The following is a 115,343-nucleotide window of genomic DNA, read 5'->3' as shown; positions in this document are numbered from 1 at the left end:
CGATTGCAGATCCCGAGAACGCGGTCGCGTGGGGAGGCAAAGTTTCTCCAGAGTTCAAATCTAAAGTCATCCGTATTAGTAAAGAGCTAAAGATCAATCCTAATCATCTTATGGCGTGCATGGCATTTGAAACTGCTGAAACTTTCAGTCCAAGCATCAAAAATGGTTCCGGAAGCGGGGCTACAGGGTTAATTCAATTTATGCCCTCTACCGCAGAATCATTAGGAGTGAACACAAAGACTCTTGCGAGAATGAGCGCGCTTGAACAACTTGACTATGTGAAAGCGTACTATTGGCCCTATCGAAATAAAATTAATAGCTTAGAAGATGCTTACATGGCCATTCTCTACCCTGCTGCGATTGGTAAACCGCCGTCTTTCGTTTTGTTCAGACAAGGCTCAATTGCCTATCGACAGAATGCAGGTATCGATCGCCACAACACGGGGAAAATCACGCTTAATGATGTTTCCTACAAAGTGAGGCAAAAATTAGAAAAAGGTTTGCAGCCCAATTTCATGGGCTAAGATTGTGTCATGTTCCTAGTTTTTCGTGCATGAATCCTTCTGTTACTTCACGGGGATTCTGATACACTACGCGCCCATTTCCTCTGTTGAGACCTTTCTATGCCATTTTCTAAGCTTGGTTTAAGCGCATCGATTGCTGATGCAGTAAAAGCGCTAGGTTATGAAAAACCCACTTCTATCCAACAAAAAGCCATTCCAATCGTATTGCGTGGCCGCAATTTAATTGCAGCAGCGCAAACGGGCACAGGTAAAACGGCCAGTTTTGTTCTGCCAATCTTAGAAAAGCTTAGTCGAGGCGAAACGCAACGTAAAAAACGCGCTCGTGCGATTATCCTAACTCCAACACGCGAACTTGCGCTTCAGGTTCATCAAAGTATTGAAGCTTATGGTAAAAACTTACCATTACGCTCAATGGCGATGTTTGGTGGTGTGGATTATGCACCACAAAAACAAGCCTTGATCGAGGGTGTCGATATTGTGGTAAGCACGCCTGGGCGCTTGATTGATCTGTACGGTCAACGCGCGATTCACTTTGATGAAGTGGAAATGCTAGTGCTTGATGAAGCCGACAAAATGTTGGATATGGGATTCATCGATGCGATCGACAAAATCGTCGACTGTATGCCAGAACATGTGCAAAGTTTGTTGTTCTCAGCGACGTTATCTAACCCTGTTCGTGACTTGGCCAAAAATGCGATTATTGATCCTGAAGAGATCACGATTGCAAAGCACAGTGCCTCAAAATCAAATATTAAACAGTGGATCACGACCGTCGATAAAGACATGAAGTCGTCGCTGTTAAGTCACTTGCTTAAAGAAAATGACTGGTCGCAAGTACTGGTATTTATTGAAACTAAACACGGCGCAGCCAAACTGGTAAGCCAACTTGAGAAACGTGGCATTGTGGCAGAAGCATTCCACAGTGGCCGTAATCAGCGTGTTCGCCAGGAATTAATAGAAAAGTTTAAAGCGGGTGAAATCCAGTACTTAGTCGCAACCGGCGTTGCTGCTCGCGGTATTGATATTGATAATCTGCCAGTTGTCATCAACTACGATTTACCTTACCCAGCGGATGAGTATGTACATCGTATTGGTCGTACAGGTCGTGCTGGCGCGAAAGGTGAGGCGATATCACTGGTTTCAAAAGACGACTTTAAGAACCTCTGCATGATTGAAAGTCGTTTAGGGCACTTGCTAGAGCGAGTGGAAATTGAAGGTTTTGCGCCAAGAAAGCCAGTACCAATTTCAATTTTAAATTACGTGCCTAAGAATAAACGTAAACCGCACGATAAGCGCGAATCAAAATAGCCAGTTTATCCCATGATCTAAAAGCCGCATTCTTGCGGCTTTTTGCGTTTTAAGGCATCCAATTATGTAGCCATCGAGACGGTTTCTATTCGGTAATGAGGAAAAAAGTTAATCAGTGTCATACGCTTAACACGTAAAGTGAATCAAGGTGCGTTAAGCTTTTGTCAATTATCTGTCCGCAGGTTTGCACAAGGTAAGGAATGGGCGCAAACTTTTTTGCTTGCTAATGAATGCATAAGATGGGGCACAAATGAAAACAGGTGATAAGCAATTCGCCGTTATTGGTCTTGGCCGATTTGGTTTGGCAGTGTGTAAAGAGTTACAAGATTCAGGCGCTCAAGTTTTAGCCGTTGACATCAACGAAGACAGAGTTAAAGAAGCCGCCAGTTTTGTTAGTCAGGCGGTTGTGGCTAACTGTACTCACGAAGAGACGGTTGCTGAGCTCAAACTTGATGATTACGACATGGTGATGATTGCCATCGGAGCGGATGTCAATGCCAGTATTCTTGCGACATTGATTGCTAAAGAGGCGGGAGTAAAGTCAGTATGGGTTAAAGCCAACGACCGCTTCCAAGCTCGTGTTCTGCAAAAAATTGGCGCAGACCACATTATCATGCCTGAGCGTGACATGGGGATACGTGTCGCGCGTAAAATGCTCGATAAACGGGTTCTTGAGTTCCACCCATTAGGCAGTGGCTTAGCTATGACGGAGTTTGTGATTGGCTCTCGTTGGATGGGTAAGACACTAAGTGATTTGGCTCTGTGCAAAGTCGATGGCGTGCAAGTGCTAGGGTTTAAACGGGGCCCAGAAATTACCAAGGCACCTGACCTTAATACCACACTAGAAATTGGTGACCTAATTATTGTGGTCGGCCCTCAAGATGCGCTCGCAAATAAATTAAAATCGCTATGACGTATTTTCATCAGAAAGGTGTTTTTTACGCACCAGATGGTAAACAAGAGAAAGCGAAAGGCAACGAACCGCGAATTATATTGCTCAGTTTTCTCGGTGTTTTACTGCCTTCTGCGGTATTGCTAACCTTGCCAGTTTTTTCTGTTACGGGCCTGTCGATAACGGATGCTTTGTTTACTGCAACGTCCGCTATTAGTGTGACAGGGCTTGGTGTTGTCGATACTGGGCAACACTTTACGCTTGCGGGTAAAATCTTGCTGATGTTTTTAATGCAAATCGGTGGGTTGGGGCAGATGACGTTGTCGGCAGTCTTACTCTATATGTTCGGCGTGCGTTTGAGTTTGCGTCAACAAGCGCTGGCGAAAGAAGCATTAGGGCAAGATCGGCAAGTCAATCTAAACCGACTAGTAAAGCGGATTGTTGTTTTCGCGCTTGTTGCAGAAACGGTCGGGTTTATTTTTCTCTCTATCCGCTGGGTCCCTGAAATGGGCTGGCAGACTGGTATGTTTTACGCCTTGTTTCATGCAATTTCTGCATTTAACAACGCTGGGTTCGCGCTGTTTTCTGACAGTATGATGAGCTTTGTGAATGATCCGTTGGTTATCTTTACACTGGCGGGGCTATTCATTTTTGGCGGGCTTGGCTTTACTGTTGTGGGTGACATCTGGCTAAACTGGCGCAAAGGTTTCCACTTTTTGCATCTTCACACCAAAATCATGCTGATTGCGACACCGATATTGCTCTTAGTCGGAACGATGATGTTTTGGTTACTTGAGCGAAGCAACCCAAACACAATGGCGTCTTTACCTGCAACAGGGCAATGGTTGGCGGCATTCTTTCAATCTGCGAGTGCTCGAACGGCAGGGTTTAATAGTGTTGACTTGGCGTTGTTTACCCAGCCAGCCTTACTGGCCATGATTGTTCTAATGTTAATTGGAGCGGGTTCCACCTCAACGGGGGGCGGTATTAAAGTTTCCACATTTGCTGTTGCGTTTATGGCTACGTGGACCTTTTTACGCCAAAAGAAACATGTGGTTATGTTTAAGCGAACCATAAATTGGCAAACTGTGACTAAGTCATTGGCAATTATCGTTGTGAGCGGAGCCATCCTGACAAGCGCAATGTTTTTATTGATGCTTACCGAGAAGGCCAGCTTTGATAAGGTTATGTTTGAAACCATTTCCGCATTTGCCACAGTGGGGCTCACCGCCGGTTTGACTGCGGAACTTTCTGAACCTGGTAAATACATTATGATCGTGGTGATGATCATTGGTCGTATTGGGCCGCTCACGCTTGCCTACATGTTGGCACGTCCTGAACCTACCTTGGTCAAATACCCAGAAGACGCCGTTCTTACAGGTTAATATAGCGTTAAACAATGGCCGCGCGACCATTACGAGCATTGATTAATAGCAGTGCTCGTACATTTATAGAATATGTGGAATGTTGCCCAGTTTTACCTACAAATTCGTAGAAGTTCATTTCTTCTTCCTTTCGTTTCGATACTATTCATTCACTCAATTTATATTCTCAGAAGCTACGCTCATAACAGCGTTTTGGAATCCGACGCTTTTGTAGTGTGACACCAAACTACGTCGTGTTATCTGAGCGAATTGATACCAGCCTTCGTCAATAGTCACTTAGTCTTACTCTATGCCCATAGGGTTACTTTGTGTTTGTTGTGCTTGGTATGAATGAACGAATCGAAAAGATGGAGTCGTACTTTGAAATTCAACACACTCGCCATGGCTATGCTAACTGCGCTTCTTGCAGGGAAGAGCATGGCAACTACTCCGCCATCACCGGTTTGGCATACTATTGCGTTGAGCGATGGTAGTTCCAGTGAGGCAATTCTACGTGGAACGGCAGATTTCCACTGGTTTGAAGATAAGCAGGGCAATGCCTTACTTCAGGAAGACGGCGTTTGGTTTTTCGCGCGGATTCAGCGCGAGTCAGACACGCCAATATTGATCTCGACAGGTGTGGTGAAAACGCAGTCGAGTGAGCCACCTGAGTCGGCGAGGTTTCGCCCGGATTTACAAGTTAAACCGCAATTATCTTCTCTAAAAACCATTGAACCGATGGCACGAAAAAACCTACTGCGTTCGGCGCAAGGTTACCAGGCGATGAGCAGTTCAACGGTTAAGCAGCAGCCCCTATTGGTTGTGCAAGTTTCGTTTGATGACCAAGCAATGGTGCACGATTTTGAGCAACGCGTATTTAATACCAATGGTCAAAGCGTTGTGGATTACTTTGATAAAAACTCTCAAGGTAAATTCAAAGTTGTTCCTGCACTTGAGAGTTACGGCACCGCCAATGACGGTGTGATAGATGTGACTGTGGCACAAAGCCACCCTAACTGTCACTCTAGTTCTACTGATAAGACATGCACCGCCAAGTTGAATGCGGTTTTCACCGAGGCTTATCAAAAACTGGATCCATACTTTAATCTTTCGGCCTACGACAGCAATCAAAATGGTACCGTAGAACCGTCAGAACTCTCTGTCATGTTTATTTTTGCGGGGGGAGATCGTTCAACAGGGGTTCTCAACCGTCCTGCGATTTGGCCGCACAAATTCTCTCACGATGATGTCACACTAGATGGTAAAAAGATCACAGACTATTGTGTGTTCGCTGACTATCAAGTTGATCATCAAGCGACGTTGGGCGTGATCGTACACGAGCTTGGCCACTTAATGCTTGGCTTACCGGATTTGTACGCAAGGAACAGTGATGCCTCGATCGGCTCTTGGGGCGTGATGGGTGGCGGTTCATGGGCGCAGAAACCGGGAGATTCATACGCTGGTGACACTCCGGTGAACATGAGTGCATGGAGCAAACACGCTGCTGGTTTTGTTGTACCAACGGTAACTCATGAAAGTCCAGCGCCTATTTCTGTGAACAACGACGATGTCAAGCTGGTGTATCTCGACCCGTACTTGAAAGAGTTTGGTCCACGTGTTTACTTGGAAAATCGCACCTTTAGCGGTTACGACCGAGCATTGGCGGCTGAAGGTATCCTGGCGACGTCGGTCAATGTCCAGAACCGCTTTAATGATGTTGGCGCGATGCAGGTTCAAATCATGCAGGCTGATGGTCTGAATGAGTTAGAAAATGATGGTAGGAGTGACGCTGACGATTTGTACCCTAATGGTGGCGATGTCATTTCAGATACATCGACCCCGGGTCTGAGAGCGATCACAGGGTTTGATACTGGGGTTCGTATTTCCAACATTGCCAGCAACACCAACGGCGGTAGCTTTTCTCTTGAGCATACAAACGAACCAAATAAATCAGCATGGCTGAACTCTCTTCATCAAGGTTATGTGTACGCGAGTGGGAGTAACACTCTGGCGGTGTCACTGGACTTGAATAGTGATACAGAGCTTGATGGCCTTCAACTTTATGCGCAAAGAAATAGCGCTCAAAGTGACATGACTTATCGAGTTTGGCGATTCCCATTTTCTGGAAACATTGGCTATCGATTAATATTGAATCAAAACAACGCTGAGCTTTTACAGCAAGGTAACTTCCAAAAGTCATCTCGAATTTTATTCCCCCAATCAAGCCAATTGAGTGCGGGTCAGCACTTATTGGTCGTTGAATTGGAAGGCGGTCAATTTGATGCAAACTTTGACTTCGGCCGCTTGCTAAAAACTGAAAAAGCCTCCCTACCTGTAATGTGGACTGGTGATTACAGTGAGATTGGCACGTTTGGTCTAGAAAAAGCCGGGTTCTCTTATATTCCGTTTGCAGCATTATTAAATGTGGATGCGAGCAACTTGGTTGAAGCGAAATCTGATTCGTTACAAACCAATAAAAATACGCCAATCAAACTGAACCTGATGGACAATGATTTCATGGCGGTAGGGTATCAGTTCAATGTGGACATTGTGCAGAAGCCTGAGCACGGCACCATCTCTGGCAACCAGTACCAACCTGAAGCTAACTTCGTTGGTCTGGACACTTTCCAATATCGTTTGTTGTCGGTTGATGGTGCGTACTCATCTTCAATCGTGAATGTGCAAGTGGAAGTGCTTGGCAGCAACGAAGCGCCAGTGGCCGTGATTGATATTGATAATAAAGACATGACGGTTGGGCAGCGAGTCACGTTGTCTGCGTTAAATAGTACGGATGCTGATGGTGATGTGTTGAGTTATAAATGGGAGCAGTTGGCTGGCACTTCAGTTTCTCTTGGCAATGCAACCAGTGTTAGCACAAGCTTTACGGTGCCTCAAGGTGCAAAAGCGGGTGAGGTTCTGACATTCCGTTTAACCGTGACTGACCCTAGTAATGAAACGTCCAGTGCTACCGTCGATTTAACCATGAAAAACGCAGCGCCAGTTACGCTTGCAGATACGGCGACCGTTGCCGTTGGTGAAAGTATTCTGATTGATGCAGCGAGCAATGATTCGGATGTGAACGGCGATAAACTGGTTGTAGAAAGTGTACAGAACGTAACGGGTGTGGGAAGTGCGAGTGTAGAGAATGGCAAAATCCGTTTTCAAGCACCGGATAGCCCTACTGACGGCATCAAGCTGCAATATACGGTTTCAGACGGTCATGGTGCCACTGCTACGGGGGAAGTTATCGTGACGGTTGTTGCTTCTTTGAAGACAACGACATTCAAGAACTCTGAAGGTAGCGGCAGTGTTTCTTATTGGGCTTTGATGTTACTTGCAACATTAGGCTGGCGACGTCGCGTCTAAAACGGTATTGAATTGCGGTATAAGCCACTCACATTGAGTGGCTTATTTTTTATCTGATCTATTTTGGTTTCGTTCTCATTGTCTTATGAGATGTGTTTCTCATTATTTTTAAAGCGATTTTTCTACTCTGCGGTTACCCTAGGGGCCGATTTTTATGAACTAAGGATGTTATATGTCTACCGAGGCCTTTTCTGTTTCGGAAATATGCCGAGAAGCGGCAGTGATGGTCAGAAGGAATCTACTCGCAATTGTTATTGCTTGTATTCCGTTGATTATCGTGCACTCAATTTTTGCTTTTATGTATCCTGAAATGACGGGGAAAGATCAAGCGAACGTTCAAGAAGGCAATGTCTCAGGATTTTATTTCGTCACAATTATTTTGTACCCACTTGTTGCCGCTATGGCGGCTGTGCGTGTGCATCGAATTTATTTAGCCGGCGATTACATGCACTCTGCGTTGGATGTATTTCGTTTGTCAGCTCGAGAATTCCGTTTCATAGGCTGGTGGATACTGTTTGGACTGATGATGATGCTCGTTATTGGTATCCCGATCTTTGTGTTGTCGTTTATCTACATTGCAGAAAGTGGTGAAGCCGACTTTGTTGCTATGGCTATTATCACAACGATTGCAAGCATTCCCGGCTATTGGGTAATGGCGCGATGGTCATTTGTGTTGCCAGCGACTGCAATGGATCATCAACCGCGCAGTTTGCGTCGTTCGTGGAATCAGAGCAGACCATACAACAAACAAGTATTCATTTTGATGGGACTAATTCCATTGGGTGCGGGCTTGCTCAGTCAGCTGATCTTTAGCCACTTTACGAATCTCTTTATGTTGAGCCTCGTCGGTGTGGCCTATGGTATTTTTGGCGCGTACCAGCTGGCATTGTTATCGTTGAGCTATAAAACGGTAGTGGATATCGAACGCGCTCGTTTTGATACGCCATCACAGCCACCAAAAACGGGTGAAGAATTTTCCGCTTAACCCTTTGATCGTTTTTACATGCTACCTCCGTTTAGGAGACAGTCTGCGGCAGGTTGATACCTTCCTGCCGCTTTCGCGTTAGTCACGCAAAATACCCATGTCCATTTCATGGCTGAATGACAGGGACATTCACACGTATACTCACAACAGTACTTCTTTTTATTAAGGAACCCTACATGTCCATTTGGCAACGGGTCAATTTCACCCATCGCTTTAGTCAATTACCGTCAGCGTTCTATACGTTGGTCGAGCCACAACCCTTGGACAACACTCGCTGGGTCGCTTGGAATGGTGAGTTTGCACAGCAGTTTGGTTTACCAGAAGAGCAAAACGATGAGTTATTGGCGGTTTTTTCTGGGCTAAGTGAATTCGAACAATTTCGTCCTCTTGCGATGAAATATGCAGGCCATCAGTTTGGCGTTTACAACCCAGATTTGGGCGATGGACGTGGATTACTGTTGGCAGAAATTGAGCATCAGGATGGTACTTGGTTTGATCTTCACCTCAAAGGTGCAGGGCTAACGCCTTACTCGCGAATGGGAGATGGGCGAGCGGTATTACGCTCAACTATCCGTGAGTACTTGTGCAGTGAAGCCATGGCGGGCCTTGGGGCTCCCACGACACGTGCTCTCGGTATGATGGTCAGTGATACACCTGTTTATCGAGAAAAAACGGAATCGGGCGCTTTGTTACTTCGAATGGCTGAAACCCATGTTCGATTCGGTCACTTTGAGCATTTCTTTTACACCAACCAGTTAGCAGAGCAGAAGCTGTTGGCGGATAAGGTGATTGAGTGGCACTTTGCTGACTGTGCATCGGCGGAGAAACCATATGCCGCGATGTTTGACGCCATCGTGACTAAAACAGCCGAGATGATCGCATATTGGCAAGCTTTTGGTTTTGCGCATGGTGTGATGAATACCGATAACATGTCAATTCTTGGGCAAACTTTTGATTATGGTCCGTTTGGCTTTCTTGATGATTATGAGCCGGGATACATTTGTAATCATTCAGACTACCAGGGTCGTTACGCATTTGATCAACAGCCTAGAATTGCGCTTTGGAACCTGTCAGCATTGGCGCATGCGCTATCGCCACTCGTTGAACGAGAAGATTTAGAATCGTCGTTGAGTCAATTTGAAGTTCATTTAAGCCAGCAGTTCAGCCGCCTCATGCGTGAGAAGTTGGGCTTAAAAACTAAGATAGCGGAAGACGGGCATTTGTTTGAAGCTATGTTTGAGCTTCTTCACCAGAACAAAACGGACTACACTCGCTTCTTCAGAACACTTTCAAACCTTGATAATGCGCCTTCCCAAGCCGTAATCGATTTATTTCTCGACCGAGAAGCTGCGCGAGCTTGGCTTGATCTGTACTTAGCTCGGTGTGAGCTAGAGGTTGATGAACTAGGGGGCCTGATTTCAACCGAACAGCGTTGCAAACAGATGCGTCAGGCCAATCCCAAATACATCTTGCGTAACTACTTGGCTCAGTTGGCGATTGATAAAGCGGAAGAAGGGGACTTTAGCGAATTACACCGATTGGCCGAACTGTTAAAACGCCCATTTGATGAGCAACCCGAGTTTGATGATTACGCGAAATTGCCACCGGAATGGGGGAAGAAAATGGAGATAAGCTGTTCTTCATAAATGGGTCATTTCCCACCCATTTGTATCTTTTTCTTGGGTGGAATTCACTCGTTACACTTCGGATTCATGTTAATGGGCTATGTTAATTTATTGAAATAAATATAAATTTTAACATGGTCCATTAATTGCTCCTTGTTGAACATCCGTACCCATCGCCTAACACCTAGTTACTCATGGACGGGATGGGATGTGATTCAACAAGGAGAATAATAATGTTTAAGCCTCTAACTCTACTATCTGTCTCTGCACTTGCTGTTACCAGTTTTAATGCTGCCGCAAATTGTGACCCGGGTGAAACGGTCATCAAGTTTAGCCATGTAACGAATGCGGACAAACACCCTAAAGGCATCGCGGCTTCGTTACTTGAAAAGCGCGTCAACGAAGAGATGAACGGTAAAGTCTGTATGCAGGTATTTCCTAACTCAACACTTTATGATGATGACAAAGTGTTGGAAGCGCTACTGAATGGTGATGTTCAACTCGCTGCTCCTTCTCTTTCTAAGTTTGAGAAATTCACCAAGAAGTACCGCCTTTTCGATCTTCCTTTCTTGTTCGATGATGTCGACGCGGTTGACCGTTTCCAAAACTCGGAAGCGGGTGAAAAGCTGAAAAATTCAATGAAACGTCGTGGCCTACAAGGCATTGCGTTTTGGCATAACGGCATGAAGCAAATGTCAGCCAACAAGCCGCTCATTTCTCCAACTGATGCTGAAGGACTTAAGTTCCGTGTTCAAGCGTCTGATGTACTCGTTGCTCAGTTTGAGCAGCTAGGTGCTAACCCACAAAAAATGTCGTTCAAAGAAGTTTACGGCGGCTTGCAAACTAAGGTTATTGATGGTCAAGAAAATACTTGGTCAAACATTTACGGCAAAAAATTCTTCGAAGTTCAAGATGGCATTACGGAAACGAACCACGGAATTCTGGATTACTTAGTTGTGACGTCAAACGACTTCTGGAAAAACCTACCAGATGATCAGCGCGAGCAGTTAAATACCATTATTCAAGAGGTAACTGCGCAGCGTAATGCTGAGTCAACCAAAGTAAACCTTGCGAATAAGAACAATATCATCGAGGCAGGTGGTGTGGTTCGTACTCTAACGCCAGAACAGCGCCAAGAATGGGTCACTGCACTTCAACCAGTATGGAAGAAGTTCGAAAAAGACATTGGTTCTGACCTAATCGAAGCCGCTTTGGCGTCTAACCAAAAATAATAACACCTAGCACATTTAGCCCTCTCAAACTGAGGGGGCTCTTTCCCCCTACAGACGACGTGATGTAATTATGGAACAGACTTTTTTTGCCAAGGCTGGACGAATCACCGATGCCATTGAAGAGACTTTGATTGCTTTCTTCTTGGGTGCCATGACCTTGCTGACCTTTGCCAATGTCATCTTTCGTTATGTCTTTAACGACAATATTCTTTGGGCGCTTGAGCTCACCGTTTTCATGTTCGCATGGATGGTGTTGGTTGGCGCATCTTATGGTGTGAAAAAACACTTTCATATTGGTGTCGATGTCATTATTAACATCGTTCCGGAAGGTAAACGAAAAGCCCTGGCGCTTTTTGCAGCAATGTGTTGCTTAGCCTTCTCTATTTTGCTGTTAATTGGCGCTTGGAACTACTGGTATCCGTTCGCTACCGACCGAGCGTGGTATGAAACGGACGATATTCCGATGCCTGAAATACTCCAGTTCATGGCCGACTGGTTGAATGAGGGAGAGCGTTATGAAAAGCTGCCACGTTTTATTCCTTACTTCGCTTTGCCACTTGGAATGGCGCTACTAACGTTTAGATTTGTTCAAGTCACGTGGCAAATCGCTACTGGTAAGCTCGATCGCTTGATTGCAGGACATGAAGCGGAGGAAGAGCTCGAATCTCTTAAAGCTGAGATGAGTGACGCTGAAGACGTAATGGCTCCAAAGGCCTCGCAAGACGCTAAAAACAAGGAGCAATAAGCCATGGATATCTTATTTCTATTTTTGATGGTAATTGGCTTTATGCTGGTTGGCGTGCCAATTGCTATTTCGCTGGGCCTTTCCAGTGTTCTTTTCCTTTTAATGCATTCGGATGCCTCTTTAGCGTCAGTTGCTCAAACGCTGTTTAATGCATTCGCGGGCCACTACACGCTATTGGCTATTCCATTCTTTATATTGGCTTCAAGCTTTATGTCGACGGGTGGCGTAGCAAAGCGGATCATTCGTTTCGCCATTGCCATTGTAGGCTGGTTCCGCGGCGGTTTGGCGATGGCTTCGGTTGTAGCGTGTATGATGTTTGCCGCGTTGTCAGGTTCCTCACCTGCAACGGTTGTTGCCATAGGTAGTATTGTTATCGCAGGTATGATCAAAAACGGTTACTCAAAAGAGTTTGCCTCTGGGGTAATTTGTAACGCAGGTACGCTAGGGATTTTGATCCCACCTTCGATTGTGATGGTGGTGTATGCAGCCGCAACGGATGTGTCAGTTGGACGTATGTTCCTTGGTGGTGTGATTCCCGGTTTGCTGGCGGGTGTCATGTTGATGATCGCGATTTACATTGCCGCGAGAATCAAGAACCTTCCAAAGCAACCTTTTGTCGGTTGGAAAGAAACTTTTGATGCCGCCAAGGATGCAAGCTGGGGCTTGTTGTTGGTCGTCATCATTCTTGGTGGTATCTATGGCGGTATCTTTACGCCGACAGAAGCCGCTGCGGTTGCTGCTGTGTACTCATTCTTTATTGCTAACTTTGTATACAAAGACATGGGGCCATTTGCAGACAAGAAAAACACTAAACCTGCGCTCGTTAAAATCTTCCAAACCTTTGTTCATAAAGACACGAAACACACCCTGTATGAAGCGGGCAAACTCACCATCATGCTGCTGTTCATCATTGCTAATGCCTTAATTTTGAAGCATGTTTTAACGGAAGAACGCATCCCGCAAATGATCACTGAGTCGATGCTCTCGGCTGGTCTCGGACCAATCACTTTTTTGATTGTGGTGAACGTCTTGTTGCTGATTGGTGGTCAGTTCATGGAGCCATCAGGCTTGTTGATCATTGTTGCGCCGCTCGTGTTCCCAATTGCGATTGCATTAGGTATAGACCCAATTCATTTGGGCATAATGATGGTGGTGAATATGGAGATAGGAATGATAACGCCGCCCGTGGGTCTTAACTTATTTGTGACCGCTGGTGTTGCCAAAATGTCGATGATGAACGTAGTGAAGGCAGCATTACCCTGGGTTGGAGTGATGTTCTTGTTCCTAATTATCGTCACATATGTACCATGGGTTTCGACTTGGTTGCCTACTACCTTGATGGGGCCGGAGATCATTACCAAGTAATGGAAGCCAGAAAGTAGAAAGAGGTGTGAGAATTCACACCTCTTCGTCTATTGACTTGTAACAAGTTTTGCGCGGGTCTGAATTAATTCGACGTTCATAGTGTCGCCACCTCTTTTTATTTTTACGACGCTCTTCACCGAATCTTCTCTCTTCTTGATAGCAACCGTCTACGAGCACGGTATCTGTAACAATCGGTATTCTCACTTTTTCGTTCATATCTATAACAACCATGATAAACCCGTTGTTAAAAATTATGATTCAAGTTGAGTATAATGCCAGCTATTTGAACGTGTTTTATTTGTAAAGGTCTTTATTTATTTGGTAGCGCTGCATCTTGTCGTAAAGGGTTTTTCTTGGCACATTCAATTGGCACATTGTCTGTTTAATACTACCGTTGTTCTCTAATAAAGCGCCTTCAATGGCTGCTCTCTCAAACTCCGCCACTTGCTCTGCAAGGCTTGAGGAAGACTTAGCAACTGGGTTCGATTCTCCCAACTGAATTAACTTACCCAATAGCACAAAACGCTCTGCAGCATTTCTGAGTTCTCGAACATTGCCAGGCCAGTCATGGCTCATCAGTTGCGCTAGATCTTGGGGTGACAAGCTAGGTGAGCTTTTGCCATAACGTGAAGCTGCTACCAACAGAAAGTGGTGAAAGAGGGCTGGAATGTCTTCTTTTCGTTCGCGTAGTGGCGGGAGATCCAAGGTCACGACATTGAGCCGATAATAGAGGTCCTGACGAAAAGTACCTTCTTCAGCTGCGTGTTTTAAATCGACCTTTGTTGCGGCAATCACTCGAATATCTAAAGGCAATAATTCATTTGAACCGACACGCTCAATCACGCGCTCTTGTAATACCCTCAATAAACGAATTTGGGCTTGGATAGGCATCGACTCGATCTCATCCAAGAAAAGTGTGCCGCCTTGTGCAAACTCAAATTTACCGATACGACGGCTTTCGGCGCCAGTGAATGCGCCTTTTTCATGGCCGTAGAGTTCACTCTCAATTAAGTTCTCTGGAACCGCTCCACAATTTACGGCGACAAAGTTTTGGTTCCGGCGAGAGCTTTGCTCATGTAAAGAACGAGCGATTAACTCTTTCCCTGTACCGGTTTCACCAAACAATAAAATATCGGCGTCGGTATCGGCGATTTGGGTGATGGTCTCTCGTAATATTTGGATGCTAGAGGTTTCACCAATAACTCGTGGACCAAGGGTTTTACTGGCTTTAAGTGACAGGCGCAGTTTTTCATTTTCATTGGTTAGTTTGCGCTTCTCAATCGCCCGCTTAACCGTTTCAACCAAATGTTCTGGCGCAAAAGGTTTCTCAATAAAGTCGTAAGCGCCTTGATGAAGGGCTTGCACAGCCATGGAAATATCACCGTGTCCAGTGATCATGATGACGGGTAAGTTTGCATCGCGTTGAGTCAAAGTTGTCAGCATATCCATACCAGAAATGCCCGGCAAACAGATATCAGTGACCACGACGCCAGCTTCTTCTCCTTGCTGCATCGCTATTAAAGCCGATTCTGCATCCACAAAAAACTTGGCGTCGATATCCGCCAGTTCAAAGGTCTGTTCTATAGCGATTCTGAGATTGGCCTCATCATCAATAAAAAACACCTGACACATGATCTTATCCTTTTGATGGTTCAGTGTTGTAAGAAGTGATAGGTAAACACAATGAGAATCGAGCGCCGCCTTGTTCTCGATTATGGGCACATAATTTTCCTTTCATACTGGCTAAGATTTGTTGCGAGATAGAGAGACCCAAACCTAAACCGTTCAGTTTAGTGGTTAGAAACGGTTCACATAAATCAGAAAGTGAGAAAGAGCCAAGCCCTGGGCCATTATCATCAACATGAATCCAAACCAAATCAGTGTGCTCATCGTGTTCTACAGATAATTCTACCTGTTTGTCTTGTTGTTCTTTGAGTGCTTCTATCGCATTAGTCAGTAAATTGACCAACACTTGCTCCAGTTGAATAATATTGATCTGCACTTCAACATCATGCTCTGGCAAATTTGTTTCTAACGTGACGCGCCCTGATTTAAATGCGGGCTTCATCAGTTCTTTTACAGAGGCAATAACAGGGAACAATCGAGATTGAGCCAACTCGTCACCACTGGTTTTTTTGGCGAAAGAGCGAAGTTGCTGACTGATATTTGCCATACGGTCAGTGAGAGCAGAAATGCGAGTGAGATTATCTTCCACTCGCTCATATTTTTCTTTTTTTAGAAACAGCTTGCCGTTCTCCGCAAAGCTACGAATTGCCGCAAGTGGATTATTCAGTTCATGGCTGATACTGGCCGACATTTGTCCTAACACCGCGAGTTTCGCTGCTTGCACCAATTCGTCTTGAGTAACGCGTAAAGTTTGCTCGGTATCGATACGCTGTGCGATCTCCGCTTGCAACTCGGCAGTCCGTGCCATGACTTGATATTCCAACTTTTGATTGGCTTCTTGTTGAATTCGTTCAATTTGCAAGTGACGCTGTTGACGGTGATAAATAAGCTGACCAATTAAAAACAAAACCATGAATGCTAGAGTGAGTACAAAGATGTAACCCATGGTGAACCAAACGATAGACTGTTTAGGAGACAGCACACGAATTGTCAGTTTGAGTTCGGGAAGGGGCAGCGAAGAGACCACCAAGGTTCCTTTATTGTATGGGTAACCCTGTTTAAGCTCAGAATGCACCTCGTCCAAACTACCCACTAATCCAAGCGTTTCAATTGGCGCATCAAGATATTGTTGGCTTGCCCAAACTTGCTTTTTCTCTTTTTTTGTCAGTGGTCGTAAGCTTTTGAGTAGCCATTCACTTCGGCTACTCATGAAAACAATTCCGTATGGGTCGCTGGCGACAAAAACACTGTTAGGTTGCTGCCAGTTGTCCTCTATCTTACTTAGGTCCATCTTCACCACGACGACACCAAGTACACCGCCAGCGTATACGATGGGATAAGAATAGTAGTAGCCACGTTTACCAGATGTTGAGCCCAGTGCGTAGTATTGGCTTCTTTTGCCTACAATGGCTTGTTTGAAATAAGGGCGAAATGCAAAATTTCGCCCGATAAAGGAGCGCTCTTTACGCCAGTTGCTGGCTGCGATCGTTGTACCCCATTGATCGATTAAGTAGGTGTCCGCTGCTTCAATCACGCCATTAACGGATTCTAAATACCGATTAGTGATTTCCAGTTGCGCACTGTTGTTGGGGTGCAGAAGCGCTTGATAAAGTGGATCATCTTTAGCTAGAAGATTTGGGATATGGGCGTACTTATCGAGTTTATTTTTTATATGGCCAGAAAATTGCTCAAGCTGTGATTGGTGTTTATCAAGTAGAGATTGATAACTGGTCTGCCAAACCCAATGGCCACCGATAATTGCGCACAGGAAATAGAAAGCAAAAAATGTCAGCAGAATCCGTTTTTTTTGCGACATCCTTACACTCCTTACAACTTCCTTTGGTCACGTAAGAAAATGTTAATAGTTTGTAGGAAGGATTAGGGATTTAGTTTTCAACTCTGTGGAGTAAAACAAGAGCAAGATCTCTTTTTAGGCTTTTCGATAAAAAAACCGGTCGATTCTCTTGAAAAAGTCGCTATTGTCCCCATTCTAGATATGCTGGCGATGCTTAGACGGTGTCTGAATCGCATTTTTGAAGAAAAAATGGGTCAGCATTCGAGAATTTAGCGCAGACAATGTCCACATAGTGGCTATTGGCTCGACAGGGTTGCGACAGATCGCTAGAATGTCGCGTCTAAAAATTCTGTCCTGAGGCTAATAGGAGATACCTTTGGTTATTTTATCGAAGATATCACTGATTAGTCCGGTACTGACAACCAGTATCGATACTCGATTTTAAATTAGGTGTTCGGACAGAACACTACACAAGGATGAAGCGTAAGCTCCTCTGAGTTTCGCTCATACGCTCGGAAAACCGAGCCACTTTAGAGGTTTATATATAATGCAAGTTACTGTTGAAACGCTAGAGGGCCTAGAGCGCCGTCTAAACATTACTGTTCCAGCTGCAAACATCGAAGACGCTGTAACAGCTGAACTACGCAACATCGCTAAAAACCGTCGTTTCGATGGTTTCCGTAAGGGTAAAGTGCCTCTAAAAATGGTTGCTAAGATGTACGGCAAAGCAGTACGTCAAGACGTTCTTGGTGAAGTAATGCAACGCCACTTCATCGAAGCTATCGTTAAAGAGAAAATCAACCCAGCTGGCGCTCCAACTTTCGCTCCTGTAGAGAACAAAGAAGGTTCAGACCTAGTTTTCACTGCAACTTTTGAAGTTTACCCAGAAGTTGAGCTTAAAGGCCTAGAGAGCATCACTGTTGAAAAACCACTAACAGAAGTTAAAGATGCAGACGTAGAAGAGATGATCGATACTCTACGTAAGCAACAAGCAACTTGGGTTGAAGTTGAAGAAGCAGCAGAAGATGGCAAACGCGTAAGCATCGACTTCGTTGGTTCTATCGACGGTGAAGAGTTCGAAGGTGGTAAAGCTGAGAACTTCCCTCTAGAAATGGGTGCTGGTCGCATGATCCCTGGTTTCGAAGACGGTATCGCAGGTAAAACTGCTGGTATGGAATTCGACATCGACGTGACTTTCCCAGAAGATTACCACGCTGAAAACCTAAAAGGTAAAGCAGCTAAGTTCGCAATCAAAGTGAACAAAGTTGAAGCTCGTGAACTACCAGAACTAAACGACGAGTTCGTTGCTAAGTTCGGTGTTGTTGAAGGTGGTGTTGAAGCACTTAAAGCTGAAGTTCGTAAGAACATGGAACGCGAACTTAAGCAAGCTGTTAAGAACCGCATCAAAGAGCAAGCGATTGACGGTCTAGTTGAGCAAAACGACATCAACGTACCATCAGCGCTTATCGAGCAAGAAATCCAAGTTCTGCGTCAACAAGCTGCACAACGCTTCGGTGGTAACCCAGAAGCTGCTGCTCAGCTTCCACGTGAACTGTTCGAAGAACAAGCTAAACGTCGCGTAGTTGTTGGTCTTCTACTAGGTGAAGTAATCAAATCTGAAGAGCTAAAAGCGGACGACGAGAAAGTTAAAGCTCTAATCGAAGAAATGGCTACTGCATACGAAGATCCATCAGAAGTTATTGCTTACTACGAGCAAAACGAAGAAATGATGAACAACATGCGCAACGTAGCTCTAGAAGAGCAAGCAATCGACGCGATCATCGCTAAAGCACAGGTTTCTGAGAAAGAAGTAGGCTTCAACGAGCTACTTAACCAACAACAACCTGCTGCTTAATAAGCAATATCTTGCGTAGAAGGTTGACTTAACGTTAACTATTCTGCTAACAATGGTCCGTATGATAGTCATCATCCGGGCCATTTATTTTAGGGACATAAGAATATGAGCTACCAAGAAAAAAATGCAATGTCGCCAATTATGGACGCGCTAGTACCAATGGTGGTTGAACAAACTTCCCGAGGCGAACGCTCTTACGACATCTACTCACGTCTGCTTAAAGAGCGCGTGATTTTTTTAACGGGTCAAGTGGAAGACCACATGGCAAACCTTGTCGTGGCTCAGCTACTTTTCCTAGAATCTGAAAATCCAGATAAAGATATTTTCCTATACATCAACTCGCCAGGCGGCAGCGTAACAGCTGGTATGTCTATTTACGATACCATGCAGTTCATTAAGCCAAATGTCAGCACTGTGTGTATGGGTCAAGCATGTTCAATGGGTGCCTTCCTGCTTGCAGGTGGTGCGCCAGGTAAGCGTTACGTACTGCCTAACTCACGTGTAATGATCCACCAACCATTGGGTGGTTTCCAGGGTCAAGCTTCTGATATCCAAATCCATGCTCAGGAAATCCTGACGATTAAACAGAAGCTAAACAAGTTGTTAGCAGAACATACAGGCCAACCTCTTGAAGTCATTGAGCGCGATACTGATCGTGATAACTTCATGTCATCAGAGCAGGCTGTGGAATACGGTATCGTGGATGCAGTGTTAAGCCACCGTGGCGAGTAATTAGCCAGCGCATTTTGGCAAAAATTGATATACACTCATTCATGAAGAGTAAAGGCTAAGAGGTTAGCGAATGACAGATAAAAGCAAAGAAAGTGGCAGCGGTAAATTGCTGTACTGTTCTTTCTGCGGCAAAAGTCAGCACGAAGTTCGCAAGCTAATCGCAGGTCCGTCAGTGTACATTTGCGACGAGTGTGTCGACTTATGTAACGATATTATTCGCGAAGAAATCAAGGATGTTCTCCCTAAGAAAGAATCTGAAGCGTTACCAACGCCAAAACAGATCCGTGAACACCTTGATGACTATGTGATCGGGCAAGATTACGCGAAAAAAGTGCTCGCAGTTGCGGTATATAACCACTACAAGCGTTTACGCAATGGTGATACAACGAGCGAAGGTGTGGAGCTTGGTAAGAGTAACATCCTTCTAATTGGTCCTACAGGTAGCGGTAAAACACTACTTGCGGAGACATTAGCTCGATTCTTGGATGTGCCATTTACAATGGCAGACGCGACGACACTAACCGAAGCCGGTTACGTAGGTGAAGACGTTGAAAACATCATCCAAAAGCTTCTGCAAAAATGTGATTACGATGTAGCTAAAGCAGAACGCGGCATCGTTTACATTGATGAAATTGATAAGATTTCACGCAAAGCTGAAAACCCATCTATTACGCGTGACGTATCTGGTGAAGGTGTTCAGCAGGCGCTACTAAAACTTATCGAAGGTACGGTTGCATCGGTTCCACCTCAAGGTGGTCGTAAGCATCCTCAGCAAGAATTCCTACAAGTGGACACATCTAAGATCCTGTTCATTTGTGGTGGTGCTTTTGCTGGCTTAGACAAGGTGATTGAGCAGCGTGTTGCAACAGGTACAGGTATTGGCTTTGGTGCTGAAGTTCGTTCGAAGAATGAATCGAAGACGGTAGGTGAGCTATTTACTCAAGTTGAACCTGAAGACTTAGTGAAGTACGGCCTCATTCCAGAATTCATTGGTCGTCTACCTGTAACAACAACACTGACTGAGCTTGATGAAGAAGCGTTGATTCAGATCCTATGTGAACCGAAGAACGCACTGACCAAGCAATATGCAGCATTGTTTGAGCTAGAAAACGCCGAACTTGAATTCCGTGAAGATGCGCTGCGCGCTATCGCGAAAAAAGCAATGGAGCGTAAAACAGGTGCTCGTGGCTTACGCTCGATTCTTGAAGGCGTGCTACTTGAAACCATGTACGAATTACCATCTGCAACAGACGTTAGTAAAGTCGTGATTGATGAGTCCGTCATTAATGGCGAGTCAGAGCCACTGCTTATTTACAGTAACGCAGACAATCAGGCAGCTGGAGCAGAGTAAATTCAGCCATAATGAAAAAGGAGGTAAGTAATTACCTCCTTTTTTTATTTCTCTTATTGAATCCAAACAATTAGCCCCCATATACTGCCTTAAGTAATACGTTAAACGTGAAAGCGGAAGAGAGAATTATATGAACTTGGAACGTTCCGAGCGTATCGAGATCCCGGTACTACCTCTACGTGACGTAGTGGTCTACCCACACATGGTTATTCCATTGTTTGTTGGTCGTGAGAAATCGATTAGCTGTCTAGAAACGGCGATGGAAACCAACAAACAAGTTCTTCTTGTGGCACAAAAGCAAGCGGATACTGACGAGCCTACGGTTGACGACCTATTTGACGTAGGTACGGTAGCCACCATTCTCCAGCTCTTGAAGCTTCCGGATGGCACAGTAAAAGTATTGGTCGAAGGCCAGCAGCGAGCAAAAATCAATCACTTTAAAGAGAGTGACTTTTTCCTAGCGGAAGCTGAATTTGTTGTTACGCCAGAATTGGATGAGCGTGAGCAAGAAGTGATTGTTCGCAGCGCGATTAATCAGTTTGAAGGGTTCATTAAGCTAAACAAGAAGATTCCACCAGAAGTGCTAACGTCACTTAATGGTATCGACGAAGCCGCACGCTTAGCGGATACCATTGCGGCTCATATGCCGTTAAAGTTGGTGGATAAGCAGCAAGTGCTTGAAATTGTTGACGTCACTGAGCGTCTGGAATTCCTGATGGGCCAGATGGAATCAGAGATCGACTTGCTGCAAGTTGAAAAACGAATTCGTGGTCGCGTTAAAAAGCAAATGGAAAAATCTCAGCGTGAGTATTATCTGAATGAGCAAATGAAAGCGATTCAGAAAGAACTTGGTGAGATGGAAGACGCACCAGACGAGTTCGAAACGCTACAGAAGAAGATTGACGAATCAAAAATGCCTCAAGAGGCACGTGAAAAGACAGAGCAAGAGCTGCAAAAGCTTAAGATGATGTCTCCAATGTCTGCTGAAGCAACAGTGGTTCGTAGCTACATCGATTGGATGGTCAGCGTTCCTTGGGCTAAGCGCTCAAAAGTTAAGAAAAACTTAGCGAAAGCAGAAGAGGTTCTTAATGAAGATCACTACGGTCTAGAACGCGTCAAAGAACGTATCCTTGAATACCTGGCTGTTCAAAACCGTATCAACAAGCTAAAAGGTCCTATCCTTTGTCTTGTTGGTCCTCCTGGTGTAGGTAAAACGTCTCTTGGTCGTTCAATTGCTTCAGCTACAGGCCGTAAGTATGTTCGTATGGCGTTGGGTGGTGTGCGTGATGAAGCGGAAATTCGTGGTCACCGTCGTACTTATATCGGCTCATTACCAGGCAAATTGATCCAGAAGATGTCGAAGGTTGGTGTGAAGAACCCGCTGTTCTTATTGGACGAAATCGACAAAATGTCTTCCGATATGCGTGGTGATCCGGCATCGGCTCTACTAGAAGTACTTGATCCTGAACAGAATAACTCGTTCAACGATCACTACCTAGAAGTGGATTACGATCTCTCTGACGTTATGTTTGTTGCGACATCGAACTCGATGAACATCCCGGGTCCATTGTTAGACCGTATGGAAGTTATTCGTTTATCTGGTTACACCGAAGACGAGAAGCTGAACATTGCAAAACGTCACCTTGTTGATAAACAAGTGAAGCGTAATGGCTTGAAAGCGGATGAGATCGTCATTGAAGATTCTGCGATTATTGGCATCATTCGTTACTACACGCGTGAAGCGGGTGTCCGTAACTTAGAGCGTGAGATTTCTAAGATCTGCCGTAAAGCGGTGAAGAACATCTTGCTGGATAAGGACATCAAGTCAGTAACGGTAACGATGGACAACCTAAAAGAGTACTTAGGTGTTCAACGTTTCGATTACGGTAAAGCGGATGAAAGTAACCGAATTGGTCAAGTAACTGGCCTAGCTTGGACCGAAGTGGGTGGCGATCTATTAACGATTGAAACTCAATCAATGCCAGGTAAAGGTAAGCTGACACAAACGGGTTCTCTTGGTGATGTGATGCAAGAGTCTATCCAAGCAGCAATGACAGTGGTTCGCTCTCGTGCAGAAAAGCTAGGTATCAATACTGACTTCTACGAGAAGAAAGATATTCACGTACACGTCCCGGAAGGCGCGACACCAAAAGATGGCCCAAGTGCGGGTACAGCAATGTGTACAGCATTGGTTTCTTCTCTAACAGGCAACCCTGTGAAAGCAGAAGTAGCGATGACGGGTGAAATCACACTGCGTGGTGAGGTTCTACCTATCGGCGGCCTAAAAGAGAAGTTACTTGCGGCACACCGTGGTGGCATTAAGACAGTGCTAATTCCAAAAGATAACGAGCGTGATTTGGAAGAGATTCCTGATAATGTTATCGCGGATCTGGAAGTTATCCCTGTACAGTGGATTGATGAAGTACTGAAAGTCGCACTAGAGCGAGACCCGACGGGCGTTGAGTTTGAGTCTCAAAAATAGTGATGTGTAGCAAAAATAAGTAAAAGTTTACGCTGATAAGCCCAAAAAGGCTTGTCAGCGTTTTTTTTGGGCGCTAAGTTAGTTTCGATAGCTGCCAGCCCTTGATGAATAAGGGGTGGAGCATATTTTCTTAACAATGGAACGAAAGTCATCACAAAAATAATCACAGATGACACAAAGGGGAAATTACAGTGAATAAAACTCAGTTAGTAGAACAAATCGCAGAAAATGCAGATATTTCTAAAGCGTCAGCGGGTCGTGCTCTAGATGCATTCATCGAAGCAGTAAGCGGAACTCTTCAATCTGGTGATCAAGTCGCTCTAGTTGGCTTTGGTACATTCAGCGTTCGTACTCGTGCTGCACGTACTGGTCGTAACCCAAAAACTGGTGAAGAAATCCAAATCGCAGAAGCAAAAGTACCAGCTTTCAAAGCTGGTAAAGCACTGAAAGACGCTTGTAACTAATCACGGCGTTATTTCTGTAACCGGCCATTTGCTTAACTTTTGCTCAAACAATAAGTTTCGAACAAAAATTTACAAACTTCGAGCCGAACTTTCTTAAATTATGCGCATCATACTGATGCGCATTTCTTTTTCTGATATTATTGCGCCATTATTTCTATTAGATAGAAGCAGTAGGCTTCAATTGTGGAGAGCAGTTAAATTATGATGGATCGACTACGCGAAGGCGTGAATAGCATCGCGGTCAAAATTATCCTTGGACTTATCATCCTGTCTTTCGTATTTGCAGGTGTAGGTAGCTACATCGTTGGTGGTAGCAACAACTCTGCAGCGAAAGTCGGTAACACTGAGATTCCTCGTGGTGAGTTCGAGATGGCATACCAAAATGAGCGTAACCGTATGCAAGCTCAGTTGGGTGACTACTTCTCTCAAATGCTGGCTGACCCTGCATATGTTGAATCTTTCCGCAAATCCGTTTTAGATCGAATGATCAATGACGTGTTGCTTGACCAACAAGCTGAAGCTTTGGGTCTGCGAATCAGCGACACTCAAGTGCGTAGCATGATTCTAGACATGCCTCAGTTCCAATCTAATGGTCAGTTTGATCAAGAGATCTATCAAGCTTCTTTGCGTCGTGCAGGCTTTTCGCCAGACTCTTTTGCTGAGTACATGCGTCGTGAATTGGTTCGTGAGCAACTGCTGAATGCGCTACAAAACAGTGAATTTATTCTGCCGGGTGAAGTACAAGCAGAAGGCAAGCTGTTCACTCAAACTCGTGATATTCGCACGATTCAGATCGACTTAGCGGAGTTTGCGAAAAATATTGAATTGACCGACGAAGAAATTCAAGAGTACTACAAAGCAAACCCAGACAACTTTACACGCCCAGAGCAGGTTAAAGTCTCTTACATCGAACTGTCAGCTGAAGCGCTAAAGGAACAAGTTAATGTTTCTGATGCTGAGGTGAAAAAGTACTACGACGAGCACTTAAACAAATACTCTTCAGAAGAGCAACGACGTGTCGCTCACATTCTTGTAGAAGGGGACGATGAAGCAAAAGCGCAAGCTATCCTAGATGAGCTAAACGCGGGTGCAGATTTTGCGACGCTTGCTCAAGAGAAATCTGACGATTTTGGCAGCGCTGAAAACGGTGGTGACCTAGGTTGGATTGAGCGTGATGTGATGGACCCTGCTTTTGAAGAAGCGGCATTCGCACTGAAGAATCCTGGCGATACGTCGGGTCTAGTAAAGTCGGACTTTGGCTATCACATTATCAAGCTTGAAGAGCTAAAAGATTCTGTGGCGAAGCCATTTGAAGAAGTCGCTGCTGAAATCAAACAAGAGATGGTCGACCAACAAGCGATCGATCAATTCTACGAGTTGCAAAATGAGCTTGAGCGCGTAGCGTTTGAATACCCAGACTCATTGTATGATGCTTCTCAAGCGGTTAACCAAGAAGTGAAGACAACGGACTTTATTTCTCAGGTTGATGCACCTGAAGTGCTTCGTAGCCCTGCGGTAATGCAAGCTATCCTAAGTCCTGAAGTTAAAGAAGATGGCCTAAACTCTGAAGCTATCGAAGTTGCGCCTGAGCATATTATCGTTGTTCGTGTTGAAGATGCGCGTGACGAGACAGTTCTTCCACTAGAAGAAGTGAAAGATCAGGTTGTTGCAGAGCTATCTCGTGTTAAAGGTGAGCAAGAAGCGATGGAACTTGGAACACAAGTCGTTGCGGCATTGAAAGAAGGTAAGACGAACGTGCTTGCTGAAAACAATCTTGCCTTTGGTGAACAAGAGACAGTAGATCGTCGTTCTCCGTTAGCAACAACGGTATTCGCGATGGCAAAACCAGTCGATGGTAAACCAGTATACGGTCAGTCTAAAGATCTTGAAGGTAACATCATTATCATCGAGCTTGATGCTGTAAACGCAGAGCTAGATAGTGAGTTAGAAGATCAAGTTGCGATGCAAATGCAGCGTGCATCTTCTCAGCAAGATTTATCATCTGTACTAGCCGTACTGCGTGCAAATACTGACATTGAGTACTTTGTTGTGAGCAACTAAGCACAATTAGTGTAATTTGTATGTTGAATAAAACGGACCGCATAAGCGGTCCGTTTTATTTTTGTCTTTATGAACTTCAATCATCAATAGGCATTACTTAAATTAGTGCGCGTTTAAGTGATAGCGGCCGTTGTGAATTCCGGGTCATCTCAGTTTGTTAAATGCATAACCATATTGCTTTCCATTGCAAACTTGATAGTGACTCGCTCTCGACGACTGTTTTTAGCCTACTATTTTGGAGATTGTATGTTCAATATGAAATGGATTTTGACATTGTGCTTATTTGTTTTTGCACCTTTTAGCATGGCTGCGGATTCAGCCACTGACAAATATGAAGGAATTGAAATTACTGTAAATATCAACACGGCCACTGCTGAAGAAATTGCGACCATGTTGAAAGGTATAGGTGAGAAGAAAGCGCAGAGTATAGTGGACTACCGCGAGGAACATGGCCCTTTTAAAACGGCAGCAGATTTGAAGAGCGTAAAAGGCATAGGTGAAGCGACAGTTAAGAAAAACGAAGACCGCATTTTACTGTAGCTTGATGTATTGCAGATATTGAGTCTGAATTCAGAACAATATCTGTTTCCCTATTACTGCTTTCCCGAACCAGCCCCTCTTTCGTGGTTCGGGATTTTTTATCCGAATAAACGACGGCGAAGGCCTTTTTCCAGTAAAGCCATTACTAACCCACCGAGTGCGCCAAACATATGAGCATCAATAGCAACGTTTGCACCGATAAGCTCAGCAGTACTGCTGGATGGGCCATAGACCTGCTCCCATGCTACTTTGGCGATTAGTCCTCCAACTAACAACACACTGCTTCTTCTGCTTTCAAAGACTTCTCTGAGCGCCCAAAATCCAAACAATCCGTGTAATACGCCGGATAAACCCACGTATACCGACATGTTGGTAAACAAATTCAGCGCACCAACACATGCACATAAGATTGAAAAAACGATAAGGAAGTTACGAGTGCTTGGGCGAAAAATAAAAGTAATGATCCACAATCCGGCGAGGTTCATTCCTAAGTGCGCAAAGTTGGTATGTGTGAGATTTCCTGTTACGATTCGCCACCATTCACCATGGCGTATATTGTAGCTGTGCCACTCGGTTAGGCTTGCCATTGGTTCAAATTGAAGTATCAAACAGATCACGCTGATAATACTCAGCAAGGTATAAAGGTTCACTCTATGTCTCGTTATTGTTCTCGTTGTGGAAAATCGCAAAAAGCGTGTATTTGCCAATGGATTGTACCGCTGGCAAGCGAGGTAGAACTTATCATTCTTCAGCACACGAGTGAAGAACATCGTCCGCTTGGTACGGCACGGATTCTCAATTTGAGTTTAGATAACTGTATTTGTTTGATAGGAGAGGACTTTTCTTGTGATGATGCCTTAAATCACTTATTAGCGGATGAGTCATATCAACATTTTGTTCTTTACCCATCAGAAGAGTCACGATGCATTTCTGAAATCACTCAAGCGAGTCATAGTGTATCTAAGAAAATACGTTTGATTTTGCTCGATGGTACGTGGAAAAAAGCGTACAAAATGTGGCAACTCTCAAGCAACTTACATCCACTCCCAACCGTGCAGTTGCCTAAGCAACTACAAGGGCACTACACCATTCGTAAGGCGCCCTCTGAGAATAGCTTATCGACAGTCGAGGCTGGTTATCATTCGCTTCGCTTGCTTGAACCCGAGCGAGACTTTACACCGCTGATGCGTGCGTTTGAAAAGATGATCGAATTCCAAATCGCCCAGATGCCTCCGGGCGTTTTTGAAAAGAATTACTTGAAAGGTTGAGTGTTACTAAAGAACGATGGAAGAGAAAAGTTGGCGGTGTAGCTTTTGCGCGTGACCATCGGTCATTGCAGAAATATAATCGGCGATGACCCTCATTTTATTGCTCTCGCTCTTCGCCTGACACCACAGATCTCTTGTATGAACGGGTAGTAATCGCTCTGGGTCTGCTGTTAACGCTTCAAAAATATCCATAATAATTTGCTGACCCTTATACTCAACGATCTGGACCTGCGGGACTTGGATAACGAAGGTGCTGACAAAGTGCTTGAGTACGTCAAGTGCACGTGCCATCTGTGGTTCTAAACACGCATTCCAAGACAGTAACGGGTTATTAAACGGCTCATCCACCGTTTTGATTGAAATGCTGGTCAGTAGCGCGTTAACCATACCACCGATAGCATCTTTCCGCTCATGGTGCTTACCGCTAAATAGCATCTGTCCGATGGAATCGATATGAGCTTCAAACCACGGGTCGCCACAGTCCGCTAATTGACTTGCTGCGCCTTCTTGCCATTGCTGACGTGTCACCATACCAAGTACGATTGCATCTTCTAAATCATGAACACCGTAGGCGATATCATCTGCTAGCTCCATGATTGAGCAATCGAGTGATTTAAAACGCGTTTTACTGTGCTCAAACTCCGATTCTGGCGTTGAACGCATCAGACTAAGCAATGCCTTGTCGTTGTCAGAAAGCGGTGCAATTACCCAATCAAATAAGTCTTTATCACAATCATAAATGCCTTTAGCTGGGCTCCAATCTTTTGCTTTTAGTTTACGTTGATGCTCGGCTGGTTGAGGCAACTTGACGGAGCGTGTTTGACTAATGAGGGCAGGGTACTTAATCAAACCAAGCAGTGTGCGGCGTGATAAATTCATTCCGAAATGCTCAGTATAAGGCTCTAACTTAGTGACGATACGAAAGGTTTGGGCGTTCCCCTCGAAGCCGCCATGTTCGCGCATTACGTAGTTTAGAGCGACTTCTCCCCCATGACCGTATGGAGGATGCCCGATGTCGTGAGCCAAACATAATGAATCAATTAAGCTGTCTGATGGTAATAGATCGCGGAACTCTGGCTGTTTTTTCTTTAACTGGGCGACGATACCGGTCCCTAGTTGCGACGCTTCTAAGGAGTGTGTTAACCGACTGCGGTGAAAGTCTTCCAAGCTATTGCCGTGTACTTGGGTTTTTGCTTGTAGGCGTCGAAATGCAGCCGAGTGAAGAATGCGCGCTCGGTCTCGTTGGTACGGGCTCCGATGGTCGTCTCGACGGATTTTATGCTCATCATCATGGCGCTCTTGCCATTGCGGGTGTAATTCAAACGACACGATTATCTCCGTAAGCTAACTGATTTCATCTAACGATAATTCGAAACTTGGGGCAAAGGTATTGAGAAAGTAATCCATTTCAGGCGTTCTGCGTTCTTGCAAAGTGACGTCTAAGCGTTTTTTTGCCAGAGCGAACTCATGGTTGCCGGCGCTTAGTTCTTCAAGACATTTTAAATAGGCACAGATGGAATCGGCTTGCTTAACGATTTTTGCGTCCTCTTCGTGTGCAGAGTGAGAAAGAAGATAGGGGGCAAAATCATCGTGGAACTCTTCCGGTAACATTGAGAGTAATTTTTGTTCCGCTGCCGATTCTATCTTCTTATATTCTTTGGCAATTTCAGGGTTGTAATACTTCACTGGAGTTGGAAGATCACCCGTTAATACTTCACTGGAATCATGGTACATGGCAAGAATAGCGATGCGTTCTGGATTAAGGTTGCCGCCGAACTTTTTGTTTTTAATTAGGGCAAGGGCATGAGCGACAAAAGCAACTTGTAAGCTATGCTCTGAAACGTTTTCTGGTGAGACGGACCGCATTAAAGGCCAGCGTTGGATCAGCTTCATTCGAGCCAGGTGGGCGAAAAAATGGCTTTCTTTCATGGCTTCCTCCGTTTCTGGTGTAAAAAAAGGAACTCACTAGGAGTTCCTCTAAGCATATGAGAGATCAGCACTAATTACTACCAGTGATTCATTACTGGCTGTAGGTTGATAGGAATCTTTCAAAACGTCCAATAGCGATTTCTAGATCTTCAACGTGCGGTAGTGTCACGATGCGGAAGTGGTCTGGTTTTGGCCAGTTAAAACCGGAACCTTGCACCAGTAAGACCTTCTCTTGTTTTAAGAAATCTAAAACCATCTGCTGATCGTTCTTGATGTTGTACATTTTAGTGTCGATTTTCGGGAAGAGGTACATCGCACCCTTAGGTTTGACACAAGAAACACCAGGAATCTGATTGATCAGTTCATACGCTCGGTTGCGCTGCTCTAATAAGCGTCCGCCAGGTAAAATCAGTTCATTAATACTCTGGTATCCACCTAACGCGGTTTGAATCGCATGCTGCATTGGTACGTTTGCGCATAAACGCATCGATGAAAGCAGCTCCAAGCCATTCACGTACCCTTGAGCCAGATGTTTAGGCCCCGTTAGGAACATCCAGCCACCACGGAAACCACAAACACGGTAGGCTTTTGAAAGGCCATTGAATGTCATGACTAGCACGTCTTCAGTGAGTGTGGCGACTGAGGTATGTGTTGCACCGTCGTACAACACTTTGTCGTAGATCTCATCTGCGAAAATGATCAGTTTGTGCTGGCGTGCTATCTCAATCACTTCAAGTAGGAAGTCACGGCTGTATACCGCACCTGTCGGGTTGTTCGGGTTGATCAGAACAATGCCACGTGTCTTTGGTGTGATTTTCTTTTTGATGTCTTCAAGGTCTGGGTACCAGTCAGCCTCTTCATCACATAGATAATGAACCGGCTTACCACCAGATAGTGCAACTGAAGCTGTCCATAACGGATAGTCTGGTGCTGGGATCAGCATTTCGTCGCCATTGTTTAATAGCGCTTGCATGGCCATTACGATCAACTCAGACACGCCGTTACCTACATACACATCTTCGACATCTAGCGAGCGTATACCTTTACGCTGATAGTGTTGGACCACAGCTTTACGAGCAGAGTAAATGCCTTTGGAATCACAATAGCCTTGAGAAGTCGGCAGATTACGAATCACGTCGACTAAAATCTCATCAGGGGCGTCAAAACCAAATGGGGCAGGGTTACCAATGTTTAGCTTTAGGATTTTATGCCCTTCTTCCTCCATGCGCTTAGCATGTTTGAGTACAGGACCCCTAATGTCGTAGCAGACATTGTCGAGTTTTGACGACATCCCGATATTTTGCATTGTTTAATTCCTAAAAATTGGTTAATTTCTTTATTAAAATACAATAATTTGTTTTTTATTAGAATATATATCTGTAAATAATCTGTCTGCTGGTTAAGTTTTGCTCGCTTGCTATCACAGGATTTTGCAAAAGATCGCATACGACCTTGATTTGCTTTGGGTCTAAACTTAGAGTAGCCGTCAGTTACCATTTATCCTCACATACAACGAGGTTGATTTGTCACAGTTCCATCAAGCCGTAAAGAGAATTATCGAGCGAGTTCAGCAATCGGAAGGCAATCAAACACGTCTGGTCGAGCCCCTTAGCGAGAAACCTAATTTCTCATTTATTGATTGGCTTGATGCACAACCACTTTTCCCTAAGTTTTATTGGCAGTCCCGCGATACACGTGAAGAGGTCGTTGCACTAGGGCAATTGCACGCTTTTGTTGAGCCAGGTCCTGCTTATACCATTCTAGGTGAAGGGCAAAGAGTCTGGGGCGGGCGCTCTTTTGATGGACAGCATGAGAAGAATCGTCGCTGTATGCCTTCTTTTTTCTTTTTGCCTCAAATTGAGTTAATTCGTTTTGACCAACAGTGGTCTCTCGCAGTTAATATTTCAGAAGACAAAGCGCGAACTCTAGCTGGGTTGAATAAACTGGTTTGTGAGGTCGCAACCTTAGCTCCAATTTCGTCTCACATCCGCTCTATTGTTCATACGCCAAGTCAGCCTCAATGGAATGAGTTAGTTCATAAGGTTCTGACTGGTATAGAGAATGATGATTTTAAGAAAGTGGTTTTAGCGCGTCGCTCTACCGTGCAGCTTGATAACACATTAAGTGCTGCACAGCTACTTAAAGCAAGTTACTTAAATAACCATCATAGCTTCCATTTCATGCTGAGCTTAGACAGTAAGCACAGTTTTATGGGGTCTACGCCAGAACGTTTGTATTCTCGCGTAGGGCATGAGCTACATACCGAAGCGTTAGCAGGTACGATTGGTCGGGGAGACAATGCCACTCAAGATATGGAGTTGGCGAATTGGTTATCCCAAGACCAAAAGAACCTCAACGAAAACCAGTATGTGGTGGACGACATCATTGATCGTCTATCACCGCATTCTGAAATGGTTGAAGTGGAAGCTGAACCGAGTTTGGTCAGACTACGAAAAGTGCAGCACCTTAAGCGAAATATTCACGCTAGTCTAAGAGCGGGGATAAATGGTGTTCAGTTGTTATCGGCGCTTCAGCCAACAGCGGCGGTTGCTGGCTTACCCCGACAAGAGTCCATGCAGTTTATTCTTGATAATGAGCCCTTTGCACGCGGCTGGTACGCGGGGTCAATGGGTTACATAAGCCATGAACGAGCAGAGTTTTGTGTCGCAATCAGAAGCGCGCTTGTGCTCGGTGATCAAGTACAACTGTTTGCGGGCGCAGGTATTGTGCCTGGTTCTGTGGCAGAACATGAGTGGGCAGAACTTGATAAGAAAATGTCGACGTTACTTACGCTGATTTCTGATCATCCGCCATTGGGAGTCGCATCATGAGTCATGACCAAGCGGTGCTCAATCGAGTTTGGTCAGAAACCATATTGATTGAGCTTCAGCGATTTGGCGTTAAGCATGTTTGTATCGCTCCCGGATCTCGTTCTACTCCTTTAACTTTAGAAGCGGCAGAACAGTCCGACTTTTCCATTCATACTCATTTTGATGAGCGTGGACTGGGCTTTATGGCTCTTGGTTTAGCGAAAGCTACTCAGGAGCCAGTGGCAATTATCGTTACCTCTGGTACGGCAGTGGCGAACTTACTACCGTCGGTTGCCGAAGCCAAACTTACTGGTGAAAAGCTGGTGCTGCTGACAGCAGATCGTCCAGTAGAACTTGTCGGCTGTGGTGCAAACCAAGCGATAAATCAATTGGGTATTTTTTCACATCATGTTTCGGCCAGTTTGAATTTACCAAGCCCAAATTTAGCAACGTCGCTTAACTGGTTGCTGACCTCTGTTGACGAAGTGATGTTTACTCAGCAATTGCAGGGTAGTGCTGTTCATATTAATTGTGCATTTCCAGAGCCTTTGTATTCCAACGGCGCAAAAGCGGATTATCAAACCTACTTAGATTCGGTCGCCGGATGGCGAAAAGGAAGCGGCACTTATACTCAGCGTTTTAGCCATTTGTCACAGGCGAACATCCCGCCTTTTTCGGACAAAAAAGGCTTGGTTGTGATTGGCAGCTTACCGCTTGAACAAGCGAAGTCGGCGCAGGCATTTGCACAAAAGATGGGATGGCCAGTACTTGCAGACCCGCAAAGTGGTCTCAGTTCGGATTGGGCGTATTACGATGTATGGCTTCAACTTCCCGAGTTCGCAAACGAGCTTGAATCTTGTGAACTTATTATCCAATTTGGTAGCCGAATCATCTCCAAACGTTTGAACCAATGGATTGATAAACAAGTATCGAAAAATCAACAAAGTAAAGACGTTCAGTATTGGTATGTCTCACCTTGTATGGACCGGAATAACCAAAATCATCTGGCGCAAATGCACTGGGTTGAGCCTCCTAAAACGTGGGTTTCTCGCATTAGTTTTGAGAAGTCAATATTTGCTGGGTGGGCTGATAGGTTAGCGAATGACGTTAAGCGAGTTCATCAACGTATCGAAGAAGCCTTCCTATCTGATTCAGCGTCTGCCATTGACGAAATTGCGTTGGCAGCAGACATCAACGAGCGCACAAAGAACGTAGATGTTTTCTTGGGTAATAGCTTGTTTGTTCGGCTTGTTGATATGTACGGAAAATTGGATGGTGTAGAGGTTTTCACTAATCGAGGCGCGTCAGGGATTGACGGTTTGTTTGCTGCGGCATCAGGCGTGCAACGGGCAAGAGGTAATCCGTTACTGATGTATATCGGTGACACAGCAGCACTTTATGATCTCAATTCTCTGGCGCTATTTTCTCACAATAAACTGCCGGCGGTACTTGTTGTTACCAATAATGACGGCGGTGCGATTTTTGATATGTTGCCAGTACCACCAGAGCGCAGGACGACATATTATCAAATGCCTCATGGTTATCAGTTTGAACACGCGGCAAAGCAGTTTGGTTTGGCGTATTTGCATGTTTCTACACTGGAGCAATTCCAATCATCTGTAAAAGAGCATTTATGTCACGGCCAAGGAACGTTGCTGGTCGAGGTTCAAACCCCATCTAACCAAGCTGCTGAGACACTCAAGGCATTTAATAAGAGTCTGAATGCTTTACTTTGAACGTTTCCCTGTATTAGAAAAACACCAAAGTAGAACGTTGCCCACTTTGGTGTTTTTGCATGGCTTACTCGGTAGCGCTACCGATTGGTTCGCGTGTTTAAATGCATTACCCGAATATGAGCGTGTTACGGTTGACCTTCCTGGTCACGGACGCAGCCAATCTATTTTTTGCTGCGATTTAAATGATTGCTGCAAACTTCTTGGTTCCACACTATCTTTATTATTTCCCTCACAACAACCACTTATTTTGATTGGATACTCTATGGGCGGCCGCATTGCGATGCATGGTATTGCCCATCAATGCTTTCCAGATCTCAATATTGCAGGCGCGATTATTGAAGGGGGAAACTTCGGGCTTCAAACTGAGTCAGAGAAACAGGTGAGATTAGAGAATGATGCTCGCTGGGCAATGCGTTTCAAAACTGAACCACTTGAACGTGTTTTGAACGATTGGTACCAACAAGCGGTGTTTTCTTCACTAAACCATGAGCAAAGACAAACATTCATTGCGAAGCGAAGTGATAATCTTGGCTCAGCGGTGGCGAATATGTTGATGGCGACATCGTTAGCCAAACAGGCATATTTGTTGCCCTCACTGCAAAAGCAGAACATACCAGTGTATTACTTGTGCGGTGAGAAAGACCAAAAATTTAGCCAACTGGCACAACGTAGCGGGTTGGCGTATCGACAAGTTGAAGGCGCTGGTCATAACGTCCATCAAGAGCAGCCCAAACAGTTTGCGATACATACCAAGCAAATAATTCAGTCTCACTTTGGTGAGAGTAACGAGAACAATGGGAATCACCATGGCTAAAACAGTAGGCATTTCTGAAGAAGAACTTTACGCTCCGGTTCAATGGAAAGATTGCGGCGAGAAATACGAGGACATTCATTACCATAAGTCTGAAGATGGTATCGCGAAAATCACCATTGCGCGTCCTCAAGTGCGTAACGCGTTTCGTCCTCAAACGGTAAAAGAGATGATTGATGCGTTGGCAGATGCGCGTTACGACTCTGGTGTTGGCGTGATCATTCTGACAGGTCTAGGTGAAGACGCATTCTGTTCTGGCGGCGACCAGAAGATCCGTGGCGACTACGGCGGCTATAAAGACGACCAAGGCACACATCACCTCAACGTATTGGACTTCCAACGCGATATTCGTACTTGTCCAAAACCAGTGATCGCATCGGTAGCTGGTTGGGCTGTTGGCGGTGGTCATGTACTGCATATGATGTGTGATCTAACAATTGCAGCTGACAACGCTCAATTTGGTCAAACAGGCCCTAAAGTGGGTTCATTTGACGGCGGTTGGGGCGCATCTTATATGGCTCGTATCGTAGGCCAAAAGAAAGCTCGCGAAATTTGGTTCCTATGTCGTTTCTACAATGCTCAAGAAGCGGTAGACATGGACCTAGTAAACACAGTTGTACCACTAGCGGATCTAGAGAAAGAAACCGTTCGTTGGTGTCGTGAAGTACTACAGCACAGCCCAATGGCATTGCGCTGCCTGAAAGCTGCATTAAACGCAGATTGTGATGGTCAAGCGGGTCTGCAAGAGCTAGCGGGTAACGCAACGATGATGTTCTACATGACAGATGAAGGCCAAGAAGGTCGTAACGCCTTTAACGAGAAGCGTCGCCCAGACTTCGATAAATTCCCTCGCAACCCATAATCCGTCTAAATGAGGAGCGTGTTAGCTCCTCTGTTCCTTTTTTCCTGAGCGCCTCGCCCTCTGGGAGGCTGGTGGGATTGCTCGTCAGAGCGCTCAAATATACGGCATTACATAGGACTTGAATTATGCGTGAAGCGAAAATTTATCGTTATAGCTTGCCCATGGATAGTGGTGTCATCCTACGTGACAACAAGCTAACCGAACGTGTTGGTTATGTTGTTGCGCTTTCCGAAGATGGTAAAACAGGGCTTGGAGAAGTCGCTCCTCTTCCTGGTTTTAGCTTAGAGAGCGCCGAAGATGCGGGTGTTCAGCTACAAGAACAGGCGGAGCGTTGGGTTGCAGAGTTGGATGTGGATTATGCCAATATGTACCCGTCGGTTGCGTTTGGTTTATCGATGGCACAGCTTGAATTAGCTGGTGGCTTACCACAACAAGGTAAATACCAAACAGCGCCACTATGCACTGGCGACCCAGATGAGCTCATTCCAAAGCTGAACGAAATGGAAGGTGAGAAAGTCGCTAAGGTGAAAGTTGGACTTTATGAGCCAATTCGCGATGGCATGCTTGTGAACCTTTTTCTTGAATCAATCCCTCAATTAACGCTTCGACTTGATGCAAACCGCGGTTGGACACCAGAAAAAGCGCAGCAGTTTGCTAAATACATTACTCCGTCTTTGCGTCAGCGCATTACCTTTTTGGAAGAGCCGTGCCGCTCTCCTGGCGATAGTCTCTCTTTTGCGATTAATACTGGTATTGCTATCGCTTGGGATGAAACATTGCAAGATGCGGTTCGTCGTGAAGATTTCCGTCTTGAAGATCTAACTGGTGTGAAAACGATCATCATCAAACCCACACTCATTGGTTCAGTGGATTTTTGTATTACACTGATAAAGAAAGCGAAGTCACTAGGGATGAAAGCAGTGATTAGCTCGAGCATTGAATCCAGTCTCGGTTTAACTCAATTAGCGCGCTTTGCCCAATGGCAGCTGCCTGATGAAGTTCCAGGTTTGGATACGATTGGCTTATTCAAAGCTCAGCTAGAGCAGGGCTGGCCTAAGTGTGAACTTCCCGTTCTTCCTCTAAAAGACCAGGAGATTGTGTGGCATTCTGCGTAGACAATATTGCGAAGGCACCATGGAAATATTGGGCTCAAACGAGCCCTTTTTCTATTGCACTCAAGACATCAACAGAAGTATTAAACTGGCAACAACTCTCGAAGCGTATTGACCAATACACTCACTATTTGAATGACTTGGGTGTAACTCGGGGGGATGTGCTGACTTTGGTTGGCAAGAACCAAGTAGAAACACTGTTGTTTTATCTTGCCTCCAAACAGTTGGGTGCGCTCGCTGCGCTGACCATGGAACAACCACTAGATAAGTTGCAGGGTAAGCTTGCTACACTTTACAGGCCTGATCAAACTCGGTTTATCTGGTTTTCTCAGGAGTGCGCTTCGACCTTTTCTGAACATGATATACAAAAACTCAAGGCAACATTGCTTTCACCGCCTGTAGTATCACAGCAAGAGAGTGATTCGTTGACTGAAGATAGCTATCATCATGACCGGCTCGCTTCAGTAGTATTTACTTCTGGCTCTACAGGGGAGCCTAAAGCTGTGGTTCATACACATCGACAGCATCTTGCGTCTGCAGAGGGCTTGTTGCAGGAGTTCATTTTCACTCAGCAAGATGCTTGGCTGTTATCGCTTCCGCTGTATCACGTCTCTGGATTAGCGATTGTCTATCGTTGGCTATATGTCGGAGCAACACTAAAAGTCGGTTCAGGGAAACTTGTTGATGATGTTCAGGGCGTATCACACGCTTCTTTGGTTGCGACTCAGCTCAAACGGTTATTGGATGATGATGCACATTTGTCATTGACACATGTGCTACTGGGCGGCAGCCACGTTGATCACGAGTTGGCACTACGAGCAACAGGGCAAGGCATTGAGACATGGTTAGGTTATGGGATGACGGAGGCGGCCTCTACCGTTACCGCAAAGAGAATTGACAGCACCAGTAATGCTGGACATGTATTGAAGCACCGTAAGATAAAATTAGTTGACCAACGCATTTTTGTTGGCGGTAAGACATTAGCGGCAGGGTATTTCCATCAAGGACATGTTACCCCATTTCTGGATGAGAAAGGCTGGTTTGACAGCAAAGATCTTGGCGAGTGGCAAGGTGATGAATTAAAGATAATCGGCCGTGCCGACAATCAGTTTATCTCTGGTGGTGAGAATATCCATTGTGAAGAGATTGAAGCCGCTTTGAACCAAATTGATGGTGTAGTGCAGAGTATAGTGGTTCCAGTCGAAGACGCGGAGTTTGGTCATAGACCAGTAGCTGTGATTCAGACCAATGGATTGCGCAGCAAATCGGAGTATGACCAGCATTTGCAATCAAAATTAGAGAAGTTTAAATGGCCAGTGGAATACCACGTAATGCCACAAACTCTACTAGAAGGTGGGATCAAAATTTCGCGTAAGGCAGTGAAAGAGTGGCTGCTGTCATCACTTCAGCATTAGTCAATTTTGCTATGTATTAGTCATAAAGAGAATTTCGTATCCTTATAACTCTGAATCATAATTATGCTTCTTCGTGGAGAGAAAATGCATAAGGTTCAGGATGGCAAAGCTAGTTTTAATTGCGGCAGTAGCACTACAAATTGGTATCGCGATAAGTAGTGAAGGGCTAGCCCGCTCTCTTGCAGAGCTAACGGCATTTTTGATCGCTATTGCGTTGGTCGTTATATACAAAAATAGCAAACGGGAAATGCCGTCCCCTCAACGCGATAAGCAGACCACCAATATCTAAAACAGTAACCAACTTAGAGAAGTGGTCGAAATTAACACCCACAGAGTCACACCAAACAACAGCGGCTTAGCTCCAGCTGACTTTAGTTTTGAAATTGAAATGCTGCAACCTATCAAGAACAGACATACAACCAACGCTTGCTTTGCTCCAATGAAAATGCCGTGATAGACCATTTCAAATTGAGGAAAGAAGTCGCTAAACGCGATAGCTGCACAGTACCAAAAAATGAAATAAGGGATAGCTAGTTTTTTCTTTCCATTCTCTTTTTGGCCTCTTGAAAAGATGACGGCACTGATCAAAGCAACAGGAATGATCCATAAAGCGCGCGCGAGTTTCAATGTTGTTGCCGTCGTTAGTGCTTCTTCCCCATAGGCCGAGGCAGCCCCGACAACAGAAGATGTGTCATGAATGGCAATCGCAGCCCATGTGCCAAACGTGTGTTGATCTAGCCCTAAAGCATGTCCAATCACAGGAAACACAAAGAGTGCAATGGAGTTCAGGACAAACACTGTTGCCAGTGCTAATCCAATCTGCTCGTCTTTCGCTTTAATCGCCGGTGCCACAGCAGCAATTGCGCTACCACCACAAATTGCAGTACCTGATGAGATTAAGTAAGCGGTTACTCGCTCCAATTTAATTACCCTGGCAATGAGAGTGCCCATGATCAGTGTGCCTGTAATAGTGGCGATGATCAGGCCGATACCATCCGATGTGACTGTAAGTGCTTGCTCAAAGTTGATGCCAAAGCCTAAGCCAATAATCGAGTAAGACAGCAGCTTTTTAGTAAAAGAAGCGATGGGCAGCTCGGAAGGCACAAAACCAAAACTTGCGAGTAGAAAACCGATAACTAGAGCAATGGGAGAGGAGGCAAGAGGGGTTAGACAAAAAAGTAACGCCAATCCAAACAGGAGGTAGTTTCTATTCAAGGTTTTTATTCGCTGTTGTGAATGAAAGGGAGAGTATATCGCACTGGGTGTGGTCAGTTTGTCTTAATGATTTGAACACATGTTCAGTTATCCTAAACATGTGTTCAAGTGTATTTATCGCCAGTCGCCTCTAAGTTGATGCACTTTATCGAACATTGTTTTTGCCGTTGCCTCGTTTGGTGGCACCGGTTGTCCTGCCTCTATTTCTAGCTTTGACCAAAATCGAGTCGGTAAGCCACAGCATGCGCGACCTTTTGCGCGGCTGAAATAGCTTCCCCATAAGCCTTTAAGTGCAACAGGTATGACAGGTACTGGACTACGACGTAGGATTATATCAATACCGCGCATGAATTCATTCATTTCACCATCTGAAGTTAATCTTCCTTCAGGGAAAATACAGACGATATGACCTTCGCTTAGCGCAGCTTCCACATCGTTAAATGCACGTCTGATAGAGCTTCTGTTACTCGCTGAAATTGGAATTACCCCAGTTCGACGTAAAAAGCGCCTTAATGGAGGTAGGTTGGCGTAATCTTCCTCCATCACAAAACGAATCAACCTTGGGCATACGGCACTAAGTAGCAATGCATCCATGTAGCTTACATGATTACATACAATCAATGCCCCACCATGCTCGGGTAGGTTGTGTAGATTCTTATGCTTAACTCGATAGATGGTGTGCGTAAGCATCCACATGACAAAGCGAACTACAAAAATAGGAATTTGCAAAAAGATGTAAGCGGCGACTAAGAAATTTAAAATGGCTAACAATGCAAACAGCTGAGGAATTGTCATCTTGATTACACTTAGGCACACAATACCCAAGACAGCGCTGCCGACCATAAACAGAGAGTTAAAGATGTTGAGCCCTGCGATGACTTGAGCACGTTCGGTTTCCTTTGCTCGATGCTGCATTAATGCGTAAAGAGGCACGATAAACAAACCGCCCGAAGCGCCAATCATCAATAGGTAGAAAAATAATGGCCAAAAAGGCTCATATCTAAAGAAGTCTACAAAGTTATGGAAAATAGGTAGATCATTGGGAATGGAAGTGGCCATTAGGTACCCAAATACCGTAATGCCAAAGGCACCAATTGGCACAATACCGACTTCGATACGATGGTTTGAGATCCAATTGCAAAGTAGCGACCCTAGCGCGATACCAATGGAAAATAGAGCGAGCAAGAAAGACACCGCACTCTCGGTGCCATTTAGGTAAATCTTAGTGAAATTCGGGAATTGTGTTAGATATGCGGCGCCTAAAAACCAAAACCAGCTTATTGCCATTATGCATTGAAAAACAACTCGATCGGATTTGGCGATAGAGAGCGTGTGTTTGGTTTGCTTATATGGTTGCCAACGAAAAGAGAGATTGGGCGCGCTGGCTGCAGCAAAGGGGATTGAGCGGCTCGACAAGTAGCCTAACAATGCGAAGATCACGACACAAAATGCGGCGAGGTATTTTGCGTTGTCTGCAGAGGCTATAATCCCAGCGCCTAAGGTGCCAATAAGGATGGCGATAAAGGTACCAGCTTCAACAAGAGCGTTGCCGGGCACTAATTCTTTAGCATTTAACTTTTGAGGCAAAAGGGCATATTTAACTGGGCCAAAAAATGCTGACTGTGTGCCCATTAAAAACAGTAGCAATAAAAGCACACCATAACTTTCGGTTATGAATCCGATGGCACCTAACAGCATGATGGCTATTTCAAATAGTTTGACCTTACGAATAAACCATGACTTTTCATATTTGTCGGCTAATACGCCAGCGGAAGCAGAGAACAGAAAGAACGGTAGAATGAACAAGCCTGCCGCAAGGTTGATGAACAAATTGCTCGAAATAGGCAGTGCACTGGAGCCAGCGAATGCGACAAACAACAGCAAAACGTTTTTAAAAATATTGTCGTTAAAAGCGCCAAGAAATTGAGTAATGAAATAGGGCAGGAATTTTCTCTGCGTAAGTAAGGACGGCTGTCTGTCGGATGACATGTATAATCCTTTGTTACCAGTTCGTGAGGTAGTTGGAAAGAAGATTACTGATCAACTCTTTGCCATCAATCGGTTCACTAGAGAAAAACTTATCATCAACACTGAGTAAAGTAATGCCATGTACGCCAGACCAAAGGACTCGACTCGCTTGAATCACTTCGGATTCAGTACGATGTGGTGCGATTTGAGCCAATAGTGACTCTAGCATTCCCGTCATACCATCGATACGTTTGGCATGCCATTCCGGAAGTTCTGCTCCATTCATGTTGTGTTCGAACACTAACTGCCAACGGTATGGGTGTTTTTGAGCAAAATCGTGGTAGCAATAAGCGAGTTCAAAAAGCGCTTGATGGGAGTCTTTGCTGTCATTAGTCGCTTTGCGTGCTTCTTGAGATAACTCATCTAAAGTTTGAGCGACAACATGAAGCAACAACAAATTATAATTACCAAAAACATTTACCAATGTGCTTGGCACGTAACCAATCATGTTAGCGATTTTACGAAGACTGAGTTCGTGGTAAGAATTCTCATCTAAAAAGTTTTTGACCGTTGTTAACGTCAAATTCACTAACTCTTCTCGGGTGTGATCGTTTCTGCGCGCCATACTCTCAAACTACTTTATTGAACATCGTTCAATATGATAGTCAGCTACCTATTAACCGTCAACAAGGCAATGTGTCCAAGTGCCCTCAAGGTGTAGGATTCTGAGCTGTGTCACTGATTCTAATTCAAGTAAAACAATCTGGAGTATTAGTGAACTTATTCCATACTTTTTTTACATTGATCAAGCGCCTTCAGCTGAATTGTAAGCAGTGTGAGCAGTCTGCATTTTTGGCAATATTCTGATACATGTCAGCTTCTATAAGCTATTTTCATCAATCGGTATACAGAGTATGATGACTTAAAAATCATCTTTGGCGTGCTACTGTTTGAAACAACGATTGTTTCGTCTTGAAAATGGGGCACTATCTTAGATAGCTAACTTTAAGGATAACGATGAAACGTTTATTTTCTATTGTTGCTTTATTGATGTTTACTGTTGCTGTAACGCCTATCGCGGAAGCGAAGAAGTTTGGTGGCAGTAAGTCTTTCGGTAAGAGCTACAAAACCGCACCAGCACCGAAACAACAGCAACAAAACACCAATACGGTCGGCAAAGATCAGACGACAAAGTCTTCAAGTAAGAAAGGCCTTATGGGTGGTCTGCTAGGCGGACTTCTGGCTGGTGGTCTACTTGCTGCATTCTTTGGCGGTGCTTTTGAAGGTATCCAGTTTATGGATATCCTAATTATTGGTTTGATTGCCTTTGTCATCTTTAAACTAATGCGCGGTATGCTAGGTGCGAAGCAGGGCAGTATGAACCAGCATCGTCAACAGCCTGCATTTGGTGGCAACGCATCTAAGTTTAAGCAACCAAACATGCAAAACTTTGAGCAACAACCAAACACAAATAATGGTGGCTTTGGTGGTTTTGGCGCTCAAACAGACGTACCACATAACTACCCACCGGGTTTTGACCAAGCAGCGTTCATTAATGGTTCTCGTGAACACTATCGAATCCTGCAAGGTGCGTGGAATCACAACCAGCTAGAAACTATTGAAGAATATGTTTCTCCAAGCTTGTTTGAAGACCTAAAAGCAGAGCGCGCGAAGCTCGACGGTGAGCAGCATACTGACGTAATGTACGTTGATGCGGAGATCGTCCGTGCTGATTACGATGCAAATAAAGCACAGCTTAGTCTGCAGTTTAGCGGTCGTTACCGTGACACAGTAGAAGGTGTTGAAGAAGAAATCGAAGATATCTGGCACCTAGAGCGTGACTTGACTGCGCCTAATGCGCCATGGTTAATCGTTGGTATTCAAGGCTAGTCACCTTTAAACCAATTTAGTCACTAGTAAAAATCCCGCATCCCCTGCGGGATTTTTTGTATCTATCATTTATATTTCTTGTACGTGTTTTTATACAAACATCACTAATTGAGTCCGTTTGGTAATTTTGCGAACCCACTTTTTCTAGTAAGTCCTCAAGTGTTTTCCTAGTTATATTGAACATTCATATTAAGGCCATACGAACTAACAAAATCAAAATAGCTAGTACATTGTTTGTAGGGTAAAGATCTGCTCCTCAGCCTTTTGTTTGTGGAGCTTCACATGGGGTTGGTTGCTTTAGTGAGATTGAGTATAGGTTATACCAATCGTAGTAAATAACTGGTCATTCTAGCTTGTTAAAATACTCGATAACTGCGTTGCAATTTTTGATTGCAGAATAACTACTTATCGAAAAATTGCGCCTTGTTCTCAAGCATTTTCCCTACGCTATTTCTGATCACTTATTTACTGTGATAGGTATTAAATCGAGCAGAGTTTCGGTGAGGAGTGAAAGGTTCGTGGTAGTAGGACTATGCTATCAAGATCCTGAAACGAAAAAAGCCAACTCAATGAGCTGGCTTCTTCAATATGGTGGAGGGGGACGGATTCGAACCATCGAAGGCAGTGCCGGCAGATTTACAGTCTGCTCCCTTTGGCCACTCGGGAACCCCTCCAGGGTGTTTTATACTTAAAAGTTAGTTTCCCAACCTAGCTTTCAAGTTGTTCTCACGTTTAAAGGAAAAACATAAGAAAGAATATGGTGGAGGGGGACGGATTCGAACCATCGAAGGCAGTGCCGGCAGATTTACAGTCTGCTCCCTTTGGCCACTCGGGAACCCCTCCAGGGTATTTTTATACTTAAAAGTTAGTTTCCCAACCTAGCTTCCAAGTTGTTCTCATGTTTAAAGGAAAAACATAAGAAAGAATATGGTGGAGGGGGACGGATTCGAACCATCGAAGGCAGTGCCGGCAGATTTACAGTCTGCTCCCTTTGGCCACTCGGGAACCCCTCCAGGGTGTTTTATACTTAAAAGTTAGTTTCCCAACCTAGCTTCCAAGTTGTTCTCATGTTTAAAGGAAAAACATAAGAAAGAATATGGTGGAGGGGGACGGATTCGAACCATCGAAGGCAGTGCCGGCAGATTTACAGTCTGCTCCCTTTGGCCACTCGGGAACCCCTCCAGGGTGTTTTATACTTAAAAGTTAGTTTCCCAACCTAGCTTTCAAGTTGTTCTCACGTTTAAAGGAAAAACATAAGAAAGAATATGGTGGAGGGGGACGGATTCGAACCATCGAAGGCAGTGCCGGCAGATTTACAGTCTGCTCCCTTTGGCCACTCGGGAACCCCTCCAGGGTGTTGTATACTTAAAAGTTAGTTTCCCAACCTAGCTTTCAAGTTGTTCTCACGTTTAAAGGAAAAACATAAGAAAGAATATGGTGGAGGGGGACGGATTCGAACCATCGAAGGCAGTGCCGGCAGATTTACAGTCTGCTCCCTTTGGCCACTCGGGAACCCCTCCAGAGGATTTTTATACTTAGTAAGATGTTTTCCCAACTCATCTCCCAAGTGCGGAGCGAATCATAGCAAACTCGCTCAGGCTGTAAAGCGTTTTTCTTACGTTTTTACGTTGAATGCTGTCTTTTTGGGCAAAGATGGTAGAAAGTCAGCGTTTTGTTTGTCCTTTGAACAGAAGAGAAGCGCGCTTTTTACTTGAATTTACACTACTTGACGTTAAACACCGTATCTACTGATAAACTGTAAGCAGTTTAATGACATAAGTTTATTCGTTTAGAAGTCAATATCATGAGCATGAAAGCCACGTTATCGTTATCTGTTTTAACGCTTTCTATATTACTGAGTTCTCCATCGGTTTGCGCTGCGATGCGAGGAGGCTCAGCGGTTACCGTTGTGACTGAACAAGTAGAAACGCACGAGATCAATCAATCCTTAACTCTTATCGGCAAATTAAAGGCAGCGGAGTCTGTGGTTGTCGCATCGGAAGTCGCCGGCAAAGTGAATCAAATCGCTGTTAAAGCGAATCAAAATGTCCAGCAAGACCAGCTATTAATTAAGTTAGATGACGATAAGGCTCAAGCCGCTTTGATTGAGGCAAAGGCGTACCTTAAAGATGAACAGCGTAAGTTAAAAGAGTTCCAACGTTTGGTTAAGCGGAATGCGATTACTCAAACTGAAATCGATGCACAAAAAGCCAGTGTTGAAATAGCACAAGCGAGGCTTGATGCTGCTCAAGCCAATTTAGCTGACCTCCATATTACTGCCCCATTTTCTGGCACTGTTGGTTTTATCGATTTTAGCCGCGGCAAAATGGTCAGTGCGGGTACTGAACTTTTGACGTTGGATGATCTTTCCGTCATGGAACTGGATTTACAAGTACCGGAGCGCTATTTATCGATGCTTTCTATTGGTATGGAAGTCATCGCTAAAACCAGTGCATGGGGTAGCCAGACCTTTACTGGTCAAGTCACAGGTATTGATACGCGGATCAGCGCCGAAACACTGAATCTTCGCGTGCGTATTGAGTTTGATAACCCAGAAAATCAATTGAAGCCGGGCATGTTGATGAACGCTTCACTAGCATTTCCTGCTATTAAGGCGCCAATCATTCCTGTTCAAGCACTTGAATACTCCGGAACTAAACGTTTTGTATATGTAATTGATGAAAATAACAAAGCTACTCGTCAAGAAGTGTCGCTAGGTGCTCGTGTTGGTAACGAGGTGGTGATCGAATCTGGTGTTGAGATTGGTGACAAGATTGTGGTTCAAGGCATTGTTAACATGCGTGATGGTGTCGAAGTGAAAGAAATTGTCGCGCCACTAAAAGCGAACACCACGGATGTGACACGCAATGACAGTGAATCGGATGAGGAAGAAAACTAATGTTACTGTCCGACGTTTCAGTTAAACGCCCTGTCGCGGCGTTGGTTCTGAGCATGCTGTTGTGTGTGTTTGGCTTTGTGTCATTCACCAAATTAGCCGTTCGTGAAATGCCTGATATAGAAAGCCCAGTCGTTTCTATCAGTACGCGTTATGAGGGTGCATCGGCGACTATTATTGAAAGCCAAATTACCTCTGTTTTGGAAGACCAGCTTTCTGGGATCAGTGGAGTTGATGAAATTAGCTCCACTACTCGTAACAGCATGTCGCGTATCACGATCACGTTTGAGTTAGGTTACGATCTCAACACAGGTGTGAGCGACGTGCGTGATGCCGTAGCTCGTGCTCAGCGCTCGCTACCTGATGAAGCGGATGACCCTATTGTTTATAAGAACAATGGCTCGGGAGAGGCGTCGCTCTACATCAATCTCAGTTCTGCAGAGATGGACCGTACTCAATTAACCGATTATGCCGAACGTGTATTGATGGACCGCTTTAGCCTGATCTCTGGGGTTAGCTCCATTGATCTCTCCGGTGGTTTGTACAAGGTCATGTACGTGAAGCTTAAGCCAGAACTAATGGCTGGACGTTCAGTTACAGCTTCGGACATTACATCAGCTTTACGAAGTGAGAACCTAGAAAGCCCAGGTGGTGAAGTTCGCAACGACTCAACAGTAATGTCCGTGCGTACGGCTCGTACTTATAACACGCCTGAAGATTTTCAATATCTTGTCATTAAACGCGCAAGCGACAATACACCTATCTATTTAAAAGATGTAGCAGATGTCTTCATTGGTGCAGAAAACGAAAACTCAACCTTCAAAAGTGATGGTGTAGTAAACATCAGTCTTGGTGTGGTACCGCAGTCAGACGCAAACCCGTTAGAAGTAGCGAAGCTGGTTAGGTCTGAAGTCGATAACATCCAGAAGTTCTTACCAGAAGGTACACGTCTTGCGATAGATTACGACGCGACAGTGTTTATCGAGCGTTCAATCGAAGAGGTGTACAGCACGCTATTTATCACGGGCGGCTTGGTGATTTTGGTATTGTACATTTTTATCGGCCAAGCTCGTGCAACCTTAATTCCTGCGGTTACGGTACCTGTTTCTCTGATTTCTTCGTTCATTGCCGCGTACTACTTTGGGTTTTCTATCAACTTGATCACCTTGATGGCGTTGATATTATCGATTGGTTTGGTGGTGGATGACGCAATTGTGGTTGTAGAGAATATCTTCCACCATATTGAACGCGGTGAATCGCCATTACTCGCCGCATATAAAGGCACAAGAGAGGTTGGTTTTGCTGTTATAGCAACAACATTAGTGCTGGTGATGGTGTTCTTACCGATCTCTTTTATGGATGGCATGGTAGGTCTACTATTTACAGAGTTTTCTGTATTGCTGGCTATGTCGGTCATATTCTCCTCTTTGATTGCCCTGACGCTGACTCCTGTATTAGGTAGTCAGATTTTGAAAGCGAATGTAAAACCAAATCGATTCAATGAAGCGGTTGATCGCTTGTTTAGCAAGCTTGAGAGTGGCTATCGCGCATTATTGAAAGGTGCATTGAAAGTACGTTGGGCTGCTCCTCTGGTGATTCTAGCTTGTTTGGGCGGTAGCTATTTCTTGATGAATCAGGTACCGGCCCAGCTGACCCCACAAGAAGATCGCGGTGTGATATTCGCGTTTGTGCGCGGTGCAGACGCTACGTCATACAATCGTATGTCAGCCAATATGGATATTGTCGAAGACCGATTGATGCCATTACTAGGGCAAGGTTATCTGAAGTCATTCAGCATCCAAACGCCAGCGTTTGGTGGCCAGGCAGGAGACCAGACAGGCTTTGTGATCATGATTCTAGAAGATTGGAACGAACGTGATATCACGGCTCAGCAAGCCCTTAACAAAGTACGGAAAGAATTGGCAGGTATCCCAGATGTTCGAGTGTTCCCATTTATGCCAGGTTTCCAAGGTGGTTCGAGTGAGCCAGTTCAGTTCGTATTAGGCGGCTCTGATTACGATGAGCTCGTTGTTTGGGCTGAAATGCTAAAGAACAAAGCAGAAGAATCACCAATGATGGAAGGAGCAGAGATAGATTACTCGGAAAAAACGCCTGAGTTATTGGTTACAGTTGACCGACAGCGTGCCGCAGAGCTAGGAGTCAGTGTTAAAGACATTTCTGACACCCTAGAAATCATGCTCGGTGGTAAAAGCGAAACGACTTATGTTGAACGTGGCGAAGAGTACGATGTGTATCTTCGCGGTGATGAAAATAGCTTTAATAATGCTGCAGATTTAAGTCAGATTTATCTGCGCACGAATAGCGGTCAGCTAGTGACGTTAGATGCGGTCACAAAAATTGAAGAAGTGGCGGCCTCTATTCGTCTTTCTCACTACAACAAACAGAAGTCCATCACTATTACTGCCAACCTGTCGGAAGGTTATACATTAGGAGATGCGCTGAATTACCTAGACCAGGAAGCCATCGACAACTTACCGGGTGACATTTCGGTGAGTTATTCGGGGGAGTCGAAAGACTTTAAAGAGAACCAAGCGAGTGTTGCTGTTGTGTTTGCATTGGCACTACTAGTGGCGTATCTCGTGTTGGCGGCTCAGTTTGAAAGCTTCGTAAACCCGTTAGTGGTCATGTTTACGGTGCCGATGGGTGTATTTGGTGGCTTCCTTGGTTTGGTTATTATGGGCCAAGGTATGAATATTTATAGCCAGATCGGCATGATCATGTTGATTGGTATGGTGACGAAAAACGGTATTTTGATCGTAGAATTTGCCAATCAGCTACGTGATCGTGGCGTTGGGTTTGAAAAAGCGATCATTGATGCAGCTGCGCGACGTCTACGTCCAATCTTGATGACTGCGTTTACCACACTTGCTGGCGCAATTCCGTTGATAGTATCGACAGGGGCGGGTTATGAGAGCCGTATTGCCGTGGGTACGGTAATCTTTTTCGGGATGGGGTTTGCGACATTGGTGACCTTGTTTGTTATCCCGGCAATGTACCGATTGATTTCGGCGAAAACACAAGCACCAGGTCATGTAGAAGCAGAGTTAAAAAAAGCAATTAGCCATGATACGAAGGGCCGTATAGCGCACCCTTAAATCAAACGTTAAAACATAAAAGCCGAGGTAATAACCTCGGCTTCTCTTTATCGGTTTAAAGTTAGCTCGGAAGCGTTCGATTAGAAGCGTTTCCCTAGGCTGATTTGTACACCTTCGTAGCTGTCGTAAAAATCTTCAAAACCCATATCCGCGACATTATAAATGTACTCTGCGCGTAACCAGATATCTGTACTCATATCCCAATGGACACCAGCACCGATGTTGAATAGTGCGCCTGAATCATCTGTGACTTTTTGTTCGTTTGGTACGTACATTTCGGCTTGAGTGCCAAGCGCTGTTACGCGACCGAATAGTGATAGTGGCGTATCGCCTAAGTCATCACTCGTTACAACAGCAGACATACCTGCTTGGTAATAGTGAAGATCTAAGTCAGTTTTTAGAGCATCGTTCTTAAGTTCATTTTGTGAATAGCGCAGAACCCCTTCAAACGCGAGGTATTGGTTTACATGGTAACCCCAGCCAACTGTGATATGTGGTGTTGACCACTCATTGTCTCTATCCGAGCCGAAATACGGTGTATCAAAACCAACGTTACCAGTACCCAGATAAAAATAAGATTGATGAGCTTGTTCTTGAGCAGCTAAAGTTGGCACGCTAATGGTCAAGGCAGACAATAATAGAATGGCGTTTTTCATAACTAGACGATAACCTTGGTAAAAGACCGTTGTAATGATTTGTTTAAATGTTAATTTAATCAATAGGATGGATGGTAATTATCATATCAGCTTTTATCAAAGGTAGTGATTTTAGAATGGGAATTGTTGCGCTAAAGCATACTTATTACTCATGACTACCGACTAACTAGATATGGTGACGAAAGCTAGCTAAAGAAGAGAGAAGGAAAGGAAAGTGGCTGAATTCAAATACAAAAACTTGACTCAAGAAGAACAAGATAAGTTAGACGCGGCGACATTTCGCCGTTTATTGGCGCATTTAGATGCCAACAAAGACGTACAAAACATCGACCTGATGATCCTTGCGGGCTTCTGTCGCAACTGCTTTAGCAAATGGTATAAATCTGAGGCTGAAAATCTCGGTTTGGATTTAGATATTGATGACGCTCGCGAACGTGTTTACGGCATGACTTACGATGAATGGAAACAAAATCATCAACCAGCGGCAACGCCAGAACAATTGGCTGCGTTTGAAGCGCGCCAGAAAAAGTAAAACCCAACGATAAAAACAGCCCGCATGAAGTTGGGCTGTTTTTTAAAGTCCAGTTTGCACGTTAAGCGTTAGTTGAGCCGCAACAAGCTGGCTCAACGCAACCTTTTGCTTGAATGACTTCGAGTTGAGCTAAGTAAGGTTGAATATCGCCGATGTTCTCTTTTACCCATGTTAAGTCATAATACGTATCTAGGTAACGCTCTCCAGAATCACATAGAAGCGTCACGATAGAACCCTTCTCACCGCGTTGTTTCATCTCACAAGCCAATTGCAGCACACCGTAAAGATTGGTGCCTGTTGATGCGCCGACTTTACGCCCAATCAGCTGAGATACCCAATGGGCGGTTGCCACACTGGCTGCGTCTGGAATTTTGCGCATTTCATCAATGACACCAGCAATAAAACTTGGTTCGACACGTGGTCGCCCGATACCTTCAATTTTGCTGCCAGTATCGCCTTTCAATGAGTGATTTCCTGACTGGAAAGCATCGTAAAACACTGAGTTTTCAGGGTCTACCACGCAAAGCTTAGTGTCGTATTTTTGGTAACGAATAAAACGGCCAATGGTTGCTGATGTGCCGCCTGTTCCAGGACTCATCACTACCCAGCTAGGAATCGGGTGATCTTCTAACTCCATTTGGCTAAAGATAGAGTTCGCGATGTTGTTGTTACCGCGCCAGTCAGTAGCACGTTCAGCATAAGTAAACTGGTCCATGTAGTGACCATTTAGCTCTTGAGCCAAGCGTCGAGACTCGTCATAAATCTGATCTGATCGTTCAACAAGGTGCGCTTTACCACCGTAAAATTCAATTTGTTCGATCTTTTTACGTGCAGTGGTTTTCGGCATAACAGCAATGAACGGTAAGCCAAGTAAACGCGCAAAATACGCTTCCGAAACGGCAGTGCTGCCTGAGGACGCCTCGATTACAGTGGTTTCAGGACCAATCCATCCATTACAAATAGCATAAAGAAACAATGAGCGCGCCAATCGATGCTTAAGAGAGCCTGTAGGGTGCGTACTCTCATCTTTTAGATAGATATCGATACCATCAAGAGAAGGTAGTTCGAGTTTAAATAAGTGAGTATCAGCAGAACGTTGGAAGTCTGCTTCAATTTTACGCACTGCATTGTTGATCCAATTGTGGTCAGTACACATGGCGTCTCTCCTTGGGAAATCGATAGATAAGTATTAGATAGGGATAATTTATCTATAATTTCCGAGAAAAACTTTGCTATTGTTACTCTTAATAAAGATACCTGTAGAAAAATTTTCTACATTTTATGGGTTTTATAGAAATGAGCTTAGATCGAATAGATAAGCAGCTGCTTGCTTTACTACAAACCGACAGCACCTTGTCATTAAATGACGTGGCTGAGCGAGTCAATCTTACTACAACACCATGCTGGAAGCGCTTGAAAAGGTTGGAAGAAGAGGGCTACATCGAAAAACGCGTGGCGTTGTTAAGTGCAGAAAAGCTCGAGCTATCTTTCATTGCATTTGTTCAGTTAAAAACGATTGATCATTCCGAAGGTTGGTATCACCATTTTGTTACAACTGTGAGTGACTTTCCTGAGGTAATGGAGTTTTATCGTATGGCTGGCGAGTATGACTACATGATGAAAGTACTAGTCAAAGATATGAAGTGTTTTGACGAATTCTATAAGCGGTTAGTTAATAGTGTAAAAGGGCTATCTAATGTGACTTCAACATTTGCTATGGAGTCCATTAAATACACAACAGAGTTACCAATCCTAAAATAACTCGCCCTATAAGAATTCTATCTAATGTTAATTCTACCTTTTAGTATTTTAAATGTTAAAAGGTAGTTTGATTATGCTTTTAAAACTATTTCCTGCCAGATTTTTACAAATATAAACGATATTTATTCTCTCTTCTATTTTTCATTAACTATTTGTTTTTACAGTCCATTAATCCTATACATCATAATGAAAGAAAAAATAACGCAATTTTTTCTCTTTCTTTTTCATGTTTTATTTTATTGAATATTAATTTTTACTAAATTAATGGAAGAGTTTGATTTAAACGTTTGCTTTTTGTGTTTTCATGTAATTTGGTCGCTATTTTTGAGTATTTGTTTTTAGGATGAATACAGTAGCAATTACTTAAGTAATAAAGTACTCAAAAATGGGGATAGTGATTAATAAAACATCGTATTATTATCGCCCCATCTTGTATGTAACAAAGTATTACTAAAAATGAACAGAAATTACTATTTGCTTTTTCTCGCAGCTTTACTCGCTGGCTGTGGCGGTGGGGGAGACTCTAAGCCGAACAATACGAAGACACCAACTACGGTAACAAAGCAGAACCGTCCGCAATTAAAAGTGGAAGACACGGTGTTGAAGTTTGAAGGAGTGGGAACGGTTACTGAAGCAAAACTGAGCAATGTACATGGGTCGGTATCTTACCAAGTCATTGACTCTAATCCGCCAAATGTCGTGAAAATTAATGACTCAGGAATACTACAAATTCTGCGCCCAGGAACGGCGACGATTCTTGCTACAGATAGTAGCTCTGCTTATGAATCTTCTGAAGCAAGATTTTCTGTCACTGTAGAGCGAGGCATCAATACTGAACTTTCAGTGAGTGATCTGAATTTCAATGCGATTGAGTCAGAAGGAAAAGCGTTGATCGTCCGTGGCCAAAAAGGCGAACTGAGTTATGAGGTAGAAAGTGGTCATAACTTGATTCGTGTTGATGAGAACGGTTCGGTATATTCATTAGGTTCAGTTGGTCAGGCATCGGTGCTGATTACCGATTCAGGTAACGACTTTTACTTGCCGAAACAAGTTCGCGCTACGGTTAAACTGCATGCAGTAGCTCCGGGGCAATTACAGTTCGCTTTGCTTGAAGACGAGTATCGAGAAGGGTTGACGTTAGAACCAGTGCGTTTAGATAAAGCTCAAACGCAACGTATTTCTTACAAAATCATAAATAGCGTACCAGACAGCAAGGTGGCCGAGCTGCTAGACCCTGAAACGGGTTTGCTTCTTGTTCATAATGTTGGGCAATTAACGGTTGAAGCGACAGCAACTTACAGCGACGCGTTTCTGGATAAACAGCAAACAGCGCAATTTTTTGTGGATGTAAAACAAGGCAAGCGTCAAGAAATCAGCGCAGCGGATATCGTCACAACTTATGAGGAAGGTGGACGAATTTTCCCTAAGGTGACGAACGCCTACGGTGACTATGAGCTGAGAATCATTCGTGGTGAAGACGTTGTCGCTAAAACTGAAAATGGTGAAGCATTACTGATCAAAGGTGTTGGTGCTGCTGAAGTGGAAATTTACGAGCATGACATGCGTAATTATCCTGCAAGCAAAACTCGTTTTGATCTTGAAGTTAATCGCGCGCCTCATCCCGTTATAAAAGACATTGAAATGCCGCTTACCTATCAACCAAATCTTTCAATCCCTCTGGCGTTTAAAGGGCAAAAAGGTAACGTAAATCTAGTTAGCAGCTTACCTAATGGCTTACGAATGACTGACGGCAAGTTGGAGGTAGTGACTGCGGGTGAGTACGACCTTAAGTTTGAAGACGATGGTGGGGAGTTCTACCAACCTATTCAATTTAATGTCGTCATTAAAGTTGCAAAGGCTGAAGGCCAACCCATGGCAACGCACGATTATGACGTTGTATACAGCAACAAATACAGTTTTGATCTTCATCGTGATTTTGGTTTGAGTGCTGACGAGCAAATTGAGATTGTAGATAACACCGCACCAGATGTTGTCGGTGGTTTTAGTGAAGGACGTCTCCATGTGTATAAAGCGGGTAAAGCGACGCTAACTGTGCGCAGAAAAGAGAGCGCGAATTATACTGTTGGTCCTGATCAAAAAGTCTACGTGACAATTTTGAGTGCGCCGAGCCGAATTGAAGTTCAATCCGATGTGGAAGAGATTTGGAAGGTTGGCCAAACATTTGTTGCGCCGAAAATCTCTGGTACGGTTGGGGAAGTTACGTACCGATTTGCAGACAACGCAGCAACAGATGTAGTTTCCTTAAACAGCCAAACGGGTGCCATGCAAATTCTTAACGCGGGTAGCACAAAAATTATTGTTTCGGATGCGGGGGACGACAAAGTGGATCCGGGTGAAAGTAGCTTCTCGGTCACGATTAAACAAGGCACAAACCCTGTATCGGTTACTTACCCAACGGTAGAATTCTCCGCTGGTAGTGTTATCTCACCAGTGATGAGTGGTGGGACTGCGAAGGCAAGTTACCGTCTTATTAACCAAAAAGATCCTGTGGTCGAGCTAGTTTCCCCTGATACGGGGCGTTTGAAGATTTTGCACGCAGGCGAGTACCAATTAGAGGTTACTCTTACTGGACGCAACTACAAAGCTAAAACAATCGTCGTAAATGGCACTATTAACAAAGCGAATCACCCTGGTTTAAGTGCTTCTACAATGAAGGTGGAATTTGAACCATTTAAAAAGGTTAAGCTAGACTTTGGTACACCAATAGGAAACCGCAGCTATCAAATATCCAGCTCAACAATTAAAGGAGTCGCTTCATTAGATGTTGATAAGGAAGAGCTGACGTTACTTGACCTCCCACCAGTAAAAAGACGTTGGATTTCTCTCGACGTTTCGGAAGGAGAATCTCGAGATTACAAAGCGCTGGAAAGTAAGAAAGTCCAGCTGTATCTAAGCTTTGCAGATGAAGGTGTTGCGGATCAATATACATTGCTTGAAACTGAACAAACAGTATTGTTTAGCACGCTAAATGCACGTAAGTTTTCTAACTTAGAAGAAAGTGAGTTTGGTTTGATGAACGTTCGTTCAGTGCGTGAGCCAACGGACGAAGAATTGAAATTATACGGCAAAGGTAAGATTGCACTACTTGCATTCAAGCCGGTGGGTAACGATGACCAAACTCTAATAAAAGGAGCGTGGGTACACTTAGCTCGATTTGATGGATGTACATCAGAGCTGTTCGAAGATGATCTCAAGCCTTTTGAAGCAATTGACTATGATGACCCAGGGTACTGCACCAACGGCAGCACGATTCGTATGACTCGGTTCTTAATAATTGATGACTCGAAGATGGAAAAGGTAGAGTATGAGTTAGTAGCACCTGTGATTACTTACCGTCGTGGGGTTCGTGAATTTTTAGCAACGAATAAAGGTGGATTCTATGCCGACCCAAATGTCATTTACGGGAAAGGCGAATATGGTTACCCGAAATCACTTTACGAATGGTCGGTTATTAACATGAAGTATCAACCAAATTAATCATCGTTTGATACCCCTTAAAAAAGGAGTGCGGAACAGCACTCCTTTTTTCGTCTGGCGAACACGAGCTATTTCGTGTAGCGCATCACCCCTTCTTGCACGGCGGTCGCCACTAAGTGACCTTGCTGGTTGTATATTTCGCCACGGACCAACCCACGAGTATTGCTCGCCGTTGGGCTCTCTATCGCATATAGAAGCCATTCATCCATCTTAAACGGACGATGGAACCAGATAGAGTGGTCAATGGTGGCCACTTGAAAGTTAGGCGTCATTAATGAGACTTCATGTGGATGCATTGCTGTCACAAGGAATCCCCAATCGGATGCGTAGGCCAGAAGGTACTGGTGAATTAGCTGATTCTCTGGCATTTCACCATTAGCACGAATCCAAAGGTACTGTTTGGGTTCTGCTTTTTTGGGCTTCAAAGGGTTGATAACCGTAACGGGGCGAGTTTCGATTGGCTTTTCCCCGCAAAATGTTTTGCGTAAGCGTTTGGGTAGAAATTCTGCAATATGGCTTGCGAGCTCACTCTCTGAGGCAAAGTTTTCTGGACCAGGGATATCTGGCATTTCTTTTTGATGATCAAACCCAGGTTGATCGCCATGGTAGGATGCGGTTAGGTAAAAAATAGGGCGTCCATTTTGAATTGCTTTTACGCGTCTAGTGCTAAAGCTACGGCCATCTCTCAGATTTTCTACATCATAAATAATAGGTTTTTCTGGATCGCCAGGGTACAAAAAATAGCTATGGAAGGAGTGTACCGTGCGTGTTTCTTCAACGGTGTAGCGCGCAGCAGAAAGCGCTTGCCCAATTACTTGACCGCCATAAACTTGAGGCAAACCTAGGTTTTCACTTTGGCCACGAAACAAGCCTTCTTCTAATTTTTCGAGTTGTAGTAGGCTGAGCAATTCTCGTAGTGGTTTACTCATTGTGTCTCCTCACCGTTGTCTTTCATTCCAAGTTACCTCAACAGCCTCACTCTTGTGAAGTGGCATAGTTAAGAACTATTGAGTAACTTAGAAATAGTATTGTTCCAATTATGAAACAAAATCAATTGTTTGATAAATTCTAACTCAGTCAAACTATTGTCAAATAAAGTGACAGGAAGCAGACAGTTTTATATTCCACACCTATAATTGCCTCGGTTTAATGCTCTTTTCGAGGAATATATGAAAAAAACACTACTACTTGTTACTTCTCTACTCTTTGGGGCTGCGTTAGTGGGTTGCCAAACTTCTCAAAATACAGAAATGGAATCTACAGAAGCGTCAATGAAGACGATTACAGGTACAGTGGCTTATCGCGAGCGGATTGCCTTGCCACCAAACGCAGTGGTTACTATTGCGTTAGAAGATGTGTCCTTGGCGGATGCGCCAGCAAAAGTGTTGGCGAAACAGACATTCGAAACAGAAGGTAAGCAAGTTCCTCTTTCTTTTGAGTTGAGTTACGACAGCAATGAAATCAAACCAAACCATCGTTACAGCGTTCGTGCTCGCATTGAGGTAGATGGAAAGCTGCGTTTTATCAGCGACACACATAACGGTGTTATTACAGATGAAGCACAAACTCACCAATTAGATATTCGTCTAGTTGGAACACGTTAATACGACGTACTGAGAACAAAAAATGGCAGCTTAAGGCTGCCATTTGTATTTTTTAAGTGAAGTTTTGCCAACTTCCGATACTTCAATCCCTTCTGCTTCTAATTTCTTTTTTTGTCGCTCTAAGTCTCTGCCTTTTAAAGATATTTTTCCTTGGCTATTTACCACTCTAAACCAGGGGAGTTTACTGCCTTCTGGTAAGTTGCCCAGTGCTTTACCAACATGTCTCGCATAGCCCGGATAACCGGCCATTTTGGCAATTTCCCCATAGGTGGAGACTTTTCCTTTTGGAATTTGGTGAATTACAGCAAAGATTTGCGCTAAAAATTGGTCCATACTCAAAAGTGTCTATTTTGGGTTACTAAGGAATGGTAAACCATTGGACTTGTATATTGCTAACGGTTCTTAACCCTTGTGTTGCCAGCGACTCACTTTGAAGAATTACATTTTCTGTTCTTTAGTGTCGTTGGTTGATGAGCCTTAAACAGCATGAAGCAAACGCAAGCTAAGCTTGAATCTAGACCCTCTCAACGACTTTCAATCCCAGTTTTTGCCGTTGAGTTACCAAGTAGGTGGGGAAGCCAGGAGGCGCTATGATTTTATCGACACTTCAATTTTTCGTTACGACCTTACTCGCTGTTGTCTGTGTTCGGGCGATGAGTTTGAGCGAGGGTGACATTCCCGTTCTTGCACTTATGATCCCCGCGCTGTGGGTTCTGCCACAAGGTGGGTTCGCTGGCTTAGTATTGCTGGGCGCGATGATGGCTTTTGGTGCGACACTCTCAATGCAGCCAATTGCTTTGTCGGTTGGTGTTTTGATCCTTTTCCCACTTTTAATGGTGGTATTTTCTCGTAGAAGCTCTTTAGGTGTGTTGCTCACCGCTGGTCTTATTGTACTTACACTGCAAGTTGGTCTTATGGTCACACAGCAAGGCGGTAAGCTGGATGGTTCTGCTTGGGTTACAGTGGTTCAAACCATTGCGGTTATGGCGATGTGGTGGTCGGCTGCGCATTGGACGCCATCCAATAAACACAGCTGGTGGCCGTTGTTTTTGTTGCTCCCATTGTGGATTGCAGGCCTACCGTACGCCGTTCTTATGGCGTTAAGTTTGACGGGAATGTTAGCGTCAATGGAAGCACTTGCGAAGCTTCAACATACCATTCGTTGGAGCAAATTATTATGTTGGACATTGCCGACTGTGGGTTTTGCCGCTTTAGTCGTCAGCCCGACCACGGATGTGCCAAACCCTGTTTTCGTGGTTTGGATCTGTTTGTTAGGGACGGCTTGGATGACTGACTATATTTTACGTAGTAGCGATGAACAGGCTGAATTATGAGTTTTTAGTCAGGTAAAAAGTGACATGTGCGGCAGAGTATCGAATTGGTTGTGGAACAAAATGGAGATTAGTATATGTTCTTCATTTCATATTTACTACACTTCCAATAATAATAACCACAATATAAGTGGTTGATTTAAGATAAGTTTGTCATGACAACTTTTGCTCGAACACTGTTGCTTTTTGCATGTTGCCTCTTGAGTTTGAATGTAAAAGCCGAAGCCCCTTTAATTGCTCATTATAAAGTCGCGACTGAAGCGGATGATGTCGTCACTCGTGTTCTTTTCAATGCTGCTTCAAAGGAGTTTGGCTTTACCGTTCAATACGTAAACTACTCCAGCTTTGATGCCATTCTAAATTCAGTAGCGAATGGGGAAGCGGACTTTGCTGCGAATATCACTTACACACAAGAACGTGCTCAACGTTTTAGTTATTCCCGCCCAACAAATATCGAATATACCTACCTCTTTGGCTTAAAAGATTCGACGTTGAGTGATATTTCGCGTGTTGGCGTCCCCAAAGATACAGTTTATGCCCAATTACTTAAACAACACTACCCTGGTCTAGAACAGATCTCTTATCAAGGTCACGAACAAGCAGTAACACTGCTACGTTCAGGTGCTGTGGACGGCGTTGTCGATGCCATTAACCAGCTCAAGCCGATGCTGATGGAGGGGTTTGACGCCAAGATGCTCAATGATCAGATTTCGATAAAGCCCGTATCCATCATCAGTAAAAAAGATCATCATCTTGAGGAGTTGGACACGTTCGCTACGTTTATTCACGGGGAAGCGGTGCAAAAGCAGCTTCGCGAAGAAATTTCCCAGTATCAATTTGAATTAAAGCGAGCAGCGTTGCGTGATTCTATTCGTTTATTACCCCTTGATTTTAATGAACCAATACGGATTAAGCTCGAATCTATCTTTCCATATGTTGTATACAACGCAGATGGTAGTGTCGAAGGGATGACGGCTGATGTAGTCCTGAGAAGTTGTGAGATCTTGGCTTTAAACTGCTTGATCATTAGTGAGCCTGGTGAAAGCTGGGGTTCTATGTACCATGAGTTTATCCAAGGTAATTTCGAAATTTTGGCGCCGTTAACGGTCAGCCGTGAGCGGCGCGCATTTAGCTACTTTCCAAAGTCCCATTACGCGCCAGCATCGGTGATGGTCAAGCGTTTAGGTTACAAGCCGAGCACATACTCTCATGTTTCACAGTTGATATCTGAGCGGATTGGCGTAGTTAAGGATGACTTTTTCGATCAAATGATGACGCAACTGTTACCGCTAAAAGAACTCAAACGTTATCGTACTCAACAAGAGCTCATTCAGGGGCTATTAAATGAAGAAGTCGATTACATTCCGATGGATACGGCGATGCTCAATCATTTTTTACGTCTCAGTGAACTGGTTCCGATAGAGCAGGATACCGCTATTGGCGAGTTTTATGAGTCACAACTCTCTGTTGGATTGGTCGCGAATGAAAAAGGAGCCATGCTTGCGCCTTTCTTCAGTCGAGCGATAGCGATGTTAGAAGTTGATAAGATCATTGCTCAGTACGATGTACGCCCAGATTGGCGTACCGCACTTGAATATGAGATTCGATTAGCGACGCAAACACAAGCTGTGTTTATCTTTGTATTATTGTTTGCTATTTGTGTTTCGCTTTATCTTTACCGTCAATCGAACACTGACAACTTAACAGGGTTAAGGAACCGTCGTGCGTTGCAAGTAAAGTATCGAAAAGGAGTAAACAAAGATCTATCCATACTTTACTTAGACATTAATCATTTCAAACGAATCAATGACACTTATGGGCATCGCGCTGGGGACGAAGTTTTACAACTACTGGCACTAAAAATTCATTATGTCTGGTCGGGAAGATGTTATCGAATTGGAGGGGATGAGTTCATATTGCTGGGTTATCCAACGCAAGCCGAGTTAACTAGAGCAATGAGAGAGCTCAGTAGAATCGACGTGAAAGGCAAATTATGTAGTGATTTGGAGTCTATAAGTATCTCTATTGGTTTCTCTGCAAAAAGGGAACGGCACATGAGCTTAGAGCAAGCGATGCATTTGGCTGATGAAGACATGTACATGAGTAAGCAGTCCTCACGGCACGACTCCTCTTATCGTTACTGCACGGTTTCATCATAAAGGAATGAATTGATCGAGTTTTGTTCAAACGGTAATGAAATGATGAAATTCAAGGTTTTTGCTCTTGCATTATGAGAGCTGATACTGAATAATCGCCCCATCGATTGAGGCAAGACCTCTCGAAAAGAATTATGGGGCTCTGGTCCTCTCGCAACAATAGCTCGTGAACTCGGTCAGGTCCGGAAGGAAGCAGCCGCAGCGTGTGACTTGTGTGCCGGGATGTGGCTGGGGTCCCACCCTTTGAAAGCCCTGCGTTATCGCAGGGCTTTTTTCGTTTTTGAGCCTTCTTTTATTTTGGCTACGCTTGGTGTTCAACGTCTTCTGATGATCAAGCTTCTTGAGGTTATTTAGGTATAATTTATAATCTCATCCGCTCGATACCGAACTTTCGTGAAGATTGTTTAGGGTACGCTCGTCGAATAACCATTTTCACCTGGGATACTTTAATGATTTCAAAAAACCAATTAAAACTGCTTCGTGCTTTAGGTCAAAAGAAACAGCGTAAAGCGCATGGCTTATTCCTAGCTCAGGGTGAAAAGAACGTACTAGAGCTAGCAAGTAGTTCATTGAAGGTGAAGCAGGTTTTTGCAACAGCGGCATTTCTCGAACAAAATGCTGGTACGCTAAATCGTTTTGATTGTGTTGAAGCATCGCTTGATGAATTGACCAAAGCGAGCACGCTTGTGAGCAATAATGCGGCCATTGCTGTGGTTGAAATTCCGAGTGTAAAAGAGCCTCAAGCGAAAGGCTTGATGATTGCGCTAGATGGTGTATCCGACCCTGGTAATCTAGGTACGATTATTCGTGTTGCAGACTGGTATGGCATCAAGCACATTATTGCGAGTACAGATTGTGCTGATCCTTATAATCCTAAAACGATCAGTGCGACCATGGGCAGCTTTGGCCGCGTACAAGTGAGTTTGGTGGATTTGCCAAGTTATTTGGAACACGCCAAATTGCCAGTATATGGCGCGTTTTTGGAGGGAGAGAGCGTTCATAAAACGGATTTCGCTGCTGAAGGTATTTTGTTGATGGGCAGCGAATCTCATGGTGTGCGCGAAGCCGCAGCAAAATTCGTGACAGATAAGATCACGATTCCGGCGTTTGGCGGTGCCGAATCACTGAATGTCGCGATGGCGACTGGCATTATTTTAGACAACATGCGCCGCCAACATAGCTAACGCAACAATTACTTAATAACAAAGCCAGTCAATTTGACTGGCTTTGTTGTATTTATTGCCTAGAAAAATCAGCCTGGCTGAATCTTGCGTTTAACGAAATACAGTGAATGTTGTTCGGTGAGTTAATTTTGTTTTAGTTCAATAGGCTGTGCCTATAAATAAAATTACTCCTTTCCATTTAGTAAAATCAGGAAATTAGGCGACACTTATCTAAAGGCCGCAATAAAATGCCCTTAAGGAGATAAGAATGCATTCATTAAAAGTAAAAGATTACATGACGTTGCAAGCGGTGACTTTCACGAAAGATATGTCACTTTCGGCAGCTTTAAACAAAGTAATGCAAAGTGTCACACTAGGTGGCCCTGTCATTGATGAAAATGAAAAAGTGGTTGGGTTTTTATCGGAGCAAGACTTATTAGATAAGTTGGTGAAAGCAAGTTATCACTGCCAAGATACACATACGGTACAAGAGTGTATGCATGATGATGTCTTATCTGTTTCTCCAGAAATGTCAGTAATTGAACTGGCTGACATGATGAAAGTTGGAAAGCCGAAAATGTATCCAGTGGTGGATGGCAAAGGTAAGTTGGTTGGTGTTATCACAAGAAGAGACGTGCTGCGTGCCATAGGAATGACATTAAATGAGTGTTTTAAGCATCCCGTTTAACCTCTCTGTTTAAACTTTACGGAATATTGCTTTTAAACTGGTTTGGAAAGACGCTTCGGCGTCTTTTTTATTTTCTATCGCCGAACTGTACAAATTTATCTTGACCTTGGAGCTTACTCTAAGGTTTATCCTTAGCAATAGGTAAATCACCGATACCAATAAGGAAAAAATTATGTGTACAAAACATCAAGGTTGCCAATCTAGCAAAATCAAAACTGCGGTGCCGCTTGGTGCAAGCGAGTCATGCTGTGCGCCAGTAAAATCTTCGCTCAATATCTCTCAGGCCAGTGTTGATGTTTCTGAAAGCTCTTGCTGTAGTGGAGGAGGCTGCAGCGTTGACACAGGCGAGGAAGACGATCCCACAAGGGAGAGTAATTCCTCCGTTCGGAACGCTTGGCTTGTGTCAGGTATGGATTGCCCATCTTGTGCGCAAAAGCTTGAGAAAGCCATTACGTCTTTACAAGGCGTCAGCCAAGCCAAGGTTTTGTTTGCAACAGAAAAACTGGTCGTCGATTTTGATGGTCTAGAGCTGATAGCTACGATAGAGCAGACAGCCCAAAAAACGGGTTTCCCGCTCTCTTCACTTGATGCTCCAAAACCAAGCACTACAAAGAAAGGCTGGCTTGGCGTCATAAGAGACAACATCCAAATTCTCTCGATTGCTGGTGCAATGGCTACTGCGGCAGTCATTTCTAAGATCGACCCTCAAATAAGCGCTTGGTTATTCACTTTGACGTGTTTACTTGGTTTATACCCAATCGCGCTCAAAGCATTTAAGTTGGCGCGTAGCGGTACGCCTTTTGCGATTGAAACGTTAATGAGTGTAGCGGCGCTCGGCGCTTTATATTTAGGTGAAACCGCCGAAGCCGCAATGGTGTTATTGCTTTTCCTTATTGGTGAAAAGTTAGAAGCATATGCATCATCTCGCGCGCGAAGCGGTGTCCAGGCGTTAATGGACTTAGTCCCAGAAAATTCAATTTTAATTATTGATGGAGAGCGTAAAGAAGTACCAGCTGCTCAGCTTAAACCAGGGGATATCATAGAAGTCGCCCCCGGAGGTCGTTTGCCTGCCGACGGTGTTTTGCAAGATGCGCTTGCGAGTTTTGACGAAAGTGCGTTAACGGGAGAATCTGTTCCCGTTGAACATCAAACCGGTGGCAAAGTGATGGCCGGGGCTGTGGTTGTCGATAAAGTGGTTCGTTTACAGGTGACTTCCCGTCAGGGCGAGAATGCGATAGATCGAATTCTTCATTTGATTGAAGAAGCAGAATCCCGTAAGGCACCATTAGAACGCTTTCTTGATAAATTTAGCCGTTGGTATACGCCACTAATGATGTTGGTGTCTCTGATGGTTATCGTTACGCCGCCATTACTATTTGCCCAACCGTGGGAAACGTGGATCTATCGAGGACTCGCCCTGCTGTTGATTGCTTGTCCATGTGCATTAGTCATTTCAACGCCTGCGGCGATCACTTCTGGCTTGGCGGCAGCGGCTAAGCGGGGCGCATTGATCAAAGGTGGAGCGGCGCTTGAGTTGCTTGGCAAGGTTGAGTCTGTCGCATTTGATAAAACTGGGACACTGACGCAAGGTAAACCAGAAGTGACCGACGTCTTTGCTTTTGATATGGATGAAGACAAGTTACTTAGCCTAACTGCGTCAATCGAGGTTGGTTCAAGTCATCCTCTAGCGGTTTCTTTAGTTACCAAAGTGCAAGAGCAGGGGCTTACTATTCCTGAAGCGTTGGATAAAACCGCGCAAGTAGGCTCTGGTGTCACTGGTTACGTCGATGGAAAAATGGTCCAAGTGGTCACGCCTTCAAAGGCAGACTTTCCACTTTCTCAAGAAGCCAAAGAGCAAGTGGTTACGTTGGAACAACAAGGTAAAACGGTTGTCATTGTTCGTTACGATGACGAGGTCATTGGCGTGATCGCATGGCAAGATACATTGCGCTCAGATGCCCAGCAAGCCATCGCAATGTTGAAGGAACTTGGGGTCACGTCGGTGATGCTAACGGGTGACAACCCGAGAAGTGCAGAAGCAATGGCAAATAGAATAGGCTTGGATTATAAAGCGAGTTTGTTACCTGCAGACAAGGTGCATTACGTCGAGAAGCTATCACAACAACATACCGTTGCGATGGTGGGAGACGGTATCAATGATGCTCCAGCCATGAAAGCTTCGAGTATCGGCATTGCGATGGGAGGCGGTACGGATGTTGCGCTCGAGACTGCTGATGCGGCGTTAACACACAACCGGTTGATTGAGCTACCTGCCATGATAGAACTGTCGCGTGCGACGCTAAGTAACATTCGTCAGAATGTCGCGTTAGCGCTAGGTTTGAAAGGTGTATTCTTAGTGACAAGTTTACTTGGTGTTACTGGGTTGTGGGTTGCTGTATTAGCCGACAGTGGTGCAACAGCACTGGTGACATTGAATGCGTTGAGATTACTTCGTTTTGAGTCCAAGCAGATCAAATAACTGACCTAACCATTGATCCCACTCATTAATAGCCCGAGGCATTCGTGTATCGGGCTTTTTTAACCGTATTAACCTGATGCGATCAGACGTTTTTCTCGTCCTTGAAATCACGCATTGCTATGCAACAAAATGATCTAACGCCCCTTAAAGTGTGATCAATACTAGTTTTGTTTGAAATTTCATTTTCATTACATTTTGTCATTGTGATTGTGATCACTCTATGTTGGTGAAAGGTTCGCTACAGTGCATCTGTACCCAATAACTGATTAATGAGCTTATTGTTCATAAAATAAGCCACAATAAGGAGCGACTTATGTCTCAAGCTGTATTCCATTTAGGTGTTACTGAAGCTGATCTTAATGGTGCGACTCTAGCGATCATTCCTGGTGACCCAGCGCGTGTTCAAAAAATCGCAGAACAAATGGAAAATCCAGTATTTCTAGCAAGCCATCGTGAATACACGCTATACCGTGCAGAGCTAGACGGTAAACCTGTTGTGGTTTGTTCTACAGGTATTGGTGGTCCTTCTACCTCTATCGCAGTTGAGGAATTGGCACAGCTTGGTGTTCGCACTTTCCTACGTGTTGGTACAACGGGTGCAATTCAACCGCATGTAAACGTGGGTGACATGATCGTAACGACGGGGTCAGTTCGTCTTGACGGTGCGAGCCTACACTTTGCTCCTATGGAATTCCCAGCAGTTGCTGACTTTGAAGTAGCAACCGCAATGAAAGCAGCGGTAGAAGAGTCTGGCGCTACAGTTCACATGGGTGTGACTGCATCAAGCGACACGTTCTACCCTGGTCAAGAACGTTACGATACGTTCTCTGGTCGTGTTGTTAAGCGTTTCCAAGGCTCTATGCAAGAATGGCAAGACATGGGCGTACTTAACTTCGAGATGGAGTCTGCAACACTGCTAACAATGTGTGCGAGCTCAGGTTTAAAAGCGGGTTGTGTGGCAGGTGTTATCATCAACCGTACACAAAAAGAGATTCCAGATCATTCAACTCTGAAAGAGACGGAAGCGCGTTCAATTAAAGTGGTTGTAGAAGCAGCGCGTAAAATGCTTTAAGCCGCTATAGTTGGCATTTAAACAAACAGAAAAAACCAGAGGCTAACCTCTGGTTTTTTTCTACTTATAGAAATGCGTACAGCTAAAGTTTAGGTATAAAAAAAAGCAGCATTAATGCTGCTTTTTATCGTTGTGAATTTTAGCTTTTCTTAATGGCACTAGATCTCGTCTGAACCGCCCGCGTCTTTAAACCAAGCCGTTAAGTGCGTTCTTAAATCTTTAAGTTCATCAGGGCCAATCAGGGCTAGCCCTAAGTCTTCAGCACGAGTAATGTCATTGTGACGAAGAGGACGGAAGCTCACCAACATAGCGCGCGCTTGTAAGCCACCTAATAGATCGCGAAGCGATTCTAACTTATATAAAGTATCGTCGCCGTCATCTCTCATGCCTTTGGTTTTGCACTCGATGATGTGCAGCTTGTTGTTTACAACTGTTGCGACATCTAACTCATTGCGTACTTCACTTTCACCAAGTTTGCGATAAACCTGAACATTTAACGATCGATCTTGGATCGTCGGCATGGTGTCTTGGATTTGCTTCACGGTGCTGTGAACCAAAGTTTCTAACCACTCACCGTTTGAAAAGCGTCGAGCATCTTCATCTGCAAACGTTAAAACGCCATTCTCATAGGTGGCGATTTCTGCTTCTACTAAATCTGAAAGCAACATGTTGAGCTCACGGTAGCCCTGCTGTTTTTCGGAGAGCTCGACATCAAGCTTTTGTTCTTTGCGGCATGTGGTTGCAAGGTAGTTAAGTGTTGCTAGACCTGGCCCAAGTTCAAGCGCATTTGAGGCCCATCGTTCACCAAGTTCATACAATTTTTTATCAAGAAGAGGTGGTAAATCAACGTGGTGAAACTCGCCGCGTGCACCAAAGATAGTGAGGTAATCTGCAATCGTAATGTGATCTTCGACTTGGGTATCTTCTTTGCCATCAGGGTATAACCAACAAAGCTTATCGCTACTAGGCTCAACCACAAAAATTGGCCAGCGATAGGTACGGAAAACTTCGTACACCGACAACAAGCGATGACGAAGACCACAGCTCGCGTTCAATTTTACATCTTCGCCGCGTTCATGGAGGTCTTTTGCCAGTTTTTGAATTGCTTGTTTGATCAGAGATGTATTAACAGCGGATGGAATTTCAAAAAATTCAGAAGTAATTTCTCGTTGATCTAAAACGGCACTCAGTCGGTCAAATATATCTAACTGGCTCTTGTCTCCGATGAAGACGATATGTGTGCTTAGCGTACGATTATCTAATAGAGGAGTGACCAATCTCACTGGGTCTTGGTCGATAATACCAACATGAACAGCCATAGATTTTCCTTTTTATGAGGCCGCTCGAAAAGAGTTGTGCAAGGGGATGAGCTGGCCTTATTAATCATATGTAGACATGGCCGACAAAAAACAAGGGCGACTTAACAAAAAGTCGCCCTTATACAGTTGATTGCACTAATTAATGCTCTTAGTTATAAAGTATTTATAACTTAAAGCGGTGGACCAATTCATTTTGCTGATGAGCCAAGTGGGTCAGTGATTCACTGGTTTGTGCGATACTCGACATGGCTTGGAAACTTTCATCGGCGATACTGTTGATATCTTCAATGCTGCGAGCAATGTCTGTTGATGTTTCACTTTGCTCTGCTGCTGCTTGTGAAATGTGCGTACTCATTTGGCTGATTTCGATGATTAGCGCCTGGATCTCTTCCATTGAGCTGTTCGCTTTTGATGCTTGCTCAACCGACATCTCCATATCGCTCATACAGCTTTGTATGACTTGGTTCGCCGATTGCGAGCTAGCTTGCAGATTACTGATCATGGATTCAATTTCAGTGGTTGATTGAGTCGTTCTTGATGCGAGTACTCGTACTTCATCTGCCACTACCGCGAAGCCGCGACCTTGTTCACCAGCGCGAGCCGCTTCAATTGCCGCGTTCAATGCCAGTAGGTTGGTTTGCTCCGCAATGTTGCGGATCACATCAAGGATAGACCCAATTTGACCACTCATTTTTTGTAGCTCAGAAACTGCGGAAACCGATTCGTTCAAACGTGTTTCTAGTTGATTAATGGTTGAGATATTACTGCTCATAACATTTCTGCCTTCTTCAGAGGAAGATTCGACGCGTTGCACCATTTCTAACGAGCCTTGCGCACTTTGCGCGACTTCCTGCACTGAATGAGACATTTCTGTCATCGCGGTAGCGACGTTTGCTGTTTGTTCGCGTTGAGAGCTCAATTTAATTTGTGCTTGCGAAGAGGTGCGTTCGTTGGTTGTCGCGGTTGACGATAGGTTTTCTGACGCTTCGTTGAGTTTCACCAAGATCTCGTGAAGGTTGTCGGCGAGTGAGTTAATGTGTCCACTCACACGGCTGAATTCGTTGTTATAGCGAATGTCGATACGCTGTGTCATATCTCCTTCAGTCAGGCTTTCTAACACTTTTAGAATACGAGTCAACGGTTCGCGAACGCTTTGTGCGATGTGGTAGCCAATCGCTGTCGCGAGTAAAACGACAATAACGCCAATGATGATGGCTTTCGTTACACCTGCCGAATATATGTCACCAGCATCTGCCAATGATTCATTGAGCTTATCTGTTGCGGTTGTCGTGAATTGCTCAAGAATCGCCATGGTTGAATCCACTTTATTTGCTAGGTTGGCGATATTGTTATACAAAGCGGCGCGAGCATTGAGGTAATTATTATGTTGGTCTAGCACACCGCCACGCATACCAACGTCACGAGTAAATTGCTCTACAGATTCGCCAAAAGCTTTTTCTAGCTCAGGAAGCTGAGTCACCAACCCGCGGAATGCGTAATTCAAGTGCGTTACTGCTTTGCGGTTTTTAGCTACGGCTTGCGTAACAAACTCAGGGTTGGAACTGGCGAGGGCATCAGAGGTAATTACTTCGGCATCTTTTAACTTGATAAAGTAGCTCTTTGCCATGACTTTGACAGAAATGCTGGTTTGATCTGCCACATATTCTTTAAGACCAACCGACAGTTCGGTATTCAGTTTTTGGAAGCGGCGTGAGGATTTTTGCACTTCTTCTTGAGCCGCAAACATTGCTTCGTAGTTGTCCATGGCCTCTAGAGCTTCTGTAAAATAGCTCTGCTCTAACGTTTTTAACTGTGAAAACGGTTCGGCAAGAGAAGGGTAGATTTGGCTTGCGGTTTTCAGTTGAGCCAATGTGGATTCGAAGCGCTGTTGAGATCTAGCAAATTCCTGACGCATTTCATCCATGCGTTGTTTATTCTCTGTCGTCAGGAAGTCTTTAAATGATTTGTCGGCAGAAAGCAGCTCAACACTGGTTTGATTAGATAACGATACCAACGGTAGGGATGATTTAGAAACCGTGCCAAATTTTCCGTGAATATCACTCATTCCTCCCATCATAATGGCAATTGTGACGGCAAATAGGATGATGATCAGTGCAAAGCCGGCATACATCCTTTTAATAACTGAACCTCGCATAAGTGAGCTTCCTCTCCCAAAAATAGACAAGCTACCCAAGTATTTTTGAATTTACTTGGGTATAAAAATAATAATTGTCTTAAAAAAGTAACAAAATTCATTGGATTGTATTCAGTTTGTGATGCGCATTTTATGACGCACACGACAAAAAAAGCTTCGTTAATTAGCATTTGATTAATAATGTTAAGTGAACACTGTTTTTATTGAGCTCCGCTTTTGGTTGGCGCATACTAATTGGGGTCTAATTACGTTTATAAAATGGAGTCCTCATGGCGGAAGAAACGATCTTTAGTAAAATTATTCGCAAGGAAATCCCTGCCGATATCCTTTATCAAGATGATTTGGTGACTGCGTTTCGCGACATTAACCCTCGCACACCAAGCCATATTCTCATTATTCCGAATAAACTGATCCCAACAACGAATGATGTAGAAGCTGAAGATGAAGCAATGATGGGGCGTTTGTTCACTGTTGCTAGAAAGTTGGCGAAAGAAGAAGGTATTGCTGAAGACGGCTATCGCCTGATCGTTAATTGTAATCCACATGGTGGCCAAGAGGTTTACCATATTCACATGCACCTACTAGGCGGCCGCCCTCTAGGTCCAATGGTATTGAGCTAAGCTTTTAAAAGTGGGTGGCGATTCACCCACTTCTTTTTCCTGTCGAATGACACATTTGTGGAGATAAATGTGAAACTAGGTGTAAAGCTGTTAGGGCTGATGAGCTGGGCTTTAATGGCCTCTGGCTGCGCGAATTTATCTGCGGGCAATCTGTTTAGTCATTACAGCAACCAGAATCAAGAAGTTTATCAAGCCGTTGTTGCAGGGGAATATGCCAAAGCAAAACAACTTCAATCAAGTGAAGTGGGTGGCGAGATACTTGGCAATTTTGAAAAAGGTCGCATCTCTTTTCTTGCTGAAGATTACCCAACAAGTTTGAATGCGCTAGAAAGCAGCGATCGTGCCGTACGTGTTCAACAAGATCGTGCGACGATATCTGTGTCAGACACGGCAACGAGCGTCGGCTCTCTCGCAGTGAACGACAATCTCCAAGACTATCATCCCGCCGATTACGAACTTGGCTTTTTGCACCTGTATCTAGGACTAAATTACTTACAGAAAAACGATTTAGAAGGGGCACTAGTTGAAGTGCGTCGAGCTAATCAAGTTCAGGAAGCAGCAAGAAAGGCGCGTGAAAAAGAGCTAAAAGCAGCAGAGAAAGACCTTAACAAGCAAGGCATGTCTGCCAATTTAGGCAGTGTGTTAGCGAACTACCCTGATGCTGGTAAAAAACTAAGCGCGGTACAAAATGGTTATCTGTTCTATCTTTCTGGCTTGTTATATGAAGCGTCGCGAGACTTAAACAGTGCTTATGTTGATTACCGACGAGCACTCGCTGTAATGCCAGACAACAAGCAAGTTGTGGAAAGCACCTTATACGCTGCTAAGAAGCTGGGCATGCGTGAAGACTTGCGCATGCTAGAGAAGCGGTATGGTAAAGCACCTTCTGGATTAACTCAGTCACAAGGGCGAGTCATCGTTATTGATGAGCAGGGTGTTGTTGAGGCGATGAAAGGGTGGCGTATTGATTTACCAATTTACGACAGTCGCGATAATGGCGCGATTTATTCGTTGGCGCTTCCTTATTATCAGAACCGAGGTGCTCAACGTTTTAGCGATGTTGTTTTAAATGGTCAGGTATTGCCTTCCAGTACGCTGACTGATGTTAATGCGATGGCGCAAAACGATCTTAATGAACGTCTTACTACAATAGTGATCCGTCAAGCTCTTCGTGTTTGGGCAAAAGATCGAATCCGAAAAGAGGCGGCGAAAAAAGGCGATGATGTGGGCAACATACTTTTCAATGTATGGAACACATTGACCGAACAGCCAGATACGAGAAGTTGGCAAACATTGCCAGCGCAAGTGAAAACGGCTTCAAAAATCGTGAAACCGGGAACACAAAGTTTAAACTTGGGTGATCAAACCTATCAGTTTGAAGTGCCTGCACAGCAGACTACATTGGTATGGGTATCTCGTCAGGGAGCACACTCAACCGTGTGGCATAAACAGCTAGGGAGACTGTAATGAAAGCATGGCTTGTTTGTTTAGCAATGGCTATTGGTTTAGTTGGATGCGCCGAAAACACGGCTGGTATTCGAATTGATGGCCAAACGCAAAAAGTATTTTTTAATGATAACGTTTTAGGTAGTCGCTTATTAGTTGACAACATCACCACCACTTACGTTGATGATCGCCCACGAGGAGTCGTGCAGCTGAGTAGCAATTACAAAGGTGATCAGCACATTCTTTACCGATTTTATTGGTATGACAACAATGGTTTAGAAGTGAATACCAAACCTGGTCCGTGGCGAAAAATGATTGTGCGAGGATTTGAGCAAGTCACGTTATCTGAAGTTACTGTGAATCCAAATGGCACAAAATTCCGTGTGCAAATTAGAGAAGCACAAGACGATTAATCTTAACGGCTCTGCCGAAGCTGCGGCGCTAACGATGCGCTGGTATTGAAAAACTAAGGAACTCTCATGAAAAAAAGTATTATTGCTCTTTTAGGTCTTGCCGTCATTTTAGGTGGCTGTTCTAACAAAGTCTCTTACGGCGATGCGCAAGCAACAGAAACCACGACTATCGATTTTGGCTCAACAGATTTACAAAAAATCGCGGCTGAAATGGTGGATAGCATGATGATGTCGGGCTCTGTAGCAGCAATTACTCGTGACCAACGTCCTATCGTTTTTGTTGAGCGAATTAAGAACAAAACCAGTGAACATATTGACACTGAATCCATTACTGACACGATCTCTACTAAGATGTTGAACTCAGGTAAGTTCCGTTTTGTTGATATGGATCGTGTTGAGTCTGTGCGTGAACAACTTAACTTCCAAAACACGGATGAGCTTGTTAACCAAAGCACAGCTATCCAATTTGGTAAAATGGTTGGTGCTCAATACATGCTTTACGGCAACCTATCTAGCATTGTGAAAAATGCAGGTAGCGATAAAGATGTATACTACAAGATGACCATGCGCCTAATGGACCTAGAAACAGGTTTGATTGAGTGGGCGGATGAAACTGAAATTCGTAAAGCGCAATCTAAGAGCCTATTCGGTCTTTAATCGAACAGGGTGGAGAAGTCATCAATGGCATGGTTTTCTTGGCAACAAGCAAAACAGTTAGATCCGAGTCTTAATGCTCTCGATGGCTTCTTTACGGAGCCTCCGGTAAAAGTACAAACTGTTACCGGGGGGCTAACCAACCGCTGTTGGCGGTTGGAATCTTCTCAAGGCCTTGCATACATCTGGCGACCGACCAGTCATGTCTGCAAGGCTTTTTCAATTTCTCGTCACAGTGAATATCAAGTGCTGAATGCAGTCTCTTCATTGGAAATTGGCCCCAAGCCAGTTTTTATTCATGAGCAAGGGTTGCTGGTGGAATGGATAGAAGGAGAGGCACTGACGGAGTCAGGCTTAGCACTAAGCGATTTATTATCCATTGCGGCGAAGATTCATCAATATCCGATAAGCGCAATTCCTTTGGTTCCATTTTCATATATTTCTCGCATCGATCATTATTGGCTTGAGCTTGATGGTCAGTATGTGGGTACGGAGTTTGAGGCTTTGTACATGAAGTGGCGCACGGAACCGAACGTTGCACCTGTTCCGCTTGCCCTATGTCACTTCGATTTGGGGTGTTACAACCTAGTGCGAGGGGAGAGTGGGGTGAAAGTCATTGATTGGGAGTATGCCGGGATTGCTGACCCTAGGCTTGATTTGACCTTAACTATTCAGGTCGCGAATGCGCCTGTGGAAGAAGCGGTAAAGCAGTATTGCCAACTTCGAGGTATCGAAGATGTGTCTCTTTGGCTGAGAGGTGTACACGCTTGGCAACCAAGAACCTTGGTGATGGCGATGCTCTGGTATCTACTTGCCTATAAATTGTGGGGAGATGAACAATACTTAAACAGTGCGTATGAGTTGAAAGGCTCATTGTGTATGGAAGATCACTGTTTTGAGAACTCGTGATATTTTCCCCTTTAACAGTAAGGAAATAGTGGTAGTTTTAATAAAAGTACCAGATACACACAGGGAGAGGTACAGATGATTATTTACTTACACGGCTTTGACAGCACAAGCCCGGGTAACCACGAAAAAGTTCTTCAACTGCAATTTATCGACGACGACGTTCGTTTTATCAATTACAGCACCCTTCACCCAAAGCACGACATGCAACACTTGTTAAAAGAAGTGTCTAAAGTTATCGATCAATCTGATGACCCAAACCCGTTAATCTGTGGGGTTGGTTTAGGTGGTTACTGGTCTGAGCGAATTGGTTTTCTATGCGGTATCAAGCAAGTGATGTTCAACCCGAACTTGCACCCAGAAAAAACGATGGCTGGTCGAATCGATCGCCCAGAAGAGTACGAAGATATCGCAACAAAATGTGTTGATCAGTTCCGAGCGAAAAATCAAGCTCACTGCTTAGTGATTCTCTCTAAAGATGATGAAGTGCATGACAACTCGAAAACGGCAGCTGAGCTAGAAAAACACTATCAAATCATTTGGGATGAAACTCAGTCTCATAAGTTCAAAAAAATCTCTCATCATTTACAAGCGATAAAGGCATTTAAAAATACTTATTAATGTTGAGTGTAGACAGTAAAGCGGCGTTTTTATCGGCTGCTTTGCTGCGATTCCTTCTCTTGAGTATGCCGAGCCACTGTCTCTTTGAAAGGCACATTTTCTTGGTTTAACGCTTTGAATATTGTGTTCTCCTTACCGTTTTCTTACTTCCCTCCTATGTAGCACGAACACCTTGTTGTAGAGTAGTCGAAAAGTAGTCAATCCGTACTCGTTACACGGATTTTGGTTGCCTTCAAAGTTGGTCTCTATATAATGAACCGGACTAAAATAATTTGATAAATATCAAAAAAAATTGAGAGCGAGTAATAAACTTGCCCAAAAATTCTGGCGTCGTATGCGTACCAGATAAACGTGCCAAACCCTGACAAGTCATTGATAGATAAAGAATCAAGGTGAGTGGCAGTTTTTTAATCCAAGTAATTGAGACACCTCTAAGAACCAAGAATTCATCGGTTGGATGGATGCCACAAATGTTTGTGAGTCATGCATCGAGCTGAACCCCATATATTCATTTTTGTAGAGGAAAATCATTGTGACACGCATTATCGTTGTAGGCGGCGGTGCAGGTGGTCTTGAGTTGGCAACTAAGCTTGGTCGAACTCTAGGTCGCAAAAACCGTGCGCAAATTACGCTAGTCGATCGAAAAGCGAGCCACTTGTGGAAGCCATTATTGCATGAGGTTGCTACAGGTTCTTTGGACGAAGGAGTAGATGCACTGAGCTATCGAGCTCATGCAAAAAACCACAGCTTCGACTTCCAAATGGGTAGTCTTCAAGACATCGACCGTGAACGTAAAGTGATCATCTTAAGTGAGCTTAAAGACGAACACGGTGAACTTCTTATGCCAAGCCGTGAGCTAGAATACGACATTCTAGTGATGGCAATTGGCTCGACATCAAACGACTTCAACACGCCTGGCGTTCGTGAAAACTGTATTTTCCTAGACAGCCCTGAGCAAGCACACCGTTTCCGTACAGAAATGAACAACGAGTTCCTAAAGCTGCACGCCAAAAACGGTAACGGTACGGTCGATATTGCGATTGTTGGTGCTGGTGCAACTGGCGTTGAACTATCAGCTGAGTTACATAATGCTGTTAAAGAGCTGCGCACTTATGGCTTCGGTGATCTTGACTCTAGCAAGTTGAACGTCAATCTGATTGAAGCAGGTGAGCGTATTTTACCAGCGTTACCTCCACGAATCTCTTCTGCTGCTCATCAAGAGTTGGTGAAGTTGGGCGTAAACGTGCGCACCGCCACTATGGTGACTAAAGCTGAAAAAGATGGCCTTACTACAAAAGATGGTGAGAAGATCCCAGCTCAAATCATGGTTTGGGCTGCAGGTATCAAAGCTCCAGACTTTATTAAAGATATCGCTGGCTTAGAAACGAACCGTATCAATCAGCTTGTAGTGAAAAACACACTACAGACAACACGAGATGATGACATCTTTGTTATTGGTGACTTAGCACAATGCACCCAGTCTGACGGTTCGTTCGTGCCGCCACGCGCTCAAGCTGCACACCAAATGGCAAGCCAGGCATTTAGTAACATCGTCGCGAAGATCAACGGGCGCGAGTTGAAAGACTATGTATATAAAGATCACGGTTCATTAGTGTCTCTAAGTCGCTTCTCAACCGTTGGTAGTCTGATGGGGAACCTAACTAAAGGGTCGATGATGGTAGAAGGCCGTATTGCTCGTGTCGTTTACATCTCATTGTATCGCATGCACCTAATGGCGTTGCATGGTGTATTCAAAACCGGTCTGATGATGCTCGTCGGCCGCATTAATCGCGTGCTGCGTCCAAACCTTAAGCTGCACTAAGGTTTTAAATCCACTCTGTGTGGATGTGTTGTATCTTAAAAAATGCAGAAGCCACCGCAAGTCGGTGGCTTTTTGTTTATGTTAGATCTGTCGGTAAAAGTGAGAACACAACGCCATCTTTAGGCTTACCCTGAAAAATAAACCGGTTTCTGGCGATGGCTTCTTTTTGTGCACCGACGGACTCAATTAAGGCTTGGCTAGCTTCGTTGTCGGGGTCACAAACAATCTCTAGTCGAGTTAAACTTAGCTTTGCGAAGCAGAATTCTGCTAAGGCTTTAACGGCTTCTTGGGCATAGCCTTGCCGTTGATAGCGGTCGGCAACCCAGTAACCAATACTCGCCATATTAAACGTATGATATAACTCATTAACCGCTGCCATTCCAACCAAAGTGTTACTTTGCCGCTCATAGATACCGAAACCAAAAGCCTCAGTTTTGACCCAGTTAAGACGGGTTGCCAACAGAAAGTCCTGCGCGGTTTTCAATGTGACGTTTTTATCACACCAGTCAAGCCATTGGTGCAGCGAAGGGGATTCTGCAAGTAATCGTTGTAGTGAATGTGCTTCTTCAGCAGGGATGAGCTTGAGCGCTAAGCGGGGCGCAATGATTTCAAAGTCTGGACTCATGAACTAATACGACTTCCATGTTGAGTGTAAGTAAATTGAAAGCTGTCTATTTATACTTGAACGCAGCTATTTTCCTTGCTCTGCGTTGGTTAGGAATAACTGAGGTATAGCAGATAAAAACAAAGCGCAGCTTTGCTGCGCTTTGTCGAACTGCTCGTGCTTATCGAACCCGACGAACTTGAATGATCATACCCATCAACGGGTTATCTAGGTAATGAGTCTCGCTGCTACGCATACGACGTTTTTGATCCATTCGATAACTCTTCAGGAATTTCTCTTCGGTTACTGTCGGCGATATTTCTGCCAAGTTACCGACTTGGACGTTACCATCTACTTCACCTAAGTCATCCGCCAATTGCTCTGTTGAGGTTGGTTCAAAACGCACCTCTCTAACACTTGGTTCGCGCAGATCTAGTGTTGTTTCGGCGAAGAGGTAATGCTGTACGTATATTTGGAATCGACCATCTAGTTCATATAAAGGGCCATTGACCGTCTCTTCACTGTAACCGTCGCTGGAAAATGTTTGATTGCCATTGATTGGGCGGCCATCTGCTTGATAAGAATCAGAGAAATCTCGCCCGCCAACGATGCGGAAAATTGGGGCGCTAGATTTACCTCGGTCACCTTGACGCCAGGCTACGTGTTTAAGCACTTTAAAGCCGGCATGATTATTTAGTGCCGCTTCTTGCGCGTTGAGACGGAAAGAAGAACTTGGCAAAAGTGTCACGCCTTTAGAGCGGCGGTAGGATTCACTCTCTAGGCTACCGACATTTTCCATATCGATTTTTGGCAGTTGATTCGGCCAAGATTCTGTTGTGCTTTCAGCGTCGACTGCTCGCTTGAAAATGATCACTTCAATATCAAATTGGCGCTGTGCCCAAGAGGGCATTGAGACACATAGAAGCAATAACGGGATCAGTATTCTCATTCGACTATTAGCTCGTTGGTAATAAATTCTGTTTAAAATCATTCAGTAAGTCTTGAACAAACTGAATGCGTTTACGTCGGTCCACCAATGGTACGCTAAACTTGAACTTAGTTGGACCTTCCATTGCAAATTTTTGCGGCTGTGATTGCAGCAGTTTAACTAAATACGCTGGATTTATGTCAGCATCAGGGTAAAACTCGATAAATCCACCTTTATCATGGGCTTCTATCTTTTTCGCTTTTAAACTACCAGCCGAAATTTTCAATTCTGAGACGGCAAGTAAGTTCTTTGTTGCGTCTGGAAGCAAACCAAAGCGATCAATCAGTTCCACTTTTAGCTCTGATAGTTCATCACTGCTTGTGACACTCGCAATGCGTTTGTACATCGACAGTCGTGTGTTTACATCCGGAATGTAATCATCTGGTAAGAGCGCTGGGATTCGCATTTCCACTTCAGTTTGCTCACGAAGCAGCTCATCCAAAGATGGCTCCTTGCCTTCTTTTAATGCTTGCACTGCTTGTTCCAGCATTTCCATATAAAGTGTAAAACCAACGGATTGAATCTGCCCACTTTGCTCATCACCAAGCAGCTCACCAGCACCACGGATTTCTAAATCGTGGGTTGCTAATGTAAAGCCAGCACCTAAGTCTTCCAGTGAAGCAATCGCATCAAGACGCTTGATGGCATCTTTGGTCATGGCTTTTGGATGTGGCGTTAATAAGTAAGCATAGGCTTGATGGTGCGAACGTCCAACACGGCCACGCAATTGATGCAACTGCGCCAAGCCAAGATTGTCCGCACGATCCATGATTATGGTATTCGCCGTTGGTACGTCGATACCGGTTTCGATGATGGTTGTACACACCAACACATTAAAGCGCTGATGGTAGAAGTCATTCATGATTCGCTCAAGTTCGCGCTCGCGCATTTGACCATGAGCCACGGTAATGCGTGCCTCTGGGATGAGTTTCTGTAAGTCTTCTGCCGTTTTTTCAATGGTTTCAACCTGATTGTGCAGGAAGTAAACCTGACCACCACGCATAATTTCACGCAGTACCGCTTCACGGACCACTGGCTCTTCTTTTTGTCGAACAAAGGTTTTAATGGCTAAACGGCGTGCAGGAGGTGTCGCGATGATCGACAGGTCTCGCATGCCACTCATTGCCATATTCAGTGTGCGTGGAATTGGTGTTGCGGTGAGGGTAAGAATGTCCACATCCGCACGCATTGCTTTGACTTTTTCTTTTTGACGAACCCCGAAGCGGTGTTCCTCATCAACGATCAACAAACCTAAATCTTTGAATTTAATGTCGCTCGAAAGCAGCTTATGCGTACCAACGACAATGTCTACTTTACCATCGGCAACGTCTTGCAGAATGACTTTTTGTTCTTTGGCAGATTTAAAACGAGACAGTACTTCAACTCGGATTGGTAAGTTGGCAAAACGGTCACGGAAGTTTTCGAAATGCTGCTGAGCAAGCAAGGTTGTTGGTACGAGTACGGCGACCTGTTTACTGTTATCCGTTGCGACAAATGCTGCGCGCATAGCGACTTCCGTTTTACCAAAGCCCACGTCACCACACACTAAGCGATCCATCGCTTTTGCCTGGCACATGTCTGACAAGACGGCATTGATGGCCATCGCTTGGTCATCTGTTTCTTCAAACGGGAATGTTGCTTTAAATGTTGCGTATTGCCCACGATCTAGCTCAAATTTGAAGCCAGGTTTTAATTCTCGTTTAGCATATACATCCAGCAATTCTGCCGCGACATCACGCACTTTTTCTGCCGCTTTACGACGTGCTTTTGCCCACGCTTCACCACCTAATTTATGCAGTGGCGCACTATCTTCAGCGCCGCCAGAATAACGGCTGATAAGATTCAGTGATGAAACTGGCACGTAGAGCTTGGCATCGTTTTGATACTCAAGGGTGACGTATTCCGTTTTCATACCACCGGCTTCAAGTGTTTGTAAACCGATGTAGCGGCCAATACCGTGATCAATATGAACCACAGGTTGACCGGGTTTTAGTTCCGCAAGATGGCGAATAACGGTGTCACTGTTGACGGCTTTTTTATCTTTGCGGCGTCGCTGGATAACACGGTCACCGAGTAGATCACTTTCACAGATCAGAGCGAAGTTCAGCTCTTCGTGAATGAAACCATGCTCTGCTGCGCCTAAGATCAAGCTGAATCGATCTCCCGAGTCTAGAGCTTGGTAAAGTGAGCCATGTACGACTGGCCGAACTTTGATGCCTTGCAACAGCTCCGTTAGTGCTTCACGACGACCTTCTGACTCTACCGAGAAAACGATTTTTCCGCTGAATTGCTCACTAAACTGACGAAGGCGCGAGAGCGGCTCTTTATTTTGTTGCTGAACGCCAAGCTCGGCTAACGATTGTACGGGTAGGTTTTGACGACCGGCACGCTTAACCACTTTATCTAGGCTCAATTGAGCGATAGGGAGCTGTTTTAGTTGACTGAAAAGTTCGTCTTTTTTCAACCAAAGCTGTTCAGGAGTCAAAAGAGGACGCAGCGGATCAACTTTTTTCTGGTCGTATCGATATTCGACATCGGTTAAGAAAGTATCGACCGCAGATTCGATATCACCATATGTGATGACTTGAGAGTCTTCTGGCAAATATTCAAATAAAGTGTCGGTATGGTCAAAAAACAGCGGCTGCCAATACTCAATACCAGCGGGCCACGTGCCTTTGGTCACTTGCATGTAGATTGATTCAGGCTCGCGGCGCGCGTCGAACTGGGTGCGCCAACGTGTACGGAAATCTTCAATCGCTTCTTTAGTGGTTGGGAACTCATGTGCTGGCAGCAATTGGATTTGCTGAATATCGTCGATAGAGCGTTGGTTCTCTGGATCAAACGTGCGAATGGTATCTATTTCATCATCAAAGAAGTCGATGCGGTACGGGTCATTGCTGCCCATAGGAAAGAGATCCAGAATAGACCCACGACTTGCATATTCACCTGGCCCAAATACTTGATCTACATGGCGGTAGCCTGAATTTTCAAGTTGTACACGTAACTTCTCTAGCGAGAGCCGATCACCAGTTTTCACCATTAAAGTGTGTTGCAACAGAAAATCACGTGGCGATTGGCGTTGCAATACTGTACTGACCGGGACGATGGTTATGCCATCACGTTGACTTGGCAGTTGGTATAGGCGTGCGATACGTTCAGAGATGATTTCTTGATGCGGAGAAAAGTTATCGTAAGGCAGCGTTTCCCAGTCGGGGAACAGGCTTACCGTTTGGTCGGTGAATTGCTCAATCTCTGCCTGAAGCTTTAAAGCGATTTGCGGGTCAGGCACAACGAGTAGCGAGTGACTCGAATGCTGTTTGGCTAGCTCTGCAATGGCTAGAGGTAGAGCTGCGCCCGGCAAATTACCTAGCTGTTTTTTGTCGCCACGCTCTGAAGGGTTGGTGACGGAAAGAATCGTTGCTTTTGTCATAGGAATTATTTTTTATCTCGCTCCATCGAGCGCTGACGTAAAAGTTTTTGTTGTTGATACAGTGCCGCCTTTATCAGTAAATCTTGATCAGATTCTCGGAGCATCTTGTATCTAAGCGTGATAATGAAATCTTGCTCTGAAGCATCACATTCTTCTACTTGAGCGTAACAGTAAATCGCCGCAGCAGGGTGATCGAGGAACAGTTTAACACGAACGAGTTGTTGAGTAGTTAACGCTGTATCTGAGCGGAAACTGAGTTGACTAGCACCAAACTGCGTCGTTTGATAGCGAATGGAGGCGTCATCTTGTTGTGAAAGCATAAAGCTCAACAAGAGGTTAAGTTTCGCGTTTTGCGTATCAAGCAAGTTGATCACATGCTTTAACTCTTTGTTTTTCAGCTCTAGACGCGCGTTGTCTGCCAACATATCTAAGTGACTAAATTCACTGGCGACAATAAATGGTGCTGGAATTTCGGAGGCAAATGTTTCTTCATCTGGCAAAGCAAAGTCCGCACTCAACGTTTCGACGTTGATGGTGAGGTTATGATGGACGGTAAAGTATTCTTGCTCTGTCATATAGTCGATCCTTTTGCCAGTGAGCGCTCCCTGTTCACTCAACAAACAAAGAGAAATAGGGCACTGATTATCGCTAACTGAATGAAGTTATCAAGTTTAGCCGATTTGTCCTTGAACTTTTTGCCCTAAATACAGACTTATTGCATGTCGTTGACAAATTTAGCGATTCTCTTGTCTTCTTAATGAGAAGAGTAAGGTAAGATAATCCGCTAAAGCTTTATATCAAAACAACCAGTTGGTTTGTCTTATATGTATCATCCTATCTCATTGTTTATTGGCTTAAGGTATCTTCGGGGACGCTCTGGAGATAGGTTCAGCCGATTTGTTTCTTATATGTCGACGGCGGGTATTACGATCGGTGTAATGGCGTTGGTGACGGTTCTTTCTGTGATGAACGGGTTTGAATCGCAGTTAAAAGAACGCATTTTAGGTGTGCTACCTCATGCCGTGGTTTCGCAACACGATGGAAAAACGCCTATGACCGAGTCTGCCCCTCCATTTGTTCAAGCGATGTCGAGTGAATCTCAGCCGGAGCCTATCGTTAGAGGAGAGGCTGTTATTCAGAGTTCTGCACAGCTGACGGCTGGTTACCTCATCGGTATTGAACCTAAGAAAGGCGATCCGATTAGCAACCATTTGATTGCCGGACGATTATCGTCACTTCATGCAGGTGACTACAATGTATTTTTGGGTCACAGTTTGGCGCGTTCACTAAAGGTCTCAATCGGGGATAAAGTACGCTTGATGGTGACCAACGCGACGCAGTTTACCCCACTTGGTCGTATTCCTAGCCAGCGAAACTTTACTGTCTCAGGCATTTTCAATACGGGATCGGACGTTGATGGTCAATTAATGATTGTGAACATGACGGATGCATCTAAGCTGATGCGTTTCCCTAAAGACACGGTTTCTGGTTGGCGTGTCTTTTTCTCTGACCCATTTATGGTGACGGATTTTGCTGACCAACCCATGCCTGATGGATGGGAATGGAGTGATTGGCGCGAACAGCGTGGTGAGCTTTTCCAAGCGGTGAAAATGGAAAAGAACATGATGGGACTTATGCTAGGTCTAATTGTGGGTGTCGCTGCATTCAATATTATCTCCGCTTTAATCATGGTGGTAATGGAGAAGCAATCAGAAGTCGCAATATTGAAAACTCAAGGCATGACTCAATCTCAAGTGATGACCATTTTCATGGTGCAAGGTGCAAGCAGTGGTGTAATTGGCGCGATTGTTGGTGGCGCTGCGGGCGTGATCTTGTCACTTAATCTAAATGCGATTCTTGAATCTGCTGGTGTGGCGCTATTCAGCTTTGGTGGTCATCTACCCATCTTGATTGATTCACTCCAAATTCTTTTAGTGGTGGTGTTGGCGATTGCTCTTAGCCTTGCTGCTACGCTTTATCCTTCTTATCGAGCATCTTCTGTTAAACCTGCTGAGGCACTTCGCTATGAATAAGCTATTAGAATGTCGTGATATTCGTAAAGTCTACCGAGAGGGTTCGTTAGATACGGAAGTGTTGAAAGGCGTAAGTTTCGATATCGACAAAGGGGAGTTGGTTTCTATTGTTGGCTCTTCTGGTTCGGGAAAAAGTACCTTATTGCATATTTTAGGTGCGTTAGATGACGCAACTCATGGTGAAGTTGATTTTCTAGGGCAAAACCTATCAGCTTTGAGCTCGAACAAACAGGCGGCATTACGCAACAAGCACCTTGGTTTTGTATACCAGTTTCATCACTTGTTGGCTGACTTTACTGCGCTTGAAAATGTGGCGATGCCACTGATGATTGGCGGTGCTAAAGTAGCGGATGCAAAACAGGCGGCTAAAGCGCTGTTAGATAAAGTTGGTTTGAGTCATCGGATGCAACATAGACCCTCCGAGTTATCGGGCGGTGAGCGTCAGCGTGTTGCGATTGCGCGTGCATTGGTGAATAAACCTGATCTGGTCTTGGCTGATGAACCTACGGGGAACTTAGATCACAATACGGCACTGTCTATCTATGATTTGATGCGCGAGCTCAATAAAGAGTCAAACATTGCATTTTTGGTTGTCACGCATGACAAAGAGCTGGCAGCAAAAATGGATCGTCAAATGCACATGCAAGATGGTTTGCTCGTAGATCGTTTTGTGACTGATACAGCATCTGCGGAGGGCTAGTTTTGTTTACCTCTTTAGCTTTGATGATTGGTGGTCGCTTCAGTCGAGCGAAAAAGCGCAACAAGATGGTGTCTTTCATATCGCTTTCTTCGACCATTGGTATTGCGGTTGGCGTTGCTGTGATCATTATCGGTTTGTCTGCAATGAATGGCTTTGAGCGCGAGCTGCAATCGCGTGTGTTGTCTGTGATTCCACACGGCGAGTTAGAAGGTGTTAATGGACCACTTCAGGACTACACCAAAACGATGAATCAAGCTCTAAAACATGAACATGTTGTTGCGGCAGCACCGTACGTTCGTTTTACGGGCTTGGCAGAAAAAGGCAGTAAGCTAAAAGCGATAGAAGTTCGTGGTGTAGAGCCTACTTTCGAGCAAGCGGTGTCGAGCTTATCGAATTTTATTGACCAAGCAGCTTGGCAAAACTTTTATGCCGGTCAGCAGCAAGTGATCTTAGGCCGAGGTGTAGCAAACGAGCTAAATGTCGCCGTGGGGGATTATGTTACGTTAATGATTCCGCAAACAGGCGGCGCAAATAAAGTGCAGGCTCCTAAGCGTGTGCGCGTGAAGGTGTCAGGGTTCTTAACGTTGAATGGCCAAATCGACCACTCTCTAGCGTTAGTACCATTAGCTGATGCGCAGCAATACGCGAGGTTAGGGGAAGGGGTCACAGGCATTTCACTAAAAACTGACGATGTTCTCAATGCGCCTTCTATTGTTCGCGAGGTTGGTAGCATGGTTGATGTTTACGTGTATTTGAAAAGCTGGCAGCAAAAGTTTGGTTTTTTGTATCGCGATATTCAGCTCGTGCGCACCATTATGTACTTGGTGATGGTACTGGTGATTGGCGTGGCATGTTTTAATATTGTGTCTACGTTGATGATGGCAGTGAAAGACCGAGCGGCGGAAATTGCAATTTTGCGAACAATGGGAGCAAAAGATAGCCTAATCAAACGGATCTTTGTTTGGCAAGGTGTATTCTCTGGTGTATTTGGCAGTCTCGTCGGCAGTGTTATCGGTGTCTTAGTGGCGTTAAACCTGACTCCGTTAATTAAAGGGTTAGAGAGCTTAATTGGTCATCAGTTTTTATCGGGTGATATTTACTTCGTCGACTTCTTACCATCACAACTACACTGGCCAGATGTGGCATTGGTGTCAGTGACGGCTATAGTGCTTAGTTTACTTGCGACGTGGTATCCTGCTTCGCGTGCCGCAAGGTTGAATCCGGCGGCTGTACTGAGTTCTAAATAGCTGATTGTTTTACAGTATGCGAAAAACAAAAAGGACCGAATTCGGTCCTTTTTTGTATTTATCCGACTTGAGTAACATCGCGTTTCATTCTAACTGTTAGATGCCCCTCAACTGATAGCTCAAATGCTGATTTTTACGCAGTAAGGTCTTATCTTATTTTGCGTTTTTGCCAGCTCCGTACCACTGAGTAGCGCCAAAGCCCTCGAATTCCGAAGTAGCCAATAATCGCGGATACAACCCCACAAATTGCGCAGCCCAATAGAAATGGAGGTCCAATGGTGCTCATTTGCTGCATGATGAATTCCCACGATAGTTCAAAGTGAAAAGGTTGCGGGGGAAGACGCATCACTAGAGCACCTAGCTTGTACGCAAAGTAAAATAGCACAGGCATAGTGATAGGATTGCTGATCCATACCAAAGCGACGGAGAGGGGCAGATTGACACCCAACATAATGGCCAAACCAGCGGCCATGATCATTTGGCTCGGCAGCGGAACAAAAGCCATAAATAACCCGACAGCAAAAGCCCCTGATGCCGAGCGGCGGTTTAAGCACCACAAGTTTGGGTTGTACAACACATTGCCGAAGACCTTCAATGCTTTTTGGCGTTTGATCAATTCATGATCTGGCATGAAGCGTTTTATCAGCTTTCTAGGCATAGGACAGCATGACTCTCTCAGAAAAAAGTTGGACCTTGGCGTTATTTGTAGCGAGCGTAATCTCGTCAGCTTGGTGGCCGACAATACCAGATTGGCGTTGGTTGCTGCTGGGAATAATAACCACTGGCTCAATAATCAAATTACGTCGTGGCTTAATTAGCATAGGCGCAATTGCGGGCTTTATGGTTGTCATCGTCCACGGCAATGTATTGGAGTCTCAGAGACAAGCCCTTTTTCAAGCAGGGGAGAATATTACCATAATTGGTAAAGTTGACAGCCCTTTTACGCAAATAAGTCACGGTTATGAAGGTATTGTCGCTATAGAAGCGGTAAATTCTCAAACTCTGTTACCTTTTCTTAAACCTAAAATCCGTCTTATTACGCCTTTTCCACTCGATGTTAACAGTGAGTTTACGACATCCATCTCGTTAAAGCCGATTACAGGTCTACGCAACGAAGCTGGCTTTGATGCTGAAAAGCACGCGATGGGTAAAAATATTATCGCCCGAGCGGTTGTTAACAAAGATGCTAAGTGGATTGTTCGTTCTAATGTATCTCTGCGTCAATCCATTATTGCCGATGTCGCTGATGATGTGTCTTCCCTTCATCATTTCTCGTTAATAAGTGCGTTAGTTTTTGCTGACCGTTCTTGGTTGTCTAAGGAAGATTGGCAAGCGCTCAGGGACAGTGGTTTACTGCATTTGGTCTCCATTTCTGGTTTACATATTGGTATGGCGTTTACTTTTGGGCTAGTCGTGGGCGGTACCGTTCGTTATCTATTACCCCAATACCAGTTGTTACCTAGCTTATATGGGCTGATCTTCGCTGTTGCCTACGCTTGGTTAGCGGATTTCTCTCTGCCTACTACGCGAGCAGTGTCGGTATGCGTTGTTTACGTTCTCCTGAAGTATACTCTGGTGCACTGGACTTCTTGGCGAGTTCTTTTGCTTGCAGTATCTCTACAACTGCTTGTCCAACCTTTTGCATCCTACAGTATGAGCTTTTGGTTATCGTACCTCTCCGTTTGTGCGGTATTGTTCGCAATTAATTTGATTCGACATCAAAGGGGAGGTTGGAAAGCGCGATTAAAAGCGTTATTGCTTACTCAATTGATGTTGAGCGCTTTAATCGTACCTGTTAGTGGCCATTTCTTCTCCGGTTTTAGTTTGTCCTCAATAGCCTACAACTTGGTATTTATTCCTTGGTTCGGATTTATCGTTGTACCTTTGATGTTTCTAGCCCTGTTCTCATCTTTGTTTCTTGAAATGATAGCGAAGCCTCTGTGGCATTTGGTGGACTGGTCATTACAGCCATTGAGCACGTCAATACAGTACGCAGTAGGTTCTTGGCAACCCATTAGCATGGAAATGACAATGCTGGTTATGGTGATAGTGGTTTGCTTAATATTTCAACGGTTCATGTCTCATTACGCGTGGTATTTGTTACTCGGCATCGTTATTAGTATCAAGTTTGCAGCGGAGTATGAACCGCATTGGCGTATCGATGTATTAGATGTAGGTCATGGCCTTGCAGTGGTTGTAGAAAAAGACGACAAGGTGTTGCTGTATGACACTGGTAAAGCATGGCAAAGCGGCAGTATCGCAGAGCAGGTCGTCACTCCGGTTTTGCATCAACGAGGTTATGAAAGCATAGATACACTGATTCTAAGCCATTCCGATAATGATCACGCAGGCGGCCGCTTTTTCATTGAAGATGCCTTTTCTCCACAGCGTAAACTTAGTAGTCAATTCTTTATCGAATATGAGCCTTGCACTAGAGGCGACCAATGGAAATGGCAAGGATTAAACATGGAAGTGCTCTGGCCTCCTGCACTTGTTCAACGTGCGTATAATCCGCACTCCTGTGTATTACGACTTACTGACCCTATTTCTAACTTTAGTATGCTTTTTACTGGTGATATTGAGGCCATTAGCGAGTGGATTTTGCTTAGAGAACCCGGAAAGTTACAAAGCGATGTGATGCTAGTCCCTCACCACGGGAGTAAAAGTTCATCGAATCCTCGATTTATTGAGGCGGTGAGCCCGAGTGTGGCAGTTGCTTCTTTAGCAAAAAACAATCGATGGGGAATGCCAGCGGAAAATGTCGTTGCTTCATACCGAAAGCTTGGCGTTACTTGGCTTGATACTGGTGAGGGTGGTCAGGTAAGCTTCTTTATTCACCGTGATAATTGGCGCTCAGAAACCAAACGTAGCGATACATTTGAGCCTTGGTATAGGCAGATGCTGCGTAGCGGAACTAATATAAAAAGACCTAATGTCGAATTAGGTCTGTAAGTTTTAGCTTTTTATTTTTAATATATCCAACCTGAATTTTTTATTCTTTTTTAATGGTAGTGTAAAACTAAATAGTTTCTTTTCACCATTTGGTCTGGCTAGTTGCTCTAAGCTAGAAAAGTAGTCTTCGAAAAACTCGGTCTTAAGTATACATTCTAACCACAAGTTAGCTTTTATAGAATCTAATTTGTTCCATGGTTTTACTCTTGATGCGTAATGGAGTTGAATCGGATTATCATATGCATCCAATAATTCTTCTTTAGTATAGTTAACCTCATCCACAAACTCTTTTCTGTCATACATACTATACACATAGTTACAAACCATGTTTCTTAAGGGTAATTTTCCAACTCTAGGGTGACAACAGAAGTTTAGAACGTCTTGTTCTGGCTGTATTAATCTGTGAGAGTTTTTTTCGAGGTAGTCTTTAAACCTTTTCTCTAAATTATCTTTTCTAATGAGATCGGCATTCATAAAAAAGTATCCAGCACCTATTTTCAGTTGGCTAATCTCTTCATTAGAAAAACTCTTTTTATAAACATCATTATAGCTTAGGATCTTATCTACGGAGAATACCCCTGATATATAATTATTATCATCGTTGTTATTATATTCTATAAAATCTTTTGAAATGTCATTTAAGTAAATAACATCGACATCAGATACGATCATTTTTTTATGTTCTTTAATTAAACTTGAAATACTAAGTTTGTAAAACATAGCTTTAGAGTAATGACCTTTTGTCTTTATGTTTTTCCAATCATTTTCAAAGTCGACATTTTCATTGAAATTAATGAAAATAAGTTCTGAGTTTTTGAATTTTTGTATGGTTTTTTTTAATTTTTCTTGATTTAGCAGCGTAATATCTTCATGTAAGACATATATCTGGTATTTGTAGTTTTTATCTGATTTCTCAAGCAAAGAATAGAATGCTACTGCAGCTGGAATAACATAGTTGTTATCAAAGCAATGAACAATGGGAATGACTTGCATATTTTTTATTGTAAATAAGAATGAACATATCAAGAGTATAGAGCGAAATATAAAAGACTAAAAGACTTTCTCTAAGTGGACATAACACATTTATTAATGTTTATCAGTAGATGAACAGGTACGATGGTCAAGTTTGCTTCACGATGAGGCTTGATCCCCCAATTTTCATATTTAAGATTGAATATCAGTTGAGTCAGAGTAGGTTAGCCAATGACACATTGGAGATCTACTGGGTAAAAGTGGCAGTCTTATACGTTAGCAAACTTAGTGTACGTTCTAGGGATAGGCATATGAGCGCTAACAGAGTAGAATGAATGCCTTAATGTAAGAAAACAAAGCACTTCTATGTCAACAAATACTGATGAAACGACTTGGCAGACGTTTAAGCGTCTCTGGCAATTTATACGCCTTTATAAATCTGGCCTAATCGTTGCTGTTTTAGCATTAGTTATTAATGCAATATCAGATACTTATATGATTTCCTTGCTAAAACCGCTACTCGATGAAGGTTTTGGGAACGCTGAGTCTGATTTTTTACGCACGCTTCCATTGATTATTTTTGCTATGATGTTCATTCGTGGCATAAGTGGATTTGTCTCCACCTACTGTTTGAGTTGGGTATCTGGCAACGTAGTTATGCAAGTCCGTCGCATGGTGTTCAATCACTTTATGCATATGCCGGTGTCTTACTTTGATAAGGAAAAGACGGGCAATTTATTGTCGCGTATAACCTACGACTCAGAGCAAGTGTCAGCGGCAACTAGCCAAGCGTTGGTGAGCATTGTCCGTGAAGGCGCAAGTATCATTGGTCTGTTAGTCTTGATGTTTTACAACAGCTGGCAATTGTCGCTAGTGCTGTTTGCTGTTGCTCCCGTTGTGGCATGGGGTATTGGTGTTGTTTCTAAACGTTTTAGAAAAATATCCAAAAATATGCAGACCATGATGGGTAACGTAACTGCATCAGCAGAGCAGATGCTGAAAGGCCATAAAGTTGTGTTGAGCTATGGCGGCCAAGACATCGAACGTCAACGATTTGAAAAAGTCAGCAACCAAATGCGTCAACAAAGCATGAAGTTGGTGACGGCTCAAGCGGCGGCTAACCCTATCATCCAAATGATTGCATCACTTGCAATTGTTGCCGTTCTTTATTTAGCAAGTATTGATTCGATTAAAGAGCAACTGACTCCAGGTACATTTACTGTTGTGTTCTCTGCAATGTTTGGTCTGATGCGCCCACTTAAAGCGCTGACTAACGTTACTTCTCAGTTCCAACGTGGTATGGCCGCGAGCCAAACGCTCTTCGCGTTAATTGACCTCGAGCCTGAGAAAAACGAAGGTAAGTTGACAGTTGAACGCGCAAATGGCGATGTTTCGGTTAAAAACGTAAGCTTTACTTACACTGGCGCAGAAAAACCAGCATTGGAAAATGTCAGCTTCGATATTCCAAGAGGAAAAACGGTGGCGCTAGTTGGCCGTTCTGGCTCAGGTAAAAGTACCATCGCGAACTTGTTCAACCGCTTCTATGATGTTGGCAGTGGATCTATCACATTAGATGGGCATGATATTCGTGATTACGAGCTAAAGAATTTACGTCAGCAATTTGCACTAGTATCGCAAAATGTTCATTTGTTTAATGACACGATAGCAAACAATATTGCGTACGCAACGGATGGCCAATACGAGCGCAGTGATATCGAGAAAGCGGCAACACTCGCGCATGCGATGGAGTTCATCAGTAAGATGGATGGCGGACTAGATGCGATGATTGGTGAAAATGGTGCTAGCTTGTCTGGTGGTCAACGCCAACGTGTTGCGATTGCGCGAGCTCTATTGCGTGATGCTCCAGTGCTAATTCTTGATGAGGCAACTTCAGCTTTGGATACTGAATCCGAGCGAGCTATTCAAGCTGCACTTGATGAGCTGCAAAAAGACAAAACGGTACTTGTAATAGCGCACCGCTTATCCACAATCGAGAAAGCCGATGAAATTCTTGTGGTTGATGATGGTGCCATCATTGAACGTGGCAACCACGCTGAGCTTATTGAGAAAAATGGTGCGTATGCACAATTGCACCGTATTCAGTTTGGTGAATAAGCGCGGTGATTGAAAAAATCTGGTTTGAAAGCCATCCAATAAAATATCTCTTGTGGCCGCTTTTGTGGCCACTGAGTTTATTATTTGGAGCGATAAGCAAGTCAAAGCGAAAGCAATACCAAACTGGCCGCAAGCAAGCTTATAATGCGCCTATACCTGTTGTTGTGGTTGGCAATATCACTGCTGGTGGCAATGGTAAAACACCAGTTGTTGTGTGGCTTGTTGAGCAACTACAGCAAATGGGCTTTAAGCCGGGGGTTGTTTCTCGTGGTTATGGGGCAAAGGCTCCTGCCTATCCGTTAGTGCTAAAAGAAGATACGCCAGCGAAGCATTGTGGCGATGAACCTAAGTTGATTCATCGCCGTACAGGAGCACCTGTTGCGGTAGATCCTGTGCGTTCAAATGCAGTGAAAGCACTGCTAGATTTGGATGTGGATATCATAATTACGGATGATGGATTACAACATTATGCGTTAGGCCGTGATATTGAGTTAGTGATTGTGGATGGGAATCGCCGGTTTGGGAATGAAAGCCTAATTCCATTAGGTCCTTTACGTGAAGGTATTGAGCGACTTAAAGAAGTCGACTTTATCATCACCAATGGCGGTCAAGCGCATACGGGCGAAATCGCAATGGCTTTAGCACCCTCTAAAGCTATTAATCTTAAGACTAAGCAACATGTGGATGTCTCGGAGTTGAAAGATCTCGTCGCATTTGCGGGCATTGGGCATCCTCCGCGTTTTTTTCATACACTAAACTCGATGAACGCAAATGTTAAAGTCACAAAAGGTTTTGCTGACCATCAAGACTTTGATCAACAAGAATTAGAAGCATTGGCTCAACAAGGGACCAATGTGATTATGACCGAGAAAGATGCCGTCAAGTGCAGCCATTATGCGCAAGATAATTGGTGGTATCTGCCTGTATCTGCCCAGTTTGAGTCAAACGATGCAGAGCAAATTTTAAATAGAATAAAAGAGGTTAAAGCGGCTTATGGATCACCGTCTACTTGAGATTGTAGCTTGCCCTGTTTGCAAAGGTAAGCTGACGTACGATAAAGATAATCAAGAGTTGATCTGCAAATTGGATCGCCTTGCTTACCCGATCAAAGAGGGTATTCCAGTTCTGCTAGAGCCTGAAGCTCGCGCTATGAGCATGGATGAGGGACGCTAATGTCTTTTACGGTTGTCATCCCTTCGCGCTACGCATCGAGCCGTTTGCCTGGTAAACCGCTAGCGGATATTGGTGGTAAGCCTATGGTTCAGTGGGTTTATGAACAAGCGCTACAAGCGGGTGCGGAAGATGTCATCGTTGCAACTGATGACGAGCGTGTTGCGAAAGCGGTTTCGTCATTTGGTGGTAAAGTTTGTATGACCTCTCCCCAGCACGAATCAGGTACGGAGCGTCTTGCAGAAGTTGTTGAAAAGATGGCTATTCCGTCAGACCACATTATTGTTAATGTGCAAGGGGATGAGCCTTTGATTCCGCCGTCCATCATTCGTCAGGTTGCTGATAACTTATCAGGGTGTGAAGCCCCGATGGCGACGTTAGCTGTAGAAATAGACTCGGAAGAGGAAGTGTTCAACCCGAACGCTGTTAAAGTTGTCGCAGATGAGCAAGGCTATGCGTTGTACTTTAGTCGAGCAACCATCCCTTGGGATCGCGATAACTTTGCTAAACAAGACAAAACCATTGCCAACCCATTAATGCGTCATATTGGTATTTATGCTTATCGAGCTGGTTTCATTAATACGTATGTCAACTGGGCACCAAGTGCATTAGAGCAGATTGAGTGTCTTGAGCAACTGCGAGTGCTTTGGTACGGTGAAAAAATTCATGTGGCGGTAGCGAAAGAAGCACCAGCGGCAGGGGTTGATACGCCCGAAGACCTAGAAGCCGTGCGCGCGATTGTTGCAAAGCAAGCGTAACAAATGCTCATATAGATTTAAGAATAAACAAGGCTCCTGAATTAGGAGCCTTTTTTGTTTTACTCGTATCGCGGTATTAGTTAAATGTTAGTGTCGTATTGGTTCCGTTTAGGGCAGGTCGCTAACACCTCTCGGTGACCGGTGTCTTTCACTTCTTGGAGAATGACATCAAAGCCCCATAATCGGTACACGTGCTTTAGAACTTCTTCGTAACTATCATCAAGTGGGATGCGGTTGTGAGGAACGTACTGCAACGTAAGCGATCGATCACCACGGACATCGACATTAAACACCTGAATGTTTGGCTCAAGATTAGATAAGTTATACTGAGCGGCTAAGGTTTCTCTAATGCGTTTATAACCCATCTCATCGTGTATAGCAGCGACTTCAATAAAGTTCTTATGGTCATCATCGTTGATCGCAAACAGCTTGAAATCACGCATTAATTTCGGAGAAAGGTATTGGCTAATAAAGCTTTCATCTTTGAAATTATGCATCGCGAAATGCACTGCATCTAACCAGTCGGTTCCTGCTAAATCTGGAAACCACTCCTTGTCCTCATCAGTTGGTTCTTCGCAGATACGCTTAATATCTCGGAACATGGCAAAGCCTAACGCGTAGGGGTTAATGCCATTAAAGTAAGGACTGTTATAAGGCGGCTGAGCCACGACACTGGTGTGGCTATGTAAGAACTCTAGAATGAACTTTTCAGACACCAAGCCCTCATCATAAAGATGGTTGAGTATGGTGTAGTGCCAGAACGTTGCCCAGCCTTCATTCATGACTTGCGTTTGTTTTTGCGGATAAAAATACTGACTGATCTTACGGACGATCCGAACAACTTCACGTTGCCATGGCTCTAGCAACGGCGCATGTTTTTCGAAGAAGTAGAGCAAGTTTTCCTGAGGCTCGCTTGGGAATCGCTCTTTAATGTCTTCCTCTTTCGTCTTGGCTGTTGGTACCGTGCGCCAAAGCTCATTAACTTGAGATTGTAGGTATGCTTCGCGTTCTTCTTGTCTTGCTTTTTCCTCTGTAATTGAGATTTTCTCTGGACGCTTGTAGCGGTCTACACCAAAGTTCATTAACGCGTGACAAGAGTCGAGCAGCTTTTCCACTTCTTTTACGCCATATCGTTCTTCACATTCGGCTAAGTACTTTTTGGCGAACAGCAGATAGTCGATAATAGAACTGGCGTCAGTCCACGTTTGGAATAGGTAATTACCTTTGAAAAAAGAGTTATGGCCGTAACACGCGTGTGCTATCACGAGTGCTTGCATTGTTACCGTATTTTCTTCCATCAAATAAGCAATACAAGGGTCGGAGTTAATCACAATCTCGTAGGCTAGCCCCATTTGACCATGTTTATAGTTCTGCTCTGTTTGAATGAATTTTTTACCAAATGACCAGTGGTTGTAATTGATTGGCATGCCGATGCTTGAATAGGCATCCATCATCTGTTCTGAAGTAATCACTTCTATTTGGTTAGGGTAAGTGTCTAGGCGATAATGCTCCGCGACACGCTTAATTTCTTTGTGGTATCGCTCTAACAGCTCAAATGTCCAATCTGGTCCATCTGGCAACACTTTACTGTTACGCTTCTTAGGCGCCTCTCCTGAGAGGTTTCTCGTTGCGGTATTCATCGCTAGCCTCCTTACGCCGTTTCTTTTTGGAATAGTTCACGAAAGACTGGGAAAATATCCTCCACAGAGCGAATGTTTTTCATTGCGAAATTAGGAAACTCTTCAGTGAGTTTTTCGTACTCATGCCATAGAGTTTGGTGCGAGCGCCGCGTGATCTCTATGTAAGAGTAGTACTGACAGTTTGGAAGTAATTTGTTCACTAACAGATCCCGGCATCTTGGCGAATCATCTGCCCAGTTGTCACCGTCGGATGCTTGAGCTGCATATATGTTCCACTGACCAATCGGGTATCGCTCTTTTACTATTTCATCCATTAACTTGAGCGCGCTAGATACAATGGTACCCCCGGTTTCTTGTGAATAGAAAAATTCGTGCTCGTCCACTTCCTTCGCTTGGGTATGGTGGCGGATAAAGACGACTTCGACATTCTCGTAGGTACGAGTTAAGAACAAGTACAAAAGAACATAGAAGCGTTTTGCGATGTCTTTCGTTGCCTGGTCCATCGAACCGGATACGTCCATTAGACAGAACATGACCGCTTGGCTTGATGGTACCGGGCGTTTCTCATAGTTCTTGAAGCGTAAGTCGAAGGTATCGATGAACGGCACGCTTTCGATTTTCTTGCGCAGTTCTTCAATTTCAGCCTTCAAGCGGTTCTCTTCAAACTGCTGAGCAGGTTCAATATTTTTGATGCGAGCAAGTTCGTCTTCTAACTCTTTAAGAAGTCGTTTCTTACCAGCAGTCATTGCAGTACGGCGCGCAAGAGATTGTTGCAGAGAACGTACTACGGCGATATTGGAAGGGATACCGGCAGTTTGAAAGCCTGCACGGTGCGTTTTCCATTCTGTGATTTTGGCAATTTGGTTTTTTTCTAGATTAGGCAGCTCGAGATCTTCGAACAAAATATCGAGGTACTCATCTTTTGATATTTGGAATACAAATTCGTCTTGGCCTTCTCCATCTGGACTGGCGTTCCCTTCTCCAGAGCCGCTACCTTGACCGCCACCTTTGGGACGCTCAATCTTATCACCAGTAATGAATTGGTCGTTACCGGGATGAACTCGTTCGCGAACACCACCTTTGCCTTGATGAAATATAGGCTCATTGATGTCTTTGTGAGGGATAGAGACGTCTTCGCCCGTTTCCGTATTCGTAATCGAGCGTCGATTCACTGCGTCTGCTACCGACTCTTTTATTTGCTCTTTGTGGCGCTTCAAGAAGCGCTGTCGATTAACAGCGCTCTTGTTCTTGCCATTGAGCCTTCGGTCTATAAATTGCGCCATGAAATAGCCCTCTTCATGTTTCACAAGCGACCTAACTCAATACTGGGTTAGGATGACTTACGTACTCGTAGGTACCACTCAGAAAGTAGGCGAACCTGTTTCTCGGTATAGCCTTTTTCCATCATGCGAGCGACAAAGTCGTCGTGCTTCTTCTGATCTTCAGAAGAGGTTTTCGCATTAAATGAGATAACCGGAAGTAGCTCTTCGGTATTGGAGAACATTTTCTTCTCGATTACTGTGCGCAGTTTTTCGTAGCTGGTCCAAACCGGGTTTTGACCATTGTTATTCGCTTTCGCACGAAGCACAAAGTTAACGATTTCGTTTCGGAAATCTTTCGGGTTAGAAATACCAGCTGTTTTTTCGATCTTCTCTAGCTCAGCATTCAGTGAAGAGCGATCAAATAGCTGACCAGTTTCTGGATCTCGGTACTCTTGATCTTGAATCCAGAAGTCTGCATAGGTGACATATCGATCGAAGATGTTTTGGCCGTATTCAGAGTAAGACTCAAGATAAGCGGTCTGAATCTCTTTACCGATAAATTCAACGTATCGAGGTACTAGGTAGCCTTTCAAGAACTCGAGATATTTCTCTGCTGTTTCAGCAGGGAACTGTTCGCGCTCAACCTGTTGTTCAATCACATAGAATAGATGTACAGGGTTGGCTGCCACTTCGGTTTGGTCGAAGTTAAATACGCGTGACAAAATCTTAAAGGCAAAACGTGTTGAGAGACCGTTCATGCCTTCATCGACACCAGCATAATCACGATACTCTTGATAGCTTTTTGCCTTTGGATCCGTATCTTTCAGCGTTTCACCGTCGTATACGCGCATCTTAGAGAAGATGGACGAGTTCTCAGGCTCTTTAAGTCGAGAAAGAATACTGAATTGTGCCAGAGTCTCGAGCGTGCTTGGTGAACAAGGGGCTTGAGACAACTCACTGTTTTCAAGAAGTTTTTGGTAGATTTTGACTTCTTCTGAAACACGTAGACAGTAAGGTACTTTCACAATATAAACACGGTCCAAGAACGCTTCATTGTTCTTGTTGTTACGGAAGGTCTGCCACTCAGATTCGTTTGAGTGAGCCAGAATCATACCGTCGAATGGAATCGCAGAAAGGCCTTCTGTGCCGTTGAAGTTGCCTTCTTGCGTTGCTGTTAACAGCGGGTGAAGCACTTTGATTGGTGCTTTGAACATCTCAACGAATTCCATTAAACCTTGGTTTGCTTTACACAGCGCACCGGAGTAGCTGTAAGCGTCTGGATCGTCTTGCGAATAGTGTTCAAGCTTACGAATATCGACTTTACCAACCAATGATGAGATATCTTGGTTGTTTTCATCGCCTGGTTCAGTTTTGGCAATACCGATTTGGTCAAGGATAGAAGGGCGTACTTTCACTACTTTAAATTTGGTGATATCACCACCAAACTCGTGAAGACGTTTAGCGGCCCAAGGAGACATTATCGAGCGAAGATAACGGTGCTCGATGCCGTATTCTTTTTTCAAAATATCGCCATCTTCTGTGGCTTTGAATAGGCAGAATGGATGGTCATTCACTGGGCTGCGTTCGCCGTTAGCAGTAAGAACATAAATAGGCATCTGTTCCATCAGAGCCTTAAGCTTTTCTGCAAGCGAAGACTTACCGCCACCTACAGGGCCGAGTAGGTAAAGAATCTGCTTACGCTCTTCTAGGCCTTGCGCCGCATGTTTTAGGTAAGACACAATTTGTTCTATGGCATCTTCCATGCCATAAAAGTCTTTAAAGGTTTCATAACGAGAGATAACACGATTCGAGAAGATTCGGCTTAGTCTCGGATCCTTTGCCGTATCGATTATCTCTGGTTCACCAATCGCCATCAGTAGGCGTTCTGCTGCATTAGCATAAGCGCTTTTGTCATCTTTACACAGGGCTAAAAACTCCTGTAACGACATCTCTTCATCTTTTGCAGCTTCATATCTTGATTGATAGTGGTCGAAAATACTCATGTCGCTTTCCCCTTTAATAGTCAGTCTACCGACGAACGTTGATTCAGGCTTTCCACCAACAGTTATGCTCGTTGTTGTTTGAATATACGTCCTGTTATCACATTTGGTTCGTACAGAATGTAAGATTGGCGACACCAAAGACTTTGCTTTATGGACGGTTTTTTCGTTACAACGGTGAGCGGTGGATATGAATTTTTCAATCACAGCCTTTCTCTACTTAAGCCTAGTCGGGGATTTGCAATTTTGCTTAACAATTATGAATTTATTGTAAAAGTGACATTTGAATCACTCTTTTATTAAGGACGAATTTATGTCGTGAATAGGTGCAATAGAAATCAAATATTTGGCAAAGACAGAAGAGTCTCAGTGATTCGTTGTTCTACATTGAGCAAGGTAAGTGAAAGAGGTAGGAAGAGAGCAAAGTCTTAGATAAGTTTGTGACAGGGTAAATAACAAGGAGAGCGGGCGCTCTCCTCATTCTTAGACGACCATTTTATGCGCTGAAGATTTGCGCTAGTTCGTTTTCACATAAATGATACTGACGAGGGCAGTTACGCCAAGTTTGCAGCATACGGCGGTATTTATCTAGCATCGGCATTTGGCTGTTAAAGTGATGATCTGCCTTGTCAAACTGAGGGTACAAACCTTCAGAATCGATGAGAAAACGTACGTAATGTACTTGTTGCGCTTCTGAAGCGATATCAAATCCCAAGAACTTCAAGCGACGTTGATCCACGTTGCTACGATCTTCATCGTCTAGCATGTTGTAAGACTCTTGCATCGCATGATACATCTCCATAACGTCGATGATCTCACGACACTCTGCTTCTGAGAGGCAGCCGAAATCTTTGTTCAACTCTCGCATTTGTAGTTCATAACCACGTTCAACGATCGTTTGTAAGCGTTTGTATTTGGCCGCATTACTTGGATCAAGTTGAGACATAAGGTTGTATTGGTTTGATAGAATCAAACGTTGAGCGTTTGACATTTCCATGGTGACCTCACTAGATATCTAATACATTTTTAATGTGCTTAGGTTAACGCTTAAGACATGAGTGAAACATGATCTCAACACATATTTAATACTAAAAAATGGCAAGAACTGTCACTTTTGACCAGTTTGAAAACACTTATTTATGGTAATGATTGTATATGTAGTCTCGGTCTGAAAATACTCTCAGCCACTCTGGCTTGAATACGGTTAAAACCGCCAGTGCCATACCATTTAATAGACCTTCTGGAAAGGCGAGCAACGGCACAAAAACAAAGTAGTTATGTTGAATGGTTTCCCAATCGTAGTGACCAACTGATAGGTGATAAAAAGAGTTAATGATGAGGTGCAGACTTCCTGTTATCGCGCCATTGAAAAATCCAGCAACGAAGATGAAAACAAAAATGTTTCGTGGCAAGTAGTGGTAACTCAGAAGAAACACTAAGTAACTAATGAAAATCGGAATTAGGGCAGATAGAACTAACGACGTGGGTAAGAGTAGCAAGGACACATCATGTAGTAGGTGGTTGACCAACATAGCGGGAATGCTGAGTAGAAATGCCATGCGCCAACCATACATCATCGTCAGCGTTGTTAGTGCAAGAAAATGAATCTGTAATCCTTCTTTTACACCTGCTTGAGCGGCCCATAAAATACTGAAAAAGAAGAGCGTTGCAAAAACGAGGTGCTGAAATCCTTTCTCTTTTTCCAGTTTTGGCCAAACGACTTTTTTCCAATCTGGTAGGCAGTAGACTACTACTATCCAAATTGAGACAACAAGAGAGCCTAAGTTAAACAAATCCATGTTACTTCCTTCCTATGCGAACATGACGCAATCATTTCTATCGTTCTTTTTATACCTAAATGACCGCAGAGAAACTCACTGATAAGGCTTAGATATAATCAAAAAAATACCAGCAATAAGCTGGTATCTTAAAGAGGTTAGTCTTGCGGTTCACTTAGTATTTTACGTTATCGTTGTATTGAGCAAGAATGGATTGAATTTCATCCATGGTTTCTTTCGGTGGCGGGTTTACGCCTTCGAGTGGGTATTCTAAGCCTAACGCTTCCCACTTATGAGCCCCTAATTTGTGGTAAGGAAGTAACTCGACCTTTTCGATGTTATCCATGTCTTTAATAAATTCACCAAGCATGTGTGCTGCTTCTGGGTCATCTGTGTAACCAGGCACGACGACATAGCGAATCCATGTTTTCTTTCCGATTTTTTGTAAGTAACGAGCAAAGTCCAATGTGCGTCGGTTGGATACACCGATGAGATCTTGGTGCACTTCGTCTTTCATGTGTTTGATGTCAAGCATGACTAAGTCTGTTGCATCCAGTACTTCATCGATAACATCAGTGTGCTTACGAACATAACCGTTAGTATCTAGACATGTATGAATGCCTTCGGCTTTAGCAGCGCGGAAAAAATCACGTACGAATTCCGGTTGAAGCATCGCTTCGCCGCCAGAACAAGTAACGCCACCACCTGATGCATTCATGAAGTGGCGGTAACTTTTCGCTTCGGAAATGATTTCTTCAACCGTGACTTCTTTGCCATCATGCGTGTCCCAAGTATCGCGGTTATGGCAATACTTACAGCGCATTAAACAACCTTGCAAGAAGACGATAAATCGAATACCAGGTCCGTCTACGGTACCACATGACTCAAATGAGTGAATACGACCAGCTGTTGACATCTTTTGCTCTCATTACTAGTAAATTCTAGCTGTTATTTTATTACAAAAAGCAGGGTTAAAACAGCTTTGTCGGTACTAAAGGCAAGGTTATTTGAAGAAAGAAAATAGATGGAGCCAATCTACATAAACGCTTGAACACGAGGTGGTTAATACCTACCCCGAGAACTTGCCGTGTATCTAGATTGACTTCGATGCTGGGATAATCCAGTTTTTAGAAAAAGGCGAACACGGAGAACGAGCCTGTCCCATAAACATCGGTTTGGGCTTCTTCATAATCCGGTGTTTTAATTGTAAAGGTGATGCTTGCACCGTAATTTTGGTTGTACCAAGATACCCCCGCGACGGCACTTGCTTGCCAATTTTGCAGTGTGACGTCGTATGGCGCTGACGGTTCAGGAATGCCAGGACGATCTCCTTCGATAGTCATGTCATTAAAGCGGTAACGACCTTCAAACCCGGTGAACAAGAACCAACTCGACGTGTTCTGAGCGATCATACTTGCTGAGAAAGGGCTTTCGACGCTGATATTGGCGGCTCCGATGCTATTCGCTAGGTTTGTACCCCAACGAAACATGACGCCTTGAGAGACATCACTACGGAAGTTACCCGCATTGATGTCGTTAATGTTGGTAATCTCCCATTGTGTTTTTTGTTCTTCGCTGCGCATCAATTTGTTAAATACGCGGTAACCAAGGCTGAACGCAACTTTATCTTCAATCTGGTAATCCCAACCTTGAGGGTCCGTCGATCCTGTTATGCCGTGAACGATTTCTTGCGCCTTTTCTGATAGCGAACTTTCACCCGTAGCTCCTATGGTGAAATTGTACCGTACAGCTTTGTCACTCGTTAGGGAAAGGTAGTTGATTTCGGTGTGTAGGTAACCGGCATATGGGCGATCATTGATTAGTGGATAATCGGCTTCAATGTCGCTTGGAGTCCACATTTTGTGGCCAAGAACCAACTCTATTTTATCGATATTGGCGTGCTCTGAGTTAGCTAGACTCAGCCATTTCCATTGGCTTTCTTGTGTCAGTTGGTCTGTCGCGTAAGAAAGGAAAACACCATTCGTATAGTCTTGATCGACGCCAAAAATACCATCGTTGTCGATGGTAAAAGAAACCGTAGACTTAGTGGATGCTATTGCAACTGGAGAAAGAAGGGTAAGAATAATTAATTTACTAAATCTCATAGACTTTATTTGCTAACTTTTTTCGCATCATACGTAAGAATGCGGGCAAAAGTCTTTCGCGATATCACAACTTTCATTCAAGAAATAAAAAAAGGCTGATGCTACTTAGCATCAGCCTTTGTTGTATTACTAGAACGTTATTTCGCTATAGTCTTATAGAGACTCAGTGAATGTACGTGCGATTACGTCAGCTTGTTGCTCTGCAGTTAGAGAGTTGAAGCGAACAGCGTAACCAGATACACGGATTGTTAGCTGAGGGTATTTCTCTGGGTGCTTAACTGCGTCTTCTAGAGTTTCACGGTTAAGAACGTTCACGTTTAGGTGTTGGCCACCTTCGATACCCGCTTCGTGGTGGAAGTAACCATCCATAAGACCAGCAAGGTTAGCGCGTTGTGAACCCTCATCTTTACCTAGTGCGTTAGGTACGATAGAGAATGTGTAAGAGATACCATCTTGTGCGTCAGCAAACGGCAGTTTAGCAACTGAAGTTAGTGATGCTACAGCACCTTTCTCGTCACGACCGTGCATTGGGTTTGCACCTGGAGCAAATGGAGCACCAGCACGACGACCGTCAGGCGTGTTACCAGTTTTCTTACCGTAAACCACGTTTGAAGTGATAGTAAGAATTGACTGAGTAGGGATTGCATCACGGTAAGTCTTAAGCTTACGGATTTTGCCCATAAATACAGAAACAAGTTCACATGCAATGTCATCAACGCGTGGGTCGTTGTTACCGAATTTAGGGTAATCGCCTTCGATTTCGAAGTCGATTGCTAGACCGTCTTCGTCACGAATTGGCTTAACTTTTGCGTATTTAATTGCAGATAGTGAGTCAGCCGCAACAGATAGACCAGCAATACCACAAGCCATAGTACGTTTAACGTCACGGTCGTGTAGAGCCATTAGTGCCGCTTCGTAGCTGTACTTATCGTGCATGAAGTGGATAGCGTTTAGTGCAGTCACATATTGTTTCGCTAGCCAATCCATGAAGTGGTCCATTTTCTCCCACAGTTCATCGTAGTTAAGAACATCGCCTTCGATCTTAGGCATTTGCGGGCCAACTTGGATTTTTAGCTTCTCATCCACACCACCGTTGATGGTGTAAAGCATTGTTTTCGCAAGGTTCGCACGAGCACCGAAGAACTGCATTTGCTTACCAACAACCATTGGAGATACACAACATGCGATCGCGTAGTCGTCGGAGTTCATGTCTGGACGCATTAAGTCGTCATTTTCGTACTGAATAGAAGAAGTATCGATAGATACTTTCGCACAGAACTTCTTGAAGCCTTCAGGTAGTTGCTCAGACCAAAGAACAGTGATGTTTGGCTCTGGAGAAGGACCCATAGTGTATAGTGAGTTTAGGAAACGGAAGTTTGTACGAGTAACTAGCGTACGACCGTCAAGACCCATACCACCCATAGACTCAGTTGCCCAGATAGGGTCGCCAGAGAATAGATCATCGTACTCAGGAGTACGTAGGAAACGAACCATACGTAGTTTCATTACGAAGTGGTCGATCATTTCCTGAGCTTGTTCTTCAGTTAGCTTACCAGCCGCGATATCACGTTCGATGAAGATGTCTAGGAACGTAGAAGTACGACCTAGAGACATAGCCGCACCGTTTTGAGATTTAACAGCAGCTAGGTAACCGAAGTAAGTCCACTGAATAGCTTCTTGCGCAGTTTCAGCAGGACGAGAAATATCACAACCGTATTTTGCAGCCATTTCTTTGATTTGACCTAGAGCACGGTGTTGCTCTGCGATCTCTTCACGAAGCTGCATTGTCATTTGTAGGTCTTCGCCGTTCTCAAAACGCTCTTGTAGAGAAGAGAACTGCGCGAATTTATCCTTCATTAGGAAGTCAATACCGTATAGAGCAACACGACGGTAGTCACCGATGATACGACCACGACCGTATGCATCTGGAAGACCAGTCAGTACGCCAGATTTACGACACGCCATGATTTGAGGAGTGTAGATATCGAAAACGCCTTGGTTGTGAGTTTTACGGTATTCTGTGTAGATTTTTTTAACTTGTGGGTCTAGCTCGCGGTCGTAGGCTTTGCATGAACCTTCAACCATGCGGATACCACCGTTAGGGATGATCGCACGTTTTAGAGGAGCGTCAGTTTGAAGACCTACGATAGTTTCTAGGTCTTTTTCGATGTAGCCTGCATCGTGAGCAGTGATGGTAGAGATAACTGAAGTATCAAAATCAACAGGAGCGTGAGTCGCGTTCTCTTGTTTGATGCCTTCCATTACCTTAGCCCAAAGCTTGTTAGTCGCTTCAGTACCTTCAGAAACTAGGAAAGATTCGTCGCCTTCGTACGGAGTGTAGTTCTTCTGAATGAAATCACGAACGTTTACTTCGTTTTGCCAGTCGCCTGCAGCAAAACCTTCCCAAGCTTTAGCAAATTGCTCTGCCATGACATACCTACCTTTTTAGTAGAAAAAAATACGTACTGCTTCGCCGTTGAGCCAGCTATCCCCAGATAAAAGAGGGGAACAGTACACTCTTATGAATAACAATATTTATAGTCTTAAATTTACGTATTCGATTTACAAAACTATAAATATTGTCACTAGTTTTAACGTTTCTCTTTTTAAGCAACAGTTAGAGGTTAAACTAAAATTTTTTTGCAAACCTTAAACTAAATCAATAAATCCTCAAAAATCTCGATAAAAATGGGGTAGCGACGAGCGCTACCCACAAATTTCTGGACTGCTAGCTTATAGCCAAGCTTGGATGCCATACTGGCCTTCAAGCATACCAACTGCAAGCATAGCAACTAAACAGATAACAAGTACGCTTACTGGGATCACAATCTTGTCTACAAATGATAGGCGAGACGCGCGCTCTTTATCTCCAATTAAACCGTTGTTATCTAAAAGCATAGTTAGTGCCCAAGCTAGAACTGGGTTAACAACGGCAGAACCAAAGATACAGATACCTGCTGCTTGTGAGTCTTTCGAGTCCTTCACCATCTGCATGCCAGCTTCAAGCAGTGGTAGAGATACACCAACGAGAAGAGCAACGCGCATAACTGGAGGCCATACTGCAACGTCCATAGGAAAACCAAGGATTGCAACAATAATACATAGAGAGCCTAGTAAGATGGCACCAGCAGGAATAGGGCGTTTCGCGATTGCAGCAGGGATCATGTAAGTCCCCCAAGATGATGTGATGTTACCACCACCCACTGCAGTACCGACCATTTGGCGAACGGAACACATTGTCATTGTGTCATCAACGTCCATCAGCACTTTCTCACTCTTTCGTGGGTAGTTCATCTCTTGGAAGATACGGTGACCCAAGAAGTCAGGTGACCACATTGCTACCGCAAGAATTGCGAATGGTAGTGAAGCGATGAAGTGTTCCATATTAGGAAGACCAAGCATCCAACCTTCTTCTGTTGAACCCCACCAGTAGATTGGATTTAGGTTTGGAAGGCCTGTCTCGGTTACGAATTTAATATCGAAGCCTGCGCCAAGAGCCAGTGCGATTGCAAGCCCAGTGAAGGCACAAACAGGGATCGCTAGCCAGCGTTTGTTCACTTTAGCAAGGAACGCGTATAAGCCAATGGTAACCGCAAGAACAATTAGACCGATGTAACCCATGCTACCAGCGGCAACCGTATCGGATTGCAAACCAACAGCCCAAGCTTGAATAGAGTTAATTTGGCTCATGGTTCCGGTTAAACCTAAGAAAATAAGAAGGCCGCCAGCCGTACCTTCAGAGGTGAGGTTAACCAGTTTTGACCCACCTTTTAAGAGGCTCAAAATCAAACCAAACACACCAATGAGAATTGCTAATGCAAGAGGGTGAGCACCAGCAAGAGCGATGGTACCAATAAGAGGGATCATTGGGCCGTGGTTGCCTGCTAGGTTGGCTTTAGGGTTAATAAAACCAGAGGCAAGTACACAGAAAAGAAGTGCAGGGATGAGCATTTCTACACGCGCAACTTCGATAGCAAAGTCCTTGCCTAAGTTTACGTGGTCCCATGCTGCAGTAAGACCTTCAGCCCAAGACATCATTACCGCAGAGTACATTGCGATAATACCGATAGTACCAGCAAGCGCTGGAACAAGGTCTTCAAGCTCAAAGCGGAAGTCACGACCTGGCAAGTTCAAGCCAAAACGACGTGGCTTCATAATTTGTAGTTCGTGGTCTAGGTAGTCTGAACGGCTTGCGAACTCAGATGCTGGACGATGAAGCTCACGGTAGCTCTTGGTCTCGATATCTGAATCAGAGTGCGTTTTGTTAACTGCGTCTGACATAGATTCCTCATATATTTAAAAGTTATGAATTCTTCATTCAATTGTGTTAATCCGCATCCTGCGGCACGCTTATGCTAGCTATTGTTAGATTTGTTACACGTCGACACTGTGCCTAAGCATAGCTAATAACTTATTGTGTTGAGGCACAAAAAAAGCCTCATCTTTTGGCAGGAGTCTAGCAAGATAGCCATTTAGGGTGATTGATTTAGATCACTTTAAGAATGGTTGTGAAATAAAACTACAGAAAGTTTCTGGCATGCGAATGAGATGCGGAGATCTTGTGTAATTTCATTACACAAGTTGCATAAAATTAGAACTTTTTGTCCTTTTGCACGAGATGCAGATTAAATGTCAATATTCACGGTGATTATATAAAGCTGGCTTTATTCTTGCTTTGGACAGAGCAAAGACAATTTTTTGGCTAATCATTGCCGCTCAGTTTAGGAAAAAGACATGAAACAGCTTAAAGTACTGCCACTAGTGGCAATCATCTCAGGGTTAATGGTCGGTTGCGGCGGCGGTGGCGGCGGTGGCGGTGGTGCAGCGCCGAAAACTGCGTTTACTTTTGATTTTGCTATACCAGCAACAATGACTGAAAGTGAAGCAACTACGAAAGGTTGTACTGTATATGACCACAAAACTGAGCTGAACGGCGATAAAACGGTTTTAACCTACAGTGCAGCGTCAAAAGAGCAAGTGACCAACTATGTTATCGGTTACTACTCTGATGCCGATGGCAAAAGATCCGGAGACATTATCAAACCTACCACTGATAACTTTAAGTTTTATCTTGAAGATATCCCTGACGGCGGCTTTGTAACGTTTCAAGCAATAGAATTTAACGGCAAAGAAGCTCGCGTAAACACGTTTTCAAAAGAGTTCTTGCAAGATAAGAAACTACGTAATGCTACTTTTGCACTAAACCGAGACTCTTTGAACAAATGCTTTACTGGCGGTAACTTAGCAAGCAATAAGTTTACTAACTTAGATTACCGAAACGCTGAATCAGGTGGCGGAGATTACAACTTTGTCTCGCAAACCGATATTTTCACGTCTCCGAACCCTGATATGTTGCCTACTGATGAACTGATGGGGCTTAAAGGTGAACCAACGGCATTGTTTCAGTATGAATCAGGTTCAAGCGACAAAGCGCTTTACCAGTATGGTATTGGTTCGTGGGGAACTGGTGAGATAGCCTTAGTTAGAGCGGATAATACGTCAAACATTTATTCGTCTTCTGACTATACTTACGACTCGCTCAACATTGGCTTTGTTACTAACGGCTTTGCATATGACGCGTTGAAGCTGGATAAAACGGCCGTTGAATATAATCGCCCTAGTGCAACGAATAAAGAAACTTGGGTATACATGGCGTTCTCAGAGAATCAAGTTAATGGTTGGGAGTCTCTACTTAACGAAACGATCTCTGACGGATGGGATATTGACGTTGATCCGAGTGCTTACTTAAATATTGATAACCTGCCGAACACAAAACCAAGTGTATCAGCGCAAGGAAGTGCAGAGTCCGTGATTGATCTGGACATGGGCTTAACATCGTCTACTGAAGGCTTTACTCGTGTCGCTTACTTTGCAACTTCAGGCGACTACAGAGTCACACATCGCATTTTCACAACAAGTAATAGTGATTCTGTTGTTGTTCCAGAATTGCATTACTACAACTTCCCAACATCGGCCGTTAACGGTTTGAAAGTTTCAGCTTCGGACGATTTTAATCGCACTGCTTTGGTAGTGAATGAAGATAGTAATATTGATTCTAAAGTTTTCATGAGCTTCTTCTCCAATGGTGAAGCGTCAGAGCCTGAACTAGATGAAGACCTAGATGGCATCATTACTTCTGAAAAAGAAGGCTTAGAAAATGAGGTGACATTACGTACTTCAAACTCGCTGGTAGTCAGTCGTTTTAATTAATTCATTGCGACCTCGAATAGGTTTCAATTAACACTTTTGTAAATTTATTAAGCCCCTTTGAAAGGGGCTTTTTTATATTTAATATTCAACTTTTGAAGAATATGTTGCTATATATTGCATATTAATTTGTCTATCGTATCTTTCTATTCGAATTATTTAGGTTAATAATTTGTTGCAAGTTTCAAAGGGCGGTGCTAATTTGTTCCGAATTAGAGAGGGCGGAGTCCCTTAATTGCAGTGACAAAAACACAGGGAGTAGGGCGCATGAATGATGTACCAGCGCTAGATATAAAAGACCTGCACAAAACATTTGGACAAAATGAAGTTTTAAAAGGCATTTCACTTGCCGCGCACAAAGGAGATGTTATCTCCATTATTGGCTCTTCCGGCTCAGGTAAGAGTACCTTTCTCAGATGTATCAACTTGCTAGAAACGCCTACCGCGGGCGAAATTTGGGTAAATGGTGAATTAATCCAAATGAAGAACAGCAGAGCAGGTGAATCTGTTCCTGCTAATGAAAAGCAAGTCCAACGTATTCGCTCACGCCTGGCAATGGTTTTCCAAGGTTTCAACCTCTGGTCTCACCTAACCGTACTAGAAAACGTGATTGAGGCGCCTGTTCATGTCTTAGGCGTTCCAAAAGCTCAAGCGATTGAAAACGCAGAAGTCTTGCTTAAGAAGGTAGGCTTGTATGAGCGTAAGGATTATTACCCTGGGCACTTATCTGGCGGCCAGCAGCAACGTGCAGCTATTGCCCGTGCGCTAGCAGTTGACCCAGAGGTGATGTTGTTTGACGAGCCAACTTCTGCGCTTGACCCAGAACTTGTAGGAGAAGTTCTGGGGGTAATGAGAGATTTGGCAGATGAAGGGCGAACTATGCTGGTGGTCACGCACGAAATGGCGTTTGCACGTGACGTATCAAACCATGTGATGTTTTTACATCAAGGCTTAGTGGAAGAACAGGGAAATCCAGCTAAGCTATTTACAAACCCGGATTCAGAACGATTACAGCAGTTTATCTCATCCATTTACTAATATTTGTTAGGCGGCAGACTATTGCCTCCTAAGCCAACACAACAAACAAAACGAAATAAAATAGCAATCACAGGAGTATGGAAATGAAAAAGTGGTTATTAGCAGCAACGATTGCTGCAACGGCAGTATCAGGTGTTGCCCAAGCGAAAGAATGGAAAACAGTTCGCTTTGGTATCGAAGGTGCTTACCCTCCGTTTAGCTGGACAGAAACTGATGGCTCAATAAAAGGCTTTGACGTAGACATGGCAAATGCACTCTGTGAAGAGATGCAAGTGAAGTGCAAAATCGTCGCTCAAGATTGGGATGGTATTATTCCTTCTCTGCTTGCACGTAAGTACGATGCCATCATCGCAGCAATGTCTATCACTGAAGAGCGCAAGAAAAAAGTCGATTTCACTGGCAAGTACGCACAAATTCCAAATAAATTTATCGCTAAGAAAGGTGCGGGTCTAGATTTTGATAATCTTAAAGATGTCAAAATTGGCGTGCAACGTGCGACGACACATGACAAGTACTTAACTGACAACTATGGCGATGATGTTGAAATTGTGCGTTATGGCTCTTTTGATGAAGCGTATCTTGATCTAGAAAATGGTCGAATTGCTGCCGTTTTAGGTGATGCGTCTGCTCTAGAAGAGGGTGTGATCAACAAAGCCGGTGGCGAAGCTTATGAGTTTGTTGGACCATCGTTAACCGATCCAAAATGGTTTGGCGAAGGTATGGGTATCGCTGTTCGTAAACAAGACAAAGATCTGACGAAGAAACTAGACGCAGCAATTATTTCACTACGTGAGAAAGGTGTTTACCAAGAAATTGCTGGTAAATACTTTAACTACGATGTGTACGGTGAATAAACCGTAATTAAGCGACCGTTGGCTTGTTCCTAGAAGTAGTCAACGGTCGATTTTTTGAGTTTAGGGATTAGGAACTCACCTATGCTAGATTTACAAGGATACGAAGCTTCGATTTTGAAAGGAGCTTTAGTAACAATAGAAGTTGCAGTGCTTTCACTCATTCTCGCCATGGTCTTAGGCATGCTTGGCGCACTAGCTAAGTTAGCGCCTTACAAATGGGCAAGGGCGATTGCCACTCTTTACACCACTGTCATTCGCGGCATTCCAGATTTGGTTCTGATGATGCTAATTTTCTTTGGTGGACAAATACTTTTAAATAACAGCCTTTACTCCATCAACGAAACGCTCAACGAGTGGTTTGCCTCGAGTGATCCAAACCATGAATGGACGTCTTACTTACCTGATTATATTGATGTCAGCCCATTTATAGCTGGTGTACTCACGATTGGTTTTATCTTTGGCGCCTACATGGCGGAGACTTTTCGTGGAGCGATCATGGCGGTGGACAAGGGTGAATTAGAAGCGGCGAAAGCTTATGGGATGAGTTCTGCTTTATCGTTTAGAAGAATCTTACTTCCTCAGATGATTCGTCATGCATTACCTGGATTTGGTAATAACTGGTTAGTGTTACTTAAGACCACAGCGTTAGTTTCCATTATTGGTCTGGATGACATGGTGAGAATGAGCTCATTGGCAGCAGGTACAACGAAAATGCCGTTCACCTTTTACATGGCTGTCGCGCTCATCTTTCTATTTTTTACCAGCGTTTCGACCGGGCTACTCAAGCTTGTTGAGCGTAAGTTCAGTATTCATGCGAGGTAAGTTATGGACTTTTCTTTGATTATTGAAAGCTTTCCAACTTATCTTCAGGGACTTTGGACAACAGTTTGGTTAGTGGGATTAGCGTTGGTTATTGGCTTGTTTGTCTCTATCCCATTAGCCGTGGCACGCAATAGTACCAATTACGCTCTAAGCTTACCTTCTTGGGGATTCATTTACTTTTTCCGTGGAACGCCGCTATTGGTTCAGCTGTATTTGATTTACTACGGCATGGATCAGTTTTTCCCTGTGAAAGATACCTTGTGGGAGAACGCTTGGTTCTGTGCTTTGGTCGCTTTTATTCTGAATACATCGGCTTACACCGCAGAAATTATTCGTGGTGCGATTAATGGTTTGCCGAAAGGTGAGGTGGAAGCTGCGAAAGCATATGGCATGAGTAAGTTTATGACATATAGACGTATTATCTTGCCGAGTGCATTGCGTCGAGCATTACCAGCTTATTCAAACGAGGTCATATTTATGCTGCACGGAAGTGCAGTCGCGGGCATCGTTACCATCATGGATTTAACTGGTGCTGCGCGTCTAGTTAACTCGCGCTACTATGCACCATTTGAGTCTTTCCTGACGGCGGGGCTGTTCTACATGGCACTGACGTTTATGATCTTGTGGTGTTTCAAAGTGGCAGAGAAGCGTTTCTTAGCTTATCTACGTCCTTTAAGCTAATTATCAATAGAGGTAATAGCACCGGAATGGGTGCTATTGCTTTTGATAATTTTGTTATCTTCATTCCTATTTTTCCAGCCGATGTAAAAGACTCTTTCTTATTATTCATTAACTTACATTAACATTCGGTAAACTCATTGTTTAGTAAGTAAAAATGAAAAAAACAATTCTATCGTTGGGCATTGCCGCCTTAGCCACAGGATGTGGTGGGGGAGAGAGAGAATCACAACCTAATGCTCAAGCAAAACCAACGCCAGCTCCAGTTCAACAAGCTCTGGAAACTGGTAATGCACTGCTCGTTTCTGACCCGAGCGATTTCATTCGTAAAAGTCATCAGGTTGTGGAAGCTCACAAGATGCAGTCGAATACGATCAAGTCTGCAATTGCGAAAAACCTTTCAGGTCTTTATTGGGATCCAACCCATGATGCCGCGATCTTGGCACCTCAGTATGGCTTCAACGACACCATCTTGATGACCAATAAGGCCATGGCAAGCGGTTACAAAGATCAAGCTCTGTCAATTGGCGTTGCCGGGGAAAAGTCTAATGGTCAACGTTACGCACTATTAGGTAGTAACCCATTTAGAACGGCACAACGTTTTCCCGACTCTTCCAACGCAGCGATGACGAAATGGTTAAGTAACCTGGTCACTTGGTTGTCGGGCGGAGTTACTTCAAACGTCGTCATCGCGCAAATGGATCAGTCTTATTACTTTCCGGATGAGCAAGCGACTCGGAATTGGCTGAAAGACAATGTTTCACAAGAGTTGGCGTTTAACGAGGCCAACCTATGCGATGGTTCGAAGCTACTTAGCTGCTTGCAAACCAATACTCCAAACTTATTGATCTTGTCACAGCATCTGCAATCTGGAGATACCAACAAACCAGTACTCGAAGCTTTGGAATACGCTGAGCAAGCCCAAATTCCTGTTCTATACCTGCATTGGGATGGAGGACTAACTGATCTTGGCCAAGACATTTTGGAAAAATTCCATGTTGATTATGTGGGAGATAACTATTGGCGTAAGTTAGGCTTGGTCGACTGGGAACCTTCATCGTTGATGAACGTTGTGCCGGACTCTGTCATCACACAACAAGCGCTGTTGTCTCGTTTTGAATCTCAAAATTTCAACGTTGACTTGTCAAAGTGTGATGACAAATCCTGCCCTGACACTGCGAATATGGACAGTCAATTTTATGCAGGGGCAAACAGCATTCGCCATTGGTTGCAAAAGCTTGATGAACAAAAAGTAGATTTGTTTAATCAAAACGGCTACCAATACGAAAAACTCATGGTATTGCTGGCTGATCATTATCGTCAAACGGTTGTCTTCCCGATGGACAAACAATCAACCCAAACGACCGAATTCCTAAAGTCGTACTTTGCCGATTACGTGCAATACAACAGCCGAAGCGTAAACCCAAAACAACCAAATATGGGGAACTTCAGCCGTAGTGAGTTTAGCCCTGACATAAAGAGAATCAGTGCAACGATTAATATGGAATCAAAGCGTAACTTCCGTTCGGCTGGTGTGTATGCGCTTCCTGGGGAAACCTTTACGGTTAAACGTAATGACAGCAATGATGTGGCGACTAAGATTGTCATCAACACTTTAAGAAGTGGTGCAACTCATGAGTTCAGCAAAGATGGATACACGCGACCAAAACTGCTGACTTCATTCGGCTATGAAGTGAAGCCGGGTGAAACCATCACGCTGACTTCTCCTTATGGTGGTCCAGTACAGGTTCACTTTGACAAAAATGATGTTCCGGTTGAACTGAAATTTAATCATGTGGCACAGCATCCAGTTTGGAGAAGTGAGAAGGACAACGACGCTTTTATTCAACAGTTAGAAGCCAATTTATTCGATTGGGCTGAGCTGATCACTCCTGGGTTTGAAGTACACTCAAAGCGCGACAAAATGTTGGAGTCGGTCAACGATGAAATGTGGTCTACCCCTTCGGAAATGGCGCTTGCAACAGAAGAATATGTTCACAACTACCCGCATGTGCTGGCAGGTTTCCAAGGGCCGGGCATAGATGAAGTGCCTGAAATTATTCAATACGCCCAAAACCAAGGTTGGGAAATCGCCAATATTGATATAGTGAAGCACATGAACGCTGACCAAGCGACGTGTGGTTATGGTTGTTCGGGTAACCCTTACGATGCTTATTGGTCATTCAGCCCACTCGGTCACGGTGATTTACATGAGCTTGGTCATGGTTTAGAAAAAGGTCGATTCCGATTTTCAGGCTGGGAAGGGCATTCAACGACCAATTACTACTCGTATTACAGTAAGTCTCGTTTCTTCCAGAATACGGGAAAAGTTTCAACTTGCCAAAGCTTGGATTTCAAAGGCCAGTTTGAATTATTGCAAGCTAGCCGAACTCAAGCGGATCCAAACGCATACATGGCTGCGCAAAATCAAACCAGTTGGAGTTGGGGCGCTCGTGTTTACATTCAAATGATGATGGCGGCGCAGCATGAAGGTGTGCTTAAAAATGGTTGGCATTTATTGGCGCGCTTGCACCTGATTGAACGTGAGTTTAACCGCTTAAAATCGGACGATGCGCTTTGGGATGAGAGACGATTGAGCATTGGTTTCGCCAACTACTCTCGGGAAGAAGCAAATAGAATCTCGAACAACGACTGGTTGCTTATTGCTCTGAGCTACATCTCTCAGCGAGATATGACTAACTATCTCGATATGTGGGGGTTCTCGTTCACAGAAAAAGCGAAACAGCAGGTTGTGGCGCTGAATCTACCGCCGATGCCGCTCACTTACTTTGCAAGTAGTAATACAGGCTACTGTCTGAACGAATTTGCTCAAACACCGATAACTATTGATGGTCAAACGGTTTGGCCGCTGAATCAGTGATTAACTGGTAATTTGTATGAAAAAGGGAGACTGAGTCTCCCTTTTTATTGGACTAAGCTTAGCGTTGAGTCTCGCTTATAGCTTTGCAATATATTACTTAAATGTTGACCAGATTGGTGCGTGATCTGAAGGCTTCTCGATACCACGAAGCTCATAGTCGATACCAGATTCAATACACTTTTCCGCTAGAGAAGGGGTTGCCAAAATGACATCAATTCGTAGGCCACGGTTATCATCAAAACCGCGAGAACGGTAGTCAAACCACGAAAATTGATCGTTCACCTCTGGGTATAGCTTACGGAAGGTGTCCACAAAGCCCCAGTCTAGTAAGGTTTTCAACCATTCGCGCTCTTCAGGTTGGAATGAACATTTACCTGTTTTTAGCCAGCGTTTACGGTTTGGCTCGCCGATACCGATATCTGCATCAATAGGGCTGATGTTGATGTCACCCATAACAATCAATTGCTCGTCGTTATTGTGATGATCGTTTAGGTAGGTCATCAGATCTTTATAGAATTGGCGCTTGTATGGGAATTTGGTTTCGTGGCTGATGTTATCCCCTTGAGGGAAATAGCCGTTTAGCACAGTGACCTTTTCGCCGTTTTCATTTAAAAACGTTGCCATGATCATGCGCTTTTGATGTTCCTCGTTATCCGTCGGGAACCCTTTTTGTACGTGTAGAGGCTCTTGCTTACAAAGCATTGCTACGCCGTAATGTGCTTTTTGACCATGAAAATACACTTTGTAGCCCATGGCTTCGACAGCTTCAATCGGGAATGCTTCATCGTGAACTTTAATTTCCTGAAGACCAATCACATCAGGTTGGTGTTTGTCGATTAGCGCTTGGAGTTGGTGCAGTCGCGCACGTAGTCC

At 44.2% G+C, this 115,343-nt stretch carries 91 protein-coding genes, 6 tRNA genes, 1 other RNA gene and 1 pseudogene (2 of these 99 cut by a window edge); 61 read left to right on the top strand and 38 right to left on the bottom strand.

Features of this window, described 5'->3' with window-relative positions; genetic code table 11:
* The 10 genes from J4N40_RS11990 to J4N40_RS11945 all read left to right on the top strand — a co-directional run.
* Positions 1-524, top strand: the 3' portion of a protein-coding gene (locus J4N40_RS11990) for a transglycosylase SLT domain-containing protein (protein WP_238843471.1). The gene continues 217 nt to the left of window position 1, outside the view; only the last 524 of its 741 coding nucleotides appear in the window; its start codon lies beyond the left edge, outside the window; the stop codon is at positions 522-524.
* A gap of 99 nt (positions 525-623) precedes the next feature.
* Positions 624-1,832, top strand: coding sequence for a DEAD/DEAH box helicase (locus J4N40_RS11985; RefSeq protein WP_005382264.1), 1,209 nt, complete (start codon positions 624-626; stop codon positions 1,830-1,832).
* 250 nt (positions 1,833-2,082) lie between these two features.
* On the top strand, positions 2,083-2,745 hold the full coding sequence (locus tag J4N40_RS11980) for a potassium channel family protein (RefSeq protein WP_005388291.1): 663 nt from the start codon (positions 2,083-2,085) through the stop codon (positions 2,743-2,745).
* Positions 2,742-4,109, top strand: a complete 1,368-nt coding sequence (locus J4N40_RS11975; RefSeq protein ID WP_053307500.1) for a TrkH family potassium uptake protein — start codon at positions 2,742-2,744, stop codon at positions 4,107-4,109. Before J4N40_RS11980 ends, J4N40_RS11975 begins: the two co-directional genes overlap by 4 nt.
* Before the next feature lie 360 nt (positions 4,110-4,469).
* The gene (locus tag J4N40_RS11970) at positions 4,470-7,454 is read left to right on the top strand and encodes a M6 family metalloprotease domain-containing protein (RefSeq protein ID WP_250654258.1); all 2,985 of its coding nucleotides are present in this window, start codon (positions 4,470-4,472) and stop codon (positions 7,452-7,454) included.
* 172 nt (positions 7,455-7,626) lie between these two features.
* The gene (locus J4N40_RS11965; protein ID WP_167415087.1) at positions 7,627-8,439 is read left to right on the top strand and encodes a sugar transporter; all 813 of its coding nucleotides are present in this window, start codon (positions 7,627-7,629) and stop codon (positions 8,437-8,439) included.
* A gap of 176 nt (positions 8,440-8,615) precedes the next feature.
* On the top strand, positions 8,616-10,085 hold the full coding sequence (locus J4N40_RS11960; RefSeq protein ID WP_250654257.1) for a protein adenylyltransferase SelO: 1,470 nt from the start codon (positions 8,616-8,618) through the stop codon (positions 10,083-10,085).
* Positions 10,086-10,297: 212 nt separating this feature from the next.
* The gene (locus J4N40_RS11955; RefSeq protein ID WP_017634784.1) at positions 10,298-11,296 is read left to right on the top strand and encodes a TRAP transporter substrate-binding protein; all 999 of its coding nucleotides are present in this window, start codon (positions 10,298-10,300) and stop codon (positions 11,294-11,296) included.
* A 70-nt stretch (positions 11,297-11,366) separates the two neighbouring features.
* A complete protein-coding gene (locus tag J4N40_RS11950) occupies positions 11,367-12,041 on the top strand; it encodes a TRAP transporter small permease (RefSeq protein WP_005384308.1) in 675 nt (224 codons plus the stop codon).
* A gap of 3 nt (positions 12,042-12,044) precedes the next feature.
* Positions 12,045-13,406, top strand: coding sequence for a TRAP transporter large permease (locus J4N40_RS11945; RefSeq protein ID WP_005382255.1), 1,362 nt, complete (start codon positions 12,045-12,047; stop codon positions 13,404-13,406).
* Positions 13,407-13,439: 33 nt separating this feature from the next.
* Here J4N40_RS11945 and J4N40_RS11940 read toward each other — a convergent pair whose 3' ends face one another.
* The 3 genes from J4N40_RS11940 to J4N40_RS11930 all read right to left on the bottom strand — a co-directional run bounded on the left by J4N40_RS11940 (position 13,440) and on the right by J4N40_RS11930 (position 16,848).
* Entirely contained in the window at positions 13,440-13,622 is a 183-nt protein-coding gene (locus tag J4N40_RS11940; RefSeq protein ID WP_021034161.1) for a hypothetical protein, read from the bottom strand.
* 78 nt (positions 13,623-13,700) lie between these two features.
* Entirely contained in the window at positions 13,701-15,038 is a 1,338-nt protein-coding gene (locus tag J4N40_RS11935) for a sigma-54-dependent transcriptional regulator (RefSeq protein ID WP_250654256.1), read from the bottom strand.
* Positions 15,039-15,042: 4 nt separating this feature from the next.
* Positions 15,043-16,848, bottom strand: a complete 1,806-nt coding sequence (locus J4N40_RS11930; RefSeq protein WP_115385828.1) for a sensor histidine kinase — start codon at positions 16,846-16,848, stop codon at positions 15,043-15,045.
* A gap of 39 nt (positions 16,849-16,887) precedes the next feature.
* On the opposite strand from J4N40_RS11930, the pseudogene J4N40_RS11925 reads away from it, so the two are divergent.
* The 8 genes and pseudogenes from J4N40_RS11925 to J4N40_RS11890 all read left to right on the top strand — a co-directional run bounded on the left by J4N40_RS11925 (position 16,888) and on the right by J4N40_RS11890 (position 26,312).
* A pseudogene (locus tag J4N40_RS11925) lies at positions 16,888-17,100 on the top strand (hypothetical protein).
* Between the two features lie 274 nt (positions 17,101-17,374).
* Positions 17,375-18,682, top strand: a complete 1,308-nt coding sequence (gene tig, locus J4N40_RS11920) for a trigger factor (protein ID WP_005382251.1) — start codon at positions 17,375-17,377, stop codon at positions 18,680-18,682.
* Positions 18,683-18,787: 105 nt separating this feature from the next.
* Positions 18,788-19,414: an ATP-dependent Clp endopeptidase proteolytic subunit ClpP gene (gene clpP, locus J4N40_RS11915; protein WP_005382347.1), complete on the top strand. Its 627-nt coding sequence runs from the start codon at positions 18,788-18,790 to the stop codon at positions 19,412-19,414.
* 70 nt (positions 19,415-19,484) lie between these two features.
* Positions 19,485-20,765: an ATP-dependent protease ATP-binding subunit ClpX gene (gene clpX / locus J4N40_RS11910; RefSeq protein WP_005382345.1), complete on the top strand. Its 1,281-nt coding sequence runs from the start codon at positions 19,485-19,487 to the stop codon at positions 20,763-20,765.
* Between the two features lie 130 nt (positions 20,766-20,895).
* Positions 20,896-23,247, top strand: a complete 2,352-nt coding sequence (gene lon / locus J4N40_RS11905; RefSeq protein ID WP_005382343.1) for an endopeptidase La — start codon at positions 20,896-20,898, stop codon at positions 23,245-23,247.
* A gap of 191 nt (positions 23,248-23,438) precedes the next feature.
* A complete protein-coding gene (gene hbs, locus J4N40_RS11900; RefSeq protein WP_005382341.1) occupies positions 23,439-23,711 on the top strand; it encodes a non-specific DNA-binding protein Hbs in 273 nt (90 codons plus the stop codon).
* Positions 23,712-23,912: 201 nt separating this feature from the next.
* Positions 23,913-25,772, top strand: coding sequence for a peptidylprolyl isomerase (gene ppiD, locus J4N40_RS11895; protein ID WP_005382334.1), 1,860 nt, complete (start codon positions 23,913-23,915; stop codon positions 25,770-25,772).
* A gap of 255 nt (positions 25,773-26,027) precedes the next feature.
* The gene (locus J4N40_RS11890; protein WP_031777211.1) at positions 26,028-26,312 is read left to right on the top strand and encodes a ComEA family DNA-binding protein; all 285 of its coding nucleotides are present in this window, start codon (positions 26,028-26,030) and stop codon (positions 26,310-26,312) included.
* A gap of 98 nt (positions 26,313-26,410) precedes the next feature.
* Here J4N40_RS11890 and rrtA read toward each other — a convergent pair whose 3' ends face one another.
* On the bottom strand, positions 26,411-26,962 hold the full coding sequence (rrtA, locus tag J4N40_RS11885; protein WP_005382331.1) for a rhombosortase: 552 nt from the start codon (positions 26,960-26,962) through the stop codon (positions 26,411-26,413).
* A gap of 3 nt (positions 26,963-26,965) precedes the next feature.
* On the opposite strand from rrtA, the gene J4N40_RS11880 reads away from it, so the two are divergent.
* On the top strand, positions 26,966-27,580 hold the full coding sequence (locus J4N40_RS11880; RefSeq protein ID WP_025766956.1) for a tRNA-uridine aminocarboxypropyltransferase: 615 nt from the start codon (positions 26,966-26,968) through the stop codon (positions 27,578-27,580).
* 6 nt (positions 27,581-27,586) lie between these two features.
* On the opposite strand, the gene J4N40_RS11875 is transcribed toward J4N40_RS11880, so the two are convergent.
* The 3 genes from J4N40_RS11875 to J4N40_RS11865 all read right to left on the bottom strand — a co-directional run bounded on the left by J4N40_RS11875 (position 27,587) and on the right by J4N40_RS11865 (position 30,815).
* On the bottom strand, positions 27,587-28,909 hold the full coding sequence (locus tag J4N40_RS11875; RefSeq protein WP_017634779.1) for an anti-phage deoxyguanosine triphosphatase: 1,323 nt from the start codon (positions 28,907-28,909) through the stop codon (positions 27,587-27,589).
* Positions 28,910-28,924: 15 nt separating this feature from the next.
* The gene (gene yfbR, locus J4N40_RS11870; protein ID WP_017634778.1) at positions 28,925-29,509 is read right to left on the bottom strand and encodes a 5'-deoxynucleotidase; all 585 of its coding nucleotides are present in this window, start codon (positions 29,507-29,509) and stop codon (positions 28,925-28,927) included.
* A 91-nt stretch (positions 29,510-29,600) separates the two neighbouring features.
* Complete coding sequence (locus tag J4N40_RS11865) at positions 29,601-30,815, bottom strand: pyridoxal phosphate-dependent aminotransferase (protein ID WP_005384283.1); 1,215 nt, start codon at positions 30,813-30,815, stop codon at positions 29,601-29,603.
* 217 nt (positions 30,816-31,032) lie between these two features.
* On the opposite strand from J4N40_RS11865, the gene J4N40_RS11860 reads away from it, so the two are divergent.
* The 7 genes from J4N40_RS11860 (at position 31,033) to J4N40_RS11830 (ending at position 38,544) form a co-directional block, all read left to right on the top strand.
* Entirely contained in the window at positions 31,033-32,340 is a 1,308-nt protein-coding gene (locus J4N40_RS11860; protein ID WP_171344887.1) for an isochorismate synthase, read from the top strand.
* Positions 32,337-34,055, top strand: coding sequence for a 2-succinyl-5-enolpyruvyl-6-hydroxy-3-cyclohexene-1-carboxylic-acid synthase (gene menD / locus J4N40_RS11855; protein ID WP_171346069.1), 1,719 nt, complete (start codon positions 32,337-32,339; stop codon positions 34,053-34,055). The genes J4N40_RS11860 and menD overlap by 4 nt, the downstream gene beginning before the upstream one ends.
* The gene (gene menH / locus J4N40_RS11850; protein WP_170893736.1) at positions 34,042-34,869 is read left to right on the top strand and encodes a 2-succinyl-6-hydroxy-2,4-cyclohexadiene-1-carboxylate synthase; all 828 of its coding nucleotides are present in this window, start codon (positions 34,042-34,044) and stop codon (positions 34,867-34,869) included. The genes menD and menH overlap by 14 nt, the downstream gene beginning before the upstream one ends.
* Positions 34,862-35,728 (top strand): 1,4-dihydroxy-2-naphthoyl-CoA synthase, encoded by an 867-nt coding sequence (gene menB / locus J4N40_RS11845; RefSeq protein WP_171346070.1) that lies wholly within the window; start codon positions 34,862-34,864, stop codon positions 35,726-35,728. Before menH ends, menB begins: the two co-directional genes overlap by 8 nt.
* A gap of 125 nt (positions 35,729-35,853) precedes the next feature.
* Positions 35,854-36,843: an o-succinylbenzoate synthase gene (gene menC / locus J4N40_RS11840; RefSeq protein ID WP_149191942.1), complete on the top strand. Its 990-nt coding sequence runs from the start codon at positions 35,854-35,856 to the stop codon at positions 36,841-36,843.
* Positions 36,828-38,255, top strand: coding sequence for an o-succinylbenzoate--CoA ligase (gene menE, locus J4N40_RS11835; RefSeq protein ID WP_171346072.1), 1,428 nt, complete (start codon positions 36,828-36,830; stop codon positions 38,253-38,255). The genes menC and menE overlap by 16 nt, the downstream gene beginning before the upstream one ends.
* Positions 38,256-38,355: 100 nt before the next feature.
* Complete coding sequence (locus tag J4N40_RS11830; protein WP_005382314.1) at positions 38,356-38,544, top strand: hypothetical protein; 189 nt, start codon at positions 38,356-38,358, stop codon at positions 38,542-38,544.
* Here the strand turns inward: J4N40_RS11830 and J4N40_RS11825 are convergent.
* The 3 genes from J4N40_RS11825 to J4N40_RS11815 all read right to left on the bottom strand — a co-directional run bounded on the left by J4N40_RS11825 (position 38,541) and on the right by J4N40_RS11815 (position 42,063).
* Positions 38,541-39,470: a YeiH family protein gene (locus J4N40_RS11825; protein WP_115385833.1), complete on the bottom strand. Its 930-nt coding sequence runs from the start codon at positions 39,468-39,470 to the stop codon at positions 38,541-38,543. The genes J4N40_RS11830 and J4N40_RS11825 overlap by 4 nt on opposite strands.
* A gap of 114 nt (positions 39,471-39,584) precedes the next feature.
* Entirely contained in the window at positions 39,585-41,459 is a 1,875-nt protein-coding gene (locus J4N40_RS11820; RefSeq protein ID WP_171346073.1) for an MFS transporter, read from the bottom strand.
* 13 nt (positions 41,460-41,472) lie between these two features.
* Entirely contained in the window at positions 41,473-42,063 is a 591-nt protein-coding gene (locus tag J4N40_RS11815; protein WP_005382308.1) for a TetR/AcrR family transcriptional regulator, read from the bottom strand.
* 392 nt (positions 42,064-42,455) lie between these two features.
* On the opposite strand from J4N40_RS11815, the gene J4N40_RS11810 reads away from it, so the two are divergent.
* Positions 42,456-43,328, top strand: coding sequence for a Tim44 domain-containing protein (locus J4N40_RS11810; protein WP_250654255.1), 873 nt, complete (start codon positions 42,456-42,458; stop codon positions 43,326-43,328).
* Between the two features lie 589 nt (positions 43,329-43,917).
* On the opposite strand, the gene J4N40_RS11805 is transcribed toward J4N40_RS11810, so the two are convergent.
* The 6 genes from J4N40_RS11805 to J4N40_RS11780 all read right to left on the bottom strand — a co-directional run bounded on the left by J4N40_RS11805 (position 43,918) and on the right by J4N40_RS11780 (position 44,848).
* Positions 43,918-44,002: transfer RNA gene (locus J4N40_RS11805), tRNA-Tyr, on the bottom strand.
* Between the two features lie 84 nt (positions 44,003-44,086).
* Positions 44,087-44,171 (bottom strand) — tRNA-Tyr (locus J4N40_RS11800).
* Between the two features lie 85 nt (positions 44,172-44,256).
* Positions 44,257-44,341, bottom strand: a tRNA-Tyr gene (locus J4N40_RS11795).
* 84 nt (positions 44,342-44,425) lie between these two features.
* A tRNA-Tyr gene (locus J4N40_RS11790) sits at positions 44,426-44,510 on the bottom strand.
* Between the two features lie 84 nt (positions 44,511-44,594).
* Positions 44,595-44,679: transfer RNA gene (locus J4N40_RS11785), tRNA-Tyr, on the bottom strand.
* Positions 44,680-44,763: 84 nt separating this feature from the next.
* Positions 44,764-44,848, bottom strand: a tRNA-Tyr gene (locus J4N40_RS11780).
* A 284-nt stretch (positions 44,849-45,132) separates the two neighbouring features.
* Between J4N40_RS11780 and J4N40_RS11775 the strand changes: the two genes are divergently transcribed.
* Both J4N40_RS11775 and vmeF read left to right on the top strand, forming a co-directional pair.
* Positions 45,133-46,227 carry an efflux RND transporter periplasmic adaptor subunit gene (locus J4N40_RS11775; protein WP_005378593.1) on the top strand — a complete coding sequence of 365 codons (1,095 nt, stop codon included), beginning with the start codon at positions 45,133-45,135 and terminating at the stop codon, positions 46,225-46,227.
* Positions 46,227-49,340 (top strand): multidrug efflux RND transporter permease subunit VmeF, encoded by a 3,114-nt coding sequence (vmeF, locus tag J4N40_RS11770; protein ID WP_064353731.1) that lies wholly within the window; start codon positions 46,227-46,229, stop codon positions 49,338-49,340. The genes J4N40_RS11775 and vmeF overlap by 1 nt, the downstream gene beginning before the upstream one ends.
* Positions 49,341-49,420: 80 nt before the next feature.
* On the opposite strand, the gene J4N40_RS11765 is transcribed toward vmeF, so the two are convergent.
* Positions 49,421-49,996: a porin family protein gene (locus J4N40_RS11765; RefSeq protein ID WP_033905033.1), complete on the bottom strand. Its 576-nt coding sequence runs from the start codon at positions 49,994-49,996 to the stop codon at positions 49,421-49,423.
* A gap of 214 nt (positions 49,997-50,210) precedes the next feature.
* Between J4N40_RS11765 and J4N40_RS11760 the strand changes: the two genes are divergently transcribed.
* Positions 50,211-50,528 (top strand): DUF1244 domain-containing protein, encoded by a 318-nt coding sequence (locus J4N40_RS11760; protein WP_005378586.1) that lies wholly within the window; start codon positions 50,211-50,213, stop codon positions 50,526-50,528.
* Positions 50,529-50,589: 61 nt separating this feature from the next.
* On the opposite strand, the gene J4N40_RS11755 is transcribed toward J4N40_RS11760, so the two are convergent.
* Positions 50,590-51,684 (bottom strand): PLP-dependent cysteine synthase family protein, encoded by a 1,095-nt coding sequence (locus J4N40_RS11755; protein WP_005389952.1) that lies wholly within the window; start codon positions 51,682-51,684, stop codon positions 50,590-50,592.
* A 140-nt stretch (positions 51,685-51,824) separates the two neighbouring features.
* Here J4N40_RS11755 and J4N40_RS11750 point away from each other — a divergent pair, with 140 nt between their 5' ends.
* Both J4N40_RS11750 and J4N40_RS11745 read left to right on the top strand, forming a co-directional pair.
* Complete coding sequence (locus tag J4N40_RS11750) at positions 51,825-52,289, top strand: Lrp/AsnC family transcriptional regulator (protein WP_025998626.1); 465 nt, start codon at positions 51,825-51,827, stop codon at positions 52,287-52,289.
* Positions 52,290-52,745: 456 nt separating this feature from the next.
* Positions 52,746-55,787 carry a cadherin repeat domain-containing protein gene (locus tag J4N40_RS11745; RefSeq protein WP_250654254.1) on the top strand — a complete coding sequence of 1,014 codons (3,042 nt, stop codon included), beginning with the start codon at positions 52,746-52,748 and terminating at the stop codon, positions 55,785-55,787.
* Between the two features lie 68 nt (positions 55,788-55,855).
* On the opposite strand, the gene tesB is transcribed toward J4N40_RS11745, so the two are convergent.
* Positions 55,856-56,716: an acyl-CoA thioesterase II gene (gene tesB / locus J4N40_RS11740; protein WP_005378575.1), complete on the bottom strand. Its 861-nt coding sequence runs from the start codon at positions 56,714-56,716 to the stop codon at positions 55,856-55,858.
* 240 nt (positions 56,717-56,956) lie between these two features.
* On the opposite strand from tesB, the gene J4N40_RS11735 reads away from it, so the two are divergent.
* Positions 56,957-57,391 carry a YbaY family lipoprotein gene (locus tag J4N40_RS11735; protein WP_005378572.1) on the top strand — a complete coding sequence of 145 codons (435 nt, stop codon included), beginning with the start codon at positions 56,957-56,959 and terminating at the stop codon, positions 57,389-57,391.
* Between the two features lie 30 nt (positions 57,392-57,421).
* Here J4N40_RS11735 and J4N40_RS11730 read toward each other — a convergent pair whose 3' ends face one another.
* Positions 57,422-57,724, bottom strand: a complete 303-nt coding sequence (locus J4N40_RS11730; protein WP_005378570.1) for a DNA base-flipping protein — start codon at positions 57,722-57,724, stop codon at positions 57,422-57,424.
* A gap of 257 nt (positions 57,725-57,981) precedes the next feature.
* Between J4N40_RS11730 and J4N40_RS11725 the strand changes: the two genes are divergently transcribed.
* The 7 genes from J4N40_RS11725 (at position 57,982) to udp (ending at position 66,280) form a co-directional block, all read left to right on the top strand.
* The gene (locus J4N40_RS11725) at positions 57,982-58,725 is read left to right on the top strand and encodes a VP0952 family biofilm-associated protein (protein WP_005389942.1); all 744 of its coding nucleotides are present in this window, start codon (positions 57,982-57,984) and stop codon (positions 58,723-58,725) included.
* Between the two features lie 152 nt (positions 58,726-58,877).
* Complete coding sequence (locus J4N40_RS11720; protein ID WP_250654253.1) at positions 58,878-60,881, top strand: GGDEF domain-containing protein; 2,004 nt, start codon at positions 58,878-58,880, stop codon at positions 60,879-60,881.
* A 137-nt stretch (positions 60,882-61,018) separates the two neighbouring features.
* Positions 61,019-61,115, top strand: an RNA gene (gene ffs, locus J4N40_RS11715) — signal recognition particle sRNA small type.
* Positions 61,116-61,327: 212 nt separating this feature from the next.
* Positions 61,328-62,062 carry an RNA methyltransferase gene (locus J4N40_RS11710; protein ID WP_104975981.1) on the top strand — a complete coding sequence of 245 codons (735 nt, stop codon included), beginning with the start codon at positions 61,328-61,330 and terminating at the stop codon, positions 62,060-62,062.
* A gap of 247 nt (positions 62,063-62,309) precedes the next feature.
* Positions 62,310-62,729, top strand: coding sequence for a CBS domain-containing protein (locus J4N40_RS11705; protein ID WP_005378483.1), 420 nt, complete (start codon positions 62,310-62,312; stop codon positions 62,727-62,729).
* A 172-nt stretch (positions 62,730-62,901) separates the two neighbouring features.
* Positions 62,902-65,208 (top strand): zinc/cadmium/mercury/lead-transporting ATPase, encoded by a 2,307-nt coding sequence (locus J4N40_RS11700; RefSeq protein WP_017820006.1) that lies wholly within the window; start codon positions 62,902-62,904, stop codon positions 65,206-65,208.
* Between the two features lie 313 nt (positions 65,209-65,521).
* Positions 65,522-66,280, top strand: a complete 759-nt coding sequence (udp, locus tag J4N40_RS11695) for a uridine phosphorylase (protein ID WP_005378479.1) — start codon at positions 65,522-65,524, stop codon at positions 66,278-66,280.
* Between the two features lie 158 nt (positions 66,281-66,438).
* On the opposite strand, the gene J4N40_RS11690 is transcribed toward udp, so the two are convergent.
* Positions 66,439-67,599 (bottom strand): DUF1887 family protein, encoded by a 1,161-nt coding sequence (locus J4N40_RS11690; protein ID WP_005378476.1) that lies wholly within the window; start codon positions 67,597-67,599, stop codon positions 66,439-66,441.
* Positions 67,600-67,762: 163 nt separating this feature from the next.
* A complete protein-coding gene (locus tag J4N40_RS11685) occupies positions 67,763-69,754 on the bottom strand; it encodes a methyl-accepting chemotaxis protein (RefSeq protein ID WP_250654252.1) in 1,992 nt (663 codons plus the stop codon).
* Between the two features lie 269 nt (positions 69,755-70,023).
* On the opposite strand from J4N40_RS11685, the gene hinT reads away from it, so the two are divergent.
* The 7 genes from hinT (at position 70,024) to J4N40_RS11650 (ending at position 76,236) form a co-directional block, all read left to right on the top strand.
* Complete coding sequence (hinT, locus tag J4N40_RS11680; RefSeq protein WP_005378473.1) at positions 70,024-70,374, top strand: purine nucleoside phosphoramidase; 351 nt, start codon at positions 70,024-70,026, stop codon at positions 70,372-70,374.
* Positions 70,375-70,443: 69 nt separating this feature from the next.
* Entirely contained in the window at positions 70,444-71,841 is a 1,398-nt protein-coding gene (locus tag J4N40_RS11675; protein ID WP_025766940.1) for a COG3014 family protein, read from the top strand.
* The gene (locus J4N40_RS11670; RefSeq protein WP_005378469.1) at positions 71,841-72,233 is read left to right on the top strand and encodes a YcfL family putative periplasmic lipoprotein; all 393 of its coding nucleotides are present in this window, start codon (positions 71,841-71,843) and stop codon (positions 72,231-72,233) included. Before J4N40_RS11675 ends, J4N40_RS11670 begins: the two co-directional genes overlap by 1 nt.
* A gap of 66 nt (positions 72,234-72,299) precedes the next feature.
* Positions 72,300-72,890, top strand: coding sequence for a penicillin-binding protein activator LpoB (lpoB, locus tag J4N40_RS11665; RefSeq protein WP_005378467.1), 591 nt, complete (start codon positions 72,300-72,302; stop codon positions 72,888-72,890).
* Between the two features lie 24 nt (positions 72,891-72,914).
* The gene (gene thiK / locus J4N40_RS11660; RefSeq protein ID WP_115385840.1) at positions 72,915-73,796 is read left to right on the top strand and encodes a thiamine kinase; all 882 of its coding nucleotides are present in this window, start codon (positions 72,915-72,917) and stop codon (positions 73,794-73,796) included.
* A 75-nt stretch (positions 73,797-73,871) separates the two neighbouring features.
* The gene (gene ycfP / locus J4N40_RS11655; RefSeq protein ID WP_005378464.1) at positions 73,872-74,414 is read left to right on the top strand and encodes an alpha/beta hydrolase YcfP; all 543 of its coding nucleotides are present in this window, start codon (positions 73,872-73,874) and stop codon (positions 74,412-74,414) included.
* Between the two features lie 532 nt (positions 74,415-74,946).
* Positions 74,947-76,236, top strand: a complete 1,290-nt coding sequence (locus tag J4N40_RS11650; RefSeq protein WP_005378463.1) for an NAD(P)/FAD-dependent oxidoreductase — start codon at positions 74,947-74,949, stop codon at positions 76,234-76,236.
* Between the two features lie 76 nt (positions 76,237-76,312).
* On the opposite strand, the gene J4N40_RS11645 is transcribed toward J4N40_RS11650, so the two are convergent.
* The 4 genes from J4N40_RS11645 to J4N40_RS11630 form a co-directional block, all read right to left on the bottom strand.
* Entirely contained in the window at positions 76,313-76,861 is a 549-nt protein-coding gene (locus J4N40_RS11645; RefSeq protein WP_005387823.1) for a GNAT family N-acetyltransferase, read from the bottom strand.
* Between the two features lie 160 nt (positions 76,862-77,021).
* Positions 77,022-77,789: a peptidoglycan binding protein CsiV gene (locus tag J4N40_RS11640; RefSeq protein WP_021707672.1), complete on the bottom strand. Its 768-nt coding sequence runs from the start codon at positions 77,787-77,789 to the stop codon at positions 77,022-77,024.
* A gap of 7 nt (positions 77,790-77,796) precedes the next feature.
* On the bottom strand, positions 77,797-81,258 hold the full coding sequence (mfd, locus tag J4N40_RS11635) for a transcription-repair coupling factor (protein ID WP_115385841.1): 3,462 nt from the start codon (positions 81,256-81,258) through the stop codon (positions 77,797-77,799).
* Between the two features lie 5 nt (positions 81,259-81,263).
* Positions 81,264-81,833: a hypothetical protein gene (locus J4N40_RS11630; RefSeq protein WP_017634743.1), complete on the bottom strand. Its 570-nt coding sequence runs from the start codon at positions 81,831-81,833 to the stop codon at positions 81,264-81,266.
* A gap of 249 nt (positions 81,834-82,082) precedes the next feature.
* Between J4N40_RS11630 and lolC the strand changes: the two genes are divergently transcribed.
* From lolC to lolE, 3 genes are read left to right on the top strand one after another with little or no spacing between them, the layout of a single operon-like run.
* Positions 82,083-83,291: a lipoprotein-releasing ABC transporter permease subunit LolC gene (gene lolC / locus J4N40_RS11625; protein WP_017820015.1), complete on the top strand. Its 1,209-nt coding sequence runs from the start codon at positions 82,083-82,085 to the stop codon at positions 83,289-83,291.
* Positions 83,284-83,991 carry a lipoprotein-releasing ABC transporter ATP-binding protein LolD gene (gene lolD, locus J4N40_RS11620; protein WP_005378457.1) on the top strand — a complete coding sequence of 236 codons (708 nt, stop codon included), beginning with the start codon at positions 83,284-83,286 and terminating at the stop codon, positions 83,989-83,991. Before lolC ends, lolD begins: the two co-directional genes overlap by 8 nt.
* Positions 83,992-83,993: 2 nt before the next feature.
* Positions 83,994-85,238: a lipoprotein-releasing ABC transporter permease subunit LolE gene (gene lolE / locus J4N40_RS11615; RefSeq protein WP_033905042.1), complete on the top strand. Its 1,245-nt coding sequence runs from the start codon at positions 83,994-83,996 to the stop codon at positions 85,236-85,238.
* A 148-nt stretch (positions 85,239-85,386) separates the two neighbouring features.
* Here the strand turns inward: lolE and J4N40_RS11610 are convergent, their stop codons facing one another.
* Positions 85,387-85,896, bottom strand: a complete 510-nt coding sequence (locus J4N40_RS11610; protein ID WP_005387834.1) for a DUF2062 domain-containing protein — start codon at positions 85,894-85,896, stop codon at positions 85,387-85,389.
* 8 nt (positions 85,897-85,904) lie between these two features.
* Between J4N40_RS11610 and J4N40_RS11605 the strand changes: the two genes are divergently transcribed.
* Entirely contained in the window at positions 85,905-88,190 is a 2,286-nt protein-coding gene (locus J4N40_RS11605; RefSeq protein WP_171345293.1) for a DNA internalization-related competence protein ComEC/Rec2, read from the top strand.
* Between the two features lie 3 nt (positions 88,191-88,193).
* Here the strand turns inward: J4N40_RS11605 and J4N40_RS11600 are convergent, their stop codons facing one another.
* Positions 88,194-89,183, bottom strand: coding sequence for a glycosyltransferase family 8 protein (locus tag J4N40_RS11600; protein WP_033905043.1), 990 nt, complete (start codon positions 89,181-89,183; stop codon positions 88,194-88,196).
* 345 nt (positions 89,184-89,528) lie between these two features.
* Between J4N40_RS11600 and msbA the strand changes: the two genes are divergently transcribed.
* The 4 genes from msbA to kdsB are packed head-to-tail and all read left to right on the top strand — an operon-like array spanning position 89,529 to position 93,205.
* Positions 89,529-91,277: a lipid A ABC transporter ATP-binding protein/permease MsbA gene (gene msbA, locus J4N40_RS11595; RefSeq protein WP_033905044.1), complete on the top strand. Its 1,749-nt coding sequence runs from the start codon at positions 89,529-89,531 to the stop codon at positions 91,275-91,277.
* Between the two features lie 5 nt (positions 91,278-91,282).
* Positions 91,283-92,290: a tetraacyldisaccharide 4'-kinase gene (gene lpxK, locus J4N40_RS11590; RefSeq protein ID WP_017634739.1), complete on the top strand. Its 1,008-nt coding sequence runs from the start codon at positions 91,283-91,285 to the stop codon at positions 92,288-92,290.
* The gene (locus J4N40_RS11585) at positions 92,271-92,450 is read left to right on the top strand and encodes a Trm112 family protein (protein ID WP_009707122.1); all 180 of its coding nucleotides are present in this window, start codon (positions 92,271-92,273) and stop codon (positions 92,448-92,450) included. Before lpxK ends, J4N40_RS11585 begins: the two co-directional genes overlap by 20 nt.
* Positions 92,450-93,205 (top strand): 3-deoxy-manno-octulosonate cytidylyltransferase, encoded by a 756-nt coding sequence (kdsB, locus tag J4N40_RS11580; protein WP_017634738.1) that lies wholly within the window; start codon positions 92,450-92,452, stop codon positions 93,203-93,205. The genes J4N40_RS11585 and kdsB overlap by 1 nt, the downstream gene beginning before the upstream one ends.
* Before the next feature lie 80 nt (positions 93,206-93,285).
* Here the strand turns inward: kdsB and J4N40_RS11575 are convergent, their stop codons facing one another.
* From J4N40_RS11575 to J4N40_RS11535, 9 genes are all read right to left on the bottom strand, one after another.
* On the bottom strand, positions 93,286-94,845 hold the full coding sequence (locus J4N40_RS11575; RefSeq protein ID WP_005378449.1) for a SpoVR family protein: 1,560 nt from the start codon (positions 94,843-94,845) through the stop codon (positions 93,286-93,288).
* An 11-nt stretch (positions 94,846-94,856) separates the two neighbouring features.
* A complete protein-coding gene (locus J4N40_RS11570; protein WP_005378448.1) occupies positions 94,857-96,128 on the bottom strand; it encodes a YeaH/YhbH family protein in 1,272 nt (423 codons plus the stop codon).
* A 47-nt stretch (positions 96,129-96,175) separates the two neighbouring features.
* Positions 96,176-98,110 carry a PrkA family serine protein kinase gene (locus J4N40_RS11565; RefSeq protein ID WP_005378447.1) on the bottom strand — a complete coding sequence of 645 codons (1,935 nt, stop codon included), beginning with the start codon at positions 98,108-98,110 and terminating at the stop codon, positions 96,176-96,178.
* A gap of 493 nt (positions 98,111-98,603) precedes the next feature.
* Positions 98,604-99,104: a YfbU family protein gene (locus J4N40_RS11560; protein WP_005378446.1), complete on the bottom strand. Its 501-nt coding sequence runs from the start codon at positions 99,102-99,104 to the stop codon at positions 98,604-98,606.
* A 136-nt stretch (positions 99,105-99,240) separates the two neighbouring features.
* Positions 99,241-99,906 carry an energy-coupling factor ABC transporter permease gene (locus tag J4N40_RS11555; protein ID WP_053303246.1) on the bottom strand — a complete coding sequence of 222 codons (666 nt, stop codon included), beginning with the start codon at positions 99,904-99,906 and terminating at the stop codon, positions 99,241-99,243.
* Between the two features lie 154 nt (positions 99,907-100,060).
* A complete protein-coding gene (gene pflA, locus J4N40_RS11550; RefSeq protein WP_005378444.1) occupies positions 100,061-100,801 on the bottom strand; it encodes a pyruvate formate lyase 1-activating protein in 741 nt (246 codons plus the stop codon).
* A 211-nt stretch (positions 100,802-101,012) separates the two neighbouring features.
* Entirely contained in the window at positions 101,013-101,990 is a 978-nt protein-coding gene (locus J4N40_RS11545; RefSeq protein WP_005387855.1) for a lipid A deacylase LpxR family protein, read from the bottom strand.
* A 153-nt stretch (positions 101,991-102,143) separates the two neighbouring features.
* Positions 102,144-104,420 carry a formate C-acetyltransferase gene (gene pflB, locus J4N40_RS11540; RefSeq protein WP_005378442.1) on the bottom strand — a complete coding sequence of 759 codons (2,277 nt, stop codon included), beginning with the start codon at positions 104,418-104,420 and terminating at the stop codon, positions 102,144-102,146.
* A gap of 303 nt (positions 104,421-104,723) precedes the next feature.
* On the bottom strand, positions 104,724-106,271 hold the full coding sequence (locus tag J4N40_RS11535) for a DUF3360 family protein (protein WP_005378441.1): 1,548 nt from the start codon (positions 106,269-106,271) through the stop codon (positions 104,724-104,726).
* Positions 106,272-106,724: 453 nt separating this feature from the next.
* Between J4N40_RS11535 and J4N40_RS11530 the strand changes: the two genes are divergently transcribed.
* The 6 genes from J4N40_RS11530 (at position 106,725) to J4N40_RS11505 (ending at position 114,470) form a co-directional block, all read left to right on the top strand.
* A complete protein-coding gene (locus J4N40_RS11530) occupies positions 106,725-108,200 on the top strand; it encodes a 54K polar flagellar sheath protein A (RefSeq protein WP_213870128.1) in 1,476 nt (491 codons plus the stop codon).
* A gap of 264 nt (positions 108,201-108,464) precedes the next feature.
* Complete coding sequence (locus J4N40_RS11525) at positions 108,465-109,235, top strand: ABC transporter ATP-binding protein (RefSeq protein WP_054729268.1); 771 nt, start codon at positions 108,465-108,467, stop codon at positions 109,233-109,235.
* A gap of 83 nt (positions 109,236-109,318) precedes the next feature.
* A complete protein-coding gene (aotJ, locus tag J4N40_RS11520; RefSeq protein WP_005378437.1) occupies positions 109,319-110,089 on the top strand; it encodes an L-arginine-binding protein AotJ in 771 nt (256 codons plus the stop codon).
* A gap of 81 nt (positions 110,090-110,170) precedes the next feature.
* Positions 110,171-110,911 (top strand): ABC transporter permease, encoded by a 741-nt coding sequence (locus J4N40_RS11515; RefSeq protein WP_005378436.1) that lies wholly within the window; start codon positions 110,171-110,173, stop codon positions 110,909-110,911.
* Positions 110,912-110,914: 3 nt separating this feature from the next.
* Positions 110,915-111,592, top strand: coding sequence for an ABC transporter permease (locus J4N40_RS11510; RefSeq protein ID WP_053349436.1), 678 nt, complete (start codon positions 110,915-110,917; stop codon positions 111,590-111,592).
* Between the two features lie 154 nt (positions 111,593-111,746).
* The gene (locus J4N40_RS11505; RefSeq protein ID WP_115385847.1) at positions 111,747-114,470 is read left to right on the top strand and encodes an ImpA family metalloprotease; all 2,724 of its coding nucleotides are present in this window, start codon (positions 111,747-111,749) and stop codon (positions 114,468-114,470) included.
* A 93-nt stretch (positions 114,471-114,563) separates the two neighbouring features.
* On the opposite strand, the gene xthA is transcribed toward J4N40_RS11505, so the two are convergent.
* Positions 114,564-115,343: the 3' portion of an exodeoxyribonuclease III gene (gene xthA / locus J4N40_RS11500; protein WP_005378433.1), read on the bottom strand. It continues 27 nt past the right edge of the window; only the last 780 of its 807 coding nucleotides appear in the window; its start codon lies off the right edge, out of view; the stop codon is at positions 114,564-114,566.

The organism is Vibrio sp. SCSIO 43097 (genome assembly GCF_023650755.1).
GTDB lineage: Bacteria > Pseudomonadota > Gammaproteobacteria > Enterobacterales > Vibrionaceae > Vibrio > Vibrio alginolyticus.
Note: the sequence above shows the minus strand (reverse complement) of the source record. Positions and strands in the feature narration are given on the sequence as shown.

Excerpts from the sequence above, each read along its gene's own strand:
- J4N40_RS11985 (WP_005382264.1), top strand. The coding sequence starts at position 624 with ATGCCATTTTCTAAGCTTGGTTTAAGCGCATCGATTGCTGATGCAGTA.
- J4N40_RS11980 (WP_005388291.1), top strand. The coding sequence starts at position 2,083 with ATGAAAACAGGTGATAAGCAATTCGCCGTTATTGGTCTTGGCCGATTT.
- J4N40_RS11975 (WP_053307500.1), top strand. The coding sequence starts at position 2,742 with ATGACGTATTTTCATCAGAAAGGTGTTTTTTACGCACCAGATGGTAAA.
- J4N40_RS11965 (WP_167415087.1), top strand. The coding sequence starts at position 7,627 with ATGTCTACCGAGGCCTTTTCTGTTTCGGAAATATGCCGAGAAGCGGCA.
- J4N40_RS11960 (WP_250654257.1), top strand. The coding sequence starts at position 8,616 with ATGTCCATTTGGCAACGGGTCAATTTCACCCATCGCTTTAGTCAATTA.
- J4N40_RS11955 (WP_017634784.1), top strand. The coding sequence starts at position 10,298 with ATGTTTAAGCCTCTAACTCTACTATCTGTCTCTGCACTTGCTGTTACC.
- J4N40_RS11950 (WP_005384308.1), top strand. The coding sequence starts at position 11,367 with ATGGAACAGACTTTTTTTGCCAAGGCTGGACGAATCACCGATGCCATT.
- J4N40_RS11945 (WP_005382255.1), top strand. The coding sequence starts at position 12,045 with ATGGATATCTTATTTCTATTTTTGATGGTAATTGGCTTTATGCTGGTT.
- J4N40_RS11940 (WP_021034161.1), bottom strand. The coding sequence starts at position 13,622 with ATGAACGAAAAAGTGAGAATACCGATTGTTACAGATACCGTGCTCGTA.
- J4N40_RS11935 (WP_250654256.1), bottom strand. The coding sequence starts at position 15,038 with ATGTGTCAGGTGTTTTTTATTGATGATGAGGCCAATCTCAGAATCGCT.
- J4N40_RS11930 (WP_115385828.1), bottom strand. The coding sequence starts at position 16,848 with ATGTCGCAAAAAAAACGGATTCTGCTGACATTTTTTGCTTTCTATTTC.
- tig (WP_005382251.1), top strand. The coding sequence starts at position 17,375 with ATGCAAGTTACTGTTGAAACGCTAGAGGGCCTAGAGCGCCGTCTAAAC.
- clpP (WP_005382347.1), top strand. The coding sequence starts at position 18,788 with ATGAGCTACCAAGAAAAAAATGCAATGTCGCCAATTATGGACGCGCTA.
- clpX (WP_005382345.1), top strand. The coding sequence starts at position 19,485 with ATGACAGATAAAAGCAAAGAAAGTGGCAGCGGTAAATTGCTGTACTGT.
- lon (WP_005382343.1), top strand. The coding sequence starts at position 20,896 with ATGAACTTGGAACGTTCCGAGCGTATCGAGATCCCGGTACTACCTCTA.
- ppiD (WP_005382334.1), top strand. The coding sequence starts at position 23,913 with ATGATGGATCGACTACGCGAAGGCGTGAATAGCATCGCGGTCAAAATT.
- J4N40_RS11890 (WP_031777211.1), top strand. The coding sequence starts at position 26,028 with ATGAAATGGATTTTGACATTGTGCTTATTTGTTTTTGCACCTTTTAGC.
- J4N40_RS11880 (WP_025766956.1), top strand. The coding sequence starts at position 26,966 with ATGTCTCGTTATTGTTCTCGTTGTGGAAAATCGCAAAAAGCGTGTATT.
- yfbR (WP_017634778.1), bottom strand. The coding sequence starts at position 29,509 with ATGAAAGAAAGCCATTTTTTCGCCCACCTGGCTCGAATGAAGCTGATC.
- J4N40_RS11865 (WP_005384283.1), bottom strand. The coding sequence starts at position 30,815 with ATGCAAAATATCGGGATGTCGTCAAAACTCGACAATGTCTGCTACGAC.
- menD (WP_171346069.1), top strand. The coding sequence starts at position 32,337 with ATGAGTCATGACCAAGCGGTGCTCAATCGAGTTTGGTCAGAAACCATA.
- menH (WP_170893736.1), top strand. The coding sequence starts at position 34,042 with ATGCTTTACTTTGAACGTTTCCCTGTATTAGAAAAACACCAAAGTAGA.
- menB (WP_171346070.1), top strand. The coding sequence starts at position 34,862 with ATGGCTAAAACAGTAGGCATTTCTGAAGAAGAACTTTACGCTCCGGTT.
- menC (WP_149191942.1), top strand. The coding sequence starts at position 35,854 with ATGCGTGAAGCGAAAATTTATCGTTATAGCTTGCCCATGGATAGTGGT.
- J4N40_RS11830 (WP_005382314.1), top strand. The coding sequence starts at position 38,356 with ATGGCAAAGCTAGTTTTAATTGCGGCAGTAGCACTACAAATTGGTATC.
- J4N40_RS11820 (WP_171346073.1), bottom strand. The coding sequence starts at position 41,459 with ATGTCATCCGACAGACAGCCGTCCTTACTTACGCAGAGAAAATTCCTG.
- J4N40_RS11815 (WP_005382308.1), bottom strand. The coding sequence starts at position 42,063 with ATGGCGCGCAGAAACGATCACACCCGAGAAGAGTTAGTGAATTTGACG.
- J4N40_RS11810 (WP_250654255.1), top strand. The coding sequence starts at position 42,456 with ATGAAACGTTTATTTTCTATTGTTGCTTTATTGATGTTTACTGTTGCT.
- J4N40_RS11775 (WP_005378593.1), top strand. The coding sequence starts at position 45,133 with ATGAGCATGAAAGCCACGTTATCGTTATCTGTTTTAACGCTTTCTATA.
- vmeF (WP_064353731.1), top strand. The coding sequence starts at position 46,227 with ATGTTACTGTCCGACGTTTCAGTTAAACGCCCTGTCGCGGCGTTGGTT.
- J4N40_RS11765 (WP_033905033.1), bottom strand. The coding sequence starts at position 49,996 with ATGAAAAACGCCATTCTATTATTGTCTGCCTTGACCATTAGCGTGCCA.
- J4N40_RS11755 (WP_005389952.1), bottom strand. The coding sequence starts at position 51,684 with ATGTGTACTGACCACAATTGGATCAACAATGCAGTGCGTAAAATTGAA.
- J4N40_RS11750 (WP_025998626.1), top strand. The coding sequence starts at position 51,825 with ATGAGCTTAGATCGAATAGATAAGCAGCTGCTTGCTTTACTACAAACC.
- J4N40_RS11745 (WP_250654254.1), top strand. The coding sequence starts at position 52,746 with ATGAACAGAAATTACTATTTGCTTTTTCTCGCAGCTTTACTCGCTGGC.
- tesB (WP_005378575.1), bottom strand. The coding sequence starts at position 56,716 with ATGAGTAAACCACTACGAGAATTGCTCAGCCTACTACAACTCGAAAAA.
- J4N40_RS11735 (WP_005378572.1), top strand. The coding sequence starts at position 56,957 with ATGAAAAAAACACTACTACTTGTTACTTCTCTACTCTTTGGGGCTGCG.
- J4N40_RS11730 (WP_005378570.1), bottom strand. The coding sequence starts at position 57,724 with ATGGACCAATTTTTAGCGCAAATCTTTGCTGTAATTCACCAAATTCCA.
- J4N40_RS11725 (WP_005389942.1), top strand. The coding sequence starts at position 57,982 with ATGATTTTATCGACACTTCAATTTTTCGTTACGACCTTACTCGCTGTT.
- J4N40_RS11720 (WP_250654253.1), top strand. The coding sequence starts at position 58,878 with ATGACAACTTTTGCTCGAACACTGTTGCTTTTTGCATGTTGCCTCTTG.
- J4N40_RS11710 (WP_104975981.1), top strand. The coding sequence starts at position 61,328 with ATGATTTCAAAAAACCAATTAAAACTGCTTCGTGCTTTAGGTCAAAAG.
- J4N40_RS11705 (WP_005378483.1), top strand. The coding sequence starts at position 62,310 with ATGCATTCATTAAAAGTAAAAGATTACATGACGTTGCAAGCGGTGACT.
- J4N40_RS11700 (WP_017820006.1), top strand. The coding sequence starts at position 62,902 with ATGTGTACAAAACATCAAGGTTGCCAATCTAGCAAAATCAAAACTGCG.
- udp (WP_005378479.1), top strand. The coding sequence starts at position 65,522 with ATGTCTCAAGCTGTATTCCATTTAGGTGTTACTGAAGCTGATCTTAAT.
- J4N40_RS11690 (WP_005378476.1), bottom strand. The coding sequence starts at position 67,599 with ATGGCTGTTCATGTTGGTATTATCGACCAAGACCCAGTGAGATTGGTC.
- J4N40_RS11685 (WP_250654252.1), bottom strand. The coding sequence starts at position 69,754 with ATGCGAGGTTCAGTTATTAAAAGGATGTATGCCGGCTTTGCACTGATC.
- hinT (WP_005378473.1), top strand. The coding sequence starts at position 70,024 with ATGGCGGAAGAAACGATCTTTAGTAAAATTATTCGCAAGGAAATCCCT.
- J4N40_RS11670 (WP_005378469.1), top strand. The coding sequence starts at position 71,841 with ATGAAAGCATGGCTTGTTTGTTTAGCAATGGCTATTGGTTTAGTTGGA.
- lpoB (WP_005378467.1), top strand. The coding sequence starts at position 72,300 with ATGAAAAAAAGTATTATTGCTCTTTTAGGTCTTGCCGTCATTTTAGGT.
- thiK (WP_115385840.1), top strand. The coding sequence starts at position 72,915 with ATGGCATGGTTTTCTTGGCAACAAGCAAAACAGTTAGATCCGAGTCTT.
- ycfP (WP_005378464.1), top strand. The coding sequence starts at position 73,872 with ATGATTATTTACTTACACGGCTTTGACAGCACAAGCCCGGGTAACCAC.
- J4N40_RS11645 (WP_005387823.1), bottom strand. The coding sequence starts at position 76,861 with ATGAGTCCAGACTTTGAAATCATTGCGCCCCGCTTAGCGCTCAAGCTC.
- J4N40_RS11640 (WP_021707672.1), bottom strand. The coding sequence starts at position 77,789 with ATGAGAATACTGATCCCGTTATTGCTTCTATGTGTCTCAATGCCCTCT.
- mfd (WP_115385841.1), bottom strand. The coding sequence starts at position 81,258 with ATGACAAAAGCAACGATTCTTTCCGTCACCAACCCTTCAGAGCGTGGC.
- J4N40_RS11630 (WP_017634743.1), bottom strand. The coding sequence starts at position 81,833 with ATGACAGAGCAAGAATACTTTACCGTCCATCATAACCTCACCATCAAC.
- lolC (WP_017820015.1), top strand. The coding sequence starts at position 82,083 with ATGTATCATCCTATCTCATTGTTTATTGGCTTAAGGTATCTTCGGGGA.
- lolD (WP_005378457.1), top strand. The coding sequence starts at position 83,284 with ATGAATAAGCTATTAGAATGTCGTGATATTCGTAAAGTCTACCGAGAG.
- J4N40_RS11610 (WP_005387834.1), bottom strand. The coding sequence starts at position 85,896 with ATGCCTAGAAAGCTGATAAAACGCTTCATGCCAGATCATGAATTGATC.
- J4N40_RS11605 (WP_171345293.1), top strand. The coding sequence starts at position 85,905 with ATGACTCTCTCAGAAAAAAGTTGGACCTTGGCGTTATTTGTAGCGAGC.
- J4N40_RS11600 (WP_033905043.1), bottom strand. The coding sequence starts at position 89,183 with ATGCAAGTCATTCCCATTGTTCATTGCTTTGATAACAACTATGTTATT.
- msbA (WP_033905044.1), top strand. The coding sequence starts at position 89,529 with ATGTCAACAAATACTGATGAAACGACTTGGCAGACGTTTAAGCGTCTC.
- J4N40_RS11585 (WP_009707122.1), top strand. The coding sequence starts at position 92,271 with ATGGATCACCGTCTACTTGAGATTGTAGCTTGCCCTGTTTGCAAAGGT.
- kdsB (WP_017634738.1), top strand. The coding sequence starts at position 92,450 with ATGTCTTTTACGGTTGTCATCCCTTCGCGCTACGCATCGAGCCGTTTG.
- J4N40_RS11575 (WP_005378449.1), bottom strand. The coding sequence starts at position 94,845 with ATGAATACCGCAACGAGAAACCTCTCAGGAGAGGCGCCTAAGAAGCGT.
- J4N40_RS11570 (WP_005378448.1), bottom strand. The coding sequence starts at position 96,128 with ATGGCGCAATTTATAGACCGAAGGCTCAATGGCAAGAACAAGAGCGCT.
- J4N40_RS11565 (WP_005378447.1), bottom strand. The coding sequence starts at position 98,110 with ATGAGTATTTTCGACCACTATCAATCAAGATATGAAGCTGCAAAAGAT.
- J4N40_RS11560 (WP_005378446.1), bottom strand. The coding sequence starts at position 99,104 with ATGGAAATGTCAAACGCTCAACGTTTGATTCTATCAAACCAATACAAC.
- J4N40_RS11555 (WP_053303246.1), bottom strand. The coding sequence starts at position 99,906 with ATGGATTTGTTTAACTTAGGCTCTCTTGTTGTCTCAATTTGGATAGTA.
- pflA (WP_005378444.1), bottom strand. The coding sequence starts at position 100,801 with ATGTCAACAGCTGGTCGTATTCACTCATTTGAGTCATGTGGTACCGTA.
- J4N40_RS11545 (WP_005387855.1), bottom strand. The coding sequence starts at position 101,990 with ATGAGATTTAGTAAATTAATTATTCTTACCCTTCTTTCTCCAGTTGCA.
- pflB (WP_005378442.1), bottom strand. The coding sequence starts at position 104,420 with ATGGCAGAGCAATTTGCTAAAGCTTGGGAAGGTTTTGCTGCAGGCGAC.
- J4N40_RS11535 (WP_005378441.1), bottom strand. The coding sequence starts at position 106,271 with ATGTCAGACGCAGTTAACAAAACGCACTCTGATTCAGATATCGAGACC.
- J4N40_RS11530 (WP_213870128.1), top strand. The coding sequence starts at position 106,725 with ATGAAACAGCTTAAAGTACTGCCACTAGTGGCAATCATCTCAGGGTTA.
- J4N40_RS11525 (WP_054729268.1), top strand. The coding sequence starts at position 108,465 with ATGAATGATGTACCAGCGCTAGATATAAAAGACCTGCACAAAACATTT.
- aotJ (WP_005378437.1), top strand. The coding sequence starts at position 109,319 with ATGAAAAAGTGGTTATTAGCAGCAACGATTGCTGCAACGGCAGTATCA.
- J4N40_RS11515 (WP_005378436.1), top strand. The coding sequence starts at position 110,171 with ATGCTAGATTTACAAGGATACGAAGCTTCGATTTTGAAAGGAGCTTTA.
- J4N40_RS11510 (WP_053349436.1), top strand. The coding sequence starts at position 110,915 with ATGGACTTTTCTTTGATTATTGAAAGCTTTCCAACTTATCTTCAGGGA.
- J4N40_RS11505 (WP_115385847.1), top strand. The coding sequence starts at position 111,747 with ATGAAAAAAACAATTCTATCGTTGGGCATTGCCGCCTTAGCCACAGGA.